Here is a 111579-nt window from a genome sequence, read left to right on the forward strand (position 1 = left end):
CTCGCGTGAGGCTCTACCCGGCCTATCCGAGCAACCCTCGCAAGGCGCATCGAGGACGGGCCGCCCCGCCTCCGCAAGGACATACAGTCTTCGTCGCTTTGCTCCTCGCAATGACGCGGTTGGCAGTTACGTCATTTTGTAACTACCAAGGTGGCTGTCCGCGAGGAGCCGAACAGGGCGCGCCTTGGGAGGGTGCGCGTCTCGCGCACCCCGGCGGCGAGACGCCGCCGCTCCCGTTGAGCGCCGTGACCGCCGCTCGTACGCCGGGCTTGGGAGTTACGTCATTTTGTAACTCCCAACCCCGTCATTGCGAGGAGCAAAGCGCCGAAGCAATCCACGACGGAGTTTGCGTGCATTTTGCAAGGATTGCTCCGTCTTCTGCTCGCAACGAAGCCCGAAGGACGGCCTGGCGGTCCACGAGCTGCAACAGTGGCCCAGCGGCCCCTGGATCGCCGCGCTTCGCTCGCGATGACGGCGTTCTTCGGCGTCCACCTTGGGAGATACGTCATTTTGTAACTGCCAAGCCGACGTCATCGCGAGGAGCGAAGCGACGTGGCGATCCAGGCGGCGGGGCCAAGGCCTGCCGCATGCGGGGCGTCGCCGCGCTTCAACGTCGGCGCAGGCGGCCCCTGGATCGCCGCGTCGCCCTTCGGGCTCCTCGCGAGGACGGCGGCAAGCGTCATCGCTCTCGCCTCGGCGTCGACGACCGCCCGTCATTCCCAAGGCGCCCCAAGGCTTGGGTGTTCCGTCACTTTGTAACTCCCAACCCCGTCATTGCGAGGAGCAAAGCGCCGAAGCAATCCACGACGGAGTTTGCGTCCATTTTGCAAGGATTGCTCCGTCTTCTGCTCGCAACGAAGCTCGAGGGACGGCGTGGCGGTCCACGAGCCGCAACAGCAGCCGAGCGGCCCCTGGGTCGCTTCCCCCCGGGCTCTTCGACCCGGGGGTCGCTCGCGATGACGGCGTTCTTTCGGCGTCCACCTTGGGAGATACGTCATTTTGTAACTGCCAAGCCGACGTCATCGCGAGGAGCGAAGCGACGTGGCGATCCAGGCGGCGGGGCCAAGGCCTGCCGCATGCGGGGCGTCGCCGCTCAACGTCGGCGCAGGCGGCCCTGGATCGCCGCGTCGCCCTTCGGGCTCCTCGCGATGACGGCGGGAAGCGTCATCGCTCTCGCCTCGGCGTCGACGACCGCCCGTCATTCCCAAGGCGCCCCAAGGCTTGGGTGTTCCGTCACTTTGTAACTCCCGACCCGGTCATTGCGAGGAGCAACTCCCTGGCCGACGAGCCCGGGGGGACGAAGCAACCCATGCCGCCGCTTGCTTCCTGCGGAAAAAATCGCTCCGTCTTCTGCTCTCAACGACGGGCGGCGGGACGATCAGAGGGCGCGACAGCGGCCCAGCGGCACTGGATCGCCGCGCTTCGCTCGCGATGATGGCGTTCTTCGGCGTCCACCTTGGGAGATACGTCATTTTGTAACTGCCAAGCCGACGTCATCGCGAGGAGCGAAGCGACGTGGCGATCCATGGGGCGGGGCCAAGGCCTGCCGCATGCGGGGCGTCGCCGCGCTTCAACGTCGGCGCAGGCGGCCCCTGGATCGCCGCGTCGCCCTTCGGGCTCCTCGCGAGGACGGCGGCAAGCGTCATCGCTCTCGCCTCGGCGTCGACGACCGCCCGTCATTCCCAAGGCGCCCCAAGGCTTGGGTGTTCCGTCACTTTGTAACTCCCGACCCGGTCATTGCGAGGAGCAACTCCCTGGCCGCCGAGCCCGGGGGGGGGGACGAAGCAACCCATGCCGCCGCTTGCTTCCTGCGGAAAAATCGCTCCGTCTTCTGCTCGCAACGAAGGGCGGCGGGACGATCAGAGGGCGCAACAGCGGCCCGGCGGCTCTGGATCGCGTCGCTCGCGATGACGGCGCTGTTCGCTGCCGGCTTGGGAGATACGTCATTTTTCACTCTCAACCGGGGCGGATCTCCGGGCGCCGGCGCTCTTGTCGCCGCGCTCGGCGAGCGCGGTACGCGGCCAGCGGCCGCGTCGACAACGACGCATGAGCGACTGCGGCGCGCCGGACTCGCCGCGAGCGGCCTTCCCATGATCCACAAAGCCAAACAGCGCAGGTCCGCCCGGCCTTTGTCGGGCAGGGCCGGACCGTTTATTCCTCAGTCTTGGCAGACTACCATGGCCTTCTGTTTTTGGGAAGACATTTCCATGCGGCCACTGGCGGCCCGACGTCGATCGGCGAGGGAGCGCGGCGAGGCGCGCGGAGTCAGACCGCGCCACGAAGCGGGTGCAGCGTCTCCGCCAGCGCCGGCAACCGCTCGATCAGGCCGCCGATATCGCCGGACGTCAGGAACAGGACGGCGTCGTCGGCGCGCAGCTCGGCGCCGATGCGCTTGAGGCCCTCGGCGCAGGAATGGATCGGCGTGGCGTCGACGCCGGCGGCGTACACGCGCGCCATGATTTCGTTCAGACTCGCCTGCTCGTGGGTCGCGGCCCCCTGGTTCGCCGGCTCGTAGATGAACACGCGGTCGCACCCCTTGAACACGTCGTCGTACCAGGCGAGGGTGTTGCGATTGCGCCACGAAAACGTGTGCGGCTCGAACACGACGAGCAGGCGCCGACGGGCGAAATGGGTTTTCATCGCCGCGATGGCGCTCTTCGCCTTGTCGTAGGACGATCCGAAGCCTTCGAACATCTGCACGCTGGTCAGATCCGACTTTCGATCGAGCCGGCGCACGACGCCGCGAAAGCTCGCCATCGCCGCCGCGTATTGCTCGACGCCGACGAGGCCGAGGGTCAGAACGAACGCCCCGATCCCGACCATGTTTTCGATGTTGTGCGCGCCGAGCTGACTGGTCGTCACCCGGGCGATCGCGCGACCGCGCTCGGTCAGGGTGAATTGCGAGGTTTCGCCATAGTCGATGTCGACCGCCCGCCAGTCGCCGCGGGTGAGACCGAAGGTCACGACGTCGCGCTTCACGTCGGCGAGAAAACGCTCGCTGAGTTCGCCCGAGGTCGCCGCGACGATCAGCCCGTCGCGCGGGACCAGATCGAACAAGCGATGGAACGGCGCGAGGTAGGACTCGATCGTCGGGAAGACGTTGACGTGATCGTGGGCCAGCGGCGCCAGCAACAGGTGCGCGGGTCGGTAATGCAGGAATTTCGACCGGTTGTCGGTGTTGGAAGAGGGATATTCGTCGCCTTCGAGCAGAAAGAACCGTCCCTGGCCGGCATTGGCGGCCCGGGCGGGCGACAACGGCACGGCGCCGATCATCCACGACGGATCGAGCCCGGCGCTCGCGAGGCAATGCGCCATCATCGCAACGCTCGTCGTCTTGCCGAACGACCCCGCCGCCACGATGTTGTCCCGGCCGCGCGACAGCAGCGCGAGCGCTTCGGCGAAGGACAGGATCTTTGCCCCTCCCGGCGCCGCGGCGCGGCGGAAAGCTTCCGCGACCTCGGCGTTCTGGTCCGGCGTCAATCGGGCGTTCTTGCCGATGACGATGAGATCGGCGTCGTCGGGAATGTTCTGCGGCGCGTAGGGCGTCCGGCACGCCAGATGTTCGCGAGCCAGCACGTGCGAGATTGGCGGATAGACCGCCTCGTCGGAGCCGGTCACGGCGACGCCGCTGTCGCGCAGCAGGATCGCGGTGGCGCTCATGCCGACGCCGGCGAGGCCGATGAAGTGCGCCTTACGAAAGGGAAATGCCGTCATTGTCGCTTTGAATGAATCCGGGTTTGCGCCGCGGCGGAGTCCGTGTGTGGCCGTATACGGCCCGGCGGGCCCTCACCCTGCCGCTTCGCGGCTGACCCTCTCCCGGAGGGAGAGGGTCTCCCCTCCGCGACGAGGGCCGGCCGGCGCCGATCACGCCCCGACCGTCTCCGCCGCCTCGACGAACTCCGGGATCTGATCGAAATTCATGTAGCGGTAGACTTCGTCGGTCTTGCCCTTCAGGCCGCCGACCGCGGCCATGTATTCCTCGAAGGTCGGGATTCTGCCCAGCAGAGCGCCGACGGCGGCGAGTTCGGCCGACGACAGGTAGACGCGGGTGTCGATGCCGAGGCGGTTGGGGAAGTTGCGGGTCGAGGTGGAGAGCGCCGTCGAGCCCTTTCGGATCTGCGCCTGGTTGCCCATGCACAGCGAGCAGCCGGGCATTTCCATCCGCGCGCCGGATTTTCCGAGCGTGGCGTAATAGCCTTCTTCCGTGAGAAGATGGGCGTCCATCTTGGTCGGCGGGGCGATCCACAGGCGGGTCGGAATATCCGACTTGCCGGCGAGGATCTTTCCGGCGGCGCGGAAATGGCCGATGTTGGTCATGCACGAGCCGATGAACACCTCGTCGATCTTATCGCCGGCGACTTCCGACAGCGGCTTGATGTCGTCCGGGTCGTTCGGGCAGGCGAGCAGCGGCTCGGTGATCGTGGCGAGATCGATCTCGAACACCGCCGCGTAATCGGCGTCGGCGTCGGGCGCGAGCAGGACGGGGTCGGCGAGCCAGGCTTCCTGGGCGGCGATGCGGCGCTCGAGCGAACGGCGATCCTGGTAGCCTTCGGCGATCATCCACTTCATCAGCGTGATGTTCGACCTGAGGTATTCGCTGATCGGCTCCTTGTTCAGCCGCACCGTGCAGCCGGCGGCCGAGCGCTCGGCGGACGCGTCGGACAGCTCGAACGCCTGCTCGACCTTGAGGTCGGGCAGACCTTCGATCTCGAGGATGCGGCCGCTGAAGACGTTTCTCTTGCCCTTCTTCTCGATCGTCAGGGCGCCTGCCTTGATCGCGGCGTAGGGAATGGCGTTGACGAGGTCGCGCAGGGTGATCCCCGGCTGCATTGTCCCCTTGAAGCGGACCAGCACCGACTCGGGCATGTCGAGCGGCATCACGCCGGTGGCGGCCGCGAAGGCGACGAGGCCGGAGCCGGCCGGGAACGAAATGCCGATCGGGAAGCGGGTGTGGCTGTCGCCGCCGGTGCCGACGGTGTCGGGCAGGAGCAGTCGGTTCAGCCAGGAGTGGATGACGCCGTCGCCGGGCCTGAGCGAGATGCCGCCGCGGTTAGAAATGAAAGTCGGCAGGTCGCGGTGGGTCTGGACGTCGACGAGCTTCGGGTAGGCGGCGGTGTGGCAGAAGGACTGCATCACCAGATCCGCCGAGAAGCCGAGGCAGGCGAGGTCCTTCAATTCGTCGCGGGTCATCGGGCCGGTCGTGTCCTGCGAGCCGACGGTGGTCATCCTCGGCTCGCAATAGGTTCCGGGACGAACCCCCTTGCCCTCGGGCAGGCCGCAGGCGCGGCCGACCATTTTTTGGGCGAGCGTGAAGCCCTTGCCGCTGTCGCCGGGCGCCGCAGGGAGGCGGAACAGCGTCGATGCGGGCAGGTTCAGCGCTTCTCGCGCGCGGGCGGTGAGGCCGCGGCCGATGATCAGCGGAATGCGGCCGCCGGCGCGCACCTCGTCGAAGATCACGTCCGACTTGACCTTGAACTCGGCGATCGCCGCGCCGTTCTTCCAGGCCTTGCCGTCATAGGGGCGCAGTTCGATCACGTCGCCCATCTCCATCTGCGACACGTCGAGTTCGATCGGCAGCGCGCCGGCGTCTTCCATCGTGTTGTAGAAGATCGGCGCGATCTTCGAGCCCAGGCAGACGCCGCCGAAGCGCTTGTTCGGGACATAAGGGATGCCCTGCCCGGTGAACCAGAGCACGGAATTGGTGGCGGATTTGCGCGACGAGCCGGTGCCGACCACGTCGCCGACATAGGCGACGGGATGCCCCTTGGCGATCAGCGCCGCCAGCTGCTTCGTCGCGCCGCGCACGCCCGGCTCGTCCGGCTCGATGCCCGGACGCGGGTTCTTGAGCATGGCGAGCGCGTGCAGGGGGATGTCGGGGCGGGTCGAGGCGTCGGGGGCCGGCGACAGATCGTCGGTGTTGGTCTCGCCCGACACCTTGAACACGGTCAGCGTCAGCTGCTCGGGAACCTCGGGGCGCGAGGTGAACCACTCGGCGTCGGCCCAGGATTTGATCACCGTCTTCGCGTTGGCGTCGCCCTTGTCGGCGAGCTCCTTCACGTCGTGGAAATAGTCGAAGATCAGCAGGGTCTTCTTCAGGCCCTCGGCGGCGATCGCGCCGACTGCCGGGTCCGGCAGCAGGTCGATCAGCGCCTTGATGTTGAAGCCGCCGAGCATCGTGCCGAGCAGTCGCGTCGCGAGCGCGCGCGAAACGAGCGCGTTGGTCTCGTAGCCCTTGGCGACGCCGTCGAGGAAGCCGGCCTTGAGCCGGGCCGCGTCGTCCACGCCCGCCGGCACGCGGTGGGTCAAAAGGTCGACCAGAAACGCCTCCTCGCCCTTCGGCGGATCGCGCAACAGGGCGATCAGGGCCTCGGTCTGCTTCGCCGACAGCGGCAGCGGCGGGATTCCGAGCGCGGCGCGTTCGGCGACATGGGCTCGGTAGGCTTCGAGAAACGACATGAGGACTCTGTCTCCGCGGGGTGTCGACGCATGCGCGGCGCTCTCGCCGCGAAAATCATAAGGGATATCGGCAAGCCGGCGGCTTGCGTCAATTGACATTCTGGCGAAATGCCGCGCGCGGAGGTCGACAAATCCTTGACCCGGCGCCGTGAACGGCCGCGAACCCTACCTCCGGCTCATAGCGATCGGGCATAAACCTTGCTAATGCTGTGATGCGGTCGTCTCGCGTGATCCGAATCCGGAGCACGCGAGGGCCGGGCAAGGCGGCGCGCGCGGACGGTCGCGCGGCGAAACGGGGGAAGGCGTGGCGATATCAACTCCCAAGGCGGTGCTGGATGCGTAAAATCCATTTCACGGCGGATACACATTTCGGGCATATGTTCGCGCTCACCAAGCGCATGCGGCCGTTCAAATCGCTCAGCGAAATGGACGAGCTTCTGGTCACGCGCTGGAACGAGCGCGTCAGTCCCGACGACGAGGTCTACCACCTCGGCGACGTCGGTCACGATCATCACGACCGCCTCGCCGAGTTGCTCGGCCGACTCCACGGTCACATCCATCTCGTGCTCGGCAACAACGATCCGCGCCCGCTGATGGAGGCGACGCGCCGGTTCGTCTCGATCGTCGAAATGCGGGAAATCGCCATCGGCGGCCAGCGGATCTTCCTGTGCCACTACCCCTTGCGCGAGTGGCCGAACGCCTGGCGCGGCGCCTGGCATCTCTACGGGCACGTCCACGGCAAATTCAACAGCCAACCGCACGGTCTGAGCCTCGACGTCGGAGTCGACAGCCATGGCTTCGGCCCGATCGGCATCGACATCGTCGCCGCCGAAATGCGCCTGCGGGCGCCGGGCGTGGCGGCCTAGCCGAGACGCCGCCGCGCGCGCCGCCCTCGTCGCGCGCCTCGACGAGGGCGATCCGCGCGCCGCGGGCCGACCGACCGCGTCGCGGCCTCCCTGCGAGCCCGGATGACGCCGTCAGGCCATGTCCGCGCGCGCGGACGGGCGCGCGCAACGAGCCGACCTTTTACGGCTTCGCCTCCGGTTCGAGCTTGTCCTGCGTCTTCGTGGCGAAGTCGTCCGCGTCATGGCGCTCGCGCAACTGGCCGGCGGGATCGCCGTAGGTGCGGTTGACCATGCGCCCGCGCACCACCGCGGGCCGCTGGAGCAACTCGTCCGCCCACCGCTTCACGTTGCCGTAGTCCTGCACCGACAGGAATTCGGCGGCGTTGTAGAGAAACCCTTCCACCAGACCGCCGTACCAGGGAAAGATGGCGATGTCGGCGATGGTGTAGGCGTCGCCGGCGACGTAGCGGCTCTCGCCCAGGCGCCGGTCGAGGACGTCGAGCTGGCGCTTCGTCTCCATCGTGAAGCGGTCGATGGCGTATTCGAACTTCGCCGGCGCATAGGCGTAGAAGTGGCCGAAGCCTCCGCCGACGTAGGGCGCGCTGCCCATCTGCCAGAACAGCCACGACAGGCACTCCGCCCGCGCTCCCGGCTCCGAGGGCGCGAGGACGCCGAATTTTTCCGACAGATAGAGCAGAATGGCGCCCGATTCGAACACCCGGATCGGCGTCGGGCCGGAGCGGTCGACCATCGCCGGAATCTTGGAGTTGGGGTTGGCCGCGACGAAGCCGCTGCCGAACTGGTCGCCCTCGCCGATGTTGATCAGCCAGGCGTCGTACTCGGCGCCGGCGAAGCCCAGCGCCAGCAGCTCCTCGAGCAGGATCGTGACCTTCTGCCCGTTGGGGGTCGCGAGCGAATAGAGCTGCAGCGGGTGACGCCCGACCGGCAGGTCCTTCTCGTGCGTCGCCCCGGCGATCGGCCGGTTGATGCTGGCGAACCGGCCGCCGCTCGGCTTGCTCCAGGTCCACACTTGCGGCGGGACGTACGATTCGGTTTCGGCCATGGGCTTGATCCTTGAGCTTCCCGGACACGGGATATATAACTGGTTATATCGTGGAGAGGGTCGATGAGCAATGCGGCGCAGAAGCGGGCGATCGAAAGCTATCGGCGCCGCCTTGCCCATCGCGGCGTCGCGCGGTTCGAGGTCCAGGCGCTCGAAACCGACCGGGATCTGATCCGCGCGCTGGCCCGGCGTCTGGCCGAGGAGGGCCCGGGCGCGAGCGAGGCGCGGGCCGCGGTTCGGCGGATCGTCGGCGACGAACCGCCGAACAACGGCAACATCTTGCGGGCGTTGCGGCGTTCGCCGCTGGTCGGGGCGGAACTCGCCTTCGGGCGTCCGCGCGAAGAGGGGCGCAAGGTCGACCTGTGACCCGCTTCGTGCTCGACACCAACGTCATCAGCAACGTGGTCAAACCCGAACCGTCTCAGGCGCTGCTGGACTGGTGGGCCGGGCGGCGGGACGAAGATCTGTTCATCGCTTCCCTTACCGTCGCGGAAATCCGGCTCGGCATCCTCCAGAAGCCGAGCGGCCGGAAGCGCGACGCCCTGGAGGCCTGGTTCTCCGGCCCCGAGGGACCGCAAGCGCTGTTCGCCGGACGCATTCTCGCCTTCGACGACAAGGCCGGGCTGATCTGGGCGCGTCTGATGGCGGACGGCGCGGCCGCCGGCCGGCCGCGGAGCGCCCTCGACATGATCATCGGGGCCGTCGCCCTGGCCAATGATTGCGTGGTCGCAACGGACAACGAAAAGGACTTCGCAGGCTTGGCATTCGTCAATCCCGTGAGGGGCGCGACATGAGGCGGCTGCCCGCAGCCGCGGGTTGCGGCGGACGAGCGGCGCTGGCAGACTGACGCGGGTTCGGTCCACCGCGGAGGCGTTCGGCAATGCAACTGATCGGGATGCTCGATTCTCCCTACGTCCGGCGGGTCGCGGTCGCGCTGATCGCGGCCGGCGTTCCCTTCGAGCACAAGCCGATTTCGCTCTTTCGCCACATCGACCAGTTCTCGGCCATCAATCCGCTGCTCAAGGCGCCGACGCTGGTGACCGACGACGGGACCGTGCTGATCGATTCGACGCTGATCCTCGACTATTGCGTCGCGACCGTCCCGGCCATGCGGGCGCTGACCCCTGCGAACCCGCAAGATCTTCCGCGCGCGTTGCGCCTCGCCGGCGTGGCGCTCGCGGTGATGGAAAAGGCGGTGCAGCAGCATTACGAGCGCGCCCTGCGCCCGGCCGACAAGCGCCATCAGCCCTGGGTCGACCGGATCGCCGGCCAACTCCATCAGGGGCTCGCCGCGCTCGATCGCGAATTGCCGCCGGCCGGCTTTATCGCCGGCCCGCTCGGGCTCGCCGACATCGCCGCCGCCTGCGCGCTCGGCTTCGTCACCGGGACGATCGGCGACCTCGTCGACGTCGCCCCCTATCCGAACCTCGCCGCCTTCGCGGCGCGCGCCGAGGCGCTGCCCGCCTTCCGCGCCGCCCCGGCCGTAGACGGGGTCACGGCGGCGCTCGCCCTGTGACCGGCGCGTCCGCCGCAAAAAATCCTCACCAGGCCGTTAATGGCGGATGAACGGCGCGCCGCCGAACAATCAGCCGGACAGAGAGTTTGACCGCACCAGACGCTTCCGCAGCCGCAGACAAGGACATTCGAGACGAGGGCGGCGATCGTTCGCCCGCGCCGACCGAAGGGACGGAGACGACGCCCGCCGCCGCCGGCCGCGCGTCGGCCGAAGGGCCCGGACCCGACGGTCGCCCGACCGCGGGGGAAACCTCGGTTTCGCAGGCCGAGTCCCCTGGCGCCGCGCCGGCCGACGCGCTCGCGGACGCCCGGGCGGCGCTCGATCGCCGCGACTACGCAACCGCGCGCCGGCTGTTCGCGGCGCGCGGCCGGACAGACGCGACCAACGCCATCGACGCCGCGCTCGCGGCCCTCGATCGCAAGGACTACGCCGCCGCTCGGGAGATGTTCGGGGCGCTGGCGTCGATCCGGTCGGCAGCGCCGCCGGACCCGGCCGGACCGGCCGGCGAGGCGGAACGGACGCCGCCTTCGCCGCCCGCCGTGGTTGGTCCGCTCGACGCGCTGGCGTCGATCGGGCCGCCGGCGCCGCCGAACCGGGCCGACCCTTCGGGCGAAGCGGAGCGGGCCCCGCCTTCCCCGCCCGCCGTCATTGTTCCGCTCGACCCGGATCTCCATCGGCCGGCGCCACGGGCGAAGCGGCGCCGGCTCTCCCCGCTCGTCGCGGGCCTGGCGCTGCTGGCCCTGTGCGGCGTCGCGCTCGCCGTCTCCCAGCGCGCCGGGATGCTCGGCGCGTTGAGGGCGGGGGCGCTCGCCGACCTCGCCGCGCCCGCCGGCGCGCCCCCTGCGAAACCCGCGGCGGCGGCCGAGGGCGAGGGCGCCGCGCTCCACGACCTGCGCGCGGCGCTCGCCGACGCGACCGCCCGGCTCGACGGCCTCGAGCGCGAGACCCGCGCCCGGCTCGACAGCCTCGCCGAACGGATCGACCGGAGCGGCGCGCCGACGGTTGTCGCCGCGCGGCTCGACGCGCTGGAAAAGGCGGCGCCGCCCTCCGCCGGCGTGGCCGATCTCGCGGCCCGGCTGGACAGGCTCGAGAAGAAGGCGGCCGCCGTTCCGCCCGCGCCGGCGTCCGATCTCGCCGCGCGGCTCGACAAGCTCGAGAAGAAGGTCGCCGTCGCGGCGGCGATGAAGCCCGCTCCGGCGAAGCCCGCGGTCGCGGCCGTCGCGAGCGACCCGGGGCCGGGCGCCCGGCGTCTGCTCCCGGACTACGAGGTCGAGGACGTTCAGAACGGCGTCGCGGTGGTCGCGAGCCGCTACGGCGGGCCGCAGCAGGTGACGCCCGGGGATGTGATACCCGGGGCGGGGCGGGTGCTCGGCATCGAGCGGCGCGGCGGCGCCTGGGTGGTCGTGACCAGCAACGGCGTCATCGCGAGCGCGCCGGCGCCCTACTGAAGCCGAAGCCGGCTTAGACGTGCAGCCCCGGCGCCTCGTGGCCGGTCCGAGCGACGTATTCGCTGTATCCGCCGGCGTATTGATGGACGCCCTCCGGCGTCAGCTCCAGAACCCGGTTCGACAGCGCGGCGAGGAAATGGCGGTCGTGCGAGACGAACAGCATCGCGCCCTCGTATTGCGCGAGCGCCCCGATCAGCATCTCCTTGGTCAGGAGGTCGAGGTGGTTGGTCGGCTCGTCGAGCACGAGAAAATTGGGCGGATCGTACAGCATTTGCGCCATCACGAGGCGCGCCTTCTCGCCGCCTGAGAGCACCCGGCACTTCTTCTCGACGTCGTCGCCGGAGAAGCCGAAAGCGCCGGCGAGCGACATCAGCGAGCCCCGGCCGGCCTGCGGGAACGCGTCTTCGAGCGACTGGAACACGGTGCGGTCGCCGTCGAGCAGGTCCATGGCGTGCTGGGCGAAATAGCCCATCTTGACGCTCGCCCCGAGCGACACGGCGCCTGCGTCGGGCTCGGAGGCGCCGGCGACCAGTTTCAGCAGCGTCGATTTTCCGGCCCCGTTGACGCCCATCACGCACCAGCGCTCCCGGCGCCGCACCTGGAAATCGAATCCTTCGTAAATGACCTTTTCGCCGTAACGCTTGTGCACGGCCTTCAGGCTCGCCACGTCCTCGCCCGAGCGCGGCGCGGGCCGGAACTCGAACGCGATCGTCTGGCGGCGCCGGGGCGGCTCGACCCGCTCGATCTTGTCGAGCTTCTTCACCCGGCTCTGCACCTGCGCGGCGTGCGAGGCGCGCGCCTTGAAGCGCTCGATGAACTTGATCTCCTTGGCCAGCATCGCCTGCTGGCGCTCGAACTGGGCCTGCTGCTGCTTCTCGCCCTCGGCGCGCTGCCGCTCGTAGAACTCGTAGTCGCCGGAATAGCTGGCGAGCGAACCGCCGTCGATCTCGACGATCTTGTTGACGATGCGATTCATGAACGCGCGGTCGTGCGAGGTCATGAACAGAGCGCCGTCATAGCCTTTGAGGAAGGTTTCGAGCCAGATCAGGCTCTCGAGGTCGAGATGGTTGCTCGGCTCGTCGAGCAGCATCGCGTCCGGGCGCATGAGCAGGATGCGGGCAAGCGCGACGCGCATCTTCCACCCGCCCGACAGCGCGCCGACGTCGCCGTCCATCATCGGCTCGGTGAAGCTGAGGCCGGCCAGCACTTCCCGCGCGCGGCCTTCGAGGGCGTAGCCGCCGAGTTCCTCGAACCGGTGCTGCGCCTCGCCGTAGCGCTCGAGGATCGCCTCCATGGCGTCAGCCTGATCGGGGTCGGACATCGCGGCCTCGAGTTCGGCTGCGACCACGCTGACGGGGCCGGCGCCGTCCATCACCTCGGCGACCGCGCTGCGGCCCGACATCTCGCCGACATCCTGGCTGAAGTAGCCGATGGTGACGCCGCGCTCGACCGAGATCTGCCCCTCGTCCGGCGCCTCCTGCCCGGTGATCATGCGGAACAGGGTGGTCTTGCCGGCGCCGTTGGGGCCGACCAGCCCAATCTTCTCGCCCCGCATCAGGGCGGCCGAGGCTTCGACGAACAGCAGATGCTGGCCGTTCTGCTTCGAGATGTTTTCGAGACGGATCACGCGTCAAGGCCCCCTGAATGCTCGCGGGGCCCTTATGCGTGCGCGGCGCGGCGAGCGGAAGGGGGGAGGCGCCGTTCATCGGGATGTCCGGCCGCTTGCGGCGTCCTCGCGAGGCGCCGAAGGCGACGCGGCGATCCAGGGGCGTGTGCGCCGACGGCGAAGCCGGCGCCCGCGCAAACGCGGCAGACATTGGCCGGCCACGCTGGATCGCCACGCTTCGCTCGCGATGACGCCGGAAGACAGTGCGGGTCGCCCCCGGCCCGCGTCGCAATCGCGAGGCGCCGAAGGCGACGCGGCGATCCAGGGGCGTGTGCGCCGACGGCGAAGCCGGCGCCCGCGCAAACGCGGCAGACATTGGCCGGCCACGCTGGATCGCCACGCTTCGCTCGCGATGACGCCGGAAAACAGTGCGGGTCGCCCCCGGCCCGCGTCGCAATCGCGAGGCGCCGAAGGCGACGTGGCGATCCAGGGGCGTGTGCGCCGACGTCGAAGCCGGCGCCCGCGCCGACGCGGCAGACATTGGCCGGCCACGCTGGATCGCCACGCTTCGCTCGCGATGACGCCGGAAAACAGTGCGGGTCGCCCCCGGCCGGCGGCGTCCTCGCGAGGCGCCGAGGGCGACGCGGCGATCAGGAGCCGTCTGCGCCGACGTCGAAGCCGGCGCCCGCGCAAACGCGGCAGACATTGGCCGGCCACGCTGGATCGCCACGCTTCGCTCGCGATGACGCCGGAAAACAGTGCGGGTCGCCCCCGGCCCGCGTCGCAGTCGCGAGGCGCCGAAGGCGACGCGGCGATCCAGGGGCGTGTGCGCCGACGTCGAAGCCGGCGCCCGCGCAACGCGGCAGACATTGGCCGGCCACGCTGGATCGCCACGCTTCGCTCGCGGTGACGCCGGAAAACAGTGCGGGCCGCCCCCGGCCCGCGGCGTCCTCGCGAGGAGCCGAAGGCGACGCGGCGATCCAGAAGCCGTCATGCGCCGACGTCGAAGCCGGCGCCCGCGCAACGCGGCAGACATTGGCCGGCCACGCTGGATCGCCACGCTTCGCTCGCGATGACGGAGAAAACGACGACGCCGTCGGAGCGCCCGCCCTCGCGGCCCCTTGTCGGCCGCTCGCCCGGCGTCTCACCCTCCGATCTCGTCCTTATAAATCCGTCCGCCCTTCATGATCAGCGCCAGACTTGCGCCGGGCCGTTCCAGAAGCGTGATGTCGGCGAGCGGATCGCCGTCGACCACGATGAGGTCGGCGAGCGCGTCCCTCTCCACCACGCCGAGCTTTCCCGGATAGGGGTTGCGCGGCCCCGACAGCGCGAGCAGCTCGCCGTTGGTCGACGTCGCCATCCGCAGGATGTCCACGGGGTCGTACCAGCGGCGCAGGTGGGTCAGCATCACGCCCTGGCGGCTTGCGAGCTCGCTGGAAAACAACAGGTCCGAGCCGAACGCGGTCCGGAGCTTGTGTTCCTTCGCCAGCGGATAGAGCGTCTCCGTGCCGGCGAACACCTGAAGGGCGTTGAGCCGGCTCTGGCCCGCGAGCCGGCCGGTGTCGGCCTCGTCGAGAAACGGCTGGGTGCTGAGCCACACGCCCGTGTCGGCCATGAGCTTCGCGGTCGCCTCGTCCATGAGATGGCCATGCTCGACGCACAGTGCGCCGGCCGCGAGCGCCCGCCGGATGGCGGCCGGCGGATAGGCGTGGACGGCGACGTAGGTGTTGCGGTCGGATGCGGCCTCCACCCCCGCCCGCAACTCGGCCTCGCTGAACGTCAGCATGTCGAGGCTGGTGCGCGGCGAGGAGACGCCTCCGCCGCCCACGAGCTTGATCTGGGAGGCGCCCTGCAGCAGTTGCTCGCGCACCCGGAGCCGGACTTCGTCGGCGCTGTCGGCGATGTTGGCGGCGCCCGTCCGCTCGAGGGGGCCGGGCGGTCCGCCGAACGGGCGCGGCAGGTCGGACAGCGGTCGCAGGTCGCCGTGCCCGCCGGTGGTGGTGATCATCGCGCCGCAGGGAAAGATGCGCGGCCCGCGCGCCAGTCCGTCGTCGATCGCCTGCTTGAGCGCGAAGGCGGGGCCGCCGAGATCGCGCACCGTAGTGAAGCCGCGCAACAGCGTCCGCTCGGCCTCGGCGGCGGCGGCGAGAACAATATAGCCGATGTCGGCGGTGAGCAGGCTCGAGACCGCGAGCCCGGCGAAGATCGTGTGCCAGTGCGCGTCGATCAGGCCAGGCATGATGGTCCGGCCGTCGCAGTCGATCACCCGCGCGCCGTCGGGAGCGCCCGTGTCGCCGGCCTCGAGCGCCGCGATCCGGTCGCCTCGAACCAGGAGGCGGAGCCCTGTGCGCGGGTCGGCGGACCGGCCGTCGAACAACCGGAAGTTCACGAACACGATCGGAGGCGAGGGCGTTTCGCGCTGGGCCTCGGCCCGGCCGACGAATCCGAGGGCCGCGAGCGACGCGCCCGCCCCCGCCACGAACCCGCGCCGCGACAGGCCCGCTTCGATCCGCCGGCTCGCCGACCGGAGGAGCGGCCTGCAGCAGGCGCAGCCGCTCGAGCCGGTCGTCGGGCGATCATGGTCCGGGGCGCAGAAAACCATCGATCCTCCTCGCGATGACGAAAAGGAGCGCCGTCGTCGGAAGGCGGCGCTCGACGCCCGATCAGGCGTCCAGTTCCGCCGAGCGCGCCCAGAGGTTGATCCCGGCCTCGACAGCGTGGCCGTCGATCTCCTGCAGCTCCTCCGGCGAGAAGCCGGGCGTCTCGAGCGCCTTCACGGCGTCGGCCACCTGCTCGGGGCGGCTCGCGCCGATCAGCGCGCTGGTCACGCGCCTGTCGCGCAGCGCCCAGGCGAGCGCCATCTGGGCGAGCGACTGCCCGCGCCGCGCGGCGATGGCGTTCAGCGCCCGCACGTGGGCGAGCGTCTCGGGGGTGAGGAAATCCGGCCTGAAGAAATGCGCTTCCGCCGCTCGGCTGTCGGCGGGTACGCCGTTCAGGTACTTGTCGGTCAGAAGGCCCTGCGCCAGCGGCGAGAACACGATCGCGCCGATCCCCTCGGCGTCGAGCGTGTCGAGCAGGCCGTCGCTCTCGATCCAGCGGTTGACCAGCGAATAGCTCGGCTGGTGGATGAGGCACGGCGTGCCGAGGCGCCTGAGGATCGCGGCGGCCTCGCGCGTGCGCCGGGCATTGTAGGAGGAGATCCCGACATAGAGCGCCTTGCCCTGGCGCACCGCGCTGTCGAGCGCGCCCATCGTCTCCTCGAGCGGCGTCTCGGGGTCGAAGCGGTGGGAATAGAAGATGTCGACGGTGTCGAGCCCCATGCGTTTCAGGCTCTGGTCGAGGCTCGCCAGCAGATATTTGCGGCTCCCCCACTCGCCGTAGGGCCCGGGCCACATGTCGTAGCCGGCCTTCGACGAGATCACCAGTTCGTCGCGGTGGCCGCGGAAATCGCTGCGCAAAATCTCGCCGAAATTGACCTCGGCCGAGCCGGGCGGCGGCCCGTAATTGTTGGCGAGGTCGAAATGGGTGACGCCGAGGTCGAACGCCGTGCGCAAAATAGCGCGCATCGTGTCGGGCGAGCGGTTGAAGCCGAAGCTGTGCCAGAGGCCGAGCGAGATCGCCGGCAGTTTCAGGCCGCTGCGGCCGCAGCGGTTGTAGCGCATCGAATCGTAGCGGGCGGTGGAGGGCAGGTAGGGCATGGGTTTCGGTCTCGGCTTGTTGACGGTCCTTCGGCTGTCCGATCGCGGTCAGGCGATTTCGCGTCGGGCGGCGATTTCAAAATAGGCGTCCGGTCATTGTCTCGGCCTGCCACGCTTTCAGGAATTCGATTTCGCGCCCGACCCAGCGGGCGGGTTCTCTGCCCCATTCCTCGGTACGGCTCGAATATTCGCCGATCAGCCATATGTGGCGAACGATGACGAAGGCGTGCGCCGCTTCGAGATCGTTCGGTGCGATTGTCCGCACCGACTGATAGCCCTCGAGGAAAGCGCGCCATGAGGCGTGCTGCTTGCGCCCGAACGAGACCTTCGCCCACAAGAACACCGCCAGGTCATAGGCCAGATATCCCGGACCGCCGTCGTCGAAGTCGAAGAACGCCGCGGCGCCGGCGTCCGTCATTCGCGCGTTGAAGCCGTGGCAATCGCCGTGGCAGTAGGTCCAGGTCAAATCGAGCGACTCGATCGCCTGTGCTGTTCTCGAAGCGACGCCTTCGAACTCGGCGCTCGTGGCTGCGCTTTCGATCAGCCCGCTTTTTTCGAGGCGGGCGAGAGGCCGGCGCAAAAGGTGGTCGAGATCGAGCGTGTAGCGCGACGAAGGGGGGCTGAACGAGCTTGCGGCGTCATGGACCATGGCGAGGGTGACGCCGTTGGCGCGGGCGTCGGCACAACCCGGGTCGGGCGCGCGGCCGTCGAGAGCGCGAAAGAGAACGCCTTCGCGCAGACCCTCGGGCGACAGACCGCGAACGAACAAAGCGCCTTCCCGCGTCGCTATGGGCGCGGCGACCGGCACGCCCATCCGATCGAGATGCGCCAGGAAGGCGGTCTCCGCCGCGACGTCGGCGGCGCCGCGCGCGCGCAGATGCGAAATGCGGAAGACGTAACGGTCTCCGGACGCCGTGACGACGAGGTAAACGTCGTTGAACCCGCGATTGAGCATGCGGCAATCCAGGGGCGTCGCCACAGCGTAGCGTTCCGCAAGGAATCGCGCCACGGCTTCCGCGCGCGGCGTCGAATAGACGGGCTCAAAATCCATGAAAGACTTCGCGTTGGCGCGCTGAGCGAATCCCATAACAGGTCGCGCACGAGCGGTTAAGAGGCGGAGCCGCCTGAATTGTCAACGATCGAGCGGTTCGGCGAGCGCATCGATAGGCGGGCGATATCATGCTAACGAGACGCGGCGAATATCGCTTTGAGGAAATTGGCGACGTCGTTCGGCGCCCTCTCGCGCGCCTCCGGATCGCCGCCGACGGTGACGCCGTGTTCCACGCAGTCCTTCAGCAGGGCGCCGGCGTCCTTGCCGGTCGCCTTGTCGTCGCCCCTCTCCATCGTCAATGCGCCGTCGTCGAGATCGATCTCGCCGTGACACTTGCGCAGGGTCGTCGGCCCCGGGCGGAAGCGCGGCGGCGCGGCGCTGTCGAAACCGTGGTAGGCGTCGGGATAGACGATCACGGAAATCGAGGCGCCTCTCGCGCGCAGGCGATCGGCGTAAGCCAGGCAGAACGCGGCCGGCGTGTAGTCGTCCTTGCCCCCCAACAGCATGAGAATTGGCGACCCGTCGAGGTGGGCCGACACCCACGCCACAGCGCATCCCGGATAGACTGCGACGTGAGCGGCGAAGCGGAGCCCGTCGTCGATGACCCCGCGACGAATCGGCTCCAGCGCGGCATTCAACGCAGCCGATCCGCCGCGCGAAAAGCCGATCACGCCGATCCGCTTTTCGTCGATCGCGGGATGCGTCGCGAGCAGCCGGAGCGCCGCAAGCGCCCCGGCGACGTCGGCGGCGGGCGACAGCCGCGACTGGTCCGTCGCCGTTTCGCTCACGCCGCGGCCGGTGAAGTTGTCGATGACGAAGGTCGCGACGCCCATCGCGTTGAGCCGCTGCGCCCACTCCCATTCGTTCTTCAGCACCCCGCTGCTGCCGTGAACCACCACCATGGCCGGAACCTTCGCGGCCGGGCCGGCGCCTGCCGGCAGAGTCAACACGCCGGCGATCAAGGCTTCTTCCGTCACTTTCCGCATGGCGAGCGCGCGTCCGCTTCTCGGGGTCGGCGCCTCGAAGGCGATCGTTCCCGTTCGCCCGTCGGCAAGCGTCGCGACCGCGGCGTCCGTCGTGGCGATCGACCCGGCTTCGGCCATGCCCGCCGAAGCGGCGAGAACGAGCGGCGCGATCAAGCGGGCGATGAGCGGATGGCGGCGCACAGTCAGCCTCGAAATCGGTGTTCTGCGACAGCGTCCGAGACGGGCACAGGCGCGAAGGGATGTCAATTCGCCAAGCAGAAGCCGAGGGCTCAACGCCGACGGAGCGGCGTCGACCTCATCGACCAGCGCGGGCTGCATGAATTTCGCGTCGTCACGATGCGCAGCCTCGCCGGCCCGGGGTGGCCGCGGCGTCGCGCGGGCTCGGGCGCGCGCTTTGCCGGGCGCGTCTGGCGTCTAGCCCGAACGGCGGACGGCGGTCTACAGTGACCCTTTCCGCCCACCCAACCGACCAAGGCTCCTTCATGCTGCGTCCGCTTGCCGGCCTGACCATTGTCGAATTCGAGGGCATCGGCCCGGGCCCGCTCGCCGGCCGGATGCTCGCCGAGCACGGCGCGGCGGTGACGGCGATCGTCAGGCCGCACAAGGCGACGATCGGCAATCCCGACCCTGTCGCCGACGATCCGCTGCGCCGCGGCAAGCGCATCGTGGCGCTCGACCTGAAGCGCGCGGCAGCGGTCGAACAGGCGCTGGCGCTGGTCGAGGGCGCCGACGCGCTGATCGAGGGCGGCCGGCCGGGCGTGATGGAGCGGCTCGGCCTCGGCCCGGCCGACTGCGCGAAGCGGAACCCGAGACTGGTCTACGGCCGCATGACCGGTTGGGGACAGCAGGGTCCGCTGGCCCAGGCGGCCGGCCACGACCTGAACTATGTGGCGCTGACCGGCATGCTGTCGCTGACCGAGCGTCCCGGCGCCCCGCCGATCGTGCCGCCGACCGTGCTCGGCGACGCGGGCGGCGCGCTCGGGCTCGCCTTCGGCATCGTCAGCGGCGTGCTGTCGGCGCGGACCACCGGCAAGGGCTGCGTCGTCGACGCCGCGATCCTCGACATGGTCGCAGCGCTCTCCGGCATCGCCCTCTGGGCGCGCGCGACCGGAATGCTCGACGGCGGGCGGCCGAGCATCTTTCACGATTCGCCCTTCTACGACGCCTATCTGTGCGCCGACGGCCGCTACGTCACAATCGGGGCGCTCGAGCCGCAGTTCTATGCGCTTTTCCTCGACAAACTCGGGCTTGCCGACGTCGATCCGAAAACCCAGTACGACATGCGGACATGGCCGGCGCTGAAGGCGCGCTTCCGGACGCTGTTCGCGGCCCGTCCGAGCGAGGCGTGGCGGGCGCTGCTCGAGGGCACCGACGTGTGTTTCGCGCCGGTGCTGACGATAGCGGAGGCGGCCGCTCATCCGCACAATGCGGCGCGCGGCCTGTTCCGCGAGGGCGAGGGGGGGCGGCTCGAAGCCGCCGCGGCGCCACGTTTTCAGCCGCTGCCGCAAGCGTGAGGAGAGACCGGATGACCGCCCACGCGACCCTGCATACGCTCGAATTCCCGCTTGCCCTGCCGCCGGCGCCCGGCGAGGTCGTCGAGGTTCGGCCGGGAATCTTCTGGGCCCGGCTGGCGCTGCCGTTCCGGCTCGACCACGTCAACCTGTATCTGATCGAAGACGGACCGGGCCTCGCGCTGATCGACACCGGCATCGACAACGCGCGCTCGCGCGCCGCCTGGGAGGCGCTGATCGACGGGCCGCTCAGCGGGCGGCGGCTGACGCGGCTGATCGCCACCCACTTCCATCCCGACCACATCGGCCTCGCCGGAATCTTGTGCGAGCGCTTCGCCATGCCGCTGATGATGAGCCAGACGGAATATCTGCTCGGCCTCAACATCCGCCTCGACCCGTCGGCGCTGCGGTCGGGGCCCTATTGCAGCTTCTACCGCTCGCACGGGCTCAGCGAGGAGAGCACCGAGATCGTGCTCGGCCACGGCCTGGACTATCTGCGCATGGTCTCGGCGCCGCCGAAGACGTTTCAGCGCCTGATGGCCGAGGATCGGGTGACGATCGGCGGCCGCGCCTTCGAAGTCCTGACCGGCGGCGGCCACTCGCCCGAACACGTGATGCTCTATTCGGCCGAGGACAGGCTCTTGATCGCCGGCGACCAGATCATGGCCAAGATTTCGCCCAACGTCAGCGTCGAGGCGATGGAGCCGGACGGCGACCCGCTGGGAATCTATCTGCGCTCGCTGGAGAAGCTGAAGGCGCGCGTGCCCGCCGACGCGCTCGTCCTACCCGGCCACAACCTGCCGTTCATCGGCCTGCACACCCGCGCCGACGAGCTGATCGCCCATCACGCGGCGCGCTGCGCGGCGATCGTCGAGGCCTGCAAGGTCGCGCCGCAGACGGCGGCCGAGCTCGTGCCGGTGATCTTCGGGCGCCCAATCGACGATCCGCACCAGCTCGTGTTCGCCTTCGGCGAGGCGCTCGCCCATATCAACGCGATGATCCGCGCCGGCCGGCTGCGGATGGGAAGCACAACGCGGGGGCTGGCGCTCGAGGCGGCGTGAGGGGATGGGCGTCGCCGGGTCTATTCTTCCCCGGAGCGACGAGGGAACCGAGGCGGCCGCGAGCCGAGGACGAACATGGCTGTAGGCATGGGAGTTTCCGGAAGAGCCGCGCGCGTCGGCGGCCACCCCTTTCCTGCGGCCTCGCCGATCGCTTCGAGCGACCTGATCACCGCATTCTGATCCGACGCGCGACGTGATGTCTGCGGCGGCCTTGGCGACTTGGGGCCGGATCGGTATAAGTGACTATCCAGATGGTCATGAGGATGCCATGGAAGATGTCTCTCTCGCCGACGCCAAAGCACGGCTGAGCGAACTCGTGGAGCGCGCGGCTCACGGGGAGTCGATCCGCATTACGCGACGCGGGAAACCGGTCGCGCGGCTTTCGGGCGTGGATGAGGATCGCAAGCCCGTGGACCTCGCGGCGTTGCAGGCGCTGACGGCGTCCATGCCGACGCAGCCGGAGCCGGCTGGCGAGTGGCTTCGCCGGGTGCGCGACGATCAGCGCTATTGATGCTTTACCTCGACACGTCCCTGCTCGTGAGCGCGCTGACGAATGAGGCGGACACACCCCGGTCCCAGAGCTGGCTCGCTGGCCGCGAAGCGTCAGAACTGAGCATCAGCGATTGGACGGTGACGGAATTCGCCTCCGCGCTGTCGATCAAGGTTCGGGCGGGAGCGCTCTCGGCAGCGAATCGCGCCGCGGCGCTATCGGCGTTCAACCGTATCTCATCGGAAAGCTTGCAGCTTTTTCCGGTCGCCCGTGCGGACTTCCATACGGCCGCGCGGATGGCCGATCAGGCGCATCTGAACCTTCGCGCTGGAGACGCGCTTCATCTCGCGATTTGCGCGAGTCGTGGCGCCACCCTCTGCACGCTTGACCGGCGGCTCGACGAGGCCGCCCCGCAGGTCGGAGTCGAAACCCTGCTGCTGTCGCAGCGACAGGGTTCGTCGCGACGCCCGCCATGAGGTCGGCGACTTCGATACCGTGACTCTTCGCCGCATCGGCTTGTGAAGGTGGACTGGCTTGCCGCCATCGGCAATCATCGCAGAAACGGTCTGGGAGGGCCCGCCGATGCTCGAACGCCATCTCGCCTGCCTGAGCCCGTCGGGGTTCCACCGCGTCGTCTACGATGAATGGCCCGGCCCGCCCGGCGCGCCGACGCTGGTCTGCCTGCACGGCCTGAGCCGCAACAGCCGGGACTTCGACGCCCTCGCACAGGCGATGGCGCGCACGCACCGGGTCGTGTGCCCCGACATGGCCGGCCGCGGCCGCAGCGAATGGCTGAAGAACCCGGCCGAATATCTCTTCCCGACTTACCTCGCCGATTGCGCCGCGCTGATCGCCCGGCTCGACGTCGACAGCGTCGACTGGGTCGGAACCTCGATGGGCGCGCTGATTGGCATGATGCTCGCCGCGCAGAAGGATACGCCCGTGCGCAGGCTCGCGCTCAACGACGCCGGCGCCGTCGTGATGAAGGAAGGTCTCAACCGCATCGGCCTCTATCTCGGCTCCGGGGCGACCTTCGACTCCATCGGGGACATGGAGGCGGCGGTGCGCCGGAACAACGCGCCCTACGGGCCGCTGAGCGACGCTGAATGGCGGAAACTGACCGTCGACAGCGCCAGGGAACGTCCGGACGGGCGGTGGGGGTTCAATTACGACCCGCATCTGGGCGACCTATACAAGGCCGGGCCGGTCGGCGACGTCGATTTGTGGGCCGTCTACGACGCCGTGCGCTGCCCGACGCTGCTGCTCCGCGGCGAACACTCCGACGTGTTGTCGCACGAGGTCGCCGCGGCGATGACCGGGCGAGGCCCGCAGGCGAAGCTGGTCGAGTTCGCCGGCATCGGCCACGCGCCGCAGCTCCTGAGCGCCGACCAGATCGGCGTGGTGCGGGACTTTTTGGCCGGCTGAACGTGGCGCCGCGCGGCTCGGGAGGGAGCGCGTCCCGCGCTCCCTGGGCGGCGGGACGCCGCCTTTCGCGAGGCGACCGACAAAACCTTTCCCTTTCGGGCCCCAGCCGCTATCCCTCGCGGCTTCCAGCACGAAAGCCGCTCCCATGCCGCCGCCCCTTCTGCAACTCAAGGACATCGCCGTCACGCTCGGCGGCGCGCCGCTGCTCGATGGGGCGGAGCTGTCGATTGCGCCCGGCGAGCGGGTCGCGCTCGTCGGCCGCAACGGCTCGGGCAAGTCGACGCTGCTGCGCATCGCCGCCGGCGAAGCGGCGCCGGACCGGGGAACCCGCTTCCAGCAGCCGACCGCGCGCCTCGCCTTCCTGGCGCAGGAGCCGGACATGTCGGGCCATGCCACCGTGCTCGACTATGTGCTGGCCGGCCTGCCCGAGCACGAAGACGGTTACGCCGCGCGCGCCATGATGGCCGACCTCGGCCTCGATCCAGAGGCGGATCCGAAAACCCTGTCGGGGGGCGAGGCGCGGCGGGCGGCGCTGACGCGCGTGCTGAGCGCCGAGCCGGACATTCTGCTGCTCGACGAGCCGACCAACCACCTCGACCTGATCGCGATCGAGTGGCTCGAGAGCCATCTGATGGCGAGCCGCTCGGCGCTGGCGCTGGTCAGCCACGACCGGCGGCTGATGGCGGACCTGACCAACGCCACCGTCTGGGTCGACCGCGGCGCGACCCACCGGCTCGACCGCGGGTTTTCCGCCTTCGAGGCCTGGCGCGACGCCAAGCTCGAGGAGGAGGAGGCCGAGCGCCACAAGCTCGACCGCAAGATCGTCGCCGAGGAGCACTGGATGCGCTACGGCGTCAGCGCCCGGCGCAAGCGCAACATGCGCCGCGTCGGCGAACTCGCCGACATGCGCCGCGACCGGCGCGAGGCGCGCAAAAGCGTCGGCCTCGCCACCATGGTGGCGCAGGAGGCGAAGGCCTCGGGCGCGCTGGTGATCGAGGCCGAGGCGATCGGCAAGGCCTACGACGACACGCCGATCGTCAAAAACTTCTCGACCCGCATCATGCGCGGCGACCGCATCGGCGTGATCGGCGCCAACGGCGCCGGCAAGACGACGCTGATCAATCTCTTGACCGGGGCGCTGGCGCCCGACACGGGCGAGGTGCGGATCGGGACCAACGTCACCATGGCGCGCATGGACCAGAAGCGCGACGCGCTGCCGCCGACCACCACGCTGGTCGACGCGCTGACCGGCGGCGGCAGCGACTACGTCAGCATCAACGGCGAGCGCCGACACGTCGTCGGCTACATGAAGGACTTTCTGTTCGGCCCCGAACAGGCGCGCACGCCGATCGAGAAACTGTCGGGCGGCGAGCGCGGCCGGCTGATGCTAGCCCGCGCCTTGAGCCTCACTTCGAACCTGATGGTGCTCGACGAGCCGACCAACGACCTCGACGTCGAGACGCTCGACCTGCTCCAGGAGCTGCTCGGCGAATACAAGGGCACCATTCTGATCGTCAGCCACGACCGCGATTTTCTCGACCGGGTGGCGACGTCGGTGATCGTCAGCGAAGGCGCGGGCGTTTGGCGGGAATATGCCGGCGGCTATTCCGACATGGTGGCGCAGCGCGGCTATGGATTGGCGGGTCCGTCGGCCGCGCCTGCGCCGAAGGCGGAGGCGAAGCCCAGGGGCGGCGCGCAGAAGGCCGAGCCGCAGGCGAAGAAAAAGCTGGCGTTCCACGAGAAGCGCGCGCTGGACCTGCTGCCGCAGCGCATGGAGGCGCTGCGCAGCGAGATCGACGCGCTCGAACAGAAGCTCGCCGACCAAAACTTCGCCGCCCGCGCGCCGGCCGCATTCGAGGCGGCGACCAACCGCTACGGCGCGCTCAGGGCGGACCTGGACAAGGCCGAGGACGAGTGGCTGGCGCTGGAAATCCTGCGCGAGGGAATCGAGGGGCAGGGGTAGCGCGTGAGGGCGCCGCCAAGGGAACGCGGGCGGAGCAGCGGCTGAAGCTCTCCCGCGCGTCTCGGCGAGTCTGTCCGACGCACCGCTTCGCCCCCGCTGTTCATTGTGGGCAAGACGGCGGCCGCGCGTCAGGGACGCGCTGCCGGCGCTTCGCATCCTTGACCCTCCCCTCGCGCTCGCCCCGGATCGGCCAGGAGCGAACGGCCGCATATCGAGCCGCGTCCGACCCTGACGCCGACCGAAGGATCGAAACCCGACTTCTCGGGTCAGGCGACCTTCGTCCAACGATACCCCGCGAAGCCGAGGCCGGCGAAGCCGAGAACCATCATGGTCCAGGTGGACGGTTCGGGGACGTTGGAGAGGGCCCGCGATGCCGATGCGCTCGACCCGACGACGATGTTCTCGGTGGCGTAGTCGCTGCCGGCCGGGCTCCAGCCGACCACGAATTCATCGGTCAAAGAGTACAACGACCGGACGAAGATCGGCCTGGAATTGACCGTCTCGGCTGACCCCGGTCCGGGCCCGACGGTGTTCGTCGCCAACTGCACGCGCATGCCGAACGGCCTGTCGGCATTGTCCAACCACGTCGTCTCGGTGACGGACCAGTTCGGCGGCAGAAAATCCTCTTCCAGATAGCTCTGGAAGGTCTTCACCGTCCCGCCGGTCAGGCCGGTTTCCGTCACGTAGAACGTGGTCGGGGAGCGATAATGGGAAATGCAGCATGAGGCCCCGTTCAGCACCTGCGCCATCAGGCCGGGTTGAGAAGAGCCGCCGCCCGATGCCTCGATGGAGTTCTGGAGCGAGCCGAAATACCCGCTCCAGGACGTCCCGCGCGCCAGGATCTGGATGGTGGTCGTCCCCAGGGTCGACCCACCGATTTCGAAGACCTGTGCGGATGCGGACGGGGAACCGAGGGTCAACGACAAGACGAACATTGCGCTCACACCCCACGCGGCGCCCGACCGGAGGGCCGCCGGATTCAATTCTGCGAGTTTGTGCATTTCTGGAACTCCCGCTTTGCGAGAGCGCCGCGAGACGCGGTCCGACGGGAAGGAACGACGATCGACCAGATGCGCTCCGGCGCGTCCCGGACAAACAGAGAAATTCGATTCAGTCCGTGAACAGGCGATGGTCTAAAAATTTACAGCGAGTACAATCTCAGACTTCCTCAAGTAAAACTTACGCTCATTCGCTGGGTTGTCAATTCTTGTCGAATTTATTCACGCGCGACAATGCGCGGAATTTCTCCCCTTCGGGCGATCTGCGGTCGGAAGAGCCGCGCCGCGGCCCCCCTCACGCCTCGACGTGCGGCCTCAGCCACAGCGCGTAGATCGCCCCGGCCGCCAGCGCCGCGCCGGTCATCACCTCGGCGACGCCGAGCGGCGACGCGTCGCGGGTGAGCGCTGCGCCGAGCGCCCCGCCGAGCGCGCCGCACAGCATCTGGCTCGCCAGCAGAATGGCCGAGGCGATGCCGGCGATCTCGGGCAGGGGATGCACCGCTTCGTGCATGGCGTTGGGGAAGATGAGCCCCATGGCGCAGAAATAGAAGAAGGCCAGCCCGACCACCGCGGCGATCGAGGCGGCCCCGGCGAGGCTGACGGCGAGCAGCGCGAGCGCGGCCAGCGCTGTGACCGTGAGCGCCAGGTCGAGCGCCGCCTTCGGCTTCCAATGCCGGCGAACGAACTGCGTGTTCAGGCTCGCGCCGGCGATCACGCCGAAAGAGGTGAAGGCGAACAGGCCCGCAAAGGCGGCCTTCGACACGCCAAAACCCTGCATGAACAGGAGCGGCGACGCGTTGATGTAGGAAAACATGCCGCCGAAGGCGAATCCCAGCACGAGCGAGAAGCCGAGGCAGAACCGATTGGTCAGGGCGCGCCAATAGTTGGCGGCGACGGCTGCGGGCCGCAAACTCTGGCGTGCGTCCTCGGGCTGCGACTCGCGCAGCCGGGCGAGGCCGAGCGCGAGCAGGAACGCGCCGATCGCGGCGAGCGCGACGTAGATCGCGCGCCACGGCGCGACATAGAGGATGAGCGCGCCCAGACTCGGGGCGACCACCGGCGCGACGCCGTTGACCTGCGCGATCGCCGTGATGAACAGCCGCGATTCGCGCGCGTCGAACAGGTCGCGCACGATCGCGCGCGGCAAGATGCCGACCGCGCCGGCGCCCGCGCCCTGAGCCAGGCGGAAGCCGAGCAGCGCCAGAATCGAAGGCGACAGCGCGGCGCCGAGGCCGCACAGGGTGAAGAGGAGGAGCCCGCCGATCAGCGCCGGCCTGCGGCCGAAGCGGTCGGCGAGCGGCCCGACGATGAGCGGCGCGGTCGAGAAGCCGGCCAGGAAGATCGCGACCGATGCGGCGGCGAGGGTCTGGCTCGCGCCGAAATCCGCCTGGACGAGCGCCAGCGACGGCAGCGCCATGTCGATCGCCAGCGGCGGCAGCGCCGTCATCGCCGCCACGAACACGAGGAACGCGGGGCCGTGAATATTGAACGATTTCAAGAAAAAACCCCCGAAGTCGGAACGCCGGCGCCTCCCCAGCCTCGGCGCCTGCCCCCTCCACCATGCTTCGCATGGTCCCCCTCCCCCGCTTCGCAGGGGAGGACATCGGCGCCGTCGCGCTTTCCTCCCCCGTGAAGCGAAGCGGAACGGGGGAGGGGGACCAGCCGAAGGCTGGTGGAGGGGGCCCGCCCGAGCGTCGGCCCGGCATTGCCGGATACGACGGGCGACCGCGGGATTCGGCCCGGCCGACCTGGCGGCGCAGCGGCGGGCGCGCCGACCTTTTCGCCCGATGCGCGGGCGAGCCTCACGCCTCGACCCCCCGACGCAACCAGACGACATAGACCGCCGCGGCGCTGATCCCCCCGGCGCTCATGACGACGCCGATCGCCAGCGGCGACGCGTCGCGATAGAGGGAGGCGGCGAGCGAGCCGCCGACGGCGCCGAACAGCATTTGCGCCGACACCAGCACCGCGGAGGCGACGCCGGCGATGTCGGGCAGGGGATGGATCGCCTCGTGCACGGCGTTCGGCATGATGAGGCCGAAGGCCGAGATGTAGATCATCACCGGCGCGATCACGAAGACCAGCGAGGGGTGGCCGAACAGGCTCGCGACCAGCACCGTCAGACCGGCGAGCGCAATGGCGGCGAGCGCGCCGTCGAGCACCCGGCGCGGGCTCGTATGCCGGCGCACGAGCCAGGTGTTGAGGAGCGACCCGGCGATCACGCCGGAGGCGGTCATCGCGAACAGCCCGCCGAAGGCCGCCTGTGAGGCGCCGTAGCCCTGGATGAACAGCAGCGGCGAGACGTTGACGTAGGCGAACAGCCCGGCGAACACGAGGCCGACCACCAGCGAGAAGCCGCCGCACATGCGGTTGGTCAGCGCGCGCCGGTATCCCGCGGCGATCGACGCCGGCCGGAGGCTGCGGCGCAGCTCCGTGTCGTGGGATTCTCGGAGCGTGACCAGCGTGATCGCGCCGAGCGCCAGCGCCACGGCGGCCAGCGTCGCATAGATCAGCCGCCACGGTCCCATGGCGAGCAGGCCTGCGCCGATCGTCGGCCCGATCAGCGGCGCGACGCTGAACACGACCGACACCGCGGCCAGTTGCAGCCGCGCCTCGCGGCCCTCGAACAGGTCGCGGACGATCGCGCGGGGAAGGATCGCGACCGCTCCGGCGCCGGCGCCCTGGACGACGCGCGCCACGATCAGCACGGCGATCGACGGCGCGAGCGCGCAGGCGATCCCGGCCAGCGCGAACAGCGCGAGGCCGCCGAGCATCACCGGCTTGCGCCCGAACCGGTCGGCGAGCGGCCCAACGGCGAGCGGGGCGGTGGCGAAGCCGGCGAGAAACACCGAAATCGCCGACGCGGCTTCCGCCGCGCTCGAGCCGAACTCGGCCTGCACGAGCCCGACGCTCGGCAACGCCATGTCGGTGGCGAGCGCAGGCAGGGCCGAGAGGCCGCCGAGCAGCGCCGTGAACCCGATACCCTGTCCCTTCATGTCTCAGGCCGGCGCGTGCTTCACGTCGGCGCCATACTGCAGCACCTGGACCTTTTCCAGCGTCACGAGGCCGCTGCCCATCATCGGGTCGAGCGTCGGAAGGAACGCCTTGATGCTGTCCTCGGTGTCGACGATTTCGACGATCAGCGGCAGGTCCTCGGACATGTCGAGGAGTTTGGCGCTGTGCAGCTGGCTCGACCGGCCGTAGCCCATCGGCCCGCGCAGCACGGTGGCGCCGGCGAGCTTGGCCAGGCGCGCGGCGTTGACGATCGCCTCGTACAGCGGCCGGCCCTTGTACTTGTCGTTCTCCCCGAAGAAGATCCGGAGCAGCATCGCTTCGCGCGGCAGATCCATGGCGTCAGGCTCCCTTGAGCTGGTTGAGCACGCCCGCCGCAGCGGCGCCGAGCCAGACCGCGACGAGGCACAGGACGACCGACAGCACGACATTCGCCCCGGCGAGCAGCCATTGGCTGTCGCGGGCGAGGTTCAGCGTCTGCAGGCTGAACGAGGAAAATGTGGTGTAGCCGCCGCAAATTCCGGTCATGACGAACTGGCGCGTGTCGTTCCCGACCAGTATGCGCCCATCCGGCCCGGTCAGCGCGGCAAAAAAGCCGATGATGAAGCATCCCGTGATATTGACGAGCACGGTGCCGACCGGGAATGTCCCGCCGACGACAGTGGCGGCGAACCCGGACAGCCAATAGCGCGAGACGCCGCCGAGCGCGCTGCCCAGCATGACCCAGAGCCACGTCATCTTGTCCCGAGAGTGTGCGGTGAGAGGAAGCGCGACTTAAGGGGATTCGGGCGGGCGGCGCAACGTCGGCGTGCGCATGCTCTCGGTCTTGTGAGCAGCGTCAGGCGGGCTGTCCAGGAGCGGATATGATCGAACCGGCCCGTTCGCGGACAATCGCCTCGTCGCTCGCGCTCAAGGCGCGCGCGCTCGGCTTCGACGTCTGCCGCGTCGCGTCCGCCGAGCCGCCGCCCGAGATGGCCGGGCGGCTGGCGGCGTGGCTCGGCGCGGGCGCGCACGGCGAGATGGCGTGGATGGCGGACACGGCCGAGCGGCGCAGCGATCCGCGCGCCCTGATGGGAGACGCGAAGAGCCTGGTGATGCTCGGGCTGAACTATGGGCCGGAGGAGGATCCGCTGGCCGCGACCCGGCGGCGCGACCGCGGCGCGATCTCGGTCTACGCCCGCCATCGCGACTACCACGATGTCGTCAAGGGCAAGCTGAAGGCGCTCGCGGCGCATCTCGCAGCCGCCGCGCGGCCGGAAAAGCCCGACGTCAAGGTGTTCGTCGACACCGCGCCCTTGATGGAGAAGCCGTTCGCCGCCCGCGCCGGGATCGGCTGGCAGGGCAAGCACACCAACCTCGTGTCGCGCCGGTTCGGCTCCTGGCTGTTCCTCGGCGCGATCCTGACCAACCTCGACCTCGAACCGGACGCGCCGGAGCGCGACCATTGCGGAACCTGCCGCGCCTGCCTCGACGCCTGTCCGACCGGCGCCTTTCCCGCGCCCTACCGGCTCGACGCCAGGCGGTGCGTGTCCTACCTGACGATCGAGCTCAAGGGACCGATTCCGCCCGAGCTGAGGGCCGCGATCGGCAACCGCATCTACGGCTGCGACGACTGTCTGGCCGCCTGCCCGTGGAACCGGTTCGCCGAGGCCGGACGCGAGGCGAAACTCGCGGCCCGCGCGGACCTGAACGCGCCGCCGCTCGCGGAGCTGGCCCGCCTCGACGACGCGGCGTTCCGGGCACGCTTCGCCGGCTCCCCGATCAAGCGGATCGGGCGCGCCCGATTCGTGCGCAACGTGCTGATCGCGATCGGCAACTCGGGCGACGCCGAACTCATCGTCGCGGCGCGGGAACGGCTCGACGACGACGCTCCGATCGTGCGCGGCGCCGCTGTCTGGGCGCTCGCGCGTCTCGTGTCTGGACCGGAGTTCGCCGCCGTCGCGGACGCGAGGGCGAGGGACGAGCCGGATGTCGGGGTCGCGCAGGAATGGCGCTCAGGCCTCGGCGCGTCCGACCGGTGATCGTTCCCCCCGCCCTCGTATCGACCTTGTCGCGCCGGCTAGTTCGTGGCGGTCGCTACGCTTTCGTGCCTCAGTTTCTCGATTTGGTCTTTGAGGGCGAGTTTCTTGACTTTCAGTTCATGGACCCTGATGTCGTCGGCCGCTGGATGACTTTCTTCGGCAAGGATCGCTTCTTCAATCGCTTGATGACGGCGCACCAGCTCATTGAGATGCGATTCAATCGACATGGAACTGCTCCATCTTACCCAAAACGACAGGAGTGTGACACAAGCGCCGAGGCGCGCAAGCCGGAAAATGGCGTGCGATGGGTCAAATTTCCGACTTCGGGTGAGCGGCGTTGACGCGCCGGCAGCGCGGTTGCGTCAGCCTTGCCACCGCCCGCGGTCGCGCTCATAGTCGGGGCCGAGCCCGCGCGCGCGCCGTGCGCGGCAGGGTTTTTGTCGTGGTGGGACGATGGACCGGGAGTTGAAGGAGGAGGAGCGCGCCGCCCTTGTCAACCAGATCGAGCGGCTGCGCGAGGAGCATCGCGATCTCGACGCGGCGATCGAGGCGCTGAGCGACGCCGGAGGGGCGGCCGACCGGCTTCAGCTTCAGCGCCTGAAGAAGCGCAAGCTGATGCTGCGCGACAAGCTCGTGCTGCTCGAGGACGATCTGACGCCCGACATCATCGCCTGAAGACGGTCCCCGCCGGGGCAGGAGGGAGCATGCCGTACCGGGTCAACGCCGATCTGCCGCCGTCGGTGCGGGATCACCTCCCGCCGCACGCGCAGGACATTTTTCGCGAGGCGTTCAACGCGGCCTATGCGGCGCACGAGAACGATCCGCGCCAGGAGGAGGCGGCGTTCCGCATCGCCTGGGCGGCGGTGAAGCGGGTTTACGAGAAGATCGGCGGCGAATGGGCGGCGAAGGAATGAGCCTGGCCCGTTCCGGCGCGGCGCCTGCGAAAGCGCCGCGATGACGCACAAGACCATCGACGCCGGCCCCCTGCGCATCGCCTATGCCGAGCATGGGCCGGCCGACGGCTGGCCGTGCATCCTCGGCCATGGCTTCCCCTACGACGTTCACGCCTATGACGCGGTCGCCCCGATCCTCGCCGAGGCGGGGGCGCGCGCAATCGTCCCGTACCTGCGCGGCTTCGGGCCGACCCGCTTCCTGTCGTCCGAGGCGCCGCGCTCGGGCGAACAGGCGGCGCTCGGCGCCGATCTTCTCGCCCTCATGGAGGCGCTCGGGATCGAGCGCGCGGCGCTCGCCGGCTACGACTGGGGCGGACGCGCCGCCTGCGTCGTCTCGGCGCTGTGGCCGGAGCGCGTCGAGGCGCTCGTTTCCGGCGCCGCCTACACCATCCAGAATATCGCCCGGGCGATGGAGCCGGCGGCGCCGGAGCTGGAAGCCGCGCTGTGGTACCAGTATTATTTCCACAGCGAGCGCGGCCGGATCGGCCTGACGAAGGACCGGCGCGGGATCGCCCGACTGTTGTGGCGGACGTGGTCGCCGACCTGGGCCTTCGACGACGCGACCTTCGACCGTACCGCCGAGGCCTTCTACTGCCCTGATTTCGTGGACGTGGTCGTTCACTCCTACCGCCATCGCTACGGGCTGGCGGAGGGCGACCCGGCCTATGCCGACATCGAGCGGCGGCTCGCGACCCAGCCGCCGATTCGCGTCCCGACGGTTACGATCGACGGCGAACGGGACGGCGTGAATTTCGGGACCGCGCATCACGCGCGGAAATTCCTGGGCGCTCACGAGCACCGGTTCCTGGCCGATACCGGCCACAATCTGCCGCAGGAACGGCCGCGGGCGTTTGCGCAAGCCGTGCTCGACGCGCGCGCGATGGCGCTCGCGGGCGGGGCCGCGCCGCTTCTCGTCCGCGACGCGCGGCCGGACGAGTTCGAAGCGATCGGCGCTCTGATGGTCGCGGCCTGTTCGGGGCTGGACGGGTTTCCGAAGCCCGAAACGCAGCCGGACACTTACCGGACGCTGGCGAACGTCGGCGAGCAGACCGAAACGCCCGGCGCGCGCCTGCTCGTCGCGCTGGACGGGGATCGGCTCGCGGGCGCCGTGGTCCTCACCGCCGACATCGCGGCGCATGGTTCGGGAGCGACGGCCGCCACGCAACCGGACGCCGCCGGCTTCCGCTTCCTCGCGGTCGATCCGGAGTTCAGGGGCCGGGGACTCGCCAAGGCGCTGGTCGAGCGCTGCGTGGACCTCGCCAGGGCGCAGGGTTGCGCGCGCCTCGTCATCCACGCGACCGACGCGATGAAGGCCGCGCGGGCCATTTGTGTCGCGCGCGGCTTCGAACGCGCTCCGGACCTCGACTTCGTGGACGGTTGGACGCCGGCGTACGGGTTCCGGCTGCCGCTTTGAAGCGCCATGCGCGGCGGACGGATGCCGCTCTGGGCCCTCTGCACACGGCCGTCGCGACCGGCGAAGTCGTCGCCCGGCGGAGTTCACGGTGGATCGTCGAAAAACTGTTCGGTCGTTTTGCAGTTTCTTTGGAACAGAAACGCGCTTCCCGCGTTTTCGTGAAGACGATGTTCATCTGGATCCGATCATGACAACGCCCGTCCATGTCGAACAACGGGCGTGGCCGCGCTTACGCGATGTCATGGGTCCCGGACTGATCACGGGCGCTTCCGACGACGACCCCAGCGGCATCGCCACCTATTCCCAGGCGGGCGCGCAGTTCGGCTACGCCGTCACGTGGACGCTTGTGCTGACCTATCCGTTGATGTGCGCGATCCAACTGATCAGCGCGCACGTCGGCCGGGTCACCGGTCGCGGACTCGCCGGAAACCTTCGCCGCCACCATCCGGCCTGGCTGCTCCATCCGCTCGTCGGAATGCTCGTCATCGCCAACACCATCAACCTCGGCGCCGACCTCGGCGCGATGGCGGCGGCGCTGCACCTGCTGATCGCCGGCCCGACGGCGCTCTATGTCGTCGCCTTCGCGTTCGTCACCGTCGTCGCCGAGGTCTTCGTCCGATACGACCGATATGCTTCGATTTTGCGGTGGCTGACACTTTCGCTCTTCGCCTATGTCGGAACGGTGTTCGTTGTCGGCGTCCCGTGGTGGAGCGTGGCGAAGAGCCTCGTCCTGCCGCACATCAGCCTCGACGGCGGCTACCTCACGGTCATTGTTGCGGTTTTCGGGACGACCATCAGCCCCTATCTTTTCTTCTGGCAGGCCGGCGAGGAAGTCGAAAATGAAAAGGAGGACCCCGCCGCCAAGCCGCTGATCAGGGCGCCGGAGCAAGCGCCGGCCGAAATGGCCCGAATGCAGATCGATACGCTGGTGGGAATGGGATTTTCGAACCTGATCGCGTTGTTCATCATGCTCACGACCGCGGCGACGCTGCATGCTCATGGCGTCACCGACATTCAGACCTCGTCGCAGGCCGCCGAGGCGCTGCGTCCCATCGCCGGCCGGTTCGCCTTCACCGTCTTCGCGCTCGGCGTCATCGGGACCGGGCTGCTGGCGGTCCCGGTGCTGGCGGGGAGCGCCGCCTACGCTGTCGGCGAGGCGCTGGGGTGGCGGGTGGGATTGACGAAGCGCCCCGGACGCGCGCGCGCCTTCTATGGCGTGATCGCCCTGGCGACTCTGGTCGGCGCAGCGCTGAACCTCACGCCGCTCGATCCCATCAAGGCCTTGTTCTGGAGCGCGGTGATCAACGGCGTGGCCGCGGTTCCCATCATGGTCATGATCATGCTGATGGCCTCGCGACCAAAGGTCATGGGCCCATTCGCCCTGGGACCGGTCCTCAAGGCCGTCGGGTGGCTCGCCACCGCCGTGATGGGGCTCGCCGCGATCGGCATGTTCGCAACCCTCGGCGGTTGACGATCCGCCAGCGACGCCAAGGGTTACCGCGGGATCAAAACGTCCGGGCGGGGCCCGGGGCTATCACCCCTGCATCGCGCCCGGGCCGGGCAGCGCGCCGGGCGGACACTTGCCCAGAATGATCATGCCCAGAACCTCGTCCTTGGTCATGTCGCTGACCCGGCCCGAGCCGACCACCTGGCCGTTCTTCATCACCGTCACCCGGTCGGCGAGGTCGAACACGTCGTGGATGTCGTGGCTGATCAGGAAGATGCCGATGCCGTCGGACTTGAGCTGCTTGACCAGTTCGCCGACCTGCGCCGTCTCGGCCGGCCCGAGCGCCGCGGTCGGCTCGTCCATGATCAGGATGCGGGCGTTGAAGTGGATCGCGCGGGCGATCGCGACCGACTGGCGCTGGCCGCCGGAGAGCGCGATCACCGGCTCCTTGAAGCGGCGGAAGTTGGGGTTCAGCCGCCCCATCACCTTGCGCGCTTCCGCTTCCATCGAGGCGTCGTCGAGCGTGCCCCAGCGGGTGAGCAGCTCGCGGCCGAGATAGAGATTCGACGCCGCATCGACGTTGTCGGCGAGGGCGAGGGCCTGGTAGACCGTCTCGATGCCGTAGCTCTTGGCGTCGCGCGGGTTCGAGATGTGGGCCTCTTCCCCGTTGACGAAGATCTGCCCGGCGTCGCGCTTGTAGGCGCCGGACAGAATCTTGATCAGGCAGGATTTTCCGGCGCCGTTGTGGCCGAGCAGACCCACCACCTCGCCGGGGTAGAGGTCGATGTAGGCGTGGTCGACGGCTTTCACGCCGCCGAAGGCGATCGAGATGTCCTTCATCTCGATGAGCGGGGTGCGGACCTGAGCGTCCATGACTTAGCCCTTCGCGGTTCTGCGGCGATAGAAGGTGTCGAGGCCGACCGCGCCGACCAGCACGACGCCGACCACCATCTGCTGGAAGGCCGAATCGAAGCCGAGCAGGATCATGCCCGACTGCAGCGACTGGATGACGAGGGCGCCGATCAGGGCGCCGTAGATCGTGCCGACGCCGCCGGCGAGCGACGTGCCGCCGATCACCGCGGCGGCGATCGTATAGAGCTCGTCGAGCTGGCCGAGCACGTTGGTCGCCGAATCGAGCCGCGCCGAGTCGATGCAGGCGGCGATCGCGGCGAGCATGCCCATCAGCGCGAACACCATGACCGTGATGCGCTTGGTGTTGATGCCCGCGAGCTCGGCCGCCTCCGGGTTGCCGCCGATCGCGTAGACGTAGCGGCCGAACCGGGTGCGCCGGGCGAGGAACGTCATCGCGAAGCCCACCACCAGCGCGATCAGCACCGGAATCGCCCAGCCGGTGGAGATGAACAGTCCGCCGGCGGGCACGGCGACGTTGTTGGCCTCGGCCCACCGGGCCGCCACCCGCTCCGGCCAGGGATAGGCGTTGACGATCAGGGTGGCGCCGAGCACGACGAAGCAGCCGACGGCGGCGATCAGATATTCGGCCCACATCGGCCGCTGCGGAAAGCGGAAGCGCGCCCGCCGCTGCCGCCCCGAATAGAGGCTGAAGACGATGCCGACGCAGGCGAGCAGGGCGAGGACCCAGCTCCAGGTCGCGCCGATCGAGCCGTGCGGGCCGCCGCCCATCAGCGAAAAGCGCGGGTCGAGCGGCGCGATGGTCTGGCCGGCCGTCACCCACCAGGCGGCGCCGCGCCAGAACAATTGCGCGCCGAGCGTCACGATGAAGGCGGGGATGCCGAGATAGGCGACCAACGAGCCGTGCAGCGCCCCGATCGCCGCGCCGACCACGAGCGCGAGGACGACGGCGAGAATCCAGATCGCCGGACTGTCGAGGCCGAGATATTCCGGCAGGATCCGGACCTGGGCGACGCCGATGATCGTCGAGACGAAGCCGATGATCGACCCGACCGACAGGTCGATGTGGCGCATCACGATGATGAGCACCATGCCCGTCCCCATGATCGCGATCGACGACGTCTGGACGCTCAGGTTCCATAAGTTGCGCGGGGTGAGGAACAGGCCCTCGCCGGACTGGATCTGCGTGTAGACGTTGAACCCGACCCAGATCAGCGCCAGCGCGAAGATCATCCCGAGCATCCGGGTATCCACTTCGGTCGCCCGGAGTATGCGGCGAAGGGTCGGCTCGTCGGGGGCGGCGCTGGCGGCGCCGGGCGCTGCGGAGGTCATGGGCACTCCCTTTTTTTGGTTCTCGTTTCGGCGCCCCTCGCGCGGGAGCGGCGCCATCGCCTCGAGAGACGGCCGCGCCGGAAACAACCGGCGCGGCCTCGTTCGGTTTCACCCCGGGGAGGGGCGGCTCGACCTCAGTCGCAGAACTTGACCGTGCCGGGCTTCACGCCGGCGCACACCTCGGCCTTGGTGATCCACCCCTTGTCGACGATGACGTCGAGGTTGTCGCGGGTGACCGGGAGCGGGGTCAGCAGGATGCTGTCGAGCTTGACGTGGTTCGGGCCGCCGGAGAACGGCTTCACGCCTTCGATGTCGGCGCGCTTCTTGCCCTTGGCGAGGTCGAGAGCGGCCTGGGCGGAGACATGGCCGAGGTCGCGCGCGTCCTTCCAGATCGACACGGTCTGGGTGCCGAGCGCCACGCGGTTGATCGCCGCGTGGTCGCCGTCCTGTCCGGTCACCGGCACGGAGCCGGCCATGCCCTGCGCCGCGAGCGCCGCGACGACGCCGCCCGCCATGCCGTCGTTCTCGGCCACGACCGCGTCGACCTTGTTGTTGTTCTTGGTGAGGATCTGCTCCATTTCCTTCTGGGCGTTGTCGGGCTTCCAGCCGTCGGTGTAGGTCTGACCGACGTCCTTGATCTTGCCGGCGTCCATGGCGGGCTTCAGCACTTCCGTGATGCCGGAGAACAGGAAGTCGGCGTTGGCGTCGCCCTTGTCGCCCTTGATGAAGGCGTAGTTGCCGGCGGGCTTGGCCGCCTCGATCGCCTTGCCCATCATGCGGCCGACGCCGATGTTGTCGAAGGTGATGTAGAGAACGTTCGGGTTCTCGATCAGGCGGTCGTAGGCGATCACCGGAATGCCTTCGTCGGCCGCCTTCTTGACCGCCGGCAGGATCGCCTTGTTGTCCATCGCCAGGATCAGGAGCACGTCCGCGCCCTTGGAGATCAGGCTCTCGACGTCCGTGAGCTGCTTGGCGGGCGAGGCCTGGGCGTCGGCCGAGATGTATTTCGCCCCCGCCTTGTCGAGCACCGCCTTGATCGCCGCCTCGTCGGTCTTCCAGCGCTCTTCCTGGAAGTTCGACCAGGAGACGCCGACCGTCACGTCCTTCGCCGACGCGGCGAAGGCCATCGCGCTCGCGGACGCGAGCAGCGCCGCCCCGATCGCAAGCTTGGCTACAACTTTCATGTCTTTCCTCCACTGGAGGCCGGCGCGAGAACCCGAGTTCGGGGTCTCGTCGACGGCCGGTTAAAGCTCTTGGACCGCTGTCTTACCGGGCGATCGTGCGGGATCGCGACACTAACCGCCGAGGCGACGCCGGCGCAACCATCCCCCGGACGTTTGACCCGGCTCGGCGACGGGCTCATGGCAGATTGTCCCGCATCACGATTTCGACGCGAATCTTTTCCTGTTCGGCCAGGATCGGCTCGCGGCGCGCGAGCGACAGCAGGACCCGCATCGCCGAGCGCGCCTCGTGGCCGGGGTCCTGCACGATCACCGCGTCGATCGCGCCGCGCAGCAGGCCGCGGCGGGTGACCGGGGTCAGGTCGTGGGCGACGACGACCACTTCGCCCTCGCGGCCGGAGTCGGCGAGCGCCTTCATCACCCCGGGCGTTCCGGCGCCGACGTTGTAGAGCCCGATCAAGTCAGGATGATCGGCGAGCAACCTCGCCGTGAGGGTCTCGTTCGCCTCATCGCGGTCGCCGCCCTCGACCGGGGCGAGCGCGGACAGGTTCGGATATTCGAGGCCCGTCACCTGATGGAAGCCGAACGCCCGCTCGGCGTGGTCGCGCAGCGACTGGGACCCGGCGACGACCCCGACCTCGCCCATGCGGCCGCAGGCGAACCGGCCGATCAGCGATCCGGCGGTGCGGCCGGCGGCGACGTTGTCGATCCCGACATAGTGATGGCGGCGCGAGCCCGGCACGTCGGAGACGAGCGTCACGACATGCGTCCCGGCGGCGACGAGATCGTCGATCGCGGCCCTCACGCTCTGATGGTCGAGCGCCACCACGGCGACGCCGTCGTAGCGTCCGGCCAGCGATTCCAGGGTTTCCGCCAGCGCCGCCGGATTGAAGACGTCGGCTCTGATGGTCTCGGCGCTGGCGCGCCGGGCGTTGAGCCATGCGCTCATGTCGCCGACGGCGGCGACGATCGCCTGCATGAAGAGGTTGCCCCCGTCCGGGACGACGACGGCGAACCGGCTCGTGCGCCGGCGCGCGAGATCGGCCGCCGCGGAGGACGGATGGAACCCGTGACGGGCGATGGTCTCGCGGACCCGTCGCGCCGTATCGTCGCGCACGCCGGCGCGACCGTGCAGAACGCGGTCGAGGGTCGCCACGCTCACTCCAGCCTCCCGAGCAATGTCCTTCAGTGTGAGGTGGCCTGCCGCCATATTCCCCTGCTCTTCGTCGCGTTTCATAGCAATCGCCGCTGAGGTGCGCAACTCAGAACTCGAGCGGGGCAGCGAATTGCGCTTGCGGGCGCGCGGCGGAACGTGACAAACAGGGTCCAACGGGACAACGATCCGCCGCGTCAACGGCGAGGCGAGGGACATGAAACGAGCCTTGGGAGTTCTGGCTGCGGCGCGAGCGGTCGCTTTCCTGGTCGCCGTCGGGCCCGCCGCGGCCGGCAGCTGGGACGAGCGCGTCTTTCCCCCCGGCGCCCATGTCGACTTCGCCGCCGCGGCCGCCGCCGGACCCGCCGCGCTTCCCGCGCTCGTCGAGCGCGGCCGAGACCTGTTCAAGGCGAAGTTCACCACCCTCGACGGCGCCGGTCGGCCGAAGGCGACGCAGGCGATCATCCCGACCCGGCGCAAAAGCGGCGTCAATCCGCCGTTCACCCGCACGAGCGGCCCGGATTCGAACTCCTGCTTCGGCTGCCACAACGACCCCGTCGTCGGCGGATCGGGCGACGTCGTCGCCAACGTGTTCGTCTCGGAGGGCTTCGAGAGCGCGCAATTCGACACGATCGACCCCTCGTTCTCGAGCGAGCGGCACACGATCGCGCTGACGGGCGCGGGGCTGGTCGAGCTGCTCGCGCGCGAGATGACCGCCGACCTCCAGGCGATCCGCGCGGGCGCGGTCGGGGAGGCCTGCCGGTCGGGCAAGGACGTGCGCGCCGACCTCGTCAGCAAGGGCGTGCGTTTCGGCTGGATCGTCGCTCATCCCGACGGCATCGTCGACCTCGACTCGGTCGACGGCGTCGACGCCGACCTGGTCGTGCGCCCGTTCAGCCGCAAGGGCGTGTTCACCTCGCTGCGTCAGTTCACCATCAACGCGCTCAACGTCCATCACGGGATGGAGGCGTCGGAGCGTTTCGGCGTGCGCTGGACGGGGACGCACGACTTTTCCGAGAGCGGCGTGCCCGACGCGATCACGCCCGGCGACGTCTCGGCGCTGGTCGCCTTCCAGGCGACCCTGCCGCCGCCGACCGTCAGGGCGAACCTGCCCGACGACTGGCGCGCCGCCGCCGAGGCGGGGGCGAAGCGGTTCGACGCCATCGGCTGCCCGTCGTGCCACGTGAAGACGCTGCCGCTGAAGTCGATGGTCTTCACCGACCCGGCCCCCTACGACATGGCCGGAACCCTGCGCCCGGGCGAGGTCGGGGCGCCGATCGTCGTCGACCTGTCGACCCTGCCGTTCGCCAAGACCTTGCAGAAGAACGACAAGGGCGAGTGGCTGATCCCGCTCATGAGCGACCTCAAGCGGCATCTGGTCGTCGACGAGCAGGTCAACGCGCTCGGCAACGAACTGCAGGCGCAGCGCTTCGTCGAGCGCGACGTGTTCCTGACGCCGCGGCTGTGGGGCGTCGGCTCGACCGCGCCCTACGGCCACAACGGCTCGTTCCGCATGCTCGACGAGATCATCGCCGCCCACGGCGGCGACGCCCGCTTCGCCCGCGACCAGTATCTCGCGCTCGAGCCCGGCGAGCGCGACGCCGTCGTCGCCTACCTGCGCTCGCTCGTGATCGAGGCGCCGTGATGAGAAACGATCCTGGACTTGCGGCGCGTTGTGGGGCGGGGTCGCCGGCCCCGCAGCGGCGCCGCCGCCGACCGCGCCCCGCGGCGCTCGCCCTCGCCGCCGCCCTCCTCGCCGGCTCCGCCGCGCAGGCCGCCGACCGGATCGCGCCGGCCGGCGACGTGCCGCTCATGCGCGAGGAGGCGCAGGCTGCCGGGCTGAACAGCGTCTACGACGGCCCGTGGGAGTTCTTCGTCGGCGGCGGAGGGGCGGCCCTCGACTGCGACGGCTCCGGCTTCCCCTCGGTGTTTCTGGCCGGCGGCAAGAACCCGGCCAAGCTCTACGTCAACGTGTCGAAGTCCGGCGGGCCGCTGAAATTCGTCGAGAAGCCGATCGACGTCGACCCGAAGCTGCTCACCGGCGTGATCGGCGCCTATCCGATCGACATCGACGGCGACGGCCGCATGGACCTGTTCGTCCTGCGCGTCGGACGCAACCTGATGCTGAAGGGCGGCCCCGACTGCACCTTCGCCCTCGCCGACAAGGAGTGGAGCTTCGAGGGCGATCCCGGCTGGACAACCTCCTTCGCCGCCGAATGGGAGCCGGGCCAGAAGTTTCCGACGCTGGCGATCGGCCATTACGTCGACCGCGATGCGCCCGGCTCGCCCTGGGGCACGTGCGAGGAGAACGCGCTCTACCGCCCGCAGCCCGGCGACAAGCCGGACTATTCGGTCCGCACCCCGCTCGCCCCGGGCTTTTGCGCGCTCTCGATGCTGTTCACCGACTGGAACCGATCGGGCGTCCCGAGCCTGCGGATCTCCAACGACCGGCAATATTACCGCGGCGGCGAGGAGCAACTGTGGCGGGTCGAGCCCGGCAAGCCGCCGCGGCCGTACGGCCGCGCCGACGGCTGGCGGCATCTCACCATCTTCGGCATGGGGATTGCCGAAGCCGACATCGACGGCTCGGGCTTCCCGCAATATTTCCTGACCTCGATGGGTGACGAGAAGTTGCAGAAGCTCGATACCGAAGAGGCGGGCCGCGGCGAATTGCCGGTCTACCGCGACATCGCCGGCGAGGTCGGCGCGACCGCGCATATTCCCTACACCGGCGGCGACAAGCGCCCCTCGACCGCCTGGCACGCCGAATTCGCCGACTTCACCAATGTCGGCCTGCTCGACATCTTCGTCTCCAAGGGCAACCTGTCGCAGATGCCCGACTTCGCCGCCTACGATCCCAGCAACCTCCTGATCGGCCAGTGGAGCGGCAAGTTCGCGGAAGCCGGCGACCTCGCCGGCGTCTCCGGCAATCGCACCGGGCGCGGCGCGCTGGTCGCCGACTTCAACCTCGACGGCAAGCTCGACATCTTGCAGATCGATCGCGGCGCCAATGTCGCGCTGTTCCGCAATCTCGGGGACAGAAACGGCGACGGGCCGCCCTTGCCCTCGGGCAACTGGAGCGAAATCCGGCTGGTTCAGCCGAATCCCAACCGCGACGCGGTCGGCGCGAAAATCTCGGTCAAGACGGGCGTGCGCACGCAGACCCGAACCATCCAGGTCGGGGGAGGGGACGCCTCCGGCCACATGGGATGGCTGCACGTCGGCCTCGGCACGGCCGAGCGCGCGGAAATTCGCGTGCAATGGCCGGATGGCGAGTGGAGCCCGACCTACCGCGTGTTCGCCAACCAGTTCGTGGTGGTGGACCGGACGAAGCCGCAGGCGTCATACTGGTATCCGAGCCGGTGACCCCTCGTCCCGACGGGGCGGCGCGAGGGGGAGGCCAGCCTCTCCCGCCTGCGCGGGGAGGCCCGCCTACGCCCGCCGCAACTTCTTCTTCAGCAGGTAGGCGAAGGACACGGCGAGGGCGTTGACCCGGTTCTGGTTCGACTGCTCGACCAGCGCATTGTCGACCGGGCTGGAAATCCAGGTCGAAGTCGTGCGGATGGGGATCTGCTGTCCGTTGAACGTCGCCACGCCGCGCATCCGGTCGGGGTCGGCGGGGCCGCCTCCGCCGAGATAGATCGAGTTGACGACAACGCTCAGCGTTCCGCCGCTCGGGTCGCCCGGCGCCATGTGGGACGAAAGCGCCTGCGCCAGCGCGCCCGGCAGCGCGTCCTGCGCCCATTGCGCGGTCGGGTTGCCGCTCTGCCCGACCAGCGGCGTGGTGTCCACGACGACGCTGGCGATCCGGTAGCCGACCGGCGCGGGAGCGGGCGTCGCGCCCGCCGCGGGCGCCGTCTGCGTGGTGTTGCAGCCCGCGAGGCCGGCGGCGGCGAGGGCGCCGACGCTCGCGAGGAGGCCGCGACGCGAGACGATGATGGTGGACACGTGCGACCCCTTGTGGACAGTTGCGATTCGCTTTTCGCGGCCGAAGGGACGGCTTTTTTCGCCCGCCGTCAATCCCCGCCCCGGCACGGCCGCCTCGCGAGCTAGTTGTCGATCGTCTCGAGCACCGTGTGCAGCGCCGCGCCGCTGACGCGGAACAGGCCGGTATAGGGCAGACCGAGTTCGAGGATGAGGAAGATCGCGAACGCGACGCAGATCGCGCCGAACGCCATCGCCGCGACCACCAGTCCGTTTTGCTTCACGAACAAGCCCATGGCGAAGAACAGGATGACCGCCCAGATCGTCAGCACGGTCAGCATCCCCGAACTGATCGGGTGGCTCGCGACCTGCAGATCGATCATCACCCGTCCCTGCATGATCTGGTTGGTCAGGAGGTTGGCCGACGCGAGCGCCTGCTTCTGCGCGTCGGTCTCGGGCTTGAGGGTGGCGAGAAAGGCCTTCGTCGCCTGGGCGGAGGCGAGCGGCATCGTGACCGACAACAGCTTCGGATCGGGGTCGCGGTCACCCCAGAACGTTTCGTACACCGTCTGGACGGACTCCTTGAGGCGGTCGCGCGCGGGCTTCGTGTCGGGCCCGAACTGGGCGAGCGCCTGGTCGAGCATCAGGATCTGCGACGACAGCATCTCGAGTTCGGTCTTCTGGGTGCCGAAGAAGCCGAAGCTCGTGCCGATCAGCGTGCCCAGCACCAGAGCGAGCAGCAGGCTGACGATGCCGGTGACCTGCCCGACGACGCTGCGCGCGCTGTCGTCCTTCACGGCCTCCGGCAGGCGCTTGTGCGCCCAGAGGCCGAGCAACCCCGCGCCGAGGATGAGGATGAAGATAACGATCGATACGAGGACCATCACGGCGCCTCCCTTTGGTTGTTGACGCTCCGACGCCGAACGCGGCGAATGCGCTCTCGCCCTGTCCCTGCCGACGCGGGCGGCGTCGCCGACGTGCGGTCCCGCCGCCACGCCTTCGCGCCAGCCCCTCGATTCGAGCCCCTCGATTAAAGCGCCGGCGTCGGGCTTCCGGGGCGGAGCCGACGCGCCGACTGGTCTATTTTGTTCGAACGATTTGTAAAGTGCAGGGAGCCGCGCCGGCGCCCGCAATCCGCGCCGGAGTCCCACGCCGGGGCGGTCGCATGGTTCGTGCGCGCAGGCGTTCGCGGGCGGCGCCTGCGCCCTCCTGCCGATCCCTCCGCCATGGATGAGCCTGAACCACGGCTTCATCACCCGGCGCGGGCGCACGCTGTCCCCGGCGGGCAAGGCCTTGCTCGAGATCGTCAGGCCCGTCGAGCGCCGGATTTCGTGACGCCCGCGCCGTCGCCGCCGACGGCTACGGCCTGACGTCGCCGACGGTCGCCGGTCTTGCGATCGAATCGACGATGCGCGCGCGGGCGGCGGCGCATTCCTGCGCAGTGAGAAGCGATTTGCCGCACAGGTCGTTCAGCTTCGCGAGTCGCTCCTCGATCGTTCCGGACGTCGGCTCGGTCGGCTTCCCCGGCATGGCGTCGCGGCTCATCAACGCCTCCGTCAGCCGCGAGGCCGTCGCGGCGACCGCGCCGGGGCCGGGAGCGACGCCGGTCGCGACCAGGCATCCCCAGACCAGGATCAGGCCGGCCGCGGCGGCGGCGAGGCCCGACAGGACGTCAATCGCGATCAGCGCGGCGATCGCCACGACGACCGGCCAGATCCTATGCCAGTCTCCGCCGAGAAGGCTCAAACCGACCGTCGCGACCACGGCGAACAGCGCCGCCCGGCCAAGTCTCCCGAGTCCCACCGCCCCGCCCCCCGTCGACAGAACCGAGCGCCACTCGCTTCGCGCGTCTTGCGCCCGATACGCACACCCTTCACACGATAGCACCATTGCATGACGTATCAATGGCGAAGCGGGCGCGCAAACATCCGTCGACGGACTCCGTCAGCGGCCCGGGAGGCGGCTCGCCGCGCCGCCTTCCGTGAGCGCCGTGCACACTTTTTCGTCACGTCGCGGTGGGTTTTGATCTAGACCAAGGGCTTCGACGTTCCGCAGGTCCGGAGGGGCGCATGTGCCGCGGGTGTTTCAGCCAGCTCATCCTTCATGACACGGTCCACGCGGGGGGCCTGGCGGCTCTCCTCGGCAAGGCGGCGGGCATGCCGACCCGGCGGGCGTTCATGGCCTATTCGGTCGGCGCGGCCTCGGCGGTCTCCGCAGTCGGCGCGGCCCCGGCCTTCGCCGCGGGCGCCGGCGCCGACCTCATCTTGCGCGGCGGGACGGTCCGGCCGCGGCCCGGCGCGCCGGTCGCCCAGGCGATCGCAGTCAAGGGTGGAAAGGTGCTCGCGGTCGGCGACGAGAGCGAAATCTCCGGCCTGAAGACAGCCGACACGAACATCGTCGATCTCGCCGGCCGCACGCTGTTTCCGGGGTTCATCGACCCCCACAATCACACGATTCTGGCCGCGCTGATCTTCGAACTGCTCGACGACGTCGGCTACGCGAAATATCCGACCCGGGACAAGCTCGTCGCGCATCTGAAGCAGGAGGCGGCGAGCAAGCCCGCCGGGCAGTGGATCGTCGGCTCCAATTTCGACAACCTGCTGCAGGGCGGCGATTTCACCCTCGCCGAACTCGACGCGATCTCGACCGACCATCCGATCTTCGTCTGGTACACCAACGGGCACGACGCCTGCGTCAACTCCGAGGCGCTGAAGGTCGCGGGGATCGCGCCTGACGTCGGCGATCTGCCGGGCGGCGGCCATTTCGGCCGCGGCCCCGACGGCAAGCTCGACGGGCTGGTGTACGAAGAGAGCGCGATGCTCAAGTTCGCGGTCCACTTCCTCGGCAAGATCACGCCCGAGGTCGCCGCAAAGGCGGTCGCCGATTACGCCCGCCATGTCGCGTCGGTCGGCAACACGATGCTGCACGAGCCGGGAACGATCCGCTCGGACTGGATCGCGCCGTTCGCCAAGCTTTCCAACACGCTCGCCTGCCGCACCAGCGCGAGCGTCATGTATGGCGACACCAAGGGGCTCGAGCCCTGGCTCGGCCGGGGCTTGGGCAAGGGCGCGCCGGTCGACGGCTCGCTGTTCTCGCTCTATGGCGTCAAGATCTTTGGCGACGGCTCGAACCAGACGGAGACCGGGGCGCAGACGAAGCCCTACCTGAACTCGTCGGCGAAGGGCGCGCCGAATTTCGACGCTGCGCAGATGAAGGAGATGGTCGCGCAGGTGAAGGCGCTGGGCCTGCCGGTGCAGGTCCATTGCAACGGCGACCTCACCATCGACCTCGCGCTCGACGCGATCGAAGCCGCCTATGCCGGCGCGACCGATCCCGGCGTCAACCGCATCGAGCACGCGACCATGGCGCGCCCGGACCAGATCCGGCGGATGAAAGCGCTCGGCGTCCAGCCGAGCTTCCTGATGAACCACGTGCGCCTGTACGGCGCCGCCTACCGCGACCAGATTTTTGGCCCGGAACGCGCGGCCTTCATGGACCCGGCGGGCGCCTGCGTGAAGGAGGGCCTGCCGTTCACCCTGCACACCGACGGGCCGTGCTCGCCGCCGGGACCGCTGGCGCTGATCGCCACCGCGGTGACGCGCCGCTGCGTCATCGACGGGTCCGTGGTCGGCCCCGATCAGGCCGTGCCGCTCGACGACGCGATCCGCGCCGTGACGCTCCACGCCGCCCGCCAGCTCGGCCAGGGCGACCGCCTCGGCTCGCTCGAGCCGGGCAAGGAGGCGGACTTCACGATTCTGGACAGCGACCCCTATGGGGCGAGCCCGGACGCGATCGCCGCCATCAAGGTCAGCGAGACGTGGGTCGCGGGGGAGCGGAAGTTTTCGGCGTCGTTGTAGACGCGGCCGCTGGCCGCGTACCGCGCTGAGTGAGCGCGGCTACCGGCGCCCGCGGGGGCGCCCCAAATCACCGGAAGGCCGAGAACGCCCCGCGCCAATGGGCCAGGGCGGGTTCTTCGGCGCCTTCGCGCAGGCTGACCACCGCGCCGAGCACGATGGCGTGCGAATGCCGCTCGATCGCCTCCTCGACCAGGCAATCGAAGGCGGCGATCGCGTCGGCGAGCACCGGCGCGCCGGTGGCGAGCGTCGTCCAATCGGCGCCGTCGAAGCGCCTCGCCCCGTGCACGCCGCCGCGTCCGCTGAACCGTTGCGCCAGTTCCTCGTGCCGCGCCGACAGAAGATTGACGCTGAAGGCGCCGGCCTCACGGATGGCCGCCAGCGTCGCCGAGCTGCGCGACAGCGAGACGATCAGGGTCGGCGGCGTGAGCGAGAGGGAGGCGAGCGCGGTGACGGTGCAGCCGGTGCGCCGGGTCTCGTCGCCGCAGGCGACGATCGCCACGCCCGACGACAGCGTCCGCATCGCGCTGCGAAACGCGCCGCTGTCGGCGTGGTGCAGGCGCCGCTCGCTCAAGCGTCGGCTCCGCGATCGATTCCGCGGCGCGGCCGCTGCTCGCAGGCATGAACGGACATCAACAATTCTTCCCGACGTCGTTGCCCACGAAGCGCCAGCGCGTCGATCATGGGGCGGCCCCTGGGCTCACTTGCGGCGCCGGAAGCGCCGGCGTCAAGGCGCGCGCCCGATCTCACGCCAGCGCGATCGCCGACACGAGCCGCCCGTAATCGGGCTCGCGCCGATGGGTCGTGCGGCGATAGCTGAAGAAACGCGCGTCGTCAGCGTAGGTGTCGAGGCCCATGTCCTCGAACCGTCCGACGCCGGCGCGGGCGGCGCGTTCGGCGATATAGGCCTTGAGATCGAACATCGAATGGCCCGGCCGCCGGCTGGCGACGAAGAATCGCTCCGGCGCTTCGCCGGCGTCCGCGAAGGCGGCGACGAACTCGGGGCCGACCTCGTAGGATTCCTGAGCGATGCAGGGGCCGAGCGCGGCGACGATCGCCTCGGGCCGGGCGCCGAGCCGCGTCATCGCGGCGACCGTCGCCTCGACCACGCCGGTCAGCGCGCCTTTCCAGCCGGCGTGCGCCGCGCCGACGACGCGGGCCGCGGGGTCGGCGAACAGGATCATGCCGCAATCCGCGCCGGTCACGCCGAGCGCCAGCCCCGGCGTCGCGGTCACGAGGCCGTCGCAGCGCGGCCGCGCGTCGGGCGCCCAGGGTCCGGAGATCGCGATCGCGTCGGCGGAATGGACCTGATAGGGCACGGCAAGCCGGTCGGCCGGAAGGCCGAGCGCCGCCGCCATCCGCTTGCGATTCTCGGCGACCGCTTCGGGCGCGTCACGCGAGCCGACCCCGCCGTTCAGCGAGGCGTAGACGGCCGCCGAGACGCCGCCCCGGCGGGTGAAGAAGGCGTGCGCGACGCCGGGGAGGTCGAGGCTGCGGGCGCTGAGGAACGGCGCCGCGCTCACGCGGGCTTGGCCGCGGAGGGCAGGAAGCCGGGCGGCGCGGGCAGATTGCGGTTCGCCACCGCCAGCGCCTTGAACAGCGCCCCCATCTCGCCCTTGCCCTTGCCGACCAGGCGGTTGCGCGCCTGGTGCAATTCCTCGGCCCGGTCCGCCCCGGCGCGTTCGGCGAGCGCCTTCGTCCTGAGGTCGACGCCAATCGCGCGGAGAAAGTCGCCCTGGTCGATCGGGCCGTACACCGCAGCGCCCGTCGCGGCGGCGCTGCGGGCCATGGCGGCGAAGTCGACGTGGGCGGTGAGGTCGCATTCGCCGGGCTGGGCCAGCGGATCGACGTAGCGATGCGCGCGCAGCGCCTGCAGCGTGTCGCCGAGCCCGGTGACGGAATGGCCGTAGTCGATCAACAGCGCCGCGCCGCCCTGCTTCACCAGCCGCGCGCCGAGCTCGAACATGAACCGGTGGCCGGCCGGATTGACCTCGAGCACCTCGCCGTCGCGCGCGTTGCCGCGAATATAGGGCTCGGGCTCGGCGGCGACGTCGAAAGCGAGCGCGCCCTGGTCGCCGATGCGCACCGTGCGTTCGCGCCATTGCCCGCCGACCCGCACGAACTGGCGGACCGGCAGGGCGTCGAGGAACTCGTTGCCGATCACGATCGCGGGTCCGGCGGGAACCTCCTGCAGATTTTGCGCCCAGGCGATCGGCACGCCGGCGTCGAGCAGGAGATCGTGCTGCATCGCCGCCAGGGTCGGGCTCGTCTCCACCAGCCAGACGTCGAGGGCGGCGCGAAACTCGGGCACGATCCGGGCGGCGCGCAGGGCGTCGCTCATCAGCGTGCCGCGCCCTGGGCCGAGTTCGACCAGGCGGACGGGGTTCGGCCCTCCCATGGTCGACCAGACCTCGGCCGCCCAGAGGCCGATCAGCTCGCCGAACATCTGCGAGATCTCCGGCGAGGTGGTGAAGTCGCCCGCCGCGCCGAACGGATCGCGGCTCATGTAATAGCCGAGTTCGGGATGGGCGAGCGCCAGCTCCATGTAACGTTCGACCGTGATCGGCCCCTTGAGGGCGATCAGCGCCTTCATCTCTTCGAGAAGGGTCGTCATCTGGCGCTCCATTTGCGGCCGAGGCTCACGGCGATCAGCCCCAGGCCGATGACGATCATCGGCGCGGAAAGGACCATACCCATCGTCAGCCCTCGCCCGAGATCCTCGAGGCCTGGATCGGGCTCGCGAAAGAATTCGCTGAACGTTCGCGCCGCGCCGTAGAGGACGCCGAACAGGCCGGCGATCAGGCCCGGCCGCCGCAATGCGCCCCAACGGGCGGAGACATAGAGGATCACGAAGGCGAGGGCGCCCTCGAGCAGCGCCTCGTAGATCTGGCTCGGGTGGCGCGGCAGACCGTCCGTTCCGGGAAAGACGACCGCCCAGGGAACGTCGGTGGGGCGGCCCCACAGCTCGGGCCGGATGAAATTGGCGATCCGGCCGAAGAACAGGCCGATCGGAGCGACCAGCGAGCAGAGGTCCATGACGGTCAGGAGCGGCGTGCGATAGCGCCGCGCGAACAGCGCCATGCCGACGAAACAGCCGATCATCCCGCCGTGAAAGGCCATGCCGCCTTCCCAGACCTTGAACACGTCGAGCGGGTGCGCCCAGTAATAGCGCGGGTCGTAGAACAGCACGTTGCCGAGCCGCCCGCCGACGATGACGCCGAAGGCGCAATAGACCAGCAGGTCGTCGATGCTGTCGGGAGCGGGCCGCTTCAGGGCGCCCCAGAAGCGGTCGTCGGCGACGATGCGGCGGATGAGCCACCAGCCGAGAATCAGCCCCGCGATATAGGCGAGCGCATACCAGCGGATGGCCAGGGGGCCCCACTGCATGAGAACGGGATTAATCACCGGAAAAGGCAGAACGAGCGTCGGCATCCGGGCGAAGGTGATGCTTCGGGCCACGCATCCCGTCAAGGTCGGGCGGCGGTTTTGCCGGTTGGTCCTGCCGTTTTATTGTCGAAAGGAGTCCGCGCGCAGCCGATACGCCGCGAGCCGGTCGTAGATCGGGCGCGCCGCGGTCGCGATCGGCTTGAGGGCGTCGGGCAGGTCATCGAGGCCGACCGCGGGGCGCGGCGGGGCGAAGCCGGTGGAAAGCTCGACCGCGTGATACCAGGCGGGCGCCCAGACGCCGTCGGTCGCCCGCCGCCCGGGCGGCCACGCCAGCATCGCCGGATCGAACGGGACGCCGATCGCCCGGCACAGCGCCGACAGCGTCGCCGCCGGAGCAGCCAGCACGTCCTCGGCCTCGATCACCGGCGGCGGCGCCCCGAGCCGGTCGGCGGCTCGGTCGAACAGGTCGGCCTGGGCCGGCAAGCCGATCTCGTCGAGGGAGAAATCGTCGCGCTTGAGCGCATAGGAGGCCAGCGCCGCCTCGGGCGCGCGGATCAGGAACGCGTTGACGAGGCCGTCCGTCCAGTCGCGCCCGAAGCCGGGCAGCATGTGGTGGGTCATGTGCTTCTGGTACCAGACCGGCCTGCCGCCGGGACTGGGGCCGACGAGCGCCGCGGCGACGACGCGCCAGTCGGTCGGCTGGGAGGCGATCACCGCGTCGCGCATCGGGTGATCGAGGCCGGTCGCGGCGAGATAGGCGGCGTAGAACGGCTCGTCGGTCACCGCGCAATCCGCGCGCTGGCCGAACGCGCGCATCATCGCGGTCGAGATGTTGCGCGGGCCGGACCACATCGCGATCCGCACGGGGCGTTCCGCGCTCACGAACCGCGTCCTCCGCCGTTTTCCGCTTCGAGCGCCTTGACCGCGGCCCTCAGCCTGCGGGTGAGCGGCCCGGAGCGGTCGTCCGCCGCGGCGCCCGGCTCGCCGATCGTCCGGCCGTCGACGGACGCAACCGGAACGAGGCCGGCGAAGGTGCCGGTGGTGAACGCTTCGTCCGCGCCGTAGACGTCGAACAACGAAAAATCCTTCTCAAACGCCGGAATTCCCTCGCGCCGCGCCGCCTCGAGCACGGCGCCGCGGGTGATGCCGCCGAGGCAATAGCCGCCGGCCGACGTCCACACCTCGCCCTTGCGCACGATGAAGAAATGGGTGGAGTTGCAGGTCGCGACGAAGCCGCGGTCGTCGAGCATCAGCGCCTCGTCCGCGCCCGCCTCCATCGCCTGGATGCAGGCGAGGACGCAGTTGAGCTTGGAATGCGAGTTGAGCTTCTGGTCCTGCTCGGCCGGCCCCGTGCGGCGGATGTGCACCGTGAACAGCCGCACGCCGCGGGAAAAGATCTCCGGCCGCGGCCGCTTCCATTCCGGGATGATCACGATCGTCGCAGCCCCGACCGTGAGCCGCGGGTCCTGATAGGGCGATCGCTTGACGCCGCGGGTGACCATCAGCCGGATGTGGACGCCGTCGGTCATCCGATTCGCGTCGACCACGTCGAACAGCCGGCCTTTGAGGGCGTCGCGGTCGAGGCCGATGTCGATGCGCAGCATCTTCGCCCCGTCCCACAGCCGGTCGAGGTGGCGGTCGAGGAAGACGAGGCGCCCGTCGGCGAGCCTCAGCCCCTCCCACACGCCGTCGCCGAGCACGAAGCCGGAATCGAACACCGACACCGTCGCCTGGGCGCGCGGCACGAGCGCGCCGTTGACGCTGATCAGGACCGAGTCGTTGCGCGGGTCGCCGACATAGTCCTGGGTTCCGGCGGAGGGGGCGGGGTCGGGCGGGGCGGTCGTCACGGGCATGGGAGACCAGCATGCCGGGGGCGCGCCTCCGCCGCAAGGGCCGGGCGCGATGACCGGACGTTCGCCGCCGCGTTTCGCGCCGTTGCGGACGAGACGCGTCGTCTTGCCGGCGCGGCCGGTCAGGAGGCTGGCGCCGATTGCTGGTGGGCGTCAGGTGGCGGGGGAGCGCGGGTCGGCCGATCGGCCGACAAGAGGCTGGGCCGCTTGCGACGGCGCGCGCGGGCTCACGCCGCGGCGGGCGCCCTCCGCGCGGCGCGGCCGGCGACGCCGGCGCCGCCGAAGCCGATCAGAATCATCAGCCAGGTCGACGCCTCCGGCGCCGGCGCCGTCATCTCTGCGAAGCCGACATTGCCGTTGACGTAATCGTACATGTATTTATACTGGTTGAAGAAGTGGTAGCCGGTGTTGACGAACGGGGCGGAGCCGCCGTAGGCGTCCACCCAGGGCGGCGCGGCCGGCGGCGAGCCGGGCGCCGGCACGCCGCCGCTCCCGACATCGAACGCGTACGTAACCCCGGAGCCGATTTGCACCTGGATGCTGGTGAGCGGGTGCACGGGCGCCCCCGTTCCGGGCGTCGCAAACATGTATTCGATGCCGGTGTCGGGGAGGATCTTGGTGTTCGGAATGGACACGCCGTTGTAGGTGAGCGTGCCCGAGATCGGACTCCAGTCGGCGTAGTCGTCCTGGGGAACGTCGAGCCAGGGGGCGACTGAGGTGAGGGCGAAGTTTGCGGTGTTGGCCGCCGTGAGCCCGAGCGTCACCCCCTGCGGCGTCAGGATGTAGCCGCTGGTGTAGTCGCCCGTCGCCCCGCCCGCGCCGGCGGGGGTCGAGGCGGTCACCGTCACGCCGTTGACCTGGGTGATGTTCAGCAACGGATTGTCGGCCGGAATTGATGCGATCTTCCCGTTGATTTGCGCCTCGGAATTGGCCTCGCGCGCGAAGCCGACGCCGAAATAGGCGATGTGCGGGGGGGCCGCGTTCGCAGTGCATTGCGGGTACTGCGTGCATGTAGACCATCCGCTCACCGATAGCACCGGAACGGATACGGTCGCATTGTTCTGCGCGTCGCCCACCTGGAGCGTGGCGGCGTACCAGGTCCCGGTATACTCGAGCTTGCTGCTCGAGTAGTAGACGCTGCCCGATCCGAGGTTCGTGCCCTCGGGGGTCCAGACGGAGGTGTCGACGGCCACGCCCGTCGACCCGGTGTCCATGGTGTAGAGCTGCGAGGGGCCGAACACCATGTCGGACGCGCTGCCGGACCCGAACGCCACGCTGATCTGGGGCGAGCCGGTGAACTGCCCGTTGCTGACGTTGGCGACCGGAATCGTCACCGTCTGGTCGCCGTAGACCGGAGCGGGGTCGGCCAGGGCCGTTCCGGCGAAAACGATCATCGAGGCGCTTGCGCCGATCAGTCGAAAAGACGGCGCATGCGACATCGAGTTTTCTCTCACCGGCGTTCGACGCCGTTGTTGTCAACGTGCGCTCTCTTTCGCTTTCCGTCAATCGCGAGGCTTCTGGAACGCGATGACGCAGCCGCCCTCCGCGGCCTTGCCTTCGCCGCCGTGGTCGGGCAGGGAGGCGCAGCGGGGCGATTTTCCCAAACGCACGGACGAGCCGAGCATGAAGCGGGTTCAGGACATCGCATGGCCGGTCATCGGCCTCGGCGCGGTGGCCGTGTCGGCGTGGCTTCTGTTCCGGGAATTGCGCGGGCTGTCGATGGCGAGCCTCGCGGCCGCGTTCGGGTCGATCTCGCCCCTGCGCTGGGCGCTGGCCTGGGCGTCGACCGCCCTCGCCTACGCCGCGCTCGCCTGGTACGACCGGATCGCCCTCCTGCACCTCGGCCGCAGGATCGGCTGGCCGTTCGTGGCGCTGACCTCGTTCGTCACCTATGCGATCGCCCACAACGTCGGGGCTTCCGTGCTGTCGGGCGCGGTGATCCGCTACCGGGCCTATTCGACCAAGGGTCTCGCCATGGGCGAGGTCGGGCTGCTCGTCGCGTTCTGCTCGTTCACCTTCGGCCTCGGCGCGGTGACGCTGGGCGGCCTGCTGCTGCTCATCCGCCCCGACGTGATCGAGCGGTTCGACGGCGCGCCGGACTGGGTCGGGCAGGCGGCCGGCGCGGTCCTGATCGCGGCGCCGACGCTGTACCTCCTCGGTTCGCTGCTGCATTTCCCGGCGGTGCGGATCGCCGGCTACGAGCTGACCTATCCGCGGCCGCCGATCGCCGTGCGGCAACTGCTCGCCGGGCCGCTCGAGCTGATCGGCGCGGCCGGGATCATCTTCTTCGCCCTGCCGGCCGGCAATCCCGGCTTCGTCGTGGTGCTCGCGGTGTTCCTCGCGTCCTTCTGCCTGGCGCTGGTCAGCCACGCGCCGGGGGGGCTCGGCGTGCTGGAGATCGCTTTCCTGAGCGGCATGCCCGACGCGCCGCAGGCCAACGTGGTCGCGGCGCTGCTGGTGTTCCGCCTGCTCTACCTGATCATCCCGCTTGCCTTCTCGCTGGTGGTCGTGCTCGTCTTCGAGCGGCGCCGTTGGCGCGCCCTCGTTCCTCTCGGAGCCAAGACCGTCCATGCCGGCGACGATCGAACCCGACGATAGCGACGTCCTGCTGGTCGTCGACCTGCAGCCCGACTTCATGCCCGGCGGCGCGCTCGCGGTGGCCGAGGGCGACACGGTGGTGCCGCTCGCCAACGCGCTCATGCAGAAATTCGCCCATGTCGTCCTCACCCAGGACTGGCATCCGCCTGGCCACGCCTCGTTCGCCTCGACCCACGGCGCGGCGCCGTTCGCGACCAAGTCCCTTCCCTATGGCGACCAGACCCTGTGGCCCGACCATTGCGTGCAGGGAAGCGCCGGCGCGGCGCTGCATCCGGAGCTCGACACCGACACGCCGTTCCTGATCCTGCGCAAGGGCATGCGAGGGCACGTCGATTCCTATTCGGCCTTCGTCGAGGCCGACGGGAAGACGACGACCGGCCTCGCGGCGCTGCTGCGCGCCCGCGGCGTCGAACGGGTGTTCTGCTGCGGGCTCGCGACCGACTTCTGCGTCGCCTTTTCCGCGCTCGACGCGCGCGCGGCGGGCTTTGCGACCTATGTCGTCGAGGACGCCTGCCGCGCGATCGACGCCGACGGCTCGCTCGACGCCGCCTGGGCGCGGATGAACGCGGCGGAGGTCTGGCGCATCCAGTCGCGGGAGATTCTGGGGTAGGGGGCGCCCCTCTCCCTCGGGGAGGGGGCGGCGGCCGAAGGGAAGCGCGCCCCGACTTCTGTCGGCTGCGCCCGGCGACCTCGACGTTAACCCTGCTCGCGCGCCCCGCCCGCGGTTAACCTGCGCTTAACCCCGCGCGTCGCATTGGAAAGGCGACGGGCGGCCGCGACGCGCGCCCAAAAATTCCCATTCTTGCAGCGGCGGCGCCATGGTCACGCTCTATCATCACCCCTTCTGCCCGCATTCCCGCTTCGTCCGTCTGTCGCTCGGCGAGATGGGGATCGAGCCGAAGCTCGCCGAGGAGCGTCCCTGGGAGCGGCGGCGCGAGTTCCTGATGATGGCCGCGGAAGGCGCGACCCCGGTGCTGGTCGAGGACCATCCGCCCGCCCTGCCGGGCGCCGAGGTGATCGCGGAATATCTCGACGAGACGCGCGGCCTGGGATTGGGCGACCGGCGCCTGCTGCCGGACGATCCGGCCGGCCGGGCGGAAGCGCGCCGGCTGATGGCGTGGTTCAACGTCAAGTTCTTCAACGAGGCGAGTTGCTGGATCGTCCGCGAAAAAGTGTACAAGCGCTTCATGAGCCCGGAGCAGGGCGGCGGCGGGCCGGACATGCAGGCGGTGCGCGCGGCGCGCTCCAACGTCCGCTACCACCTGCGCTACATCGGCCACCTGATCCGCGGCCGCAACTGGCTCGCCGGCGACCGGCTGACCTACGCCGACCTCGCCGCCGCCGCCCACCTGTCCTCGCTCGACTACCTCGGCGACGTGCAATGGGACGAGGACGAGACGGCGCGGATCTGGTACGCGCGGGTGAAGTCGCGCCCCTCGTTCCGCCCGCTGCTTGCCGACCGCCTGCCCGGCATGGCCCCGAGCGCGACCTACGCCAACCTGGATTTTTGAGGGGCGGCTCCCCTCAATGCGCGATGCCGGAGCCCGCGGCCTCGTCGATCAGGCGGCCGGTGCGAAAGCGGTCGAGGTCGAACGGGCGGCTGATCGGATGATGGGCGCCGGTCGCCATCAGGTGCGCGAGCAGCGTCCCCCCGGCCGGGATCGCCTTGAAGCCGCCGGTGCCCCAGCCGCAGTTGAGGAAGACGCCGGCGACCGGCGCCGGCCCGATGATCGGCGAGGAGTCGGGGACGACGTCGACGGTTCCGCCCCATTGCCGCATCAGCTTCAGCTGGCCGAAGGCCGGGATCATCTCCGTCAGGCCCGAGATCACGATCTCCTGCATCGGCGGATTGCCGCGTTGCCCGTAGGAGGGGACGCGGTCGAGGCCGCCGCCGATCACGAGTTCGCCCTTGTCCGACTGGCTGACGTAGGTTCCCGTGCCGAGGTGCAAAAGCACGATCTCGAGGCAGGGTTTGGTCGGCTCGCTGACCATCGCCTGAAGGGTGTAGGAATGGATCGGCAGTTTCACTCCGGCCTTCGCCATCAAGAGCGAGGAGTTTCCGGCCACCGCCACGCCGACCGCTTCGGCGCGGATCTCTCCGAGAGTCGTCTCGACGCCGACGCAGGCGCCGTTCTTCATGAGGAAGCCCAACACTTCGCAGTTTTCGACGATGTCGACGCCGAGGCCGTCCGCGGCGCGGGCGTAGCCCCAGGCGACCGCGTCGTGGCGCGCCGTCCCGCCGCGCCCGTGCCAGACGCCGCCGTTGGGCAGGTAGCGGGCGTCGAGCGACTGGGCGAGGAGGGGGGCGCGGGCGCGGATCTGGTCGGGACCCCAGAGCTCGGCGTCGACGCCGTTGATCTGCATCGCGTTGACGAGGCGCGCGGCGATCTCCATCTGCGCCGGCGTGTGCGCGACGTTGAGGATGCCGCGCTGGCTCAGCATGACGTTGAAGTTCAGCTCGCGCGACAGCCCCTCGTAGAGTCTGAGGGCGAGATCGTAGAGGGCCACCGATTCGGGGTAGAAGTAGTTCGAGCGGACGGCGGTCGTGTTTCGGCCGGTGTTGCCGCCGCCGATGTGCGCCTTCTCGATCACCGCGACGCGGCGGCGGCCGTGGGTCTTGGCGAGGTAGTAGGCGGTCGCGAGGCCGTGGCCGCCGCCGCCGACGACGACGAAGTCGTAGGCTGGCCTGGGGCTCGCCTTGCGCCACGCCTGCGGCCACCCCTCGTGCCCGCGCAACGCCTCGCGAACGATCCTGGCTGCGGAATAGCGGACGGTCATGACGGGTCTTCGAAGTCCTGGACGGCGGCGTGGGCGAGGGCGTAGGCGCGCAGGGCGGCGACTTCCTGGTCCCGCGGCTTCACGCCGGTGAAGGTTTCGAGATAGCGCGGCGCGAGCGCGAGGCGCGCCGCGATCGGCTCCCGCATGTCGAGGGCGTAATAGCCGATCTGCATCGTGTAGAGCACCCGCGCCCGGACCATGGCGTCGTCGGGCGCGAAGCCGTGACGCGCGAACATGGCCTCGATCGCCGCCGTGCGCTCGCGATCGGCGGCGTCGAGCCGGGCGCGGGCGGTGTCCGAAGCGCGCGCCCACGCGCGCACCGCGACGTCGAGCCGCGGGCTGAACAGGGCGGGGTTTACCCAACAGCGGAACACGTTGCACACGGACTCGGTGATGGTCGCCGCCTCCGCTTCCGCCTGGCGGACGATCGACCGGGTGTTGCGGGCGTCCCAGCGCTCGAGCAGCGCGTCGAACAGACCCTCGCGACTGCGGAAATGCCAGTAGAAGCTCGACCGCGACACGCCGAGCCGTTCGCTCAGGGTGAGCACGCTGACGGCGCCGGCGCCGCGCCGCGCGAGCAGCGCCAGCGCGACGTCGAGCCAGTCTTCCCGGGTCGTCGCCCGCGCGCCGCCGCCGGGCGCCGCCGCGAGCGCCGTCATGCGCGCATCGCCCGGCCCTCGGGATCGTAGGGAGAGGGGGCGATCACCCGCGCCCCTCGTTCCGCGCCGACGATGTGGACCGAGAGGCCGGTCCCGACCGCGGCGCAGTCGGGCGGGACGAGGGCCATGGCGAGGCTCTTGCGGACCGTGTGGCCGTAGCCGCCCGAGGTGACGAAGCCGACCCTCCGCCCGTCGCGCCAGACCGGCTCGTAGCCGGAGGCGTCGGCGTCGAGCGCGTCGATCTCCAGGGTGACGAGCTGGTGGGCGGGGGGCGGGCCGTCGCGCTCGGCGAGCGCCGCCGCCCGGCCGACGAAGTCGCCCTTGTCCCAGGCGATCCAGCGGTCCATTCCGGTCATGCGCGGCGTGTAGGCTTGGGTGAACTCCGCGGACCAGATCCCGAAGCTCTTTTCGAGCCGCAGCGACAGCAGGGCGTTGTAGCCGTATTCCCGGACGCCGAGGTCGCGACCGGCGGCGAGCAGGGTCTTGCGCAGCGTCCCGTGGTCCAGCGCGCGGCAATTGATCTCGTAGCCGAGTTCGCCCACGACCGAGATGCGCGCCGCACGCGCCCTGACGAGCCCGACGTCCAATACGCCCGCCGCCAGGAACGGCATGGCGGCGTTGGAGACGTCCTGGTGGGTGACGCGCTCGAGCAGCGCCCGCGCGCGCGGCCCGGAGATCGAGAAGCCGATCACGTCGTCGGAAATGTCTCTGACCGTCACGCCCTCGCGCCCGTGGTCGGAGAACCAGCGCATGTGCCAGGCGCGCAGATAGTAGGAGCCTTCGATCCAGAAGGTTCCGTCGCCCCAGTCGATGATCGTGAGGTCGCCCTTCAGCCGGCCGGTCTCCGACAGCATCGGCGCGAGCTTCGCCCGCCCGGCCTTCGGCAGGCGCGCCGCGGTCATCGAATCGAGCCAGCGCTCGGCCTCGGGGCCGGTCACCTCGTAGCGCGAGAACGGCGCGATATCGAGCAGGCCGACGCCCTCGCGCACGGCGCGGCACTCCGCGCCGACGAGGTCGAAGGCGTTCGAGCGCCGGAGCGTCGGTTTTTCCGAAAAGCCGGCGGGCGCGAAGTAGAGCGGCGTCTCGAGGCCCCAGGAATTGCCCCACCGGCAGCCGGCCTCCGTCATGGCGTCGTAGGCGGGCGTCGTCTTCAGCGGCCGGCCGGCGGGGAGCTGCTCATTGGGATAGGTCATGACGAACCGGCGGGCGTAGAACTCGCCGGTCGTCTGCCGGATGTATTCGCGGTTGGATGCGTGAGGCCCGTAGCGGGCGATGTCGAGCGCGAACGAGTCCTCGGCCGGCTCGCCGTGGATCATCCATTCCGCCAGCGTCTTGCCGACGCCGCCGCCTTGCAGGAAGCCGGCCATCACCCCGCAGGCGAGCCAGTAGCCGGGCTTGCCGGCGACCGGCCCGACGAGTGGATTGCCGTCGGGGGAGAAGGTGAAGGCGCCGTTCACCCACTTGCGAATCCCGGCGGTCTGGAGGACGGGATAGCGGCGATAGACCAGCTCGAGCTCGTCCGAGATGCGCTCGATGTTCTCCTGCAGAAGCTCGATCCCGTAGTCCCACGGCGCGCCGTCCATCGACCAGTGCTGCGGCTTCGTCTCGTAGATGCCGACCAGCATGCCCTTCTGCTCCTGGCGCATGTAGGTGTAGCCCTCGAGGTCGACGACCGTCGGCATCTCCTTGCCGAGCGCCGCGACCTCGGGGATCGCCTCGGTCACCAGATAGTGGTGCTCGAGCGGCGAGACCGGCAGGTCGAGTCCGACCATTCGGCCGACGCGCTTCGCCCACAGGCCCGCCGCGTTGACCACGTGCTCGGCGTTGATCGTCCCCTTGTCGGTGACCACGTCCCAGGTCCGGTCGGGCCGCGGGTTGAGTTCCAGCACCCGGTTGTGCTCGATCACCTCGGCGCCGCGCCTCCTCGCCGCCCCGGCGTAGGCCCAGACCGTGCCGGTCGGGTCGACGTGGCCCTCGCGCTCGGCGAACATCCCGCCGCGCACCCCGTCGAGGTCGATGATCGGGCAGGCGGCCTTGATCTCCTCCGGCGTCACGAGGCGTACGTCCTCGATGCCGATCGCCTGGAACCGCCGATAGTTCGCCTGCAGCCATTCCCACCGGTCCGGCGAGGAGGCGACATGGATCCCGCCGGTCGTGTGCATGCCGATCGCCTGGCCCGATTCCGCCTCGATCTCCCTGAGAAGATCGATCGTGTAGGCCTGCAGGATCGCCATGTTCGGATTGGCGTTGAGCGCATGATAGTCGCCCGCCGCGTGCCACGACGACCCGGCGGTCAGGATGGAGCGCTCGATCAGGGCGACGTCGGTCCAGCCCAATTTGGTAAGATGGTAAAGAACCGAGGCGCCCACGACCCCGCCTCCGATCACGACGGCGCGATAGTGCGACTTCATGCGAATCCCCCGATGATCGTCCCGTTCCCGAAGGCTAGCCAAGTCCGGGCAGGCCGTCTAGACACCCTTGTCCAGTCCCGCCGTCGACGCGATTTCGTGGGCGGTGTGGCTTTTGTCACCTTGTGGCCTTGCGGAGATTGTGGGTAAGGAAGCGGTGTCCCCGAGTTGCAACCGGGGTTTGCCGCATGCGGTCCGGGCGACGGCCCGGCGAGGCGGGAACGGGAATTACGGAAACCGGAAGGACGCTGGGCGGCGCAAGAAAAAGGCTGGGTTGGGGCGGGGCCGGCCTTTGCCGGCCGACGTCGCGCCGCCAAGCGGAATCATGTTAACAATCGGAGGGTTTGACTGAGGGCCGTTCGAACCGGCCTATGAACGCCGGAGACGCTTGGCGCATCGGGATGCGCCGCCAGGAGAATGGACGGGTGCACGCGCGTCGGAGCAAGGGAGATCGATGAGTCGGGGCGTTGTTCTGACGCTCGCAGCGACGATGGCGCTTGCCGGCCTGACGGGCTCGCGGGCGGACGAACTGCCTTTGCTCGGCTGGCCGGCGCTGTGGCCCGCAGCCCCGGCGGTCACGGAAATCTTTCCGCGGATGCCGGAAAACTGGGGCGATTTGCCGCTGCAGTTTCATCTTTCGGAGCAGGCCGGCTACAACAGCAACATAACGAATACACCGACCGGGCCTGGTGCCAACAGCGGAAATTACGGCCGTCCCATCGGCGCCATGGAGTCGATCTCGACCTACGGCGTGTCGTTCAAGAACGAAATCGGGGCGCATCAATTCTTCGGCGACGCCTCCTGGGGTGTGTATCGCTACCTGGATCACGCCAATTTCAATATCGCTCACAGGGCGGTCGATATCGGGGATAATTTTACCTACGGGTCTAAGTGCAATGGGAGTTTGAAGTTCTCGGATATCTCCGCTCCGGCGTTGCCGGGCCAGCAAATCGGCTACAATGTCATCAATACGCTGACGACGGTGTCGGCGACTGAAAATCTGAAATGCCTCATAAACGGCGAATATTCCGGGATTTTCAACAGCGGCCTTTCCAAATCGACGAACTCAGCCACCCTTGACGCGGTCAACAACTATCAATCTGCCTTCATCGCCGCTGGAATTAGCTACGCTGTGTCAGAGACAAATAGTTTACAGCTCCTTGCGACGATTACTGGCACGGATTATACAGACCGGGGTACCGCACTCAACACGGCTGGCCTGAACAACAACATCACGACCGATCAGGTCATGGCGACATATACAAAAAATTTCGGTCCAAATCTGTCGCTAAACGCCCAATTTGGCGTCGTCGGGGTGACGAATTCGTACTTTGAATTCGGCCTGCCGCGATCGATATTGCCTCAGTACTCCCTTTCGCTGCAGTGGGCGATCACGCCAAAGCTCGCCCTGACTGTCAGCGCATCCCGGCTGGTGTCGCCGCCCACTTCGCTGCTCAGCAATCTCCAGGTCACGGAAAACGCAACCGCCGGCCTTTCCTATCAGTGGACGCCGAAGATCACCCTGTCGGGCAATCTGACCGCGGGTTACGCGACCGGCGTCGCGACGCCGATCGTGACCCAGGGACTCTACAGCTATTATACGAGCAATCAGAAGACTTACGGCGGGACTGCGACCCTGAATTACGCGATCACGCCGTTCCTCGCCGCCAGCCTCAGCTACCAAGTCACCAAGACTGTCCAGGCCAGCCTGACGACCAACGACAGTTTGGTCTTGATGGCGCTCAACTTCAACCCTTATTGAGACTCCGGATTTGGAGCAAACCATGCGAACGATATTGCAAGTGGGTCAGATCCGGGCGCTCTTCTTCGCCGCAGCAGCTTGCGCGGCTGCCGCCGGCAGTTCGGCGTGGGCCGAGGGAGGCCGCGCCCTGACGAGATCCGACGTGGTGACGATCAAGGTCGTTAGCCAGCCGGACATGGACACCACCTCGCGCGTCGACCTCGACGGCACGATCCAGTTTCCCTACGTCGGCCGGATCAAGGCGGCCGGTCTGACCGAAGACGCGCTTGCGCGCGCGATCGAAAAGCGTCTCGCCGCCCGGCAGATCGTCAACGATCCGCATGTCCTGATCGAGATTTCCAACTTCGGCGCCGAAGTGAGCGTACAGGGCCAGGTCGGCGCCCCGGGCCTGTATACGATCGACCGGCCGACCACCCTGACCCAGATCCTGGCCCGCGCCGGGGGCCTCAGGGAGACCGGCGCCACCGTCACCATTCAGCGGAAAGGAGCGGCGGGCGGGACCGTCCGGACTTACAACGGGGCCGACATCGTCTCGGGCAAGGTCAACGGCGACCGCATCGTTGTTCAGGACAACGACGAAATCTTCGTCGCGCTCGCGCCTTTTTATTATGTTTACGGGTATGTTGGGCATACGGGAGAATTCCAGCTCACGCGCCCCATCACCGTGCAGCAGGCGATCGCGATCGCCGGCGGACTGAGCCAACTCGGCACGGATTGGCGGCTGAAGATCAAGCGTAGGGCGGCGAACGGGGAGACCGAGGAGGTGCCGGCTTCGCTGGACGATCAGGTGGAGCCGAACGACACCATCATCGTCAACGAGCGTCTGTTCTGACCTTGACGCCGGCCGGGATAGCGTTGCGCAAGCGAACGGTGGTAATTGGGACGGAGCCATCATCCTGTCGTCCGCGCGTCGCCATGGCGGCCGCCTACTGAGAGCGTGAGTTGATGACCTTGAACACAAACCGCGCGTTGGAATCCGGTGCGGCGCCCATCCATGCGGGAAGCGACCCGATCGAGCAGCAGATCCTCGCCGCCGGCAATCTGACCGACGCCCAGGTGGAGGCGATACGGGGCTTCCAGCGGCGCAAGGGTCTGACCTTCGGCGAGGCGGCGATCACGCTCGGGCTGGTCCGGCGCGACAGCCTGTTTCTGGCGCTTTCGAAACGCTACAACTACCCCGTCCTGAGTTTCAGCAGCGACGAAGCGCGGTTCTCGCGTGAACTGGTGGTCGGCTTCCAGCCGTTCAGCCCGGGCGCCGAGGCCTTTCGATCGGTTCGATCGGGGCTCGCGACCGGGCCGCTTTCCCAGGGCAAGAACGCTTTCGCCGTCATCGGCGCGCACAGCGGCGTCGGCGCCACCTATTTCGCCGCCAATCTCGCATTGTCCTTCGCCCAGATGGCGGTGCCGACGCTTCTCATCGACGCGAACCTGCGCAAGCCGAGACTCGCGTCGCTGTTCGGGGTCGATGCCAAGACCGAGGGTCTGGTCGAGGCGCTGACCCACAGCGACGCGCACGCGCCTCCAGTCGCGGTCGACATCGTCCCGGGTCTCTCCCTGCTGGTGGCCGGCGCCACCGCGCCGCATCCGCAGGAGCTTCTCAGCTCCAAGGAATTCCTGAACCTTTCCCAGAATGCGCAGCGCAATTACGGCGTCGTGATCTACGACACCCCGGCGGCGCTTGAGAACGCGGACGCCTACGTCGTCGCGTCCCGGGTCGGCTCGGCGATTCTGCTCGGGCGGCGCAACCGGACCCGGGTCGCCGACATCAAGACCGTGGCGCATGCGCTGGAAAGCTTCCAGTGCGACATCGCCGGCACGGTGTTGGCCCGGTTCTAGCGCCGCCGGTCAGGCGGGCCCGAGCCGGCGCAGATAGTCCCAGGCGTACAGGCCGGTGCTGTGGCCGTCGTCGAACACGATCCGGATCGCGTAATTGCCGATCGGCTCGATATCGACGATGCGGACGTTCTCCTTGCCCGTGACCGTGCGCTTCTCGCCGGGGCCATGGCCCTGGACCTCGGCGCTCGGGCTCTCGACCCTCAGGCGCTCGGCAGTCAGGCTGATCGTCACGCCGTCGTCGAAGGCGATCTCGAGCGTCCGCCCGTGATCCTTCGCCACAATGTCGGTCGGCCAGGCCATGGCGCGCTCTCAGGAGAAGCGGATGCGAGGAGCCGGCCTCGCGCCGGGCGCGCCGGTCTGCAGCGTCTCGGCCACCCGGCGCGCGATCTCCAGAAAGGCGCCGGCGTGGGCGCTGTCGGCGAGGGTCGCCACGATCGGGCGGCCCTCGTCCGAATTGGTCCGGATGGCGATGTCGAGCGGAACCTCGCCGAGGAACGGAACGCCGAGGGTTTCCGCCTCCCGCCGTGCGCCCCCGTGCGAGAACACGTCGGTGCGCGCTCCGCAGTGCGGGCACAGGAAATAGCTCATGTTCTCGACCACGCCGATCAGCGGCACCTGCACCTGCTTGAACATCGCGATGCCGCGCCGCGCGTCGATGAGCGCGAGATCCTGCGGGGTCGAGACGATCACCGCGCCCGAGAGCGGCACGGCCTGGGCCATGGTGAGCTGCGTGTCGCCTGTGCCCGGCGGCATGTCGACGACCAGCACGTCGAGGTCGCCCCAGGCGACCTCGCGCAGCAGCTGGGTCAGCGCCGACATCACCATCGGCCCGCGCCAGACCACCGCCGCGCCTTCGTCGACCAGAAAGCCGATCGACATCACCTTGACCCCGTAGGCCTCGAGCGGAACGAGCTTCTGTCCGTCAGGCGAAACCTCCGGCCTCGCGGACAGGCCGAACAGCTTCGGCATCGACGGGCCGAACAGGTCGGCGTCGAGCACGCCGACCGCGAGGCCGAGCCTGGCGAGGGCGACCGCGAGATTGCAGGCGACCGTCGACTTGCCGACCCCGCCCTTGCCGGAGGCCACGGCGATGATCCGCTTCACGCCGGGGATCGGCTGCATGCCGCGGCCGGCGCGCGGAGCGTGTCCCGCCGGGGCGTGGTCGTGGGCGTGTCCGCCGCCGCCGGCGACGGCGCGCGCCTGCTCCGCCGTCAGGGTGACGACGGCGCTGGAGACGCCGGGAACCGCCTTGATCGCGGCTTCCGCCGCGGCGCGCATCGGCTCCATCGCCCTGGCGCGGTCCGGATCGATGGCGATGGCGAGGAAGGCCTTGCTGTCGCGGAAGGTGAGCCCGGAGATCGCGCCGGAGTCGGGGAGCGGGGTCTTCCCGTCCGGTCCGGGCACCTTGGCGAGGGCCGCCATCACCTCGTCACGAGACGCCATGGGTGTCATGTCCTGCTTGCTGGCCGCCGAGGCGACTCGGCCGGACCCTCTCAATAGGCCAACGGCCGAGACTCGGGAAGGGGAGCCGTCAGATGTCGCTACGCGGAAACCTCTCATCCGGGGAAACCTCCCCGGCCTGTTTCACGCCGACGCAGAGCGTGTAGGATGGCGAACGGCTCGACCGCAGCGGTCGGAGCGGAGTGGGAGCGACGCCATGAAGGCCAGTTCTGCTGTTGACGGCAAAGCCAGGGTCAACGCGTCAAGAGCGAAGGCGGCCGGCTTCGGCGCCGCGGCGCTCGTTCTGAGTTCGGCGCTGGCCTTCGCCGCCGACGATATCCCCGACATCAAGGGGCCGTGGACCGGCAAGTCGTTCACGATCGTCGCCGGCGCGGCGCCGCACTGGCCGAACAACGCCGGCACGTTCGCAAACCCGGGTCTCGGCGAAAAGGATCTGGTCATCGCCATCACCCATCAGGAGGGACGACGGTTCTGGGGGACGACATCGCTGTCGGACGATCACGACCGGTCCGAGGAGCCGTTCATCGGCGAGCTTTATGGGCCCGGGAACCGCAAGGTGATGATCGCTCATACGGTCGGGGTGATCGAGGGCGAAATCGACGGCGACGTTCTTTCGTTCTGCTTCGCGCAGGCGGACGGTCGCGGTCCGACCAAGAGCAGCGTCGTCAGTTGCACCGAGGTCCACCGCTCCCGCTGAGCGCGCGGGCGCGCTTCGAATGGCCGCAGGAGGCCGTCGGACGTCTCGTGTCATCCGAAGCGCTCCGCCCGGAACGGGGCGGGGTCGACGAACGGGGTCGCGCCGGTCACGATTTCGGCGATCAGCCGTCCGGTGATCGGCCCGAGGGTCAGGCCGAGATGCTGGTGGCCGAAATCGAGCCACAGGCCGGGCTTGCCGGGGAAGGGTCCGACGATCGGGCGCATGTCGGGCAGGCACGGACGGCGGCCGAGCCAGGGCGCGGCGTCCTTGCGCGCGCCGATCGGGAACATGGCCTTTGCGAACGGCTCGAGCCGGTCGATGTGGGCCGACGACGGCGGGTCGTCGGGCCGGGCGAACTCGGCGCCGGTCGTGAGCCGGAGGCCGAGCGTCGTCGGCGCGACCAGATAGCCCTTCTCGAGGTCGAGCACTGGACGGCTGAGGAACGCGTTCCCGCGCGCCTCATAATGCATGTGGTAGCCGCGCTTGACGAAGAACGGCAGTCTCAGCCCGAATTTTTTCGCCAGATCGTTCGCCCAGGGCCCGAGCGCGACGACCACGTCGGGCGCGGCGACGCGTCCCTTTGCGGTCGTGACCATCCATCCGCCCGCCGCGGACGCGAGCGTCATCGCGTCGCCGGTCTCGAACCGTCCCCCCCGCTCGACGAACAGCGCGGCGTAGGCGCGGGTGAGACCCCCGGGGTCGGGCGTGCTCAAGGGATCAGGGAACTGCGCCGCGCCGCGCCCGGCCTCGCCGACGTGCGGCTCGAGCGCCAGAAGCCCGTCGCGGTCGAGAAAATTTGCCACGACGCCGTAAGCCCTCAGCGCCTCGACGTCGCGGCGCGCGCCGTCCTCGCCCTGCGAGGTGCGCCACACCTTGATCCATCCGGTCGGCCGCAAGAGGTCGCCGCAGCCTGCGGCCTCAGCGAGCTTCCGGTGCGCGTCGGCCGCGCCGAACACGAGCGGCTTCATCGCCGCGGCGGTCTCGGCCACCCGCGACGAATGCGAGAACTGGAAATACTGCCAGAGGGCGGGGGCGCTCGCCGGCAGCGCGCGGTAACGGACGTGGGCGCGGGGGTCGCGGTTGAGCGCGGCGGCGGCGATCTCGGCCGGGTCGCTCGGCAGCGTGTAGGGGATCACCGCCTCGCTCTGGACCAGCCCCGCGTTGCCGAAACTCGTCTCGTCCCCCGCCTCGCCCCGGCGATCGACGAGCGTGACGTCGAGGCCGCGCGCCTGCAGCGCGAGCGCGGCCGACACCCCGACCATGCCGGCGCCCAGAACGATGGCGTCGACGCTGCGTGACGGCATGGGAAGATCCTCGATCATGGTGAGGCGCGTCGCTCGCGCCTCGATGTCCTGCGTCTTCCTAATCGATCGGACGCGTCGACGTCGATACGGCGAGGTCGGCGCTAGCGCGCAAGCGGCAGGTCCGGCTGTTACGACTCCAGCGGCGGCAACTCGCGTTGCAACGCCTCGTCGATGAGCGCCGGGTCCGCTCCCAGACCGGCGAGGATGGCGCGAACGACCTGAAGAGCGCGCTCCTTCCCGCCGCTTTCGACATGGGATGATCGAAGAGCGAACACCATCACCCCGTATGCGACAGCTTCGGCCAGTTCGATTTCGGAAACCCTGATCATACCCTTCGCGATCGCCTCTTCCAGATCGGCCCGCGCACGCCGCGGAGCGACCGTGCCGACGCCGGAAACGGAGCCCAGAAAGGCGCGGAAGACCGGATTTAGAGCCGCCTTGCGGTAGAACAGGCGCGCCGCGGTCGCGAAGCGGATGACGGGGTTCGGTTCCTCTTCGACGACGGGAACGATGGACGCGATGAATGCGTCCGAGAGCGTCGCCAGGGTGGCGTCGAGCAGATCCCGAGTCGTATCGAAATAATTGTAGAAGGTGCCGCGGGAGACGCCGGCGGCTTTGACGAAATCGTCGATGACCGGGCTGTCAGGGCCGTACTTCGCGAAAATCGGCACGGCGGTCTCGATGATCAGCGCCCGGGTCCGCGCCCGCTGCGCTTCACCGGCCGCCGCGCGCGGATTGGCCGGGCGCTTGCGCCTGGACTTCAGTTCGTAGCTCATGCCGACGCTTATAGCGAAAGCAAAGCGGATCGTCCGCGATACGATCCTGGACTTTCCGGGCCCGACGGCGAACGTCCTGGCTGGGCGCGCGGCTGGCGCCCGCGCATCGTTTAGCCCGCCGGTCGACTGCGGTTATGCAGCCGGAGGGAGCGCGGCGAAGGCCGCCCGCGCGGCGCCCTCCCGGATCTCCGGCGCCGGGACCGCGAGGCCGAAGACGTCGGACGCGGCGACGAAGCGGTCGGGTCGAAGCGCCACGACGCGGACGCCGAAACCGCGCATCCACTGTTGCAATATGCCGTTGAGGTCGACGATGTTGTCCGGGCCGTCGCCGCGATCGTTGGCGCCAAGCGCTTTCGCGTAGCGCGCGCCGAGCGCGTCCCATTCGGCTTTCTCGCCCGGCGAAAGAAGATCCCTGGGGTCGACGCCGTCTCCGAGCAGGGTGAAGCCATCGCCAAGCAACTCGTCGAGAAGGCAGAGTTTGCCGGCCGAGTTTGCGACCCGCGGTTGCGGAATCGTCTTGCCGACGGCGCTGTCGGCAGAGACGCTCCCTCGCACCCAGCCGCTTTCGAGGAACGGCGGACGAAGAAGCGGCGGCTCCTCAGGCGGCGCGTCGGGCGAGGGGGCAAGCGCCGCCATTTCCTCGTCCGTAAGCTGCTGCTTGATGATGCGCCCCATCTGGACCGCGACGGCCGTCATCATGGCGACGGTCGGCGCCCGTTCGACCTCGTAGGTGTCGAGTAGGCGATCGGGCAGGCGACCCTTCAGAACCTCGCGCAGCTTCCAGCTCAGATTGAACGCGTCGCGGATGCCCGACTGCATGCCCTGGCCCGCCCAGGGCGGCATGAGGTGCGCGGCGTCGCCGAGAAGGAAGATTCGACCCTCCCGCCATCTTTCCGCGTGCCGGACGTGATGCTTGTAGAAGGCGTGTTGGTGAATCTCGATCAGGTCGTCGGTCACGCCCAGCGAGTTGAGCAGGGGCCAAAGCTGCTCCTGGGTGGCGAAGTCCTTTTCCGACTCGTGCGCCTCGAGCGGGAACTCCCAGCGATGATTGCCGAGCGCCAGCGCGATATCGACGACCGGTCGCTGCTTGTCCGACCAGAAGGTCAGGATATTGCGGTTCGGCCACCATCGCTTGACGCGAGCGTCGACCACGACCCATAGCTTCTCGACCGTTTCGCCCAGCATCTTCACGCCGAGTCGGTCGCGGGTCTTGCTGGAGCCGCCGTCGCAGGCGAGCGCGTAGCGCGTACGCACCGTGGTCTCCGCGCCGTTCCTCACGTCGCGGCTGGTGACCGTAACGCCATCGGCGTCCTGATCGACGGCTACGACTTCGACTCCGAACCGCACATCCACGACATCGGCGTAGTCGGGCATTCGGGCGCGCATGACCTCCTCCATCCTCGGCTGATAGATGGCGTAGGAGCGCGGGTGTACGCCGAGGGCCGAGGGCGGAAAGGTCAGATGGGTGATTTCATGACCGCTGTAGGTTATCCAGCGCAAGGCGACAGTCTCGTCCATCACCTCGGCCAGATCCCGATCCAGTCCGAGCGATTGGAAGCAACGCATCGTCGAGTCGCAGACCGTCACCGCGCGGGCGCGTGGGTAGATCGCGGGCTCGCGCTCGAGAGCGATCGTCTTGATCCCGTACTGTCCAAGACACAGCGCCGCGGTCAGTCCCGTCGGCCCATAGCCGATAATCGCGACGTCCGCGTCGAACGCCTTGCCGTTGCTCATCGATTCCTCCCTGGATGCGGATTGTGTTTCGTTGTCAGGCGGTCGGCGAAGCGGCGCCCTTGTGGCCCCACTCGCTCATCTGGCTGAAACGGCCGACCGTCCAGGCGGAGTCGTCGACCAGCAGGCCGCCGCATCCGAATTCGACGAGAACGCCCGAGGGCGTCCGGCCGTAGAACGACACCATTTTGTCGTTGGGGTGCTGGCCGATATCCATGGCGATCGGATAGCCGGCGGCCCGGCAACGGTCGCGCGCGAGGCCAACGTCCGTGATCGACCGCGTCTCGAGCATGAAGTGGTGCAGGCGCTTGACCGGGCCGGGGATCGGCGGTCGCGGCGCGACGGCATAGGAGTGGTGCCGCTCGTTGGCGTGAAAGAACGCGACTTCGAACGTCACGCCCGGCGCAACCGTAATGTCGATGTAGTCGCTGATCTTCAGGCCAAGGACCTTTTGCGCGAAGTCGACGGCCGCCGGATAATCGGCCGCCTGATAGACGGCGTGCCCCAGGCCGCCGTCGCCGGTGACGAAGCCCGATGCAACCTTGTCGGACACAAACGGTTTTGAAGCCTTCTTCTGTCCGCTGAACGCCTCGTGCCGGTTGCCGTCCGGGTCGCGGAAATGCAGCATGGCCTCGACGCCTCGCAAAGCGAGTTCCGGCGCTGAAGCGTTCGACCATTCCAAGCCGAGCGCGTCGAGCTTTCTGGCGAATTCGGCGACGTCGTCGACGCCCCACCCGGCAAAGGCGCAGTCGTCGGCCGGGCCCTCGACGAGAACGAAGCGTTGCGCCGCGTCGTCCATTCGCAGCAGGCGCCTGGCCTTCCCGTCGCCGCTCTCGGGCGGGTCGAGGACCTCGAGGCCGAGGACCCCGGAGGCGAAGCGCTCCCACGCGGGCAGATCGCCAACTTCAAAGCCAAGATAGCCGAGTTCGTGCACGCTGACGCTCATCGCCGTCTCCATGGTGAAAGCCGAAGTTGAATCTCAAAGGGTCACGGATTGCTGAGGAAGCTGTCCACCAGATCGTTGAAGCGATCGGGATGCTCCCATTGCGCCCAGTGGCCACAATGGGTCAGCAGGACGAAATCCGCGTTGGGCATGACGCGGAACGGCTCCATGCCGGCCGCCGGATTGACCTCGTCCTGAATGCCCCAGACGAACAGCGCACGGTGCGGAAGGGTCGCAAGGCGCGGGTCCAGACTGATGAAGGTCTCCTTGCCCGGACCGCCGGGCGGCGGAAGGAGCGGCGGGTTGGCGCGGATCTCCGGATCGTTGCTGGCGTCGAAGCGCGCTTTCAGGATCTCCGGCGTGATCAGGCTGCGATCGAAGACGAGAAGCTCGACGAAGGCCGTGAGCTTCTCGATCGTCGGGCCGTCATCGAGATAATAGGCGAGGAGCCGCTTGACGCCATCGGTCGGCGCCTTGGCCCCGGCGACCACGCCTCCGCCCGGTCCCATCAGGACGAGCCTGTCGACGCGGTCCGGGTCATCCATCGCCAGGCACAGCGCCGCCGAACCGCCGAACGAATTGCCGACCAGATGCGCCTTTGCCAGCCCGACGGCGTCCATGAACGCCTTGACCGCCAGCCCGCCGTTCTGAAACGGGCCGGCGGCGCCGAAGGCGTTCAAATTCTTCGAGCTCTCGCCCCAACCCGGAAAGTCGATGACCCACAGGCGATGACGCTCGGAGAGCGCGCCGACGTTCTTGCCGTAGTTGCTTGCGCCCGTCGCGCCCGGACCGCCGCCGTGCAGCATGACGACATCCGGACCCGCTCCATGAACCTGGTACGAGATGCGCCACGGCTGCCCGATGTCCGTGCAGCCCTCTACAGTCCGCTTGTCCGGCATCCGTTCCTCCCGCATGTCCGCGATTTTTCGAAGCGCGGCTTCCAAATCGCGCCACAAACCGACGTCCGCGTGGGGACCGTCTCATACGATGACATTTATGTCAATAACATGTGTGTCAGCGTCGGAGAGCAATGAGCGCCGATCGCAAGCCCGCGCGCCGCCATGCGCTCCGGATCGCTCGCTTTGGCACGATCGGCGGCATTCGGACCCTTCTCCGGGGACGCCCGGTGCCGGCGCATCGGCTCGCGCCGCCGGCTCGGGTGCTGATCGGCGTCGGGCGGCTGGCGCCGCGAGGGGTTCGGCCCTCTCGACCCGACATCCGCGCTCCTGTAGACCGCGCCGGAACCCGAACATGACGCGAGCCTAAAGACATGATCCCCCGCTATTCCCGCCCCGAGATGGTCGCCGTCTGGTCGCCCGAGACGCGCTTCCGCATCTGGTTCGAGATCGAGGCCTTTGCTTGCGAGGCGATGGCCGAGCTCGGGGTCATTCCAAAGGAGTCGGCGAAGGCGATCTGGGACAAGGGAAGCAAGGCGCAATTCGACGTCGCCCGGATCGACGACATCGAGCGGGTGACCAAGCACGACGTGATCGCCTTCCTGACCCATCTCGCCGAGTTCATCGGCGAGGATTCGCGCTTCGTCCATCAGGGCATGACGAGTTCCGACGTGCTCGACACCTGCCTCGCGGTGCAGCTGCGGCGCGCCTCCGACATTCTGATCGCCGACGTCGACGCCCTGCTCGCAGCCCTCAAGCGGCGCGCCTTCGAGCACAGGCTGACCCCGACCATCGGCCGCTCGCACGGCATCCACGCCGAGCCGACCACCTTCGGGATCAAGCTGGCGCTGGCCTACGCCGAGTTTTCCCGCGCCCGCGCCCGGCTCGTCGCGGCGCGCGAAGAAATTTCCACCTGCGCCATTTCCGGGGCGGTCGGCACCTTCGCCAACATCGACCCGCGGGTCGAGGAGTTCGTGGCGAGGAAGCTGGATCTGAAACCCGAGCCGGTGTCGACCCAGGTGATCCCGCGCGACCGCCACGCGGCGTTCTTCGCCACGCTCGGCGTCGTCTCCGCCTCGGTCGAGCGGCTCGCGACCGAGATCCGCCACCTTCAGCGCACCGAGGTGCTGGAGGTCGAGGAGTATTTTTCCGAAGGCCAGAAGGGCTCGTCGGCCATGCCGCACAAGCGCAATCCGGTGCTGACCGAGAACCTCACCGGGCTCGCGCGCATGGTGCGCTCGGCGGTCACGCCGGCGCTCGAGGACGTGGCGCTGTGGCACGAGCGCGACATCTCGCACTCCTCGGTCGAGCGGATGATCGGCCCGGACGCCACCGTCACCCTCGACTTCGCGCTCGCTCGCCTGACCGGCGTCGTCGACAAGCTGCTCGTCTATCCGGAAACCATGAGAAAGAACCTCGACCGGCTCGGCGGCCTGATCCACTCGCAGCGCGTGCTGCTGGCGCTGACCCAAAAGGGTTTTTCACGCGAAAACGCGTATGCGCTGGTCCAGCGCAACGCCATGCCGGTGTGGCGCGGCGAGGGCGATTTCCTGACCCTCCTGAAGGCGGACCCGGACGTTTCGAAGGCGCTGTCGCCGACGGAGCTCGAGGCGCTGTTCGACCTCGGCTATCACCTGAAGCGGGTGGATGTGATTTTCGAGCGGGTGTTCGGGGCGGCGTAGGGTCCGCTGTCATCTCTGCGAAAGCGCATTCGCGGGGATGACAAGCGTGGGATCCGAGTCGCCCCCGCGAAAGCGTGCGAAAGCGGGGGCGAGACCCAGGCCACGGGGCGCCCGCTTCCGCCAGCGTCAATGTGCAGCCTTCTCCAAAAAGAACCGCAGCATCTCGCGCGAGGCGTCGGGGCCCTTGGCGTCGGTGAACGATCCTTCGGGCCTGCCGCCCGACCAGGCGTGGCCGAGCCCGTCGACGGACCAGAACTCGGCGTGGGCGGCGCCGCGTCCGTTCGTGACGACGGTGCGGGTGTAGGCGCGGCCGCCGGCGGTCCCGTCCTGAATCAGCTCCTGCGCGCCGCCGGGAAGGGCGGCGCGGGCGTCGGCGAGAATGGCGGCGGCGTTGGACGGATTGACGACCCTGTCGCCGGCGCCGTGGAACACGATGGTGCGGACCTGCCCGGTCGCGCGGCTCGTCCGCGCCCCGTTCATGCCGCCGCGCATCGCCATCAGCCCGGACGGCAGGTCCGACGCTGCGCCGTGCGGCAGTCCCGAGTGGACGCCGGCCGCGGCGTAGAGGTCGGGGTAGGTCGCGCCCATGATCGCGGCCATCGCGCCGCCGGCCGAGAGGCCGGCGACATAGATCCGCGCGGGATCGACGGCGAACTCGGCCATGACCGCGCGGGTGAGGCCCGCCAGGATCGCCGGCTCGCCCTCGCCGCGCGTCTGGTGGGCGAGGTCGAACCAGTTCCAGCACGCCGACATGTTGGCGCTCGAAGGCTGCCTCGGATAGGCGACGAGGAAGCCCATCTCTTCGGCGAGCGCATTCATGCCCGTGCCGACGGCGAAATCGTCCGGGTTTTGGCTGCAGCCGTGCAGCATGACGACCAGCGGCAGCGCGCGCCCTTGCGCCCGGCTCGGGACGTAGAGCTTGTAGTCGCGCGACCCCGTCGCGCAGGAAAAACTGCGCGTGTGGAAGGCCGAGCCCTCCGGAACCGCGACGGCGGGCGGCGTGCGCAAGCCCAGGACCTGCGCGGCGCCGCGACCGACGCCGGGAAGATTGGCCTGCCTGAGGAGGTCGACGACCTCGCCCAGCGGGCGCCGCTTGCGCCCGGACGATTGTCGCGGGGTCGGGGCGTCTTCCGCCCTCGCCGTCCGCTCCGGCGCCGGCTGCGCTGCCGTTTCGGCCGTCCCGAAGACCGGAAACGGCCGGCCCGCGCGCGGCGCTTCGGGGGGAGAGGCGTCACGCGTCCGGTCGAGGAGCGCGCGCTGGATGACCCGGGTCGCCTCCATGACTTCCTGCGCGCGAACCAGTTGCACGGCCTGCCGCACGGCGGCGCCGAGGTCGGTTTTCAAGGGTTCTATCCTCGTGACGACGGGGTTCGCCGAAAGCGCTCGGCGAGCGCCGACCTCCGCCTCTCCCCCGCTCGCCGTCCGTTCCGGCGCCGGCTGCGCCGCCGCCTCGAGCGTCGCCGCGGACCCAAGGGCCGGAAACGGCCGGCTCTCGCGCGCGGCTTCAGGGGGAGAGGCGTCATTCGTCCGGTCGAGGAGCGCGCGCTGGATGACCCGCGTCGCCTCCATGACGTCCTGCGAGCGAACCAGTTGCAGGGCCTGCCGCATGGCTGCGCTGAAATCGGTCTTCATGGGTCGGATTCCTTTTGGAAGGGGTTAGCGAATGCGGTCGGCGAGCGCCGCCTTGACGTCCCGGCTGGCGTGAAGAGCGCCGAGAACGGTGATGGTCTCGATCGTCTCGCGCGCCAGATCCGGCGTGACGTCGTCGTCGATGGCGGCGAGGCCGACGACCTGGATTTGCAGCCGGACGCCCTTCGCCTTCGCGTCTTCCAGCTCCCGCCGGCTCACGCGGCGGAGCCCGAGCTCGAGCGTGTTGCGCACGATCGACTGCTTGACCGCATCGGCATGGGACGCGAGCTGGTTGCGGATCGCGGTGCGGATGAAGTCGGTGCGGTTCGAGTAGAATCCCTCGCGCACCAGAAGGTCGATGTGGCCGAGGTCGACGAAGCCGAGGTTGATCGTGATCTTCTCGCTGTCGCCCTGGCGGTCGCGCAGGGTGTGTATGTCAGCCATTTTTTCGTCTCCACCATCCTTCTGGATGGTATATGGATGGTAAGAGACGGCTTACAAGGGGGGCGCCGGCATTTCGGCGGGGGGTTCGTCAGACGCTCGGCGGCGCGGCCCCGCAATGGCGCATGAAAGTGGCGGGACGGCGTCTCCGCGTCCCTCGGTCCGGGCCGCTGGACGCACGATGGGTCGCAGCGTAAGGCGTCGCCGACGGCGCGGCGCCCTCTTCGACGGGTTCTGCCGCCGGTCAGGGGGGAGTTCTTGTCCCAATCGACACGCTCGAAACCGGTCGGAGAAACCCGAGCCATGGTTGCGGGCATGCGGCCGGTCCTCGAAGCCGGCGACGTCGTCTTCTGCACGACGCGCGACGACGCCCTGGTCGCGGCGGCCGCCCCGGCGGCGCTGGCCCTCTTCCGCGAGGCGGAGGGCGTGTCGCTGATCCTGCCGCACGCGACGGCCGAGCGCCTCGGCTTCGCGGTCGACCTGCCGATGCGGCGGATCGTGCTGTCCGTCGCTTCCGCGCTCGACGGCGTCGGCCTGACGGCGGCGGTCGCGGGCGCGCTGGCGCGGGAAGGCATCCCCTGCAACGTCGTCGCCGCCTTCCACCACGACCACGTCTTCGCGCCGTCCGCAATGGCGGAGCGGGCGCTGGCGGCGCTCGAGGCGCTGCAGGCGGCGGCGCAAGCGGAGTCATGATGCGCATCGCGTTTTGCCGCACGGTCCTGCCGAGCGTATGATGCATGATGTCCGATGACCAACCGGCTGAGGCATGGGATGCGCACCACCCTGACCATCGACGATGACGTGTTGACGGCTGCGAAAGCGATCGCCCGTCAGAGCGTGGGCGAGGTCGTGTCCGAACTGGCGCGGCGCGCCTTGCGGAGACCTGCGACTGCGCGGGAGCGGAACGGCGTGCCGCTCCTGCAACGGGGCCCCGACGACGCGCCGGTGACGCTCGAGATCGTCAACGCGCTGCGCGACGAATAGCCTTGACGGTCTTGCCGGACGTCAACGTTCTCATCGCGCTCATCGATCCCGCCCACGTCGGCCACGATGCGGCGCACCTCTGGTTCGAATCGGAGGGGAGCAAGGCGTAGGCGACCTGCCCGCTGACCGAAAACGGCGTGATCGGCATCGTCGGTCATCCGCGATATGCCGGAGGCCCGGGATCGCCTGCCGAAGTCGCCGCGATCGTCGACAGGCTGAGGCGGCTTTCCGGCCATGTCTTCTGGCCCGACGACATCAGCCTGACCGGGGCGCGCCCCATGTCGAGGTTCGGCAGATCCTGACCTCGGCGCAGGTCACGGACAACTATCTGCTCGTGCTCGCCGTGGCGCATGACGGCCGGCTGGCGACGTTCGACCGTCGCCTGTCGACACGGGCGGTGGTTGGCGGAAGAGGCGCGCTCTGTCTGATTCCGGGCTAGCTGGCGCAGGATGACTTGAGGTCTGTCCTTGCGAGCCGAAGGCGAAGCCATCCACGGCGCCGCAGCGTCCCCGGGCGTGGATTGCTTCGCTTCGCTCGCAATGACGGCGGTGTTTCCACCTGATTTGTAACTCCCAACCCCGTCATTGCGAGGAGCAAAGCGACGAAGCAATCCATGCCGCCGCTTGCTTCCTGCGGAAAAAATCGCGCCGTCTTCTGCTCGCAACGAAGGGCGGCTGGACGACCAGAGGGCGCGACAGCGGCCCAGCGGCCCTGGATCGCTTCGCTTCGCTCGCGATGACGGCGCTATCCGCTGCCGGCTTGGGAGTTACGCTGATTTCATCATGCTCTGGCTGAAAGTTCGACGCGCCTTCAGTCTTCCGCGTTCGCCTTCGGCGGGCGCGACACGGGTCTTGGCGATCGCCCAGCGGCCGGCGAACCCAATCGGCATCGCGCCGAGCAACACCGGCGCCAGCCGAGAACCTGCCACAGCGCGGGCAAAGCGCCTCGCCGCACCACCCCGGCACAGGCCCGCGGCGGCGCCGAGGGCCCAAGGCAAGTGGCGTCGGTCGCCGTGGCGGATCGGAAAGGGCTGCTTCGGTTCAAGGTCTCGCCTGGTTCGGCTGGTCGTCAATGGTCAAATCAGGGTAAAACTTTTCAATCGGGAATATGAGGTCGCGCGCTATCGTTCCCATCAGATCGCCGACAGCCTTGTCGAACTGCGCTTTCAGGTTCTTGTCGACGATTCTTTCAATTTCCGTGTACAATTTTCCGATAATATCGTCCGTCGATTTCGCCAGCGACAAAATCGCAATTGCGACATCCTTGTCCATTTCCGTCTCCACGAGAGATCGACCGCCCCGGCAGCGGCGGTGAACCGACCCTTGTCGTCGCGATTCCCTTTGTTCTGGCCGAGATCCGCTTCGGCTGGGGCGAACAACGACTCGGCGGGTCGCTCGCATGGTTTCAAATTCAGCGCCCGTTCCGCCGCATCGGCGCGTTTTCCCTGCCCGACCGCCAACACGGTGCGGCCGCTGCAGCGGCCGCCACGCGTCTGGGCGGAGGGTGTCCGGCCCGGGCGCCCGGGCGGCGTCTCGCCGCCTCTCCCATTTGTCCGCGAAGTCCTACCCCCGCTTCATCGCCACGCCCGCGCCGGCTTCGGGCGGCGTCGGCAGGCTCGCGTGCAGCTTGCGCAGCGCGTCGAGCGCGGCCTGCGTCTCGTGCGTCCAGGGCGTGGCGCGGGCGCCATCGCCGAGCGCCACCGACAGCAGCAGCTGCTCGGACGCGGCCCGCCGCTCGCCTTTTTCGTCGAACAGTTCAAGCCACACCCGCATCCGCTTGTCGTCGTGCTCGAGCAGCCGGCAGGCGACGGCGAGCGCTTCGCCCTCGCGCGCCTCGCGGACATAGTGCAGCATCATCTTCAGGGTGACCAGACTCTGGCCGGTGCGCTTGCGCGCCGCGGCGTCCAGTCCGATCCGGTCCATCAGCGCGTCGACCGAGCGGCTGAACACCAGCGCGTAGGCCGCGTCGTTCATGTGGCCGTTGTAGTCGATCCAGTCGCGCGCGACCGTGGTTGCGTAGACGTCGAGCGGCGCGTGCGGCTTGGCGTGCGCGATCATGCTCTCCTCCCCTTGCGAGGCGATCGGCGCCAGGCAGCCGGCAGTCGGATGTCTCCCGCCGGCGGCCTTGCGCCCGCTGCCTATTGCTCTTCGTCAGACCAGTCCTGGTCCTCGTGATGGCGGTGGGGCGGCCCCATCATCTCCCCCATGTCGTCGTGTCCGCGGCCCATCTTCATCATCTCGCGCGACAGGAAGCCGAACATGTGCTTCTGCTCGTCGCTGAGGCTGGCGTAGAGCGGCTTGCCGGCGTCCGCGATCTTGCGCAGCGCGGCGCCGAGGTCGGAAAGCCGCGTCGCCATGCGATCGAGCCGGTCGACCGGCGAGGGAGGCGGGCCGGCCTGGTCCTCGTCGCTCTCCATGCGCTCCATCATGTGCTGCATGCGGTCCATGCGCGCCTGCGCGAATTCGCGGACGGCCGCCTCGAACGGGCCCCACAGCTTGTCCTGGTCGGGCGTCAGCTTCAGGCCCGCCTTGAGCCCCGCGAGCCGGGCGTCGAGCATCGCCTCGCGGTTGTCCGCCCAGCGCTGCATCCATTTCTGCGCCTCGGCCGCGGGACCCGTCGCCGGGGCCGCCGTCTGGGCGCCGGCGCTCGCGACGCAGGCGGCAAACGCCGCCGACGCGACGAGCGTCAGCAACGGCGCACGAATGATGGCTCTCATGGTGGTTCCTCCACGAACATGATCCGGACGGGGCCGAATCGCGCGGAGATGGAAACCCCGCAGCATGGAAAGTTGATGACGAATCCGTCCGGCGCAATGCCGTCGCCCAAAAATGTCGCTCAGGCGCCCAAAATGAGAAGACGCGGCCGAGGGGGGCGGCCGCGTCTTCGTTGTCCGGGGCCAGGGGTTGAGCCCGCGGAAGTCCGAAGCCAGGGGTGGAGCTTCGGATGTTCGATTTTGCTGCTTTCGACTGCGCTGTTGGCTTGCGTTCGATTTGTGCCGCTGTTGACGCATGAACATTCGTCCAAGCCCGGATGAAATTCAAATGAACTCGCCGTAATGATCGTCGCTCCCGGCGGGCCGCCGGACGAGAAGGAGCGTAAGATGACCGAGACCGTGGTCGGAAAATTGATTGAGACCCTCGCAGGCGGCGCGCCGGTCTTCTCCGCGTGGGTGGGAATGAACGAGCCGGCGGTCGCCGAGGCGCTGGCGCGGGAGGCGTTCGACGCCGTCATCCTGGACATGCAGCACGGGGCGCTCGACTTCGCCGGCGCCTGCCAATCGATCCTCGCCGTCGCGCTCGCCGGCCTGCCCGCCATCGTGCGGACGCCGGTCGGCGAATTCGCGACCGCGAGCCGGCTGATCGACGCCGGCGCCGCGGGCGTCATCGCGCCGATGATCAACAGCCGCGCCGACGCCGAGGCCTTCGCCGCTTTCGCCAAGTTTCCCCCGCTCGGCGAGCGGTCGTGGGGCCCGCGCGCCGCCCTGCCGCTCAGCGGCCTCGACACGCAGGCCTATCTCGCCGGCGCCAACCGCCTGACCCAGGCGATCGCCATGATCGAGACGCGGGAGGCGCTCGCGGCGCTCGACGACATTCTCGCCGTCGACGGCGTCGACGGCGTGTTCATCGGCCCGGCCGACCTGTCGATTGCGCTCAGCGACGGCGCGAAATGGGACCCGCGCGGGGCCGCGGTGATCGAGGCGGCGGGCCATGTCGTCGCGCGCGCCCGCGCCCACGGAAAATACGCCGGGATGTTCTGCTACGACGGCGCCGACGCCCACGCCATGGCGGCGCTCGGCTTCCGGCTCTGCTCGATCGGCTCGGACGGCGCGATGCTTCGGGCGGCCGCCCGCGGCGAACTGGCGGCGGCCCGCGGCACGCCCGCCGGCGGACCCGCCGGAGGCCCGAAAACATACTAGATTTCATGAGGTTCGGTTGAGCGGAGGCCACCCTGGGGGAAGCGCCGCGCAGGCGCTTTTGACGTGCATCTGCGGGCGTCAACCGCTAGAATGCGAGCAAGTCGAGTCGGCCTCTTCCCCGCCCTCGGATTTTCACGAAAAAGGCCTGTCATTTTGAATCAGGAAACGAAGGACCTCGCCAGCCGCGCCGAGAGCGCGAGCGAGGCGTACGGCGCGGATTCGATCAAGGTGCTTCGGGGCCTCGACGCGGTGCGCAAGCGCCCGGGCATGTACATCGGCGACACCGACGACGGCTCCGGCCTGCACCACATGATCTACGAGGTGGTGGACAACGCCATCGACGAGGCGCTCGCCGGCCACGCCAAGCTGGTCACCGTGACGCTCAACGCCGACGGCTCCTGCACGGTCACCGACGACGGGCGCGGCGTCCCGACCGGCATCCACGAGGAGGAGGGCGTCTCGGCGGCCGAGGTCATCATGACCCAGCTGCACGCCGGCGGGAAATTCGACCAGAATTCCTACAAGGTCTCCGGCGGTCTGCACGGCGTCGGCGTGTCGGTCGTCAACGCCCTGTCGACCCGGCTGGTCCTGCGCGTCTGGCGCGACGGCCTCGAGCATTTCGTCGAGTTCGCCCATGGCGACGTGGTCGCGCCGCTGAAGGTCGTGGGCCCCGGCCCGCTCGTCGACGGCCAGCCGAAGCGCGGCACCGAGGTGACCTTCTGGCCGTCGTCCGAGACCTTCACCATGGTCGAGTTCGACTACCCGACCATCGAGCACCGGCTGCGCGAGCTCGCCTTCCTCAATTCCGGCGTGCATGTCGTGCTCACCGACCTGCGCAGCGCCGAGCCCAAGCGCGAGGACCTCTATTACGAGGGCGGCCTCGAGGCGTTCGTGCGCTATCTCGACCGCGCCAAGACGCCGCTGATCGCCAAGCCGATCCTGATCAAGGGCGAGCGCGACGGCATCGTCGTCGAGGTCGCGCTGTGGTGGAACGACAGCTATCACGAGAACGTGCTGCCGTTCACCAACAACATCCCGCAGCGCGACGGCGGCACCCACCTGGTCGGCCTCAGGAGCGCGCTGACGCGGCAGGTCGTCGGCTACGCCGAAAAATCGGGCCTGCTGAAGAAGGAGAAGGTCGACCTCTCCGGCGACGACACCCGCGAGGGTCTCACCTGCGTGCTCAGCGTCAAATGCCCCGATCCGAAATTCTCGTCGCAGACCAAGGACAAGCTGGTCTCGTCCGAGGTGCGGCCGGTGGTCGAGGGGCTGGTCAACGAACTGCTGCAGCAATGGTTCGAGGAGCACCCGCCGGAAGCGCGCGTCGTGGTCGGCAAGGTGGTCGAGGCGGCGCAGGCGCGCGAGGCTGCGCGCAAGGCGCGCGAACTGACCCGCCGCAAGGGCGCGCTCGACATCGCGAGCCTGCCGGGAAAACTCGCCGACTGCCAGGAGCGCGATCCGGCCAAGTCGGAAATCTTCATCGTCGAGGGCGATTCCGCCGGCGGAACCGCCAAGCAGGGGCGCAACCGCGAATACCAGGCGGTTCTCCCCTTGCGCGGAAAGATCCTCAACGTCGAGCGGGCGCGCTTCGACAAAATGCTGTCGTCGGAGCAGGTCGGCACGCTCATCACCGCGCTCGGGGCCGGCATCGGCCGCGACGACTTCAACATCGAAAAAATCCGCTACCACAAGATCATCATCATGACCGACGCGGACGTGGACGGCTCCCACATCCGCACCCTGCTGCTCACCTTCTTCTTCCGCCAGATGCGGCAGATCATCGAGAACGGCTACCTGTTCATCGCCCAGCCGCCGCTGTTCAAGGTCAAGCGCGGCCAGTCCGAGCAGTATCTGAAGGACGAGCGGGCGATGGACGACTACCTGATCGAACAGGGCCTCGAGGGCGCGTCGCTGAGGCTCGCCAGCGGCGAAGTGCGCGCCGGCGCGGATCTGCGCGCCCTCGTCGAGGAGGCGCGCGCCATGCGCCGCCTGCTGACCGGCCTGCATTCGCGCTACAACCGCGCCGCGGTCGAACAGGCCGCGCTCGCCGGCGCGCTGACGCCGCTGGCTTCCGCCGACGACCCCGCAGGCGCCGAGCGCGCGGCCGTGCTCGCCGAACGGATGAACGCGATCGCGGAGGAGACCGAGCGCGGCTGGACGGGTCGGTTCGACGCCAGCGGCTATGTGCTCATCCGCGAGGTGCGCGGCGTCCGCCAGGCCGCGATCCTCGACGCGGGCCTGATCGCCTCGGCCGACGCGCGCCGTCTGGCCGAGCACGCCCGGCCGCTCGCCGAGGCCTTCGCTTCGCCCGGCGCGTTCGTCCGCCGTGGCGACGAGTCTCCGATCTCGGGGCCGTCCGGCCTGCTCGAGGCGGTCAACGCCGCCGGGCGCAAGGGCGTGACGATCCAGCGCTACAAGGGCCTGGGCGAAATGAACAAGGACCAACTCTGGGAGACGACCCTCGACCGCGACGCCCGCTCGCTCCTGCAGGTGAAGATCCGCGAGGTCGACGAGGCGGACGACATCTTCGTCAAGCTGATGGGCGACGTGGTCGAGCCGCGGCGCGAGTTCATCCAGGAGAACGCGCTGAACGTGTCGAATCTGGACGTGTGATTATGAGAACCCATCTCCCGGCGGGAGAGGAGCCGGGTGAGGGAACCCGCTCGGGCGGGGGCGATGATATGCTCTTCTTAACTCATGCAAGTTGAGAAGATTGGCCTTTTGGCGCCCCGGCGGGGAACCTTGATCGACACCTATCTCTACCGAACATGAATATCGCAATAAGATCAAGAATGTGCAGGCCAAGAGGAAACGATCCAGTTAACGCGCGGTTTAAGATGAGATGCGCGATCCGATAGCAAGTTTTTCAATGTTTTCAAGTCATTATATCGATACGGCGGGCGCGAGTCCCGATGAACCGGAGGTCCAACTTGCCAAGTCGCGAGCAGCGGTAGCAATGGATGACCGCAAGCGGCGCCGGGGCGTTCGGAGAAGCGACCACATGTCCGATAGCTCGAACACACAAAATAAGGGCCGGCTTTTGAGCGCCGCGCCTCGAGCATCGAGGAAGCCGGAGAGCGTTTGGCCTGTCGCGCGCCGCGCTGCGCCGACTGCTCGATGACGAAAACCCGAGGACGATCAAGTCGGCGCTCGCCGCCTTGTTCCGGTCGCCGTGATCGACGCCCTTGATCGGCGTGCGCCATGACAGCTCAAAAAAATCCGGCCCCAAGACTTTCCTGCTCGCGCTCATTCTTGAAGATGTCGTCCAATGGCGTATAAATGCCCTCGGTGGAGTCAGCGAGATATCGAGATACACCTCGTCGATGAAGTCAGCGAGGGCAGTGGCGTCACAATTCGGGTGTCGGTCGGAAACGTCGCCGTGCTGATCATGGGCGAAGTCCGAGAAGAGGGGACGCGGTTGGTCACAAGCCGCGTCCACGTCTCGTCGGAAGGGATAAGTCCAAACGAAATCGGCGTTTCCAACCTGAGGCGGATCGCTCGCGCCGTCATGGAGGTCGGTGGGTATGACGAGATCGTCGTTGAGGGAGCGGTTCGAACGACTGGGGCGCGTCCGGGGCATCGACCCGGTTCGCTCCGGTTCTCGCGCGATCGTCTCGCTGCGTCTGAGCGGAAGCCTGGACGGGACGAAGTCGGTTGAGGCGGTCATCGCCCTGCGCCGGCGCGGCGCGCCGACGCTGAAGGCCAAGCGCGCGGTCGAAGCGGCCATGGAAGGCGCCGCCAACGTCCTCGAACTCTCCACGGTGGAAGACCCGCACGCGCTCGCCGGTGATTTGCGCCGCTCGGGGTTCGTCCTGTCCGTGGTGACGCCGCTTTCCATCGACGTCCGCAAGTTGCGCGACCGTCTCGGCCTGACCCAGGAGCAGTTCGCGCTGCGGTTCGGTCTCGAACTGGACGCGGTGCGGAACTGGGAGTACGGCCGGCGCGAACCTGACGCGGCGGCCAGGAGCTACCTGACGATCATCGAAAAGGCCGCCGACGTGGTGCAGGACGTTCTGGCCGTTCCTGTCGAGTGATTCCGGAAAGAGCGTTGCCCGCTCGGCCGCCGCCGCATCCGCCGCCGTAGCGCCGGCGCGGCGCCCGCCTTCACCTCGATGCGGCCGGGAGCTCGCGTGTGGCCTGACGGCCGCGCCCTGCGCGGTTGAGCCGGCCCGCCGCTCGCGTCGTCGTCCTGCCATGTTCACGTGTGACGAGCAGGAGCGCCCGCCCGGCGCGGCGCGGACGTTTCGCGCCCGGCGCGGACGGCTCGGCCGAAGGGGGAGTTCATGGCTCTCAGTTACAAGGGCGACGTTCGCGAGTCGCTCGCCGACTCGATCTTCACTCGCGGCGCGCTGTCGAAGCCGCTGCCCAAATACAAGTTCCCCGAGACCGAAAGCCTGGCGGCGGACGTCTTCCAGGTGGTTCAGGACGAACTCTTCCTCGACGGCAACGCGCGCCAGAACCTGGCGACGTTCTGCCAGACCTGGGAGGAGCCCGAGGTCCACAAGATCATGGACCTCGCCATCGACAAGAACATGGTCGACAAGGACGAGTATCCCCAGACGGCCGAACTCGAGTCGCGCTGTGTCCACATGCTCGCCGACCTCTGGAACAGCCCCCACGCCGACAACACGCTCGGCACGTCGGCGGTCGGATCGAGCGAAGCCTGCATGCTCGGCGGCATGGCGATGAAGTGGCGCTGGCGCGCCCAGCGCAAGGCCGCGGGCAAGCCGGCCGACCGGCCCAACATCGTCTGCGGTCCGGTGCAGATCTGCTGGCACAAGTTCGCCCGCTACTTCGACGTCGAGATGCGCGAGGTCGCGATGGAGCCCGGCCGCCTGTTCATGACCCCGGAGGACATGCTGGCGCGGGTCGACGAGAACACGATCGGAGTGGCGGCGACCCTCGGCGTCACGCACACCGGCGCCTATGAGCCGGTCCAGCCGCTGTCGGAGGCGCTCGACCGGCTTCAGGCCGAGACCGGCCTCGACATCGCCATCCATGTCGACGGCGCGTCGGGCGCGTTCCTCGCGCCGTTCTGCGCGCCCAACCTCGTGTGGGACTTCCGCCTGCCGCGGGTCAAGTCGATCTCGACCTCGGGCCACAAGTTCGGCCTCGCGCCGCTCGGCGCGGGCTGGGTGATCTGGCGCGACGCGGCGGATCTGCCGGAGGACCTGATCTTCAAGGTCAACTACCTCGGCGGCGAGATGCCGACCTTCGCCATCAACTTCTCCCGGCCGGCCGGGCAGATCGTGGCGCAATACTACAATTTCCTGCGCCTCGGCCGCGAAGGCTATCGCAAGGTGCATATGGCCTGCTACCAGACGGCGCAATATCTGGCGCGGGAGATCGTCAAGCTCGGGCCGTTCGAGATGATCGCCGCGGGCGACCCGGACGCGGGCATACCCGCCGTCACCTGGAAGCTCGCGGACGGCGCCGATCCCGGCTACACTTTGTTCGATGTCGCCGACCGGCTGCGCATCCGCGGATGGCTGGTGCCGGCCTATACCTTGCCCGCCAATCTCGCCGACGTCGCGGTGCAGCGCATCCTGGTCCGGCAGGGACTGACTCGCGACCTCGCAGCGCTGCTCGTCGACGATTTCGCCCGGGCGATCGCCCATTTCGACCGGCATCCGGTGCAAGCGCCGATGACCGAGGCGGAATCGGGCGGTTTCAAGCACAGCTGAGGGGTGCCCGGGGCTCCGCGCCGCGGCGAAACGGGCTTCGACACGAGGGCGTCGGATCGGCCTCGCGCCTGCGTTCTGGCCGCCGCCGGCGGTTTCCGGGCCCAACGCGACGCCTCCCGGCAGGGGCCGTCACCGACCTCCCGAGACCCTGCCCCCGAGGCCCTCTCCGCCATCGCCGTCGCCAGTCATCGTCTCTCGAAATCTCTTGATCGCGTCCTGGATTCCAGTCGAAATCATTCTGGCGGCGTCGACCGCGGCCCCAATTTTCGCCAAGTCGAAATCGTCGTAGCCCTTTCGAACCACGTGGCGGAATCGTCTCGCTTCGTCGACGGCGTGTAACAGGGTCCCGGTCAGAATCGCCGGGCGATCGTCCCGTATGGCCCTCCCGATCCTGCGGACGACCTGCGCGTGATAGTCGCCGCCGCTCGTTGGTTTTTCCTCCCCCAGGATCTCCAGTATCCGCTCGAATGAGCCTTCGAGGGACGTGTATCCGGCCTGCATTGCCTGCATGAACGCCATGCGGCCTTTGTAACTGGGAAGGTCATCGGCTGCGGACAGGCCTTCGTCGAAGAGAGCGGCGGCGTTGCGGAAGTGTTTGGCCGAAGACTCGATGTCGTCGTCGACCTCGAGCCAGCGTGCGTCCGTCATGCGATGATCCTCGATTCTGCAAGAACTCTCCTTTGGAAGGGTTCGGTACACCACGCCATGGGCTTTATGTCGGATTCGATCTTCATCTCCGCACAGAGCGCCTCGGCCAGACGCCAGGCTTCGGCCTCGAACGCCTCGGGGAAGTCTATGAGCAGATCGACATCGCTGTCGTAGCGGGCTTCGCCTTTGGCCAGCGATCCATAGAGGACGTACCGCCCGCCGTGCGTGCGCGCGAAATCGCGCAACCGCGATTCGAGCTTGGCGGCGATGCCGGCGCGTCTCAGTGCTTCATCGTATTTTCTGCGCTCGATAGACCTGAACATGCCGTCCTTTCGGCATTCCGCCTCGACCGTCCCTGTGGAAGGAATGACCCGGCCGACAAACTCCGAGGCAAGCTTCGCCTGCAGCGAATATCACAATAGTCAGTCAGACCGAATGCGAGCTGGGCGTCCGGATCGGTGTCGGGCGCATGGGTCTCTTCGGCTTCGGCCGAGCCGCCGCGCGCGCCTCGGGCGCGCTCGCGAGGATCCGCCGCCAAGGCGCCGACCGCCGGTTGACCCATGGTCCCGCCGGCATGAGCCGGGGGCCGGACGGCGGCGCCGAAACACAGGCGTTGGAGAACCGGTCACCGCCACGGCCTTATCCCTTTTTTGCTCATCGGCCGGAATAAAACGGCGTTCGGTATGGTCTCCTAAGCAGACGCTCACAAACACAGCGGAGCGCCGAAGTTGGGATCGGCCTCGTCAACGCTGCGGGGGCGCGTATCCACCAACGTGACCTTTGGAGAACACGATGAACACCCTCTCGAATAGCACGCTTGCGCTCGGATTGAGCCTCGTTTTCGCTTCCCCTCACGCGGCCTTCGCCGCCGGCGCCCCGGACCCCGCCCCGCAGCCAAGCCATCATCGCCTGGACCCCTTCGCCAAGGCCCGGGCGCTTGTTCCGCCCGCGCCCCGCGTGGCCGCGCCCGCCGGGCGCGTTCCGGAGACCGACGGCCTCAGCCGCAACACCGAGGAGTGCAATTACGGCTGCATCGACGATTGAGGCTGCGCGTCCGACGACCCTTTCCCAGCGGCGCGGCTGCGTCGCCGCCCTGCCGCCGCCCGCCGCAATCCTCTTGCCGCGCGAGGTCTCAGGCGAACGCCGGCGGCGGGACGAAACCGCCGAACGCGCGCTCGATCAGCCGCGCCAGTTCGAGCGTCGTGCGGTCCTCGAGCCGGGGGCCGACGATCTGGACCCCGATCGGCAGACCGTCCGGCGTGCGTCCGACCGGGATCGCGGTGGCCGGCAGCCCGGGCAGGGTGGCGACGCCCGGCCACAGGAGTTGGTCGACATAGGGGCTCGGTTCGCCGTTGACGATCAGCCGGCGCCGCTCCTGGTCGGGGCCGTGGTCGTGCGGGAAGGCGGCGGTCGGCATGACCGGGCAGATCAGCGCATCGAAATCGCGGAAGAAAGCGCGCCAGGCCGCGCGCAGGCCGGCGCGGCGATCGCCGTCGGCGGTCCAGGCGCGAAACGTCTGGTTGACCCCGCGCAGGCGCTCGGCCGCGAGGCTGGCGTCGGCCGGATCGAGGCTTTGCGCCGCCGCAGCGGCCTGCGCAAAGGGTTCGTCCGGCATGCGCGCGGCGAGCGTCGCCAGCAGCGCGCGCATGTAGAGCCGCGCCGCCGCTTCGAGATCGGGCACGCGCGCGCTGTCGCGGGAGACGCGCGCGCCGGCCTTTTCCAGCCCGGCCGCGAGATCTTCGATCGCCGCGGCGATCGGCGCGTCCGTCGGGCCGAGGGGATGCTGCGTCAGCGCCAGCACGCGGGCGCCGGCGAGACTCGTGACGCGCGGCGGCGGCAACGCGAGGCGATAGCCGACGCCGTCCTCGAGTTCGTCCGGTCCGGCGATCGCGTCGAACAGAGTGGCGAGATCGTCGGCCGTGCGCGCCATCGGCCCGACGACCGCCAGGTCGACCGAGCCCGGCAGGTCCGGGACGAAGGGCGGCGCATGGCCGCGCGACGGCACGAGGCCGTGGGTCGGCTTGTGCGCGAACACGCCGCAGAAATGGGCGGGCGCGCGCAGCGAGCCGCCGATATCGGACCCCAGCGACAGAGGGCCGAAGCCGGCGGCGAGCGCGGCGGCCGAGCCGCCCGACGAGCCGCCCGGCGTGCGCGCCGGATCGTACGGGTTGTTGGTGACCCCGTAGAGGTCGTTGTAGCTCTGCCAGTCGCCGAGCGCGACGGGCACGTTGGTCTTGCCGAGAACGACCGCGCCGGCCGCCTTGACCCGGGCGACGATCAGCGCGTCCTCGGATGGCCGGTATTCGCGCGCTTGCGGAAAGCCCCAGGTGGTCGGGGTTCCGGCGAGATTGTAGCTTTCCTTGATCGTCATCGGCACGCCGAGCAGGGGCCCGCGCTCGCCCTGCGCCAACCGCTGATCGGCCTCGGCGGCCGCGGCGAGCGCGGCGTCGAAGCTTCTCACGCACATGGCGTTGAGCGCGGAGTCGGCGGCCTCGATGCGCGCGATCGCGTCGCGCGCCAGTTCCACGGCGGACACCCGCCGCGCTCCCAGCGCCGCGGCGAGGTCCGCGGCGCTTGCGTAAGTCCATGGCGACCTGTGCATGACCGTTTCCCCCGGGTTTCGACCCCGCCGAAGGAACTGCGAAAGCCGCGCCGGGTCAAGCCGCGGTCGGCCAGGCGCGCGTCGGCGCAGGCCTATGACGGCCGCCGCCGGCAGCGCCGAAAGGCGTATTGACGGCGCCCGATCGTCAGGATGGCCTCCGGCCGGCGCAGCGCGTAAGCTTTCGACGCTGTTCGGCGAAGACGATCGTGGCGAGACAGGCGCGATCCTGTTCGCCTGGGATTGGTTCATTGCCGACGTCAATTTCCTTCGACTGACCGATCTTAGCGGAGACCCGTGATGAGAGGCATTCTTGTCTTGGCAGGCTGTCTGATTGTGTCGCTCCCAACCTCCCTTTCTCTCGCCGACGCCGCCTCGTCCGACGGCGCCCTCGCGGGCGTCATCGTCGAGAGGCCGATCTCCCCTGTCCCGCCCGCGCCGGTCGGGCCGCCGGGCTGGATCAACCCCGGCGGCCCGATGCGCCCGGCGCCGCCGGTGATCCACTGCATGTGCCTGCGGCTGGTCGGCGGCCGTGCCGTGCCCTGCTGCCCCTGAGCCCTCGGCCGCGGACCTCTCAGGCCGCAGGCGACCCGGCCATCGCCAGCCGGCCCGACTCGGCGAAGCGCCGCCCCGCCAGCAGCGCCGCGGCGAATCCGAGGCCGAGCAGGAGGACCACGCTCGGCTCGGGAACCACAGCGGCGCCGTCGATGACGAAGGTCGGCGTCAGGGCCGACAGCGAGACGTCCAGGCCGACGAGTTCGGCGACCGGCGGGTCCTGGCCCGCGGCGGTGAAGTCAAGGATGGTGGCGCCGCCGACGTGGGTGACGCTGAGCCACTGGCCGAGCGTCGACGGGTCGCCGTTCCATGACGTTCCGGTCATGAGGTAGCCCAGGTCGAGGCGGTCGCCGCCGCTGATCGAGAACCCGGAAATCACGTCGTAGCCGGTCGTGTGAAGGACGATGGTGTCGTTCGTCGATCCGTGGCCGAGGTCGATGGCGTTCTTCCAGCCGCCGGCCGCGATCACCGAGTCCTTGACGGCGGAGCCGGAGATCCAGCTGACGCCGCCGCCGGTGACGACCGTGTTGTCGTCGCCTCCGATCGTGATGACGTTCACGCCCTTGCCGGCGACGATCGTGCTGGCGCCGGCGGCCGCATCGATATGGTTGACGCCGTTTCCAACCACCACGGTGTCGAATCCGCCGGTCAGGGTGGCGTGGGCGCTGGACGGCGTGAACGTCGGCCCGAGGCCGTTGCCGTTGGAATTGCCGTTGCCGAACCCGATGTTGTCGGCGCCGTTGCCGGAACCGGACGAACCGCCGACGGCGAGGTTGCCGTTGTCGTTGCCGTTCAGCAGCCCGACGTTGCCGCTGCCGTTGTGATCGCCGGAGCCCGGGCTCGAGCCGAGCCCGTTCAGGTTGCCGTTGAGGGCGCCGATGTTGTTGTTTCCGTTGGAGGCGCCGCCGTTCACGTCGCCGTTGAAGACGCCGATGTTGCCGTTGCCGCTGCTGGCGGAGGCGTTGGCGAGGCCGTTGAACGCGCCGATGTTGCCGGAGCCGGCGTTGAACGCGCCGATGTTCCATTGCGGCGGGTTGGTCGCGCCGGCGAGCTCGGCCTGGGTCGGTTGCGGCCAGTCCGCCGCCGCGAGCGTCGCGGAGAAGGCGTTTCCGTAGGAGGCGGTCAGCGTGTGCGCGCCGAACCCGACGCTGCCCGTCGCCCCGCCGGCGTAGACCGTGTTCACGCCATTGCCGAGAACGACCGTGTTGAAGGCGCCGCCGAGGCTGATCGTGTTGAGACCGTTGCCGAGGTCGACGGTCGAGAGCCCGTCGCCGCCGGACACCGATCCCGCCGATCCGACGACGACGCTGGCGAAGCCCGTCAGGTGGACCGGGTCGCCGACGCTGGTGACCACGCCGCCGATCGGTCCGTTCAGGCTGAACGAAAAGTAGGGAAGGGTTGAAGAAGATGTCATCACGAGCTCCATGCGAATTGGCTTCGCGCAAGCAACGTCAGTGGACGCGCGGCTTTCGAAAGGAGCATGATGGAAGCGTCCCCGTAGAAAGTCGTCCCGCGCGCCAGGAGAGCAGCGCAGAGTCGGAGCTCGAGCAGAAGAGAATCTTGCTCATCGTCCGACAGAGGTGATGATCTACGGATCAGAAGGAAAAGCGTTTAAGCGAGAACGTAAAATTATGTTACCGTAGCGGCAGGCAATACGGCTCGCGGGAGGCGGGCGGGATCAGCCCGCGCCGCCTGGGCGGCGGCGGAACGGACGGCGGGGAGGGAGCAGCGGCGCGTTCGCCCTGCGGTCGAGCGACGAAAAGGGCGGCGCCGGGGTCAGGCTCGGCCGGTCAATCCGCGGCCTTCGCCTCGACCGGGCCGGACTCCTTGCCCTTGGCGCCGGCGTCGCGGTCGACGGATACGATCACCGCGATCCCGGCGGCGTCGCCAGGATCGGATCTGCCGTCGCCCACGGCGTCAAGTCGGCGGGCCTGTTCGCTTCGGCATGCAGCGCGTGATCGACGGGGATGAGCGCGGCGGCGAGGCTGATCGCGCGCCCTCCGCCCTTAGCCCCTGGATAGGGAAGTCCCGACCAGCGCGGCGCCGAGGAAGGCCGAACGGCGAGTCCGACTGCGTCGTCATCCGCCGGGTCGCCGGCGCGCCCCGCGCACGGGCAGGGCGGCGTCGGCGAGCCGGCGGCCGCTCAGAAGGCCCTGTTGATTGTGAGGCTTACGACCTGCGTCGACGGCCTCCAAGCGGAACTGCCGACCAATGTTCCCAAACTCGTCGTGCTGCCGTTCGGATTGGTGAACGGGCTGGCAAAATTTGCGGTGTGCCTCGACGTCACGGCGTAGCTGTAATTGACGTCGATGAACCACCCCGAGCCAAGGAAGTAGGTGGCGCCGACCATGGCCGCGCCGCCGATGACCCAGCTGTAGTTGGAAAAATTCTGAGGCGCGCCGGATTGATCGACGATGCTTCCGCCGATGTCCGCCAGACCGACCAGACCATTCAGTTGCGTGCGCGTTTGCGAGAGCGTCGGGCCCAAGCCCGCATAGACCATGGTTCTGCCGAAGGAATGGCCGAGAAACGGAATGAGGTCGATTTCCTGAACGATTGTCGTCTGGGCGGCGCGCACATAGGCAGGCCCCGAGAACGGCACAGATACGCCGTTGCTGACGTTGGTGAACGAACCGAATTGAGGGATAATGGAATTGTTGTTTGTCGACGTCGCTCCCAGATAATTGTATGTAAGCTTCGCTCCCCACAGCCAATCGCTGGCGCCGAAGCGCTGGTAGTAGCCAGCCTGAAGAGACGGCGCGAACGCAAACTTGCTGTTCATCGAAATTTTCGCCGGCCCTTGCGCGCTGCCATAGTCAACCAAAACGCCGTTCTGGTAAACGTTGGATGTTCCGATGGCATAGACGTCCTGGCTGCCGAAATGGACGGCGTTGGCGCTTGCTCCCAAGCCGGCGAAGAACGCGCTGTTCGGCATGGACCATGGATTCGGCGTCACAAGAACAGGCGCCGCGGCTGGCTGTGACAGATCCGCGGCCTCTGCGGAGCCGGCGACGAGAGCGGTCACGGCCGCAACGGCGAGACACAGGTCTCTCATGAGTTTTCCGCCTTCTGTTGCTAACTTCGCTATGACGTTTTTATATTGCCGCATTTTGCTCCAAAGTGAAATATTATTTTGCCGTCTATCTAAAATGTACAGTCGCAACATAAGCTGTCGAGGGTGAGATGCTGGCGCACGCAGCGCGGGTCCGTGATGTTTCGCCCCTTCGGTCGGGAGACTCCAATCGAAAATCATTGCCGGCTTAGCGAGCTCGCCTGCGTCGACGCCGCCGTCGGACGAGCAAAAAAAAGGCGGAGCCGGGGCTCCGCCTGAACAAATTCCGTCATCCGGCTCGGCCGGTCAGTCTGCGGCCTTCGCCTCGACCGGGCCGGAATCCTTGCCCTTGGCGTCGACGTCGCGGTCGACGAATTCGATCACCGCCATCGCGGCGTTGTCGCCGGGGCGGAAGCCGGCCTTCATGATGCGCAGGTAGCCGCCGTTGCGGTCCTTGTAGCGCGGGCCGATGACGTCGATCAGCTTGCCGACGAGGGCGGCGTCGCGCAGCCGCGAAATCGCGATGCGGCGGGCGTGCAGGTCGCCGCGCTTGCCGAGCGTGACCAGCTTCTCCACCACCGGGCGAAGGTCCTTGGCCTTCGGCAGGGTGGTCGTGATCTGCTCGTGCTTGATCAGCGCCTGCGCCATGTTGGCGAACATCGCCTGACGGTGCTCGGCGGTGCGGTTGAAACGGCGCTTCGCGCGTCCGTGATACATTGGCTGTCTCCTTCATCGGGTCTGCGGCCGCCGTGCCAAGGAACGGCCGCTTGTTTTAGGCAGTCGGCAGTCGGCAGTCGGCAGTCGGCAGTCGGAAATCACCCGACTGCCGACTGCCGAAGCCCGACCGCCGTCAATAATGCTCTTCGAACCTCTTCGCCAGGTCCTCGATGTTCTCCGGCGGCCAGCCCTGGACCTCCATGCCGAGGTGCAGGCCCATCTGCGCCAGCACTTCCTTGATCTCGTTGAGCGACTTGCGGCCGAAGTTCGGCGTGCGCAGCATCTCGCCCTCGGTCTTCTGGATCAGATCGCCGATGTAGGTGATGTTGTCGTTCTTGAGACAGTTGGCCGAGCGGACGGACAGTTCGAGCTCGTCCACCTTCTTGAGCAGCGCCGGATTGAAGGCGAGCTCGGGGATGGCGTGCTGGGCTTCCTCGCGCCGCGGCTCCTCGAAGGTGACGAACACCGCGAGCTGGTCCTGGAGGATGCGGGCGGCGTAGGCGAGCGCGTCCTCGGGCGAGATCGCGCCGTTGGTCTCGATCGTCATCGTCAGCTTGTCCTTGTCGAGGTCCTGACCCTCGCGGGTCGCCTCGACCCGGTAGCTCACCTTCTTCACCGGCGAGAACATGCTGTCGATCGGCAGGAGGCCGATCGGCGAATCCTCGGCCCGGTTGCGCTCGGCCGGGACGTAGCCCTTGCCGGTCGTGACCGTGAACTCGATGCGCAGGTCCGCGCCCTCGTCGAGGTTGCAGATGACGAGGCCCGGATTGAGGATCTGGATGTCGCCGGTGGTCTGGATGTCGCCCGCGACGACCGGGCCCGGCCCGCGGCGTTTGAGGACGAGGCGCTTGACGCCGTCGCCCTGCATCTTGACCGCGATGTCCTTGACATTGAGCACGATGTCGACGACGTCCTCGCGGACGCCGGGAATCGACGAGAATTCGTGCAGCACGCCGTCGATGTGGACCGACGTGATCGCGGCGCCCTGCAGCGAGGACAGCAGCACCCGCCTGAGCGAGTTGCCGAGCGTCTGGCCGAAGCCGCGCTCGAGGGGCTCGGCGACCACGGTCGCGGTGCGGCGATTGTCGTCGCCCGGCATCACCTCGAGCTTCTTCGGCTTGATGAGTTCTTGCCAGTTCTTCTGGATCACGGGACGGCCTTCCATGTGAAGGAAACGCGGGCCGCCGGGCGCGCGGACGCGCCACAGGGCCGAATGGGCGCGCCGTTCAGGGGAACGATCGGCGCGCCGACAGGATCAAACGCGCCGGCGCTTGCGCGGGCGGCAGCCGTTGTGCGGGATCGGGGTCACGTCGCGGATCGAGGTGACGGTGAAGCCCGCCGCCTGGATGGCGCGCAGCGCCGACTCGCGGCCCGAGCCCGGGCCGGAGACCTCGACCTCGAGCGTGCGCATCCCGTGCTCGGACGCCTTGCGAACCGCGTCTTCGGCGGCGATCTGGGCGGCGAACGGGGTCGACTTGCGCGAGCCCTTGAAGCCCATGGTGCCGGCCGACGACCACGAGATGGTGTTGCCCTGGGCGTCGGTGATGGTGATCATCGTGTTGTTGAACGTCGAGTTGACGTGTGCGACGCCCGACACGATGTTCTTGCGTTCGCGGCGACGGACGCGGGTAGCCTCTTTTGCCATGGTTGGGTCCTTCAAGCGCGCTCAAAGCGCGGCAAATCCTGGAAACGAAAAGCGATCACTTCTTCTTGCCGGCGATCGGCTTGGCCTTGCCCTTGCGGGTGCGCGCGTTGGTGTGCGTGCGCTGGCCGCGAACCGGGAGCTGCTTGCGGTGACGCAGCCCGCGGTAGGCGCCGAGGTCCATCAGGCGCTTGATGTTGATCGCCACCTCGCGGCGGAGGTCGCCCTCGACCATGTAGTCGCGGTCGATCGTTTCGCGGATCTGCAGCACTTCCGCGTCCGAAAGCTGCGCCACCCGGCGCTCGGCGGGGATGTGAACCTTTTCGCAAATCTCTTCGGCCTTCTTGGGTCCGATGCCGTGAATGTACTGGAGCGCGATCACGACGCGCTTGTTGGTCGGAATATTGACGCCTGCGATACGAGCCATAAGCTCAAATCTCCATTTCGGCGGCGCTTTTTGAAAACGCGCCCGCGGGACAGGGATCTCGACGTCCGGTGGAGGCCGGCCCTTGACGAGAATCTCGAAAACGCAAAAAGTCCCACGCGCTCGCAAAAACGGCGCCGGGACCCTGAACGCATTCGGGATTGGCGACATATAGAGCGCATCCGCCCAAACGTCAACACCGGGCGTGCGCCAGCTGCGCGCAAGGCTCGGCGGCCTCGGCGCGAAGTCTCGCCGGTCGGGAACGGACCCGTCTTCCTCCCGCGCCCGCACAACTTCGCTGCCGGCCGAGCGCCGGTAGCGAACCAAGGCGCCGTCTCGGCGACGCCTGCGTCGAGACGGTCGGCGGAACCGGGCCCCGCCCGGGACCCGCGCGCGGGTCCCGGCTCGCTGGCGCGTCCGCCGCGCGGATTGCCGGCTTCCCCCCTCGCAAATTCGCCGGAATGCCTCTATAGCGCCCTCCGCCGCGTCGCCGGCCCGGCCGACACGCGACGCCCTTAAGGAGCCCCGATGACACGACAGATTTCCGCGCGCCTCCGTTCGACCGCCGCCGCCCTGGCGATCGGCGCGGGCGCCGCTTTCGCCTTCGCCGGCGCAGCCTCGGCCGAACCGCAGGTGCTCGCCACCGTCGACGGCCAGCCGATCACCCAGGACGATCTCGCCACCGCCATGGCCGACATCGGCCCCGGCCTGCCGCAGAAGCTCGAGGGCGCGCAGCGTCAGAAATACGTGCTCGACTACCTGATCGACCTCAAGCTCGCCGCCCGGAAGGCCGAGGCGGAGAAGCTCGACCAGTCGCCCGAGTTCGCGAAAAAGCTCGCCTATTATCGCGACAAGCTCTCGATGGAGGAGCTGCTCGGCGCGGTCGCCAAGGCCGCCACCACCGAGGAGGCCGAGCGCAAGGCCTATGACGAGGCGGCCAAGGCCGAGCCGCCGCAGGAGGAGGTCCACGCCCGCCACATCCTGCTGCCGACCGAGGACGAGGCCAAGAAGGCGCTGGCGCGGGTCAAGGGCGGCGAAGATTTCGCCAAGGTCGCCAACGAACTGTCGAAGGACACTGGCGGCGACGGCGGCGATCTCGGCTGGTTCACCAAGGACCGCATGGTGCCGGAATTCTCGGAGGCGGCCTTCAAGCTGAAGAAGGGCGAGATCTCCGATCCGGTGAAGACCCAGTTCGGCTGGCACGTCATCCAGGTCGAGGACACCCGCACCAAGACCTTCCCGCCCTTCGAGCAGCTCAAGGACCAGGCGGCCCGCTACGTCGCCCAGAAGGCCGAGAGCGATCAGGTGGCGGCGCTGCACGCGGCGGCCAAGATCCAGTATTTCGACGCCGACGGCAAGCCGGCGGCTCCGGACGCCCCGGCCGCCGCCCCCGCGCCCGCGCCGACGGCGCCGGCCGGCGCCGCTCAGCCGAAGAACTGACGCGCGCCTCCTTATTCGGAGCGGGCGCTCGAGGCCCGCTCCCTCTCTTCAACCAGGACGGAAACGCTGACATGGCCGCCCCCGCTGCGCTCTCTCCGCTCGCGCCGAAAAAATACCCGCCCCTCCCGCCGATCGCCGGGGTCCGCTTCGCCACCGCGGCCGCGGGCGTGCGCTATGCGGGCCGCACCGACGTGATGATGGCCGTGTTCGACCAGCCGGCCGAGGTCGCCGGCGTCTTCACCCGCTCGAAATGTCCCTCGGCGCCGGTCGACTGGTGCCGCGAGCAACTCGCGGGCGGCGCGGCGCGGGCGCTCGTCGTCAATTCCGGCAACGCGAACGCCTTCACCGGCCACAGGGGCGTCGAAGCGGTGCGCCTCGTCGCCGACGCCGTGGCGAAGACGATCGGCTGCGCCCCGGGCGAAGTGTTCATGGCCTCGACCGGCGTGATCGGCGAGCCGCTCGACGGGACGCGGATCGCGCGCGTCCTCGCCGATCTCGCGAAAAGCGCCAACGAGAACGGTCTCATGGACGCCGCGCGGGCGATCATGACCACCGACACCTATCCCAAGGTCGCCACCGCCTTCGCCCCGCTCGGCGATTCGATCGTGACCATCAACGGCATCGCCAAGGGCGCCGGCATGATCGCGCCCGATATGGCGACGATGCTCTCCTATGTGTTCACCGACGCGCCGATCGGCTCGGCGGCGCTGCAGGCGATGTTGTCGAAGTCGGTCGAGAAGTCGTTCAACGCCATCACCGTCGACAGCGACACCTCGACCTCCGACACACTGATGCTGTTCGCGACCGGGGCGCAGAAAGCCGCGCCGCGGATCGACGATCCCGCCGACGAGCGCCTCGGGCCGTTCCGGCGCGCGCTCGACAAGCTCTTGCGCTCGCTCGCTCATCAGGTCGTCAGGGACGGCGAGGGGGCGCGGAAATTCATCGAGGTCAACGTCGAGGGCGCGGCGACCCGCAAGGCCGCCAAACGCATCGCGTTCTCGATCGCCAACTCGCCGCTGGTCAAGACCGCGGTCGGCGGCGAGGACGCCAACTGGGGCCGCGTGGTGGCGGCGGTCGGCAAGGCGGGCGAGAAGGCCGAGCGCGACAAGCTCGACATCTGGTTCGGCAAGATCCGCGTCGCCCACCAGGGTCTGCGTGATCCGGCCTACGACGAGGCGGAGGCCTCGGCCTACATGAAGAAGCCGGAGATCAAGATCACCGCCGACCTCGGCATCGGCGGCGGCCGGGCGACGGTGTGGACCTGCGACCTGACCAAGGAATACGTGGCGATCAACGGCGACTACCGCTCGTGAGGCTGCTGCTCGTGGTCGCGGCGGCGCTGGTCGACGTCGACAACCGCGTGCTTCTCGCCCAGCGGCCCGAGGGCAAGCAGCTCGCGGGCCTGTGGGAATTCCCGGGCGGCAAGATCGACGCCGGCGAGCGGCCGGAGGAGGCGCTGATCCGCGAGCTGAAGGAAGAGCTGGGCATTGCGGTCAAGCCGCCCTGCCTCGCGCCCCTCACCTTCGCCAGCCACGCCTACGACGATTTCCACCTCTTGATGCCGCTCTACGTCTGCCGCCGCTGGGAGGGTTTTGTGCAGCCGCTCGACGGGCAGGCGCTGAAGTGGGTGCGGCCGAACGACCTGCGCAGCTATCCGATGCCGCCGGCCGACGCGCCGCTGATCCCGGCGCTGCAGGATCTGCTGGGGTAGGGGCTCAGGTCGGGCGATTGGCGCGAGGCGCGATGGCGGAAACGGGCGGGTTGATGGCGGAATGGCCGCAACTGGCTGGATAGCTAGCCCAGCGCGTGAGCCCGAGCCGGCAACCGGAACACCAGCCGATGGCGCTTTAGGAAATAAGTGTTCGTTATCGATTAAGTTAGTTGTGAGCTGAATACGTACGCTAAGCGAACGGATTCCATTCAGCTTTTCCACTCTTTATGTCGACGCGTACAATGCCTGGTTCTTCAAATTGTTGTGGGTTCGACTCTCCGGGGAGGAAAAGTCCGCTACCGCCGCCGCCATAGTAGTGCATCTTGCCATCGCCGCCGTCTCTTTTGTGGTATTTGTACTGACCCAGCCAGCCAGCAATGTTACAAATTACAACAGGTGCCTTGCATTTATTAGCAAAATGAAATAACGATTCCCTCCAGCCGGGATCTCTGATCCCAGCGCCATACGAACACACGACTATCGGGACAGTAGGACCCACTCCAATAGCATTTATTTTGTCAATAACACGATGCATAAACTCGGAATCAATGCCCGGATAAGCATCAGCGCAGATCAGTGGAATGCACTTATTTCCATTCCATTGAAAAGATTTGATGTCTAGACCCGGCTGAATGTCTTCCTTTTGAAACGGTATTTGCTTGTCGTAATGTTCAATCACGCTTCCTTGATACATTAAATACGCTCTATTTCTTATGTGTTTTTCCTTATCTTTGATATACCCTCCCGCGATAAAAGCCTGTTTGGGGAACGCAGAGGAATATTCCCGCAATATCTTAATAGCAGCGGCATGGAGAATTGGCTTATCAAGATTATCGAGCGGGAAGCATTCCGGAAAAACTGTCAGGTCAGCTTTTATTTGCATCCTCATATACTTAGCAAAGTGCTCCGGATCCCACTCAGCGCCGTCAATCTGTATCAGATTAATCTTCATAATTACCCTAAAACATTTGCGACGGGCCTGACTTTTTCACATTCGGATCGCTTCTTCCGAAGGTGTGCTCTCCAATCTTATCGACACTCCAGAATTCGTGTCGTATTGGGTCGTGGTAATCGTCGCATAGCGGTTCAGTGCCGATTACGGAAGGGCCGCCTGCCCGCTACAGAAGTCTTCTGCATGTTATCGCATATATCTGGACAATCGGCAGATGGCAACTCAGCCTGACAGGCAAGCGAACGACCCAGACCGCCAGTCCCGTCTCGCGTGAAACCGTCAATACCTGTGCCCCTCGTGGCGGCTGGCGAGGATCTCGTCGCGAGGAGCCTTGCCGACCTCTTCGCGCAGCGCCTTCAACCCCCTGATCGCCTCGGCCGCGTCCGAACAGCGCGCAGCGCTCTCGGGCAGGATCCGGGCGATCGTCTCGCCGTGGCGCGGGATGGGCGCCGTCTCGCCGCGCTCGACCCGATCGAGGAGCGCCTCGAAGTTCGCTTCGGCCTCCGAAGCCTCGCAATCGAACCAGTCAGCCGTGATCGTGATCGCTCAGTTTGAGGGAATTTGGCTTCGCCGCGTTCGTAGTACGCAGCGCGTTCCTCACTTCAATGATACATTCTTGCGAGAGCGGTTTCGTCAATTCCGCAGCCGAGCCCCGCCATTCCGTCTCCCTCCCCTTCTCCCCTTGCGGGAGAAGGTGGCGCGAAGCGCCGGATGAGGGGTCCGGCGCCGTCAGGCGCCTCTGCAACACGCGCCTCACGGCGCCCACCCCCCAACCCCTCTCCCGCAAGGGGAGAGGGGAGTATCGTGCGCCGCTTCACCATGGGAGGCCGCAACGCGCGAGAATGGTGTTCGGCACGCTCTCTGGTTCTCGCAAGACCTCGTGGTTCCTGAACCGGGCGACCAAAAAGCCCCTGCTCATGGAGCCAATCGTCCCGCGCACGGTCGTGGCGATCGTCCGCATGCTGAGAACCGTCGCATTCGACAACGACGCGATGCTCGAAGCACACGAAGTCGACGATCTATGCGCCGATTGGAACTCGTCGTCGCCACTTGATCCCTTGCAGTCGTCGATCCCGCAATACGCGCCACAATGCCCTTTCCGCGTCCGTAGGCTCGGAGCGCATTGCTCGCGCGCGGCCCTTGGCGCCCCAAAGGACTGTGCGGCGATGATCGGCCACGATCGCCGCGCGCCTTCGTCTCGTCTACGGCGTCGCGGTCCAGGCCTTGTAGTCGGCGTCCGACATGGCCGGCAGGTTCTTGACGAAGGCGACGATCGACCAGATCTGGTCGTCCGACGCGCCGGCGAGGCCGAAGCTCGGCATGCCGGTGAATTTGACGCCGCTGCGGATCGCCCAGAAGAGCTCCGCCGGCGTCCGCGTCTTGGCCATGACCTTGAGATCGGCCGGGATCGGCATCAGCCCTTCCGAGAACTTCGACCAGTCGGCGTCTGGCGGCCCGCCGTGGCAGTGGACGCAGCCGATGGTCGCGTAGGCGCGCGCGCCCGCCTTGACCGTCGCCGGATCGGACAGGTTCGCCGGCGCCGGCGGCGCTTCGGCGGCGTGGCGGGCGACGGAGGCGGCGCGCACGGTCGCGAGCGCCCAGTCGATCGGCGCCGGGTTGGCGACGTTCTCCGCGACGTCGAAGAAGCCGCCGAAGAAGAACACCGCTGCGCCGACGCCGATGAGGATGGCGAGGGCGCCGACGATCGCCAACAGCCTCATGCTCAGGGTCTCCCCGGTCTCGCGCTCGTTGCGACACGCGCAGTGTTCGTGCGCGGGCGGCGCTTGTCAACGGCGGGCGTCGCCGAGTGGAGTCCACGTTCCTGCTTCGAGGGGATCGTCTCCTCCGGCGGCCGGTTGAAATCGATCGGTCCGACGCTTCGTCAGAGCGGCGCGCGTCGAAAGACGTCCTCGATCCAGTCGAGAAACACCCGCAGGCGCAACGCGAGCTGGCGGTTCTGCGGATAGAGCGCCGAGAGCGGCGTCGGCGACGGCCGATCGTCTTTCAGGATCTCCACCAGCGCGCCGGAGGCGAGATCGGCGGCGAAGCGGTAGCGCGGCGCCTGCATGATCCCGAGGCCGAGCCGCGCCAGATCCGCGAGGGTGTCGGAATTGTTGGCTGTCACCCGGCCCGGCAGAACGACGTGGCGAACGCCGGTCGCAGTCAGGAATTCGAGCGGCAGAACTTCGCCGGTTCGCGACGAGATGAAGCCGACCATGGCGTGCCCGTCGAGCGCGTCCGGCGTCTCGGGGACGCCGCGTTTGGCGAGATAATCCGGGCTTGCCACGGTGATCTCCTCGATCGCGCCGATGCGGCGGCGGATCAGCCCGCTGTCGTCGAGATCGCCGGCGCGGATCGCGCAGTCGACGCCCTCCCACATCGCCGCCAAGGAGCTCGCCGCGCGCGGCGTGACGGTCAACGTCGTCGCGCCGGGGCCGGTTCGCACCGACATGTTCCTCGGCGGCAAGAGCGACGAGCAGGTCCGGGCGATCATGGCCGCCAATCCGTTCGGGAGGCTCGGCGAGCCGGACGAAATCGCCAGGGCCGTCGCCTTTCTGGTCGGACCCGACGGCGGCTGGATCAACGGACAGGTGCTGCGCGCCAACGGCGGCGTCGTGTGAGGCGACGGCGCCATGGCCCCGGGTCGCCGCAACTCCGCGCGATCCATCGCAGCCGCGGATCGGCGCCGCCGACCCGGGCCGCATGTCCAGCCTTGATCGAGGAGCAATCCCATGCCTTTCGCCAATATCAAGATCCCCGAGGCCGCGCTGACCGGGGCGCAGAAGGCGGAGATCGTCCATCGCGTGACCGCGATGTTCGTCGACGATTTCGGCGAGGCGGCCCGCCCGCACGCCATGGTCCTGATCGAGGAGGTTGCGGACGGCGGTTATGGACGCGCCGACGAAGTGTTCGTCGTCCCGGAAGCCTACCGGGCGAAGACCTGACGCCGAGCCGGGGCGGCGGCGTTTCTCCGCCCGAAAGCGCGCTGAGAAGGGCTGAATTGGAAACTTGACCTTAACGCGGCGCGGCGCATCCTGAACGCCATGACTGAACCGCCGCTCGCCGCCGTCCTCCCCGCCGCGCCCGACCTCGCCGCGGCCGTCTCGGCGTGGCTCAGGCATCTCGCGGCCGAACGGCGCATGTCGGCGCACACGGTCGAGGCCTACGGGCGCGACGCGCGGCAGTTTCTCGCCTTCCTCGCCGATCGCTTCGGCGCGCCGCCGTCGGTCGCCGACTTCATGACCTGCGCCCCGGCCGATCTGCGCGGCTTTCTCGCGCGGCGGCGGGCGGAGGGGATCGAGGGGCGCTCGCTGCAGCGGGCGCTGTCGGCGCTTCGTTCGCTCGCCCGCTCGATTGGACGCGACAGCGGCGCGACGGCGTCGGCGCTCGGCGCGATCCGGGCGCCCAAGGCCGCCCGCCGCCTGCCGCGGCCGCTCGATCCCCTGGACGCCCGGGCGGTGACGACGACCGAACCGCGCGCCGGCGAAGCGCGCGACCCATGGGTGCTGGCGCGCGACGCCGCGGTGCTGGCCCTCTGTTACGGCGCCGGGCTACGCATTTCCGAGGCGCTGGCGCTCAAGCGCAGCGACGCTCCGGTCGGCGCGGTCGACGCGGTGACCGTGGTCGGCAAGGGCCGCAAGACGCGCTCGGCGCCGGTGATCGCCCCGGTGCGCAAGGCGGTCGAGGCCTATCTCGCCCTCTGCCCGTATACGCTCGCCGCCGACGGCCCGCTGTTCGTGGGCGCCAAGGGGGGGCCGCTCTCGCCGCGGATCGTCCAGCTCGCCATGGAGCGGATGCGCGGGGCGCTGGGGCTGCCCGACAGCGCCACCCCGCACGCGCTGCGCCACTCCTTCGCCACCCATCTGCTCGGGCGCGGCGGCGATCTGCGCACGATCCAGGAGCTGCTCGGCCACGCGTCCCTGTCGACGACGCAGGTCTACACCGGCGTCGACAGCGCGCGGCTGCTCGCGGCGTACAAGAGCGCCCACCCGCGGGCGTGAGGCGACGGGACGTCCGGCAGGAGCGCCGCCGGCCAACGCCGGCGGACCACCCGAAAATCCACGTTGATAACAGACGCCGGCTCCGAGCGACGCGTTGTGCTGGCCACGTTAATGAAATATACATAATCGCCAGCACGGGGGCGTTGTGTGCTGAGTTTGCCAGGGGAGTTTTTTCGATGTCGGCAGTTTGGGACAAACTGTTTGGAAATTTCCAGCCGCCCGCCAATGACGCCCTCGACGAGTCGGGCGACGACCAAGGGGTAGGGGCGCAGGGCCCGTCCGCCGCTTCGGCGCCGGCTCCGGACAGCGCGCCGAAGTCTCAGACGGTGGCGCGCACGTTCGACTCGATCGGGCGCCGCAACGAGGCGTTGCGCGCCCATCTGTTCGCCGTCGAGGCGTCGTTCCGCGACATCGAAGCCATCCGGGCCCAGTTTCACGAGAGCCTGATTCCGATCGATCAGACGCTGAGCGAGATCGAACGCACCAAGGTCGCCCACGTCGAGGCCGAACGAAAGTTCGAGACGCTGACGGCCGCGCACGACAAGCTGAAGAACAGTCACGCCGGGCTGACGCTCGAGCGCAACGCGATGCTGGCCAAGCAGGACGAGCTTTCCGGGCGCCTCGCGGATCTGGAGCGAGGGATAAGCTCGGCCGAAGCCGCGTCGTCCGAAGCGCGCGCCGCGCTCGCCGACCGGTCGGCGAAGCTCGAGCGCGTCGAGCGGGAGCTCGAGGACAACCGCCGTCGCCTTCAGACCGTCACCGAACAGCTGCCGGCGCTTCGCACCGAGTTCGCGGCGAAGGAAAAGAAGCTTCAGGAGGTCGAGCAGCACCGCGCGAGCCTCCACGACCAGACCGACCTCCTGACCCAGGAAAACCGGGCCCTGAAAGCCCGGATCGAGGAGTTCGTCGCCAACGTTTCGAAGCTCGGGCGGAAGCTGAGCGAGCTGGAAAGCCGGCGGGACGATCTGAGCCGTCGCGTCGACGAACTGGAGACGGCGCTGGCGCACGAAACCGCGGCGCACGCCAAGTCGAAGTCCGCGCAGCTCGATGCGGCGGAAGCCCAGCGGCTCGCCCAGACCAGCCTTCGTGAAGAGCTGAGCGCGCTTCACGCCCGGCACGAGGCGGCGGAAAAGCTCCTGTCCGAGGCCCGCACGACTCTGCGCGATCGCGAGGCCTCGATCCGCAATTTCGAGCAGCGCGCGCTCGAGCACTCGCTCGCGACCAAATCCAAGGACGCCACGCTCGCCGATCTCGACAAGGATCTGGCCGCGCTGCGCGTCGCGCACGCCGAGGTCGACACGGCGCGGATCACCGCCACCGAGCGATCGTCCGCTCTCGCCAAGGCGCTCGAAGACCGTGAAATCGCTCTCCAGCGGGCCGAGCAACGGATCGAGGTTCTCGAAGCCAGAGTGGCCGAGCAGAACCGCATCATGCTGGTGGAGCGCGAGGCTTTCGAGCAGAGGGCGGCGAAGCTGAAGGACCAGCTCGAGGCGGAGTCGGCCTCGCGCGCCTTCGCGGAGGGCGCGTTGCAGTCGGCGAGGCAGGATCGCGGCGGACGCCGTCCGGAGGCGGACCCGCCGGCGGCCGAGGCGAACGTCGTCAAGCCGGACGCGCCGGCGCAGGAGCGGGTTGCGCGCTTCCGCGGATGAGGCGTCGGACGGGTTGGCGAGGCCGGCCTCTGGACGAGCCGACGCAAGAGAGGCGCCTTACCAAGCAGGCCAAGCGTAATTGCTCTCTTGCGTCATCGGGCTGAAACCGGCATGTGTTCAACTCTCCGCGCCCGCCCTGCGCGACCATTGGGAAATAGAAGAGATGTCAACGGTCTGGACAAAAATGTTCGGAAACGCCCCGCCGCCCGCGCATGATGTTTCCGAGCATTCCGCCCAGACCAACGCGCCGGAGGCCGTGAAGAGCCGGCCCGCCGAACGGACCGGCGCCGACCCTGCGCCGAAATCGCAGGCGGTGGCGCGCACGTTCGATTCCATCGGCCGCCGTAACGAGGCGCTGCGCGCGCATCTCGACGCCGTCGAACTTTCTTTTCGCAACATCGAACTGATCCGGGCGCAGTTCCACGAAAGCCTGATCCCGATCGACCAGACGCTGACGGAGATCGAGCGCACCAAGGTCGCCTATGTCGAGGCGGAACGGAAACTCGAGGCGCTGCTCGCCGCGCACGATCGCTTGAAGAGCGATCATGCCGTCGTGACGGTCGAACGCAACGCGATGGTGGTCAAGCAGGAGGATCTTTCCGCGCGGGTCACGGATCTCGAGCGCGGCATCGGCTCGGCCGAAGCCGCTTCGTCGGAAGCGCGCGCCGCGCTCGCCGATCGGTCGGCGAGGCTCGAGCGCGCCGAGCGCGAACTCGAGGACAACCGGCGCCGCCTCCAGGCGGTGAGCGAACAGCTGCCGGCCCTGCGGGCCGAATTCGTCGCCAAGGAGAAGAAGCTCCAGGACGTCGAGCAGCAGCGCGCGAGCCTCAACGACCAGCACCAGCTCATGACGCAGGAGAACCGCGCCCTGCGCGCCCGCGTCGAGGAATTCGTCGCCAACGTGTCGAGACTGAACCGACAGGTCAACGAGCTCGAGAGCCGGCGCGAGGACCTGAACCGCCGGATCGAGGAGCTGGAGTCCGCCGTTGCGCACGAAGCCGCGGCGCATGCGAAATTCAAGGCGGCGCAACTGGACGCCGCCGAGGCGCATCGCCTGGCGCAAACCACATTGCGCGAGGAGCTCACCGCGCTGACGGCGCGCCACGAGGCGGCGGAAAAGCTCCTGTCGGAGGCGCGCGGCAATCTGCGCGACCGCGAGGCGTCGATCCGCAATTATGAGCAGCGGGCTCTCGAGCATTCGCTCGCCACCAAGTCGAAGGACGCGACCCTCTCCGACCTCGAGAAGGACCTCGCCGCGCTCAGACACGCCCATGCGGAGGTGGACGCGGCGCGGACCACCGCCACGGAGCGGTCGAACAGCCTCGCCAAGGCCCTCGAGGACCGCGAGATCGCTCTGCAGCGGGCCGAACAGAGGGTCGAAGTCCTCGAAGCCAAGGTCGCCGAGCAGAACCGCATGATGCAGAGCGACCGCGACGCGTTCGAGGAACGGACGACGAAGCTGCGGGACCAGCTCGAAGCGGAGTCGGCCGCGCGCGCCTTCGCCGAAGGGGCGCTGCACTCGGCGCGACAGGATCGCAACGGGCGCCGGCCGGAGGGCGAGGCCGCGAAGGACTCGTCCCAGGACGAGACGGCGCGGGACAAGATCGCGAAATTTCGCGGCTGACCTGCAGGGCGCGGTCTCGCGCGCCCCGGCCGCGAGACGCCGCCGCTCCCGTTACGTTCCCCTTGGCTTGGCGCGGGTCGTCGGAGCCGCGCCGGCCGGATCCTCCGGCCAGAAGTGGCGCGGGTAGCGGCCGCGCAGGTCCGATCGCACCGCCGCCCACGAGCCGCGCCAGAAACCCGGCAGATCGCGGGTGATCTGGATCGGACGGTGCGCGGGCGAGAGGAGATGCAGCGTCAGCGGGATCGTTCCGCCGGCGACCGACGGGTGCTCGGCGAGGCCGAACAGTTCCTGCACGCGCAGCGCGATCGCCGGGCCGCCTTCGGCTTCGTAGTCGATCGCCGCCGCGGTGCCGGTCGGCGCGACGAAATGGGTCGGCGCGTCGTCGTCGAGTTTTCGCGCGAGGCCCCAGGGGACGAGGGCGTGGAGCGCGTTCGATACGTCGTCGGCGCCGATCTCGTCGAGCCGCGTCTTGCCGAGAAGGAACGGCGCCAGCCAGTCGGGATCGTTCGCCAGCCGCTCGTCGGAGACGTCCGGCCAGCTCTCGCCGTCCACCCTGTCGCCCCCGGCCCGGCGCAGGAACAGGAGCCTGCCGCGCCATTGCGCGAGCGCCTTGCTCCACGGCAGCCGGGCGAGGCCGAGCGCGAGGACGCCGCGGGCCAGCGCCGTCGCGCTCGCCGCGTCCGCAGGCACGGCGAGGGTCTGCTCGGCGAGCGTCAGCGCGCCGAGCCGGCGCCGCCTGCGCGCCCGCAGCGACGCGGAGGCGCGGTCGAAGGCGATCTCCTCGGCGGTTTCGATCGCGGCCCCGGCGACCGCCTCGACCTCGGCAAGGCCGAGAGGGGCCGCGAGCAGAATCCGCGCCGCGGCCGCGCGGCCGGCGACTTCGCCGATGGCGAGATAGGGCTCGCCGGCGAGCGGGTCATGGGCTTCGAGCGAAGCCGCCCGCCCGTTGGCCATCAGGAACGCGCCACGCCTGCCGCGCGCCATGGCGATGCGGTCGGGGTAGGCGGACGCCAGCAGCGCGCCGGGCAGGCCGCGGGTCGAGCCCGGGGGCCCGGCGCCTCCTCCCGAGGGCGAGGGGAGGGCCTCCGCCGCCCGCTGCGCCAGTCCCCGCGCCAGCCGGCGCGCGTCCTCGGCCCGTTGCGAGCGGTCGCGGCGAAACGCTTCGAGCCGCGTCGTGAGATCGACCGCGTCGCCGCCGAGCCCGCGCTCGGTGATGAGGACGGCGACTTCGGCGGCCGTCCGAGCGTCGCCTGTCCGCGCCGCGTCGACCACCATGCGCGCGAGCCGAGGCGGCAGCGCGAGGCGGGCGATCGATCGACCCTCGTCGGCGATCCGGCCGGAGGAGTCGACGGCGCCGATCGAGATCAGCAGGGCGCGCGCTTCCGCGAGCGCGGCGCGCGGCGGCGGATCGAGGAAGGCGAGCCTCGACGGATCGGTCTCGCCCCAGAGCGCGCAGTCGAGCAGGAAGCCGGAGAGATCCGCTGACAGGATTTCCGGCGCCGCATAGGGCGCGAGGCCGCCGGTCGCCGCCTCTTCCCACAGCCGGTAGCAGACGCCCGGCTCGACGCGCCCCGCGCGACCGCGGCGCTGGTCGGCGTTGGCCTTGCTGACGCGAACGGTGTCGAGCCGGGTCAGTCCGATGTCCGGCTCGTAGACCGGCACGCGCATGAGCCCGCTGTCGATCACCACGCGAACCCCCTCGATCGTCAGCGAGGTCTCGGCGATCGAGGTCGCGAGCACGACCTTGCGCCGGCCCGGCGGCGCGGGCGCGACGGCGCGGTCCTGGGCGCGAAAGTCCAGCGCGCCGTAGAGGGGCGCAATGTCCACGTCCGGCCGCCGGATACGCGCTGCGAGCGTCTCCGCGACCCGGCGGATCTCGCCTTGTCCCGGCAGGAAGACGAGGATCGAGCCGGTCTCGCGCTCGAGCGCCTCGAGCGTCGCCCGCGCGACCTCGTCTTCGATCCGCGCATGGCGGTCGTGGCCGAGGTAGCGGGTGACGACGGGAAAGGCTCGGCCGAAACTCTCGATCAGCGGGGCGTCGCCGAGCAGGCGCCTGACCCGCGCGCCGTCGAGCGTCGCCGACATGACGAGCAGCCTCAGGTCCGCGCGCAGCGCGCCCTGCGCGTCGAGCGCCAGGGCGAGGCCGAGGTCGGCGTCGAGCGAGCGCTCGTGGAACTCGTCGAACAACACCGCCGCGACGCCGTCCAGCGCCGGATCGTCGAGGATCATGCGCACGAACACGCCCTCGGTCACCACTTCGATGCGCGTGCGCTTCGACACCAGGCTTTGCAGGCGGACGCGCAGGCCGACCGTCTCGCCGACCGTCTCGCCCAGGGTGGCGGCCATGCGGGCGGCCGCGGCGCGGGCGGCGAGGCGGCGCGGCTCGAGCACGATGAGCCGGCCGCCCTGCGTGAAAGGTTCGTCGAGCAGCGCGAGCGGAACGCCGGTGGTCTTGCCGGCGCCGGGCGGGGCGACCAGCACCGCGCGGGCATGCGCCGCGAGCGCCGCCCGCAGCGCGGGCAGGGCTTCGTCGATCGGAAGACGGAAGCGCGGATCGAGCGTCATAATCTGGACCAGAGTGTAGGAAATCGTGAGTGGTCGCGCCCGCACTCGACGACCCGTGGTCCCTCGTCAAGTGCGCGCGCGCCAGCAACACGAGGAGCGCGCCATGGAGCAGCGGCTGATTGCGATTTTGCCCTGCAAAGACATCGACGCCGCGCAAGCGTTCTTCGAGCGTCTCGGCTTCCAGCTCGAGCCGGGCAGTCTTCCCGATTACCGGATGCTCGCCGACGGCCTGGGCGGCGAACTCCATCTCAGCCCGGCGGTCGAGGGGTGGCTCGATCCGGATCGCAATCCCTTCGCCCTCTATCTGTGCCGCAGGGACGTCGACGCCGCCGCGGCGGCGTTCGCCGGCGAGACGCTGGGACCGCCCGAGGACAAGCCCTGGGGGACGTACGAGTTCGCGCTCGACGGGCCGGACGGCGCCCTCGTCCGGGTCGGCTGGCCGAGCCGCCTGCGGCGCAAATGAAATCGGCGGGCCCTTAAAGCCCGCCGTTGTCCCGGGTCGACTTACGTCCCGACCGAAACCGCCGTGTGCAGCGTCGCGAGGTCGACCCGCACGCCCGGGCCCATGGTCGAGGAGACCGCGGCGCGGAGCAGGTAGTGGCCCTTGGCGCCGGCGGGCTTGGCGCGATTCACCGCGTCGACGAAGGCGCGGATGTTTTCCGCGATCTTGTCGTCGCCGAACGAGGCCTTGCCGACCGAGCCCTGGACGATGCCGGCCTTCTCGGCGCGGAACTCGACTGCGCCGCCCTTGGAGGCGACGACCGCCGACTTGACGTCCATCGTCACCGTGCCGACCTTCGGGTTCGGCATCAGGCCGCGCGGGCCGAGAACCTTGCCGAGACGGCCGACGAGCGGCATCATGTCGGGCGTGGCGATGCAGCGGTCGAAGTCGATCGTGCCGCCCTGGACGGCGGCGACCAGGTCCTCGGCGCCGACGACGTCGGCCCCGGCTTCCCGGGCTTCGTCCGCCTTGGCGCCGCGGGCGAACACCGCGACGCGCAGGGTGCGGCCGGTGCCGTTGGGCAGGTTGACGACGCCGCGGACCATCTGGTCGGCGTGCTTGGGATCGACGCCGAGGCCGAGCGCGAGCTCGACGGTCTCGTCGAACTTGGCCTTGGCGTTGGCCTTGACCAGCTTGACCGCCTCGTCGAGCGGGTAGAGCTTGGTGCGCTCGATCGCCTTGCGGGCGTCCTGGATGCGTTTGCCGTGATGCGCCATGGTCTTACCCCACCACCTGCACGCCCATTGCGCGGGCCGAGCCTTCGATCATCCTCATCGCCGCCTCGACCGAGTCGCAGTT

Annotated in this window: 102 protein-coding genes and 5 pseudogenes (1 of these 107 only partly in view); 47 read left to right on the forward strand and 60 right to left on the reverse strand. The window is 68.7% G+C overall.

Going from position 1 to position 111579, the window contains the following annotated elements:
* Positions 1-2265: 2265 nt before the first annotated feature.
* Positions 2266-3714 carry a Mur ligase family protein gene (locus DFR50_RS18665; protein WP_113890784.1) on the reverse strand — a complete coding sequence of 483 codons (1449 nt, stop codon included), beginning with the start codon at positions 3712-3714 and terminating at the stop codon, positions 2266-2268.
* 150 nt (positions 3715-3864) lie between these two features.
* Positions 3865-6456 carry a bifunctional aconitate hydratase 2/2-methylisocitrate dehydratase gene (gene acnB, locus DFR50_RS18670; protein WP_113890785.1) on the reverse strand — a complete coding sequence of 864 codons (2592 nt, stop codon included), beginning with the start codon at positions 6454-6456 and terminating at the stop codon, positions 3865-3867.
* A gap of 335 nt (positions 6457-6791) precedes the next feature.
* Here acnB and DFR50_RS18675 point away from each other — a divergent pair, with 335 nt between their 5' ends.
* Positions 6792-7322, forward strand: a complete 531-nt coding sequence (locus DFR50_RS18675) for a metallophosphoesterase family protein (protein ID WP_170153282.1) — start codon at positions 6792-6794, stop codon at positions 7320-7322.
* A 160-nt stretch (positions 7323-7482) separates the two neighbouring features.
* Here the strand turns inward: DFR50_RS18675 and yghU are convergent, their stop codons facing one another.
* The gene (gene yghU, locus DFR50_RS18680) at positions 7483-8364 is read right to left on the reverse strand and encodes a glutathione-dependent disulfide-bond oxidoreductase (RefSeq protein WP_113890787.1); all 882 of its coding nucleotides are present in this window, start codon (positions 8362-8364) and stop codon (positions 7483-7485) included.
* Between the two features lie 63 nt (positions 8365-8427).
* Between yghU and DFR50_RS18685 the strand changes: the two genes are divergently transcribed.
* The 4 genes from DFR50_RS18685 to DFR50_RS18700 all read left to right on the forward strand — a co-directional run bounded on the left by DFR50_RS18685 (position 8428) and on the right by DFR50_RS18700 (position 11328).
* Positions 8428-8730 (forward strand): hypothetical protein, encoded by a 303-nt coding sequence (locus DFR50_RS18685; protein ID WP_113890788.1) that lies wholly within the window; start codon positions 8428-8430, stop codon positions 8728-8730.
* The gene (locus DFR50_RS18690; protein WP_113890789.1) at positions 8727-9158 is read left to right on the forward strand and encodes a PIN domain-containing protein; all 432 of its coding nucleotides are present in this window, start codon (positions 8727-8729) and stop codon (positions 9156-9158) included. Before DFR50_RS18685 ends, DFR50_RS18690 begins: the two co-directional genes overlap by 4 nt.
* 86 nt (positions 9159-9244) lie before the next feature.
* Positions 9245-9880 carry a glutathione S-transferase family protein gene (locus DFR50_RS18695; RefSeq protein ID WP_113890790.1) on the forward strand — a complete coding sequence of 212 codons (636 nt, stop codon included), beginning with the start codon at positions 9245-9247 and terminating at the stop codon, positions 9878-9880.
* Positions 9881-9966: 86 nt separating this feature from the next.
* Positions 9967-11328: a hypothetical protein gene (locus DFR50_RS18700; RefSeq protein WP_113890791.1), complete on the forward strand. Its 1362-nt coding sequence runs from the start codon at positions 9967-9969 to the stop codon at positions 11326-11328.
* A 13-nt stretch (positions 11329-11341) separates the two neighbouring features.
* Here the strand turns inward: DFR50_RS18700 and DFR50_RS18705 are convergent, their stop codons facing one another.
* The 5 genes from DFR50_RS18705 to DFR50_RS18725 all read right to left on the reverse strand — a co-directional run bounded on the left by DFR50_RS18705 (position 11342) and on the right by DFR50_RS18725 (position 18849).
* Positions 11342-12955, reverse strand: coding sequence for an ABC-F family ATP-binding cassette domain-containing protein (locus DFR50_RS18705; RefSeq protein WP_113890792.1), 1614 nt, complete (start codon positions 12953-12955; stop codon positions 11342-11344).
* A gap of 1123 nt (positions 12956-14078) precedes the next feature.
* Positions 14079-15536, reverse strand: coding sequence for a metal-dependent hydrolase family protein (locus DFR50_RS18710; RefSeq protein ID WP_113890793.1), 1458 nt, complete (start codon positions 15534-15536; stop codon positions 14079-14081).
* A 61-nt stretch (positions 15537-15597) separates the two neighbouring features.
* Positions 15598-16632: an L-glyceraldehyde 3-phosphate reductase gene (mgrA, locus tag DFR50_RS18715; RefSeq protein ID WP_113890794.1), complete on the reverse strand. Its 1035-nt coding sequence runs from the start codon at positions 16630-16632 to the stop codon at positions 15598-15600.
* Between the two features lie 76 nt (positions 16633-16708).
* Entirely contained in the window at positions 16709-17683 is a 975-nt protein-coding gene (locus tag DFR50_RS18720; RefSeq protein ID WP_113890885.1) for a phosphotransferase enzyme family protein, read from the reverse strand.
* Between the two features lie 131 nt (positions 17684-17814).
* Complete coding sequence (locus DFR50_RS18725) at positions 17815-18849, reverse strand: dienelactone hydrolase family protein (RefSeq protein WP_170153283.1); 1035 nt, start codon at positions 18847-18849, stop codon at positions 17815-17817.
* 302 nt (positions 18850-19151) lie between these two features.
* Here DFR50_RS18725 and DFR50_RS18730 point away from each other — a divergent pair, with 302 nt between their 5' ends.
* From DFR50_RS18730 to DFR50_RS18760, 6 genes are all read left to right on the forward strand, one after another.
* Complete coding sequence (locus DFR50_RS18730; RefSeq protein ID WP_113890796.1) at positions 19152-20183, forward strand: CaiB/BaiF CoA transferase family protein; 1032 nt, start codon at positions 19152-19154, stop codon at positions 20181-20183.
* A gap of 11 nt (positions 20184-20194) precedes the next feature.
* Positions 20195-21241 carry an MBL fold metallo-hydrolase gene (locus tag DFR50_RS18735; RefSeq protein ID WP_113890797.1) on the forward strand — a complete coding sequence of 349 codons (1047 nt, stop codon included), beginning with the start codon at positions 20195-20197 and terminating at the stop codon, positions 21239-21241.
* Positions 21242-21509: 268 nt separating this feature from the next.
* Positions 21510-21752 (forward strand): type II toxin-antitoxin system Phd/YefM family antitoxin, encoded by a 243-nt coding sequence (locus DFR50_RS18745; protein ID WP_113890799.1) that lies wholly within the window; start codon positions 21510-21512, stop codon positions 21750-21752.
* Positions 21752-22207 carry a type II toxin-antitoxin system VapC family toxin gene (locus tag DFR50_RS18750; protein WP_113890800.1) on the forward strand — a complete coding sequence of 152 codons (456 nt, stop codon included), beginning with the start codon at positions 21752-21754 and terminating at the stop codon, positions 22205-22207. Before DFR50_RS18745 ends, DFR50_RS18750 begins: the two co-directional genes overlap by 1 nt.
* 106 nt (positions 22208-22313) lie before the next feature.
* Entirely contained in the window at positions 22314-23156 is an 843-nt protein-coding gene (locus tag DFR50_RS18755; RefSeq protein WP_113890801.1) for an alpha/beta fold hydrolase, read from the forward strand.
* A 145-nt stretch (positions 23157-23301) separates the two neighbouring features.
* Positions 23302-25119, forward strand: coding sequence for an ABC-F family ATP-binding cassette domain-containing protein (locus tag DFR50_RS18760; RefSeq protein WP_113890802.1), 1818 nt, complete (start codon positions 23302-23304; stop codon positions 25117-25119).
* Between the two features lie 266 nt (positions 25120-25385).
* On the opposite strand, the gene DFR50_RS18765 is transcribed toward DFR50_RS18760, so the two are convergent.
* From DFR50_RS18765 to crcB, 5 genes are all read right to left on the reverse strand, one after another.
* Positions 25386-26102 carry a PEP-CTERM sorting domain-containing protein gene (locus tag DFR50_RS18765; RefSeq protein WP_170153284.1) on the reverse strand — a complete coding sequence of 239 codons (717 nt, stop codon included), beginning with the start codon at positions 26100-26102 and terminating at the stop codon, positions 25386-25388.
* Between the two features lie 310 nt (positions 26103-26412).
* On the reverse strand, positions 26413-27615 hold the full coding sequence (locus tag DFR50_RS18770; RefSeq protein WP_170153285.1) for a Bcr/CflA family efflux MFS transporter: 1203 nt from the start codon (positions 27613-27615) through the stop codon (positions 26413-26415).
* Positions 27616-27919: 304 nt separating this feature from the next.
* A complete protein-coding gene (locus tag DFR50_RS18775) occupies positions 27920-29113 on the reverse strand; it encodes a multidrug effflux MFS transporter (RefSeq protein WP_113890805.1) in 1194 nt (397 codons plus the stop codon).
* A gap of 3 nt (positions 29114-29116) precedes the next feature.
* Positions 29117-29467: a DUF190 domain-containing protein gene (locus DFR50_RS18780; RefSeq protein ID WP_113890806.1), complete on the reverse strand. Its 351-nt coding sequence runs from the start codon at positions 29465-29467 to the stop codon at positions 29117-29119.
* 4 nt (positions 29468-29471) lie between these two features.
* Positions 29472-29867, reverse strand: a complete 396-nt coding sequence (gene crcB / locus DFR50_RS18785; RefSeq protein WP_113890807.1) for a fluoride efflux transporter CrcB — start codon at positions 29865-29867, stop codon at positions 29472-29474.
* A 125-nt stretch (positions 29868-29992) separates the two neighbouring features.
* Here crcB and queG point away from each other — a divergent pair, with 125 nt between their 5' ends.
* Positions 29993-31150, forward strand: coding sequence for a tRNA epoxyqueuosine(34) reductase QueG (gene queG / locus DFR50_RS18790; protein ID WP_113890808.1), 1158 nt, complete (start codon positions 29993-29995; stop codon positions 31148-31150).
* 38 nt (positions 31151-31188) lie between these two features.
* Here the strand turns inward: queG and DFR50_RS18795 are convergent, their stop codons facing one another.
* Positions 31189-31377 (reverse strand): YdcH family protein, encoded by a 189-nt coding sequence (locus DFR50_RS18795; protein ID WP_113890809.1) that lies wholly within the window; start codon positions 31375-31377, stop codon positions 31189-31191.
* 226 nt (positions 31378-31603) lie between these two features.
* On the opposite strand from DFR50_RS18795, the gene DFR50_RS18800 reads away from it, so the two are divergent.
* The 5 genes and pseudogenes from DFR50_RS18800 (at position 31604) to DFR50_RS18815 (ending at position 34988) form a co-directional block, all read left to right on the forward strand.
* Positions 31604-31825: a YdcH family protein gene (locus DFR50_RS18800; RefSeq protein ID WP_113890810.1), complete on the forward strand. Its 222-nt coding sequence runs from the start codon at positions 31604-31606 to the stop codon at positions 31823-31825.
* A 29-nt stretch (positions 31826-31854) separates the two neighbouring features.
* Positions 31855-32064, forward strand: a complete 210-nt coding sequence (locus DFR50_RS18805) for a ChaB family protein (RefSeq protein ID WP_113890811.1) — start codon at positions 31855-31857, stop codon at positions 32062-32064.
* Positions 32065-32104: 40 nt separating this feature from the next.
* Positions 32105-32989 (forward strand): annotated as a pseudogene (locus tag DFR50_RS33070) (alpha/beta fold hydrolase); the annotation flags it as partial.
* A gap of 72 nt (positions 32990-33061) precedes the next feature.
* Entirely contained in the window at positions 33062-33517 is a 456-nt protein-coding gene (locus DFR50_RS33075; RefSeq protein WP_245427963.1) for a GNAT family N-acetyltransferase, read from the forward strand.
* A gap of 187 nt (positions 33518-33704) precedes the next feature.
* Complete coding sequence (locus DFR50_RS18815) at positions 33705-34988, forward strand: NRAMP family divalent metal transporter (RefSeq protein ID WP_113890813.1); 1284 nt, start codon at positions 33705-33707, stop codon at positions 34986-34988.
* Between the two features lie 63 nt (positions 34989-35051).
* Here the strand turns inward: DFR50_RS18815 and DFR50_RS18820 are convergent, their stop codons facing one another.
* The 4 genes from DFR50_RS18820 to DFR50_RS18835 all read right to left on the reverse strand — a co-directional run bounded on the left by DFR50_RS18820 (position 35052) and on the right by DFR50_RS18835 (position 39557).
* Positions 35052-35837, reverse strand: a complete 786-nt coding sequence (locus DFR50_RS18820; protein ID WP_113890814.1) for an ATP-binding cassette domain-containing protein — start codon at positions 35835-35837, stop codon at positions 35052-35054.
* 3 nt (positions 35838-35840) lie between these two features.
* Positions 35841-37166 (reverse strand): sugar ABC transporter permease, encoded by a 1326-nt coding sequence (locus tag DFR50_RS18825; protein ID WP_113890886.1) that lies wholly within the window; start codon positions 37164-37166, stop codon positions 35841-35843.
* Positions 37167-37300: 134 nt separating this feature from the next.
* Complete coding sequence (locus DFR50_RS18830) at positions 37301-38350, reverse strand: substrate-binding domain-containing protein (RefSeq protein WP_113890815.1); 1050 nt, start codon at positions 38348-38350, stop codon at positions 37301-37303.
* A 175-nt stretch (positions 38351-38525) separates the two neighbouring features.
* On the reverse strand, positions 38526-39557 hold the full coding sequence (locus tag DFR50_RS18835) for a LacI family DNA-binding transcriptional regulator (protein WP_113890816.1): 1032 nt from the start codon (positions 39555-39557) through the stop codon (positions 38526-38528).
* Between the two features lie 160 nt (positions 39558-39717).
* On the opposite strand from DFR50_RS18835, the gene DFR50_RS18840 reads away from it, so the two are divergent.
* Both DFR50_RS18840 and DFR50_RS18845 read left to right on the forward strand, forming a co-directional pair.
* Positions 39718-41145, forward strand: coding sequence for a di-heme oxidoredictase family protein (locus DFR50_RS18840; protein ID WP_113890817.1), 1428 nt, complete (start codon positions 39718-39720; stop codon positions 41143-41145).
* Positions 41145-42866: a CRTAC1 family protein gene (locus DFR50_RS18845; protein ID WP_113890818.1), complete on the forward strand. Its 1722-nt coding sequence runs from the start codon at positions 41145-41147 to the stop codon at positions 42864-42866. The genes DFR50_RS18840 and DFR50_RS18845 overlap by 1 nt, the downstream gene beginning before the upstream one ends.
* Before the next feature lie 66 nt (positions 42867-42932).
* Here DFR50_RS18845 and DFR50_RS18850 read toward each other — a convergent pair whose 3' ends face one another.
* The 3 genes from DFR50_RS18850 to DFR50_RS18860 all read right to left on the reverse strand — a co-directional run bounded on the left by DFR50_RS18850 (position 42933) and on the right by DFR50_RS18860 (position 45227).
* The gene (locus tag DFR50_RS18850) at positions 42933-43448 is read right to left on the reverse strand and encodes a hypothetical protein (protein ID WP_147262811.1); all 516 of its coding nucleotides are present in this window, start codon (positions 43446-43448) and stop codon (positions 42933-42935) included.
* Between the two features lie 101 nt (positions 43449-43549).
* On the reverse strand, positions 43550-44308 hold the full coding sequence (locus tag DFR50_RS18855) for a bestrophin-like domain (RefSeq protein ID WP_113890820.1): 759 nt from the start codon (positions 44306-44308) through the stop codon (positions 43550-43552).
* A 475-nt stretch (positions 44309-44783) separates the two neighbouring features.
* Positions 44784-45227 carry a hypothetical protein gene (locus DFR50_RS18860; RefSeq protein WP_113890821.1) on the reverse strand — a complete coding sequence of 148 codons (444 nt, stop codon included), beginning with the start codon at positions 45225-45227 and terminating at the stop codon, positions 44784-44786.
* A gap of 266 nt (positions 45228-45493) precedes the next feature.
* On the opposite strand from DFR50_RS18860, the gene DFR50_RS18865 reads away from it, so the two are divergent.
* Entirely contained in the window at positions 45494-47281 is a 1788-nt protein-coding gene (locus tag DFR50_RS18865; RefSeq protein ID WP_113890822.1) for an amidohydrolase, read from the forward strand.
* Positions 47282-47348: 67 nt separating this feature from the next.
* Here the strand turns inward: DFR50_RS18865 and DFR50_RS18870 are convergent, their stop codons facing one another.
* The 7 genes from DFR50_RS18870 to DFR50_RS18900 form a co-directional block, all read right to left on the reverse strand.
* Positions 47349-47852, reverse strand: coding sequence for a flavin reductase family protein (locus DFR50_RS18870; protein WP_113890823.1), 504 nt, complete (start codon positions 47850-47852; stop codon positions 47349-47351).
* A 172-nt stretch (positions 47853-48024) separates the two neighbouring features.
* A complete protein-coding gene (gene pgeF / locus DFR50_RS18875; RefSeq protein WP_245427952.1) occupies positions 48025-48801 on the reverse strand; it encodes a peptidoglycan editing factor PgeF in 777 nt (258 codons plus the stop codon).
* Entirely contained in the window at positions 48798-49892 is a 1095-nt protein-coding gene (locus DFR50_RS33080; RefSeq protein ID WP_245427954.1) for a class I SAM-dependent methyltransferase, read from the reverse strand. Before DFR50_RS33080 ends, pgeF begins: the two co-directional genes overlap by 4 nt.
* Entirely contained in the window at positions 49889-50710 is an 822-nt protein-coding gene (gene lgt / locus DFR50_RS18885; RefSeq protein ID WP_113890826.1) for a prolipoprotein diacylglyceryl transferase, read from the reverse strand. The genes DFR50_RS33080 and lgt overlap by 4 nt, the downstream gene beginning before the upstream one ends.
* 75 nt (positions 50711-50785) lie before the next feature.
* A complete protein-coding gene (locus DFR50_RS18890; protein WP_210208966.1) occupies positions 50786-51547 on the reverse strand; it encodes a sulfotransferase-like domain-containing protein in 762 nt (253 codons plus the stop codon).
* Positions 51544-52518, reverse strand: coding sequence for an aminotransferase class IV (locus DFR50_RS18895; protein WP_113890827.1), 975 nt, complete (start codon positions 52516-52518; stop codon positions 51544-51546). The genes DFR50_RS18890 and DFR50_RS18895 overlap by 4 nt, the downstream gene beginning before the upstream one ends.
* A 224-nt stretch (positions 52519-52742) precedes the next feature.
* On the reverse strand, positions 52743-53909 hold the full coding sequence (locus DFR50_RS18900; protein ID WP_147262812.1) for a PEP-CTERM sorting domain-containing protein: 1167 nt from the start codon (positions 53907-53909) through the stop codon (positions 52743-52745).
* Between the two features lie 229 nt (positions 53910-54138).
* Between DFR50_RS18900 and DFR50_RS18905 the strand changes: the two genes are divergently transcribed.
* From DFR50_RS18905 to DFR50_RS18915, 3 genes are all read left to right on the forward strand, one after another.
* The gene (locus DFR50_RS18905; protein ID WP_113890829.1) at positions 54139-55113 is read left to right on the forward strand and encodes a lysylphosphatidylglycerol synthase transmembrane domain-containing protein; all 975 of its coding nucleotides are present in this window, start codon (positions 54139-54141) and stop codon (positions 55111-55113) included.
* Positions 55085-55723 (forward strand): bifunctional nicotinamidase/pyrazinamidase, encoded by a 639-nt coding sequence (pncA, locus tag DFR50_RS18910; RefSeq protein WP_210208967.1) that lies wholly within the window; start codon positions 55085-55087, stop codon positions 55721-55723. Before DFR50_RS18905 ends, pncA begins: the two co-directional genes overlap by 29 nt.
* A 208-nt stretch (positions 55724-55931) precedes the next feature.
* Positions 55932-56624 (forward strand): glutathione S-transferase family protein, encoded by a 693-nt coding sequence (locus DFR50_RS18915; RefSeq protein WP_113890830.1) that lies wholly within the window; start codon positions 55932-55934, stop codon positions 56622-56624.
* Between the two features lie 13 nt (positions 56625-56637).
* On the opposite strand, the gene DFR50_RS18920 is transcribed toward DFR50_RS18915, so the two are convergent.
* From DFR50_RS18920 to DFR50_RS18930, 3 genes are read right to left on the reverse strand one after another with little or no spacing between them, the layout of a single operon-like run.
* Positions 56638-57891 (reverse strand): sarcosine oxidase subunit beta family protein, encoded by a 1254-nt coding sequence (locus tag DFR50_RS18920; RefSeq protein ID WP_113890831.1) that lies wholly within the window; start codon positions 57889-57891, stop codon positions 56638-56640.
* A complete protein-coding gene (locus tag DFR50_RS18925) occupies positions 57888-58550 on the reverse strand; it encodes a TetR/AcrR family transcriptional regulator (protein WP_113890832.1) in 663 nt (220 codons plus the stop codon). The genes DFR50_RS18920 and DFR50_RS18925 overlap by 4 nt, the downstream gene beginning before the upstream one ends.
* Positions 58547-60961, reverse strand: coding sequence for a GcvT family protein (locus tag DFR50_RS18930; RefSeq protein WP_113890833.1), 2415 nt, complete (start codon positions 60959-60961; stop codon positions 58547-58549). The genes DFR50_RS18925 and DFR50_RS18930 overlap by 4 nt, the downstream gene beginning before the upstream one ends.
* 451 nt (positions 60962-61412) lie before the next feature.
* On the opposite strand from DFR50_RS18930, the gene DFR50_RS18935 reads away from it, so the two are divergent.
* The 3 genes from DFR50_RS18935 (at position 61413) to DFR50_RS18945 (ending at position 64556) form a co-directional block, all read left to right on the forward strand.
* A complete protein-coding gene (locus DFR50_RS18935; RefSeq protein ID WP_113890834.1) occupies positions 61413-62720 on the forward strand; it encodes a porin family protein in 1308 nt (435 codons plus the stop codon).
* A 22-nt stretch (positions 62721-62742) separates the two neighbouring features.
* A complete protein-coding gene (locus DFR50_RS18940; protein WP_113890835.1) occupies positions 62743-63552 on the forward strand; it encodes a polysaccharide biosynthesis/export family protein in 810 nt (269 codons plus the stop codon).
* A 113-nt stretch (positions 63553-63665) separates the two neighbouring features.
* A complete protein-coding gene (locus DFR50_RS18945) occupies positions 63666-64556 on the forward strand; it encodes a cellulose synthase operon protein YhjQ/BcsQ (RefSeq protein ID WP_147262813.1) in 891 nt (296 codons plus the stop codon).
* A 9-nt stretch (positions 64557-64565) separates the two neighbouring features.
* Here DFR50_RS18945 and DFR50_RS18950 read toward each other — a convergent pair whose 3' ends face one another.
* Together DFR50_RS18950 and DFR50_RS18955 are read right to left on the reverse strand one after the other, a co-directional pair.
* A complete protein-coding gene (locus DFR50_RS18950; RefSeq protein ID WP_113890837.1) occupies positions 64566-64856 on the reverse strand; it encodes a gamma-butyrobetaine hydroxylase family protein in 291 nt (96 codons plus the stop codon).
* A gap of 9 nt (positions 64857-64865) precedes the next feature.
* Positions 64866-65999, reverse strand: coding sequence for an Mrp/NBP35 family ATP-binding protein (locus tag DFR50_RS18955; protein ID WP_113890838.1), 1134 nt, complete (start codon positions 65997-65999; stop codon positions 64866-64868).
* Between the two features lie 214 nt (positions 66000-66213).
* On the opposite strand from DFR50_RS18955, the gene DFR50_RS18960 reads away from it, so the two are divergent.
* Positions 66214-66714 (forward strand): hypothetical protein, encoded by a 501-nt coding sequence (locus DFR50_RS18960; protein ID WP_113890839.1) that lies wholly within the window; start codon positions 66214-66216, stop codon positions 66712-66714.
* Between the two features lie 50 nt (positions 66715-66764).
* Here the strand turns inward: DFR50_RS18960 and DFR50_RS18965 are convergent, their stop codons facing one another.
* The 5 genes from DFR50_RS18965 to DFR50_RS18985 form a co-directional block, all read right to left on the reverse strand.
* Positions 66765-68018 carry an NAD(P)/FAD-dependent oxidoreductase gene (locus DFR50_RS18965; RefSeq protein ID WP_113890889.1) on the reverse strand — a complete coding sequence of 418 codons (1254 nt, stop codon included), beginning with the start codon at positions 68016-68018 and terminating at the stop codon, positions 66765-66767.
* A gap of 128 nt (positions 68019-68146) precedes the next feature.
* Positions 68147-68794: a TetR/AcrR family transcriptional regulator gene (locus tag DFR50_RS18970; protein WP_113890840.1), complete on the reverse strand. Its 648-nt coding sequence runs from the start codon at positions 68792-68794 to the stop codon at positions 68147-68149.
* Positions 68795-68926: 132 nt separating this feature from the next.
* Positions 68927-70528 (reverse strand): bifunctional 3-(3-hydroxy-phenyl)propionate/3-hydroxycinnamic acid hydroxylase, encoded by a 1602-nt coding sequence (locus tag DFR50_RS18975; protein WP_113890841.1) that lies wholly within the window; start codon positions 70526-70528, stop codon positions 68927-68929.
* A 34-nt stretch (positions 70529-70562) separates the two neighbouring features.
* Positions 70563-71471, reverse strand: a complete 909-nt coding sequence (locus DFR50_RS18980) for a VOC family protein (protein ID WP_170153287.1) — start codon at positions 71469-71471, stop codon at positions 70563-70565.
* 41 nt (positions 71472-71512) lie between these two features.
* The gene (locus tag DFR50_RS18985; RefSeq protein ID WP_170153288.1) at positions 71513-72367 is read right to left on the reverse strand and encodes an alpha/beta fold hydrolase; all 855 of its coding nucleotides are present in this window, start codon (positions 72365-72367) and stop codon (positions 71513-71515) included.
* Between the two features lie 371 nt (positions 72368-72738).
* On the opposite strand from DFR50_RS18985, the gene purB reads away from it, so the two are divergent.
* Entirely contained in the window at positions 72739-74046 is a 1308-nt protein-coding gene (gene purB, locus DFR50_RS18990) for an adenylosuccinate lyase (protein WP_113890844.1), read from the forward strand.
* Positions 74047-74172: 126 nt separating this feature from the next.
* On the opposite strand, the gene DFR50_RS18995 is transcribed toward purB, so the two are convergent.
* Together DFR50_RS18995 and DFR50_RS19000 are read right to left on the reverse strand one after the other, a co-directional pair.
* Positions 74173-75678 carry an extracellular catalytic domain type 1 short-chain-length polyhydroxyalkanoate depolymerase gene (locus DFR50_RS18995; protein WP_245427956.1) on the reverse strand — a complete coding sequence of 502 codons (1506 nt, stop codon included), beginning with the start codon at positions 75676-75678 and terminating at the stop codon, positions 74173-74175.
* Positions 75679-75702: 24 nt separating this feature from the next.
* On the reverse strand, positions 75703-76119 hold the full coding sequence (locus tag DFR50_RS19000; protein WP_113890845.1) for a CopG family transcriptional regulator: 417 nt from the start codon (positions 76117-76119) through the stop codon (positions 75703-75705).
* 300 nt (positions 76120-76419) lie between these two features.
* Between DFR50_RS19000 and DFR50_RS19005 the strand changes: the two genes are divergently transcribed.
* The 3 genes and pseudogenes from DFR50_RS19005 (at position 76420) to DFR50_RS19015 (ending at position 77539) form a co-directional block, all read left to right on the forward strand.
* The gene (locus DFR50_RS19005; protein WP_113890846.1) at positions 76420-76809 is read left to right on the forward strand and encodes an ACT domain-containing protein; all 390 of its coding nucleotides are present in this window, start codon (positions 76420-76422) and stop codon (positions 76807-76809) included.
* A 78-nt stretch (positions 76810-76887) separates the two neighbouring features.
* The gene (locus tag DFR50_RS19010) at positions 76888-77100 is read left to right on the forward strand and encodes a CopG family transcriptional regulator (protein WP_113890847.1); all 213 of its coding nucleotides are present in this window, start codon (positions 76888-76890) and stop codon (positions 77098-77100) included.
* Positions 77101-77102: 2 nt separating this feature from the next.
* Positions 77103-77539 (forward strand): annotated as a pseudogene (locus DFR50_RS19015) (TA system VapC family ribonuclease toxin).
* 601 nt (positions 77540-78140) lie between these two features.
* Here the strand turns inward: DFR50_RS19015 and DFR50_RS19020 are convergent.
* From DFR50_RS19020 to DFR50_RS19030, 3 genes are all read right to left on the reverse strand, one after another.
* Positions 78141-78371, reverse strand: a complete 231-nt coding sequence (locus DFR50_RS19020; RefSeq protein ID WP_113890848.1) for a hypothetical protein — start codon at positions 78369-78371, stop codon at positions 78141-78143.
* 291 nt (positions 78372-78662) lie between these two features.
* A complete protein-coding gene (locus DFR50_RS19025) occupies positions 78663-79157 on the reverse strand; it encodes a thioesterase family protein (protein WP_113890849.1) in 495 nt (164 codons plus the stop codon).
* Positions 79158-79237: 80 nt separating this feature from the next.
* Positions 79238-79816 carry a Spy/CpxP family protein refolding chaperone gene (locus tag DFR50_RS19030; RefSeq protein ID WP_170153289.1) on the reverse strand — a complete coding sequence of 193 codons (579 nt, stop codon included), beginning with the start codon at positions 79814-79816 and terminating at the stop codon, positions 79238-79240.
* A 384-nt stretch (positions 79817-80200) separates the two neighbouring features.
* Between DFR50_RS19030 and DFR50_RS19035 the strand changes: the two genes are divergently transcribed.
* The 4 genes from DFR50_RS19035 to gad all read left to right on the forward strand — a co-directional run bounded on the left by DFR50_RS19035 (position 80201) and on the right by gad (position 86700).
* Positions 80201-81016, forward strand: coding sequence for an HpcH/HpaI aldolase family protein (locus DFR50_RS19035; RefSeq protein ID WP_113890891.1), 816 nt, complete (start codon positions 80201-80203; stop codon positions 81014-81016).
* Positions 81017-81169: 153 nt separating this feature from the next.
* Positions 81170-83629 carry a DNA topoisomerase (ATP-hydrolyzing) subunit B gene (gene gyrB, locus DFR50_RS19040; protein WP_245427958.1) on the forward strand — a complete coding sequence of 820 codons (2460 nt, stop codon included), beginning with the start codon at positions 81170-81172 and terminating at the stop codon, positions 83627-83629.
* A gap of 911 nt (positions 83630-84540) precedes the next feature.
* Positions 84541-85050 (forward strand): helix-turn-helix domain-containing protein, encoded by a 510-nt coding sequence (locus DFR50_RS33085; RefSeq protein WP_113890852.1) that lies wholly within the window; start codon positions 84541-84543, stop codon positions 85048-85050.
* A 249-nt stretch (positions 85051-85299) separates the two neighbouring features.
* The gene (gad, locus tag DFR50_RS19050; RefSeq protein ID WP_113890853.1) at positions 85300-86700 is read left to right on the forward strand and encodes a glutamate decarboxylase; all 1401 of its coding nucleotides are present in this window, start codon (positions 85300-85302) and stop codon (positions 86698-86700) included.
* Positions 86701-86829: 129 nt separating this feature from the next.
* Here gad and DFR50_RS19055 read toward each other — a convergent pair whose 3' ends face one another.
* Complete coding sequence (locus tag DFR50_RS19055; protein ID WP_113890854.1) at positions 86830-87348, reverse strand: ribonuclease toxin HepT-like protein; 519 nt, start codon at positions 87346-87348, stop codon at positions 86830-86832.
* Positions 87345-87671, reverse strand: coding sequence for a nucleotidyltransferase family protein (locus DFR50_RS19060; RefSeq protein ID WP_113890855.1), 327 nt, complete (start codon positions 87669-87671; stop codon positions 87345-87347). The genes DFR50_RS19055 and DFR50_RS19060 overlap by 4 nt, the downstream gene beginning before the upstream one ends.
* A 469-nt stretch (positions 87672-88140) precedes the next feature.
* Here DFR50_RS19060 and DFR50_RS19065 point away from each other — a divergent pair, with 469 nt between their 5' ends.
* Positions 88141-88392: a hypothetical protein gene (locus DFR50_RS19065; protein ID WP_113890856.1), complete on the forward strand. Its 252-nt coding sequence runs from the start codon at positions 88141-88143 to the stop codon at positions 88390-88392.
* 88 nt (positions 88393-88480) lie between these two features.
* On the opposite strand, the gene DFR50_RS19070 is transcribed toward DFR50_RS19065, so the two are convergent.
* Positions 88481-89950: an amidase gene (locus DFR50_RS19070; protein WP_113890857.1), complete on the reverse strand. Its 1470-nt coding sequence runs from the start codon at positions 89948-89950 to the stop codon at positions 88481-88483.
* 94 nt (positions 89951-90044) lie between these two features.
* On the opposite strand from DFR50_RS19070, the gene DFR50_RS19075 reads away from it, so the two are divergent.
* Both DFR50_RS19075 and DFR50_RS19080 read left to right on the forward strand, forming a co-directional pair.
* Positions 90045-90248 (forward strand): hypothetical protein, encoded by a 204-nt coding sequence (locus DFR50_RS19075; protein ID WP_113890858.1) that lies wholly within the window; start codon positions 90045-90047, stop codon positions 90246-90248.
* Entirely contained in the window at positions 90248-90502 is a 255-nt protein-coding gene (locus DFR50_RS19080) for a hypothetical protein (protein WP_113890859.1), read from the forward strand. The genes DFR50_RS19075 and DFR50_RS19080 overlap by 1 nt, the downstream gene beginning before the upstream one ends.
* A 19-nt stretch (positions 90503-90521) precedes the next feature.
* Here the strand turns inward: DFR50_RS19080 and DFR50_RS19085 are convergent, their stop codons facing one another.
* The 7 genes from DFR50_RS19085 to rpsM form a co-directional block, all read right to left on the reverse strand.
* Positions 90522-91916 carry a type I secretion C-terminal target domain-containing protein gene (locus tag DFR50_RS19085; RefSeq protein WP_170153290.1) on the reverse strand — a complete coding sequence of 465 codons (1395 nt, stop codon included), beginning with the start codon at positions 91914-91916 and terminating at the stop codon, positions 90522-90524.
* Positions 91917-92292: 376 nt separating this feature from the next.
* Complete coding sequence (locus tag DFR50_RS33375; protein WP_281016652.1) at positions 92293-92415, reverse strand: hypothetical protein; 123 nt, start codon at positions 92413-92415, stop codon at positions 92293-92295.
* A gap of 230 nt (positions 92416-92645) precedes the next feature.
* Positions 92646-93557, reverse strand: a complete 912-nt coding sequence (locus DFR50_RS19090) for an outer membrane protein (RefSeq protein WP_113890861.1) — start codon at positions 93555-93557, stop codon at positions 92646-92648.
* Positions 93558-93860: 303 nt separating this feature from the next.
* On the reverse strand, positions 93861-94271 hold the full coding sequence (gene rplQ / locus DFR50_RS19095) for a 50S ribosomal protein L17 (RefSeq protein WP_113890862.1): 411 nt from the start codon (positions 94269-94271) through the stop codon (positions 93861-93863).
* A 133-nt stretch (positions 94272-94404) separates the two neighbouring features.
* Complete coding sequence (locus DFR50_RS19100; RefSeq protein ID WP_425376081.1) at positions 94405-95421, reverse strand: DNA-directed RNA polymerase subunit alpha; 1017 nt, start codon at positions 95419-95421, stop codon at positions 94405-94407.
* Positions 95422-95526: 105 nt separating this feature from the next.
* The gene (rpsK, locus tag DFR50_RS19105) at positions 95527-95916 is read right to left on the reverse strand and encodes a 30S ribosomal protein S11 (protein ID WP_113890864.1); all 390 of its coding nucleotides are present in this window, start codon (positions 95914-95916) and stop codon (positions 95527-95529) included.
* A 55-nt stretch (positions 95917-95971) separates the two neighbouring features.
* The gene (gene rpsM / locus DFR50_RS19110) at positions 95972-96340 is read right to left on the reverse strand and encodes a 30S ribosomal protein S13 (protein ID WP_113890865.1); all 369 of its coding nucleotides are present in this window, start codon (positions 96338-96340) and stop codon (positions 95972-95974) included.
* A gap of 525 nt (positions 96341-96865) precedes the next feature.
* On the opposite strand from rpsM, the gene DFR50_RS19115 reads away from it, so the two are divergent.
* The 3 genes from DFR50_RS19115 (at position 96866) to DFR50_RS19125 (ending at position 99488) form a co-directional block, all read left to right on the forward strand.
* Positions 96866-97777 (forward strand): peptidylprolyl isomerase, encoded by a 912-nt coding sequence (locus DFR50_RS19115; RefSeq protein ID WP_113890866.1) that lies wholly within the window; start codon positions 96866-96868, stop codon positions 97775-97777.
* A gap of 71 nt (positions 97778-97848) precedes the next feature.
* Positions 97849-99090, forward strand: coding sequence for a bifunctional glutamate N-acetyltransferase/amino-acid acetyltransferase ArgJ (argJ, locus tag DFR50_RS19120; protein WP_113890867.1), 1242 nt, complete (start codon positions 97849-97851; stop codon positions 99088-99090).
* On the forward strand, positions 99087-99488 hold the full coding sequence (locus DFR50_RS19125; RefSeq protein WP_281016658.1) for a (deoxy)nucleoside triphosphate pyrophosphohydrolase: 402 nt from the start codon (positions 99087-99089) through the stop codon (positions 99486-99488). The genes argJ and DFR50_RS19125 overlap by 4 nt, the downstream gene beginning before the upstream one ends.
* 190 nt (positions 99489-99678) lie before the next feature.
* On the opposite strand, the gene DFR50_RS31530 is transcribed toward DFR50_RS19125, so the two are convergent.
* From DFR50_RS31530 to DFR50_RS33090, 4 genes and pseudogenes are all read right to left on the reverse strand, one after another.
* Entirely contained in the window at positions 99679-100440 is a 762-nt protein-coding gene (locus DFR50_RS31530; protein ID WP_147262815.1) for a carbon-nitrogen hydrolase family protein, read from the reverse strand.
* Positions 100441-101042: 602 nt separating this feature from the next.
* Positions 101043-101564: pseudogene (locus DFR50_RS33480) on the reverse strand (DUF559 domain-containing protein).
* A gap of 78 nt (positions 101565-101642) precedes the next feature.
* Positions 101643-102161, reverse strand: coding sequence for a c-type cytochrome (locus DFR50_RS19140; protein ID WP_113890868.1), 519 nt, complete (start codon positions 102159-102161; stop codon positions 101643-101645).
* Between the two features lie 161 nt (positions 102162-102322).
* Positions 102323-102814, reverse strand: a pseudogene (locus DFR50_RS33090) (LysR substrate-binding domain-containing protein); the annotation flags it as partial.
* Between the two features lies 1 nt (position 102815).
* On the opposite strand from DFR50_RS33090, the pseudogene DFR50_RS33095 reads away from it, so the two are divergent.
* The 5 genes and pseudogenes from DFR50_RS33095 to DFR50_RS19165 all read left to right on the forward strand — a co-directional run.
* Positions 102816-103061, forward strand: a pseudogene (locus DFR50_RS33095) (SDR family oxidoreductase); the annotation flags it as partial.
* 111 nt (positions 103062-103172) lie between these two features.
* Positions 103173-103385 carry a tautomerase family protein gene (locus tag DFR50_RS19150; RefSeq protein ID WP_113890870.1) on the forward strand — a complete coding sequence of 71 codons (213 nt, stop codon included), beginning with the start codon at positions 103173-103175 and terminating at the stop codon, positions 103383-103385.
* A 99-nt stretch (positions 103386-103484) separates the two neighbouring features.
* Complete coding sequence (locus tag DFR50_RS19155) at positions 103485-104441, forward strand: tyrosine recombinase XerC (RefSeq protein WP_113890871.1); 957 nt, start codon at positions 103485-103487, stop codon at positions 104439-104441.
* Positions 104442-104617: 176 nt separating this feature from the next.
* Positions 104618-106090, forward strand: coding sequence for a hypothetical protein (locus tag DFR50_RS19160; protein ID WP_113890872.1), 1473 nt, complete (start codon positions 104618-104620; stop codon positions 106088-106090).
* Positions 106091-106253: 163 nt separating this feature from the next.
* Positions 106254-107714: a hypothetical protein gene (locus DFR50_RS19165; RefSeq protein ID WP_210208968.1), complete on the forward strand. Its 1461-nt coding sequence runs from the start codon at positions 106254-106256 to the stop codon at positions 107712-107714.
* Between the two features lie 51 nt (positions 107715-107765).
* Here the strand turns inward: DFR50_RS19165 and hrpB are convergent, their stop codons facing one another.
* Entirely contained in the window at positions 107766-110279 is a 2514-nt protein-coding gene (hrpB, locus tag DFR50_RS19170; RefSeq protein WP_113890874.1) for an ATP-dependent helicase HrpB, read from the reverse strand.
* 103 nt (positions 110280-110382) lie between these two features.
* On the opposite strand from hrpB, the gene DFR50_RS19175 reads away from it, so the two are divergent.
* Positions 110383-110742 (forward strand): VOC family protein, encoded by a 360-nt coding sequence (locus DFR50_RS19175; RefSeq protein ID WP_113890875.1) that lies wholly within the window; start codon positions 110383-110385, stop codon positions 110740-110742.
* 41 nt (positions 110743-110783) lie between these two features.
* On the opposite strand, the gene rplA is transcribed toward DFR50_RS19175, so the two are convergent.
* Both rplA and rplK read right to left on the reverse strand, forming a co-directional pair.
* A complete protein-coding gene (gene rplA, locus DFR50_RS19180) occupies positions 110784-111497 on the reverse strand; it encodes a 50S ribosomal protein L1 (protein ID WP_113890876.1) in 714 nt (237 codons plus the stop codon).
* Positions 111498-111501: 4 nt separating this feature from the next.
* Positions 111502-111579 carry the final stretch of a 50S ribosomal protein L11 gene (gene rplK / locus DFR50_RS19185; RefSeq protein WP_113890877.1) on the reverse strand. It continues 369 nt past the right edge of the window, so 78 of the gene's 447 nt are visible here — the last part of the coding sequence; the start codon falls outside the window, past its right edge; its stop codon occupies positions 111502-111504.

Source organism: Roseiarcus fermentans, assembly GCF_003315135.1.
GTDB lineage: Bacteria > Pseudomonadota > Alphaproteobacteria > Rhizobiales > Beijerinckiaceae > Roseiarcus > Roseiarcus fermentans.

Bases quoted from the DNA above. Each gene is read 5' to 3' on its own strand.
- DFR50_RS18665 (WP_113890784.1), bottom strand. From the start codon at position 3,714: ATGACGGCATTTCCCTTTCGTAAGGCGCACTTCATCGGCCTCGCCGGC.
- acnB (WP_113890785.1), bottom strand. From the start codon at position 6,456: ATGTCGTTTCTCGAAGCCTACCGAGCCCATGTCGCCGAACGCGCCGCG.
- DFR50_RS18675 (WP_170153282.1), top strand. From the start codon at position 6,792: ATGCGTAAAATCCATTTCACGGCGGATACACATTTCGGGCATATGTTC.
- yghU (WP_113890787.1), bottom strand. From the start codon at position 8,364: ATGGCCGAAACCGAATCGTACGTCCCGCCGCAAGTGTGGACCTGGAGC.
- DFR50_RS18685 (WP_113890788.1), top strand. From the start codon at position 8,428: ATGAGCAATGCGGCGCAGAAGCGGGCGATCGAAAGCTATCGGCGCCGC.
- DFR50_RS18695 (WP_113890790.1), top strand. From the start codon at position 9,245: ATGCAACTGATCGGGATGCTCGATTCTCCCTACGTCCGGCGGGTCGCG.
- DFR50_RS18710 (WP_113890793.1), bottom strand. From the start codon at position 15,536: ATGGTTTTCTGCGCCCCGGACCATGATCGCCCGACGACCGGCTCGAGC.
- mgrA (WP_113890794.1), bottom strand. From the start codon at position 16,632: ATGCCCTACCTGCCCTCCACCGCCCGCTACGATTCGATGCGCTACAAC.
- DFR50_RS18720 (WP_113890885.1), bottom strand. From the start codon at position 17,683: ATGGATTTTGAGCCCGTCTATTCGACGCCGCGCGCGGAAGCCGTGGCG.
- DFR50_RS18730 (WP_113890796.1), top strand. From the start codon at position 19,152: ATGCTGCGTCCGCTTGCCGGCCTGACCATTGTCGAATTCGAGGGCATC.
- DFR50_RS18735 (WP_113890797.1), top strand. From the start codon at position 20,195: ATGACCGCCCACGCGACCCTGCATACGCTCGAATTCCCGCTTGCCCTG.
- DFR50_RS18745 (WP_113890799.1), top strand. From the start codon at position 21,510: ATGGAAGATGTCTCTCTCGCCGACGCCAAAGCACGGCTGAGCGAACTC.
- DFR50_RS18750 (WP_113890800.1), top strand. From the start codon at position 21,752: ATGCTTTACCTCGACACGTCCCTGCTCGTGAGCGCGCTGACGAATGAG.
- DFR50_RS18755 (WP_113890801.1), top strand. From the start codon at position 22,314: ATGCTCGAACGCCATCTCGCCTGCCTGAGCCCGTCGGGGTTCCACCGC.
- DFR50_RS18760 (WP_113890802.1), top strand. From the start codon at position 23,302: ATGCCGCCGCCCCTTCTGCAACTCAAGGACATCGCCGTCACGCTCGGC.
- DFR50_RS18775 (WP_113890805.1), bottom strand. From the start codon at position 29,113: ATGAAGGGACAGGGTATCGGGTTCACGGCGCTGCTCGGCGGCCTCTCG.
- DFR50_RS18780 (WP_113890806.1), bottom strand. From the start codon at position 29,467: ATGGATCTGCCGCGCGAAGCGATGCTGCTCCGGATCTTCTTCGGGGAG.
- crcB (WP_113890807.1), bottom strand. From the start codon at position 29,867: ATGACGTGGCTCTGGGTCATGCTGGGCAGCGCGCTCGGCGGCGTCTCG.
- queG (WP_113890808.1), top strand. From the start codon at position 29,993: ATGATCGAACCGGCCCGTTCGCGGACAATCGCCTCGTCGCTCGCGCTC.
- DFR50_RS18795 (WP_113890809.1), bottom strand. From the start codon at position 31,377: ATGTCGATTGAATCGCATCTCAATGAGCTGGTGCGCCGTCATCAAGCG.
- DFR50_RS18800 (WP_113890810.1), top strand. From the start codon at position 31,604: ATGGACCGGGAGTTGAAGGAGGAGGAGCGCGCCGCCCTTGTCAACCAG.
- DFR50_RS18805 (WP_113890811.1), top strand. From the start codon at position 31,855: ATGCCGTACCGGGTCAACGCCGATCTGCCGCCGTCGGTGCGGGATCAC.
- DFR50_RS33075 (WP_245427963.1), top strand. From the start codon at position 33,062: ATGGTCGCGGCCTGTTCGGGGCTGGACGGGTTTCCGAAGCCCGAAACG.
- DFR50_RS18815 (WP_113890813.1), top strand. From the start codon at position 33,705: ATGACAACGCCCGTCCATGTCGAACAACGGGCGTGGCCGCGCTTACGC.
- DFR50_RS18820 (WP_113890814.1), bottom strand. From the start codon at position 35,837: ATGGACGCTCAGGTCCGCACCCCGCTCATCGAGATGAAGGACATCTCG.
- DFR50_RS18825 (WP_113890886.1), bottom strand. From the start codon at position 37,166: ATGACCTCCGCAGCGCCCGGCGCCGCCAGCGCCGCCCCCGACGAGCCG.
- DFR50_RS18830 (WP_113890815.1), bottom strand. From the start codon at position 38,350: ATGAAAGTTGTAGCCAAGCTTGCGATCGGGGCGGCGCTGCTCGCGTCC.
- DFR50_RS18835 (WP_113890816.1), bottom strand. From the start codon at position 39,557: ATGGCGGCAGGCCACCTCACACTGAAGGACATTGCTCGGGAGGCTGGA.
- DFR50_RS18840 (WP_113890817.1), top strand. From the start codon at position 39,718: ATGAAACGAGCCTTGGGAGTTCTGGCTGCGGCGCGAGCGGTCGCTTTC.
- DFR50_RS18845 (WP_113890818.1), top strand. From the start codon at position 41,145: ATGAGAAACGATCCTGGACTTGCGGCGCGTTGTGGGGCGGGGTCGCCG.
- DFR50_RS18855 (WP_113890820.1), bottom strand. From the start codon at position 44,308: ATGGTCCTCGTATCGATCGTTATCTTCATCCTCATCCTCGGCGCGGGG.
- DFR50_RS18865 (WP_113890822.1), top strand. From the start codon at position 45,494: ATGTGCCGCGGGTGTTTCAGCCAGCTCATCCTTCATGACACGGTCCAC.
- DFR50_RS33080 (WP_245427954.1), bottom strand. From the start codon at position 49,892: ATGACGACCCTTCTCGAAGAGATGAAGGCGCTGATCGCCCTCAAGGGG.
- lgt (WP_113890826.1), bottom strand. From the start codon at position 50,710: ATGCCGACGCTCGTTCTGCCTTTTCCGGTGATTAATCCCGTTCTCATG.
- DFR50_RS18895 (WP_113890827.1), bottom strand. From the start codon at position 52,518: ATGCCCGTGACGACCGCCCCGCCCGACCCCGCCCCCTCCGCCGGAACC.
- DFR50_RS18900 (WP_147262812.1), bottom strand. From the start codon at position 53,909: ATGATCGTTTTCGCCGGAACGGCCCTGGCCGACCCCGCTCCGGTCTAC.
- DFR50_RS18905 (WP_113890829.1), top strand. From the start codon at position 54,139: ATGAAGCGGGTTCAGGACATCGCATGGCCGGTCATCGGCCTCGGCGCG.
- pncA (WP_210208967.1), top strand. From the start codon at position 55,085: ATGCCGGCGACGATCGAACCCGACGATAGCGACGTCCTGCTGGTCGTC.
- DFR50_RS18915 (WP_113890830.1), top strand. From the start codon at position 55,932: ATGGTCACGCTCTATCATCACCCCTTCTGCCCGCATTCCCGCTTCGTC.
- DFR50_RS18920 (WP_113890831.1), bottom strand. From the start codon at position 57,891: ATGACCGTCCGCTATTCCGCAGCCAGGATCGTTCGCGAGGCGTTGCGC.
- DFR50_RS18925 (WP_113890832.1), bottom strand. From the start codon at position 58,550: ATGACGGCGCTCGCGGCGGCGCCCGGCGGCGGCGCGCGGGCGACGACC.
- DFR50_RS18930 (WP_113890833.1), bottom strand. From the start codon at position 60,961: ATGAAGTCGCACTATCGCGCCGTCGTGATCGGAGGCGGGGTCGTGGGC.
- DFR50_RS18935 (WP_113890834.1), top strand. From the start codon at position 61,413: ATGAGTCGGGGCGTTGTTCTGACGCTCGCAGCGACGATGGCGCTTGCC.
- DFR50_RS18940 (WP_113890835.1), top strand. From the start codon at position 62,743: ATGCGAACGATATTGCAAGTGGGTCAGATCCGGGCGCTCTTCTTCGCC.
- DFR50_RS18945 (WP_147262813.1), top strand. From the start codon at position 63,666: ATGACCTTGAACACAAACCGCGCGTTGGAATCCGGTGCGGCGCCCATC.
- DFR50_RS18950 (WP_113890837.1), bottom strand. From the start codon at position 64,856: ATGGCCTGGCCGACCGACATTGTGGCGAAGGATCACGGGCGGACGCTC.
- DFR50_RS18955 (WP_113890838.1), bottom strand. From the start codon at position 65,999: ATGGCGTCTCGTGACGAGGTGATGGCGGCCCTCGCCAAGGTGCCCGGA.
- DFR50_RS18960 (WP_113890839.1), top strand. From the start codon at position 66,214: ATGAAGGCCAGTTCTGCTGTTGACGGCAAAGCCAGGGTCAACGCGTCA.
- DFR50_RS18965 (WP_113890889.1), bottom strand. From the start codon at position 68,018: ATGCCGTCACGCAGCGTCGACGCCATCGTTCTGGGCGCCGGCATGGTC.
- DFR50_RS18970 (WP_113890840.1), bottom strand. From the start codon at position 68,794: ATGAGCTACGAACTGAAGTCCAGGCGCAAGCGCCCGGCCAATCCGCGC.
- DFR50_RS18975 (WP_113890841.1), bottom strand. From the start codon at position 70,528: ATGAGCAACGGCAAGGCGTTCGACGCGGACGTCGCGATTATCGGCTAT.
- DFR50_RS18980 (WP_170153287.1), bottom strand. From the start codon at position 71,471: ATGAGCGTCAGCGTGCACGAACTCGGCTATCTTGGCTTTGAAGTTGGC.
- DFR50_RS18985 (WP_170153288.1), bottom strand. From the start codon at position 72,367: ATGCCGGACAAGCGGACTGTAGAGGGCTGCACGGACATCGGGCAGCCG.
- purB (WP_113890844.1), top strand. From the start codon at position 72,739: ATGATCCCCCGCTATTCCCGCCCCGAGATGGTCGCCGTCTGGTCGCCC.
- DFR50_RS18995 (WP_245427956.1), bottom strand. From the start codon at position 75,678: ATGAAGACCGATTTCAGCGCAGCCATGCGGCAGGCCCTGCAACTGGTT.
- DFR50_RS19000 (WP_113890845.1), bottom strand. From the start codon at position 76,119: ATGGCTGACATACACACCCTGCGCGACCGCCAGGGCGACAGCGAGAAG.
- DFR50_RS19005 (WP_113890846.1), top strand. From the start codon at position 76,420: ATGGTTGCGGGCATGCGGCCGGTCCTCGAAGCCGGCGACGTCGTCTTC.
- DFR50_RS19010 (WP_113890847.1), top strand. From the start codon at position 76,888: ATGCGCACCACCCTGACCATCGACGATGACGTGTTGACGGCTGCGAAA.
- DFR50_RS19020 (WP_113890848.1), bottom strand. From the start codon at position 78,371: ATGGACAAGGATGTCGCAATTGCGATTTTGTCGCTGGCGAAATCGACG.
- DFR50_RS19025 (WP_113890849.1), bottom strand. From the start codon at position 79,157: ATGATCGCGCACGCCAAGCCGCACGCGCCGCTCGACGTCTACGCAACC.
- DFR50_RS19030 (WP_170153289.1), bottom strand. From the start codon at position 79,816: ATGAGAGCCATCATTCGTGCGCCGTTGCTGACGCTCGTCGCGTCGGCG.
- DFR50_RS19035 (WP_113890891.1), top strand. From the start codon at position 80,201: ATGACCGAGACCGTGGTCGGAAAATTGATTGAGACCCTCGCAGGCGGC.
- DFR50_RS33085 (WP_113890852.1), top strand. From the start codon at position 84,541: ATGACGAGATCGTCGTTGAGGGAGCGGTTCGAACGACTGGGGCGCGTC.
- gad (WP_113890853.1), top strand. From the start codon at position 85,300: ATGGCTCTCAGTTACAAGGGCGACGTTCGCGAGTCGCTCGCCGACTCG.
- DFR50_RS19055 (WP_113890854.1), bottom strand. From the start codon at position 87,348: ATGACGGACGCACGCTGGCTCGAGGTCGACGACGACATCGAGTCTTCG.
- DFR50_RS19060 (WP_113890855.1), bottom strand. From the start codon at position 87,671: ATGTTCAGGTCTATCGAGCGCAGAAAATACGATGAAGCACTGAGACGC.
- DFR50_RS19065 (WP_113890856.1), top strand. From the start codon at position 88,141: ATGAACACCCTCTCGAATAGCACGCTTGCGCTCGGATTGAGCCTCGTT.
- DFR50_RS19070 (WP_113890857.1), bottom strand. From the start codon at position 89,950: ATGCACAGGTCGCCATGGACTTACGCAAGCGCCGCGGACCTCGCCGCG.
- DFR50_RS19075 (WP_113890858.1), top strand. From the start codon at position 90,045: ATGACGGCCGCCGCCGGCAGCGCCGAAAGGCGTATTGACGGCGCCCGA.
- DFR50_RS19080 (WP_113890859.1), top strand. From the start codon at position 90,248: ATGAGAGGCATTCTTGTCTTGGCAGGCTGTCTGATTGTGTCGCTCCCA.
- DFR50_RS19085 (WP_170153290.1), bottom strand. From the start codon at position 91,916: ATGACATCTTCTTCAACCCTTCCCTACTTTTCGTTCAGCCTGAACGGA.
- DFR50_RS19090 (WP_113890861.1), bottom strand. From the start codon at position 93,557: ATGAGAGACCTGTGTCTCGCCGTTGCGGCCGTGACCGCTCTCGTCGCC.
- rplQ (WP_113890862.1), bottom strand. From the start codon at position 94,271: ATGTATCACGGACGCGCGAAGCGCCGTTTCAACCGCACCGCCGAGCAC.
- rpsK (WP_113890864.1), bottom strand. From the start codon at position 95,916: ATGGCAAAAGAGGCTACCCGCGTCCGTCGCCGCGAACGCAAGAACATC.
- rpsM (WP_113890865.1), bottom strand. From the start codon at position 96,340: ATGGCTCGTATCGCAGGCGTCAATATTCCGACCAACAAGCGCGTCGTG.
- DFR50_RS19115 (WP_113890866.1), top strand. From the start codon at position 96,866: ATGACACGACAGATTTCCGCGCGCCTCCGTTCGACCGCCGCCGCCCTG.
- argJ (WP_113890867.1), top strand. From the start codon at position 97,849: ATGGCCGCCCCCGCTGCGCTCTCTCCGCTCGCGCCGAAAAAATACCCG.
- DFR50_RS31530 (WP_147262815.1), bottom strand. From the start codon at position 100,440: ATGAAGATTAATCTGATACAGATTGACGGCGCTGAGTGGGATCCGGAG.
- DFR50_RS19140 (WP_113890868.1), bottom strand. From the start codon at position 102,161: ATGAGGCTGTTGGCGATCGTCGGCGCCCTCGCCATCCTCATCGGCGTC.
- DFR50_RS19150 (WP_113890870.1), top strand. From the start codon at position 103,173: ATGCCTTTCGCCAATATCAAGATCCCCGAGGCCGCGCTGACCGGGGCG.
- DFR50_RS19155 (WP_113890871.1), top strand. From the start codon at position 103,485: ATGACTGAACCGCCGCTCGCCGCCGTCCTCCCCGCCGCGCCCGACCTC.
- DFR50_RS19160 (WP_113890872.1), top strand. From the start codon at position 104,618: ATGTCGGCAGTTTGGGACAAACTGTTTGGAAATTTCCAGCCGCCCGCC.
- DFR50_RS19165 (WP_210208968.1), top strand. From the start codon at position 106,254: ATGTCAACGGTCTGGACAAAAATGTTCGGAAACGCCCCGCCGCCCGCG.
- hrpB (WP_113890874.1), bottom strand. From the start codon at position 110,279: ATGACGCTCGATCCGCGCTTCCGTCTTCCGATCGACGAAGCCCTGCCC.
- DFR50_RS19175 (WP_113890875.1), top strand. From the start codon at position 110,383: ATGGAGCAGCGGCTGATTGCGATTTTGCCCTGCAAAGACATCGACGCC.
- rplA (WP_113890876.1), bottom strand. From the start codon at position 111,497: ATGGCGCATCACGGCAAACGCATCCAGGACGCCCGCAAGGCGATCGAG.